General features: G+C 66.7%; 105 protein-coding genes, 2 tRNA genes and 1 other RNA gene (1 of these 108 only partly in view). 53 read left to right on the forward strand and 55 right to left on the reverse strand.

The window, feature by feature from the left end; all coding sequences use genetic code 11:
• Positions 1 to 50 precede the first annotated feature (50 nt).
• Positions 51 to 1,616: a glycerol kinase GlpK gene (gene glpK / locus AB4879_RS19150; RefSeq protein ID WP_199190040.1), complete on the reverse strand. Its 1,566-nt coding sequence runs from the start codon at positions 1,614 to 1,616 to the stop codon at positions 51 to 53.
• Between the two features lies 1 nt (position 1,617).
• Between glpK and AB4879_RS19155 the strand changes: the two genes are divergently transcribed.
• Genes AB4879_RS19155 through AB4879_RS19165 form a run of 3 tightly spaced genes read left to right on the forward strand, consistent with a single transcriptional unit; the run spans position 1,618 to position 4,602 of the window.
• Positions 1,618 to 2,373, forward strand: coding sequence for a class I SAM-dependent methyltransferase (locus AB4879_RS19155; RefSeq protein WP_102809595.1), 756 nt, complete (start codon positions 1,618 to 1,620; stop codon positions 2,371 to 2,373).
• A 46-nt stretch (positions 2,374 to 2,419) separates the two neighbouring features.
• On the forward strand, positions 2,420 to 3,898 hold the full coding sequence (locus AB4879_RS19160; protein WP_370508854.1) for a glutamate--cysteine ligase: 1,479 nt from the start codon (positions 2,420 to 2,422) through the stop codon (positions 3,896 to 3,898).
• Positions 3,899 to 3,924: 26 nt separating this feature from the next.
• Positions 3,925 to 4,602, forward strand: coding sequence for a class I SAM-dependent methyltransferase (locus AB4879_RS19165; protein WP_370508855.1), 678 nt, complete (start codon positions 3,925 to 3,927; stop codon positions 4,600 to 4,602).
• A 41-nt stretch (positions 4,603 to 4,643) separates the two neighbouring features.
• On the opposite strand, the gene egtE is transcribed toward AB4879_RS19165, so the two are convergent.
• The 9 genes from egtE to AB4879_RS19210 form a co-directional block, all read right to left on the reverse strand.
• On the reverse strand, positions 4,644 to 5,759 hold the full coding sequence (egtE, locus tag AB4879_RS19170; protein WP_370508856.1) for an ergothioneine biosynthesis PLP-dependent enzyme EgtE: 1,116 nt from the start codon (positions 5,757 to 5,759) through the stop codon (positions 4,644 to 4,646).
• Positions 5,756 to 6,721, reverse strand: coding sequence for an L-histidine N(alpha)-methyltransferase (gene egtD, locus AB4879_RS19175; RefSeq protein ID WP_370508857.1), 966 nt, complete (start codon positions 6,719 to 6,721; stop codon positions 5,756 to 5,758). The genes egtE and egtD overlap by 4 nt, the downstream gene beginning before the upstream one ends.
• On the reverse strand, positions 6,718 to 7,410 hold the full coding sequence (egtC, locus tag AB4879_RS19180; protein WP_370509524.1) for an ergothioneine biosynthesis protein EgtC: 693 nt from the start codon (positions 7,408 to 7,410) through the stop codon (positions 6,718 to 6,720). The genes egtD and egtC overlap by 4 nt, the downstream gene beginning before the upstream one ends.
• The gene (gene egtB, locus AB4879_RS19185) at positions 7,410 to 8,696 is read right to left on the reverse strand and encodes an ergothioneine biosynthesis protein EgtB (RefSeq protein WP_370508858.1); all 1,287 of its coding nucleotides are present in this window, start codon (positions 8,694 to 8,696) and stop codon (positions 7,410 to 7,412) included. Before egtB ends, egtC begins: the two co-directional genes overlap by 1 nt.
• Positions 8,693 to 9,982, reverse strand: coding sequence for an ergothioneine biosynthesis glutamate--cysteine ligase EgtA (gene egtA, locus AB4879_RS19190; protein WP_370508859.1), 1,290 nt, complete (start codon positions 9,980 to 9,982; stop codon positions 8,693 to 8,695). Before egtA ends, egtB begins: the two co-directional genes overlap by 4 nt.
• A 77-nt stretch (positions 9,983 to 10,059) precedes the next feature.
• Complete coding sequence (locus AB4879_RS19195) at positions 10,060 to 10,701, reverse strand: sensor domain-containing protein (protein ID WP_102809597.1); 642 nt, start codon at positions 10,699 to 10,701, stop codon at positions 10,060 to 10,062.
• 5 nt (positions 10,702 to 10,706) lie between these two features.
• Positions 10,707 to 11,135 carry an organic hydroperoxide resistance protein gene (locus AB4879_RS19200; RefSeq protein WP_370508860.1) on the reverse strand — a complete coding sequence of 143 codons (429 nt, stop codon included), beginning with the start codon at positions 11,133 to 11,135 and terminating at the stop codon, positions 10,707 to 10,709.
• Between the two features lie 83 nt (positions 11,136 to 11,218).
• Entirely contained in the window at positions 11,219 to 12,667 is a 1,449-nt protein-coding gene (locus AB4879_RS19205; RefSeq protein WP_370508861.1) for a catalase, read from the reverse strand.
• Between the two features lie 148 nt (positions 12,668 to 12,815).
• Positions 12,816 to 13,268, reverse strand: coding sequence for a hypothetical protein (locus AB4879_RS19210; RefSeq protein ID WP_370508862.1), 453 nt, complete (start codon positions 13,266 to 13,268; stop codon positions 12,816 to 12,818).
• A gap of 128 nt (positions 13,269 to 13,396) precedes the next feature.
• On the opposite strand from AB4879_RS19210, the gene AB4879_RS19215 reads away from it, so the two are divergent.
• Positions 13,397 to 13,897: a hypothetical protein gene (locus tag AB4879_RS19215; RefSeq protein ID WP_370508863.1), complete on the forward strand. Its 501-nt coding sequence runs from the start codon at positions 13,397 to 13,399 to the stop codon at positions 13,895 to 13,897.
• A 67-nt stretch (positions 13,898 to 13,964) separates the two neighbouring features.
• The gene (locus AB4879_RS19220; protein WP_370508864.1) at positions 13,965 to 14,195 is read left to right on the forward strand and encodes a hypothetical protein; all 231 of its coding nucleotides are present in this window, start codon (positions 13,965 to 13,967) and stop codon (positions 14,193 to 14,195) included.
• A gap of 35 nt (positions 14,196 to 14,230) precedes the next feature.
• Here AB4879_RS19220 and AB4879_RS19225 read toward each other — a convergent pair whose 3' ends face one another.
• The 3 genes from AB4879_RS19225 to AB4879_RS19235 form a co-directional block, all read right to left on the reverse strand.
• Positions 14,231 to 15,310, reverse strand: coding sequence for a DUF4185 domain-containing protein (locus AB4879_RS19225; RefSeq protein ID WP_370509525.1), 1,080 nt, complete (start codon positions 15,308 to 15,310; stop codon positions 14,231 to 14,233).
• A gap of 81 nt (positions 15,311 to 15,391) precedes the next feature.
• Positions 15,392 to 16,438 (reverse strand): aspartate-semialdehyde dehydrogenase, encoded by a 1,047-nt coding sequence (locus AB4879_RS19230; RefSeq protein ID WP_370508865.1) that lies wholly within the window; start codon positions 16,436 to 16,438, stop codon positions 15,392 to 15,394.
• Between the two features lie 2 nt (positions 16,439 to 16,440).
• Entirely contained in the window at positions 16,441 to 17,706 is a 1,266-nt protein-coding gene (locus tag AB4879_RS19235) for an aspartate kinase (RefSeq protein WP_083120881.1), read from the reverse strand.
• Between the two features lie 95 nt (positions 17,707 to 17,801).
• On the opposite strand from AB4879_RS19235, the gene AB4879_RS19240 reads away from it, so the two are divergent.
• Entirely contained in the window at positions 17,802 to 18,485 is a 684-nt protein-coding gene (locus AB4879_RS19240) for a nitroreductase family protein (protein WP_370508866.1), read from the forward strand.
• Here AB4879_RS19240 and AB4879_RS19245 read toward each other — a convergent pair.
• Positions 18,426 to 18,869 (reverse strand): hypothetical protein, encoded by a 444-nt coding sequence (locus AB4879_RS19245; protein ID WP_102809563.1) that lies wholly within the window; start codon positions 18,867 to 18,869, stop codon positions 18,426 to 18,428. The genes AB4879_RS19240 and AB4879_RS19245 overlap by 60 nt on opposite strands.
• Positions 18,870 to 19,002: 133 nt before the next feature.
• On the opposite strand from AB4879_RS19245, the gene AB4879_RS19250 reads away from it, so the two are divergent.
• The 7 genes from AB4879_RS19250 (at position 19,003) to AB4879_RS19280 (ending at position 26,418) form a co-directional block, all read left to right on the forward strand.
• Positions 19,003 to 20,256 (forward strand): ammonium transporter, encoded by a 1,254-nt coding sequence (locus AB4879_RS19250; protein ID WP_370508867.1) that lies wholly within the window; start codon positions 19,003 to 19,005, stop codon positions 20,254 to 20,256.
• A gap of 90 nt (positions 20,257 to 20,346) precedes the next feature.
• Positions 20,347 to 21,654 carry a type III glutamate--ammonia ligase gene (gene glnT / locus AB4879_RS19255; RefSeq protein WP_370508868.1) on the forward strand — a complete coding sequence of 436 codons (1,308 nt, stop codon included), beginning with the start codon at positions 20,347 to 20,349 and terminating at the stop codon, positions 21,652 to 21,654.
• Between the two features lie 19 nt (positions 21,655 to 21,673).
• Positions 21,674 to 22,567: a glutamine amidotransferase gene (locus AB4879_RS19260; RefSeq protein WP_370508869.1), complete on the forward strand. Its 894-nt coding sequence runs from the start codon at positions 21,674 to 21,676 to the stop codon at positions 22,565 to 22,567.
• Positions 22,555 to 23,241, forward strand: a complete 687-nt coding sequence (locus AB4879_RS19265; protein ID WP_370508870.1) for a protein glxC — start codon at positions 22,555 to 22,557, stop codon at positions 23,239 to 23,241. The genes AB4879_RS19260 and AB4879_RS19265 overlap by 13 nt, the downstream gene beginning before the upstream one ends.
• A complete protein-coding gene (locus tag AB4879_RS19270) occupies positions 23,242 to 24,576 on the forward strand; it encodes an FMN-binding glutamate synthase family protein (RefSeq protein ID WP_370508871.1) in 1,335 nt (444 codons plus the stop codon).
• Positions 24,573 to 25,769, forward strand: a complete 1,197-nt coding sequence (locus AB4879_RS19275) for an NAD(P)/FAD-dependent oxidoreductase (RefSeq protein WP_370508872.1) — start codon at positions 24,573 to 24,575, stop codon at positions 25,767 to 25,769. Before AB4879_RS19270 ends, AB4879_RS19275 begins: the two co-directional genes overlap by 4 nt.
• Positions 25,744 to 26,418: an XRE family transcriptional regulator gene (locus AB4879_RS19280; RefSeq protein ID WP_199190043.1), complete on the forward strand. Its 675-nt coding sequence runs from the start codon at positions 25,744 to 25,746 to the stop codon at positions 26,416 to 26,418. Before AB4879_RS19275 ends, AB4879_RS19280 begins: the two co-directional genes overlap by 26 nt.
• Here the strand turns inward: AB4879_RS19280 and AB4879_RS19285 are convergent.
• On the reverse strand, positions 26,390 to 27,250 hold the full coding sequence (locus AB4879_RS19285) for a hypothetical protein (RefSeq protein WP_370508873.1): 861 nt from the start codon (positions 27,248 to 27,250) through the stop codon (positions 26,390 to 26,392). The genes AB4879_RS19280 and AB4879_RS19285 overlap by 29 nt on opposite strands.
• Positions 27,251 to 27,463: 213 nt before the next feature.
• On the opposite strand from AB4879_RS19285, the gene leuA reads away from it, so the two are divergent.
• Together leuA and AB4879_RS19295 are read left to right on the forward strand one after the other, a co-directional pair.
• Positions 27,464 to 29,341 (forward strand): 2-isopropylmalate synthase, encoded by a 1,878-nt coding sequence (gene leuA, locus AB4879_RS19290; protein ID WP_370508874.1) that lies wholly within the window; start codon positions 27,464 to 27,466, stop codon positions 29,339 to 29,341.
• Positions 29,342 to 29,370: 29 nt separating this feature from the next.
• Positions 29,371 to 29,757 (forward strand): SHOCT domain-containing protein, encoded by a 387-nt coding sequence (locus tag AB4879_RS19295; protein WP_370508875.1) that lies wholly within the window; start codon positions 29,371 to 29,373, stop codon positions 29,755 to 29,757.
• Positions 29,758 to 29,814: 57 nt separating this feature from the next.
• Here AB4879_RS19295 and AB4879_RS19300 read toward each other — a convergent pair whose 3' ends face one another.
• The 3 genes from AB4879_RS19300 to AB4879_RS19310 all read right to left on the reverse strand — a co-directional run bounded on the left by AB4879_RS19300 (position 29,815) and on the right by AB4879_RS19310 (position 33,487).
• On the reverse strand, positions 29,815 to 30,021 hold the full coding sequence (locus AB4879_RS19300) for a hypothetical protein (protein ID WP_102809573.1): 207 nt from the start codon (positions 30,019 to 30,021) through the stop codon (positions 29,815 to 29,817).
• Positions 30,022 to 30,140: 119 nt separating this feature from the next.
• A complete protein-coding gene (locus AB4879_RS19305) occupies positions 30,141 to 32,456 on the reverse strand; it encodes a putative bifunctional diguanylate cyclase/phosphodiesterase (protein ID WP_370508876.1) in 2,316 nt (771 codons plus the stop codon).
• A 41-nt stretch (positions 32,457 to 32,497) separates the two neighbouring features.
• A complete protein-coding gene (locus AB4879_RS19310; RefSeq protein WP_102809575.1) occupies positions 32,498 to 33,487 on the reverse strand; it encodes a DEDDh family exonuclease in 990 nt (329 codons plus the stop codon).
• 104 nt (positions 33,488 to 33,591) lie between these two features.
• On the opposite strand from AB4879_RS19310, the gene AB4879_RS19315 reads away from it, so the two are divergent.
• Positions 33,592 to 34,857 carry a MurT ligase domain-containing protein gene (locus tag AB4879_RS19315; RefSeq protein ID WP_370509526.1) on the forward strand — a complete coding sequence of 422 codons (1,266 nt, stop codon included), beginning with the start codon at positions 33,592 to 33,594 and terminating at the stop codon, positions 34,855 to 34,857.
• Positions 34,854 to 35,564: a type 1 glutamine amidotransferase gene (locus AB4879_RS19320; protein WP_370508877.1), complete on the forward strand. Its 711-nt coding sequence runs from the start codon at positions 34,854 to 34,856 to the stop codon at positions 35,562 to 35,564. Before AB4879_RS19315 ends, AB4879_RS19320 begins: the two co-directional genes overlap by 4 nt.
• 33 nt (positions 35,565 to 35,597) lie before the next feature.
• On the opposite strand, the gene AB4879_RS19325 is transcribed toward AB4879_RS19320, so the two are convergent.
• From AB4879_RS19325 to AB4879_RS19340, 4 genes are all read right to left on the reverse strand, one after another.
• Complete coding sequence (locus AB4879_RS19325) at positions 35,598 to 36,479, reverse strand: type IV toxin-antitoxin system AbiEi family antitoxin (protein ID WP_370508878.1); 882 nt, start codon at positions 36,477 to 36,479, stop codon at positions 35,598 to 35,600.
• Between the two features lie 118 nt (positions 36,480 to 36,597).
• The gene (locus tag AB4879_RS19330) at positions 36,598 to 37,371 is read right to left on the reverse strand and encodes an EAL domain-containing protein (RefSeq protein WP_370508879.1); all 774 of its coding nucleotides are present in this window, start codon (positions 37,369 to 37,371) and stop codon (positions 36,598 to 36,600) included.
• 19 nt (positions 37,372 to 37,390) lie between these two features.
• Positions 37,391 to 38,002 carry a recombination mediator RecR gene (gene recR / locus AB4879_RS19335; RefSeq protein WP_036341909.1) on the reverse strand — a complete coding sequence of 204 codons (612 nt, stop codon included), beginning with the start codon at positions 38,000 to 38,002 and terminating at the stop codon, positions 37,391 to 37,393.
• Between the two features lie 4 nt (positions 38,003 to 38,006).
• Positions 38,007 to 38,333: a YbaB/EbfC family nucleoid-associated protein gene (locus AB4879_RS19340; RefSeq protein WP_036346464.1), complete on the reverse strand. Its 327-nt coding sequence runs from the start codon at positions 38,331 to 38,333 to the stop codon at positions 38,007 to 38,009.
• A gap of 203 nt (positions 38,334 to 38,536) precedes the next feature.
• Here AB4879_RS19340 and AB4879_RS19345 point away from each other — a divergent pair, with 203 nt between their 5' ends.
• Positions 38,537 to 39,250: an Rv3717 family N-acetylmuramoyl-L-alanine amidase gene (locus AB4879_RS19345; protein WP_102809601.1), complete on the forward strand. Its 714-nt coding sequence runs from the start codon at positions 38,537 to 38,539 to the stop codon at positions 39,248 to 39,250.
• Here the strand turns inward: AB4879_RS19345 and AB4879_RS19350 are convergent.
• Positions 39,247 to 39,693 carry an SRPBCC family protein gene (locus tag AB4879_RS19350; RefSeq protein ID WP_370508880.1) on the reverse strand — a complete coding sequence of 149 codons (447 nt, stop codon included), beginning with the start codon at positions 39,691 to 39,693 and terminating at the stop codon, positions 39,247 to 39,249. The two genes, AB4879_RS19345 and AB4879_RS19350, sit on opposite strands and share 4 nt — an antisense overlap.
• An 88-nt stretch (positions 39,694 to 39,781) precedes the next feature.
• On the opposite strand from AB4879_RS19350, the gene AB4879_RS19355 reads away from it, so the two are divergent.
• Positions 39,782 to 41,164, forward strand: coding sequence for an FAD-binding oxidoreductase (locus AB4879_RS19355; RefSeq protein ID WP_370508881.1), 1,383 nt, complete (start codon positions 39,782 to 39,784; stop codon positions 41,162 to 41,164).
• Positions 41,161 to 42,474, forward strand: coding sequence for a class I SAM-dependent methyltransferase (locus tag AB4879_RS19360; RefSeq protein ID WP_102809581.1), 1,314 nt, complete (start codon positions 41,161 to 41,163; stop codon positions 42,472 to 42,474). The genes AB4879_RS19355 and AB4879_RS19360 overlap by 4 nt, the downstream gene beginning before the upstream one ends.
• A gap of 3 nt (positions 42,475 to 42,477) precedes the next feature.
• Here the strand turns inward: AB4879_RS19360 and AB4879_RS19365 are convergent, their stop codons facing one another.
• The 4 genes from AB4879_RS19365 to ffs form a co-directional block, all read right to left on the reverse strand.
• Positions 42,478 to 42,849 (reverse strand): heme-binding protein, encoded by a 372-nt coding sequence (locus AB4879_RS19365; protein WP_370508882.1) that lies wholly within the window; start codon positions 42,847 to 42,849, stop codon positions 42,478 to 42,480.
• A gap of 83 nt (positions 42,850 to 42,932) precedes the next feature.
• Complete coding sequence (locus AB4879_RS19370) at positions 42,933 to 44,861, reverse strand: DNA polymerase III subunits gamma/tau (protein ID WP_370508883.1); 1,929 nt, start codon at positions 44,859 to 44,861, stop codon at positions 42,933 to 42,935.
• Between the two features lie 9 nt (positions 44,862 to 44,870).
• Positions 44,871 to 46,166, reverse strand: a complete 1,296-nt coding sequence (locus tag AB4879_RS19375) for an aminotransferase class I/II-fold pyridoxal phosphate-dependent enzyme (protein WP_370508884.1) — start codon at positions 46,164 to 46,166, stop codon at positions 44,871 to 44,873.
• A gap of 13 nt (positions 46,167 to 46,179) precedes the next feature.
• An RNA gene (ffs, locus tag AB4879_RS19380) (signal recognition particle sRNA small type) lies at positions 46,180 to 46,274 on the reverse strand.
• Between the two features lie 105 nt (positions 46,275 to 46,379).
• Between ffs and AB4879_RS19385 the strand changes: the two genes are divergently transcribed.
• The 3 genes from AB4879_RS19385 to AB4879_RS19395 all read left to right on the forward strand — a co-directional run bounded on the left by AB4879_RS19385 (position 46,380) and on the right by AB4879_RS19395 (position 48,443).
• Positions 46,380 to 46,465 (forward strand) — tRNA-Ser (locus AB4879_RS19385).
• Positions 46,466 to 46,537: 72 nt separating this feature from the next.
• The gene (locus AB4879_RS19390) at positions 46,538 to 47,314 is read left to right on the forward strand and encodes a hypothetical protein (protein WP_370508885.1); all 777 of its coding nucleotides are present in this window, start codon (positions 46,538 to 46,540) and stop codon (positions 47,312 to 47,314) included.
• A 61-nt stretch (positions 47,315 to 47,375) separates the two neighbouring features.
• Positions 47,376 to 48,443, forward strand: a complete 1,068-nt coding sequence (locus AB4879_RS19395; protein WP_102809585.1) for a dihydrodipicolinate reductase — start codon at positions 47,376 to 47,378, stop codon at positions 48,441 to 48,443.
• Positions 48,444 to 48,449: 6 nt separating this feature from the next.
• Here the strand turns inward: AB4879_RS19395 and AB4879_RS19400 are convergent, their stop codons facing one another.
• On the reverse strand, positions 48,450 to 48,707 hold the full coding sequence (locus AB4879_RS19400; protein ID WP_370508886.1) for a hypothetical protein: 258 nt from the start codon (positions 48,705 to 48,707) through the stop codon (positions 48,450 to 48,452).
• Positions 48,708 to 48,946: 239 nt separating this feature from the next.
• On the opposite strand from AB4879_RS19400, the gene AB4879_RS19405 reads away from it, so the two are divergent.
• Positions 48,947 to 49,573 (forward strand): cutinase family protein, encoded by a 627-nt coding sequence (locus AB4879_RS19405; RefSeq protein WP_370508887.1) that lies wholly within the window; start codon positions 48,947 to 48,949, stop codon positions 49,571 to 49,573.
• Between the two features lie 8 nt (positions 49,574 to 49,581).
• Here AB4879_RS19405 and AB4879_RS19410 read toward each other — a convergent pair whose 3' ends face one another.
• Complete coding sequence (locus AB4879_RS19410; protein WP_370508888.1) at positions 49,582 to 51,873, reverse strand: CocE/NonD family hydrolase; 2,292 nt, start codon at positions 51,871 to 51,873, stop codon at positions 49,582 to 49,584.
• A gap of 16 nt (positions 51,874 to 51,889) precedes the next feature.
• Here AB4879_RS19410 and AB4879_RS19415 point away from each other — a divergent pair, with 16 nt between their 5' ends.
• Positions 51,890 to 52,033 (forward strand): hypothetical protein, encoded by a 144-nt coding sequence (locus tag AB4879_RS19415; protein WP_158249058.1) that lies wholly within the window; start codon positions 51,890 to 51,892, stop codon positions 52,031 to 52,033.
• A 228-nt stretch (positions 52,034 to 52,261) separates the two neighbouring features.
• Here the strand turns inward: AB4879_RS19415 and AB4879_RS19420 are convergent, their stop codons facing one another.
• On the reverse strand, positions 52,262 to 53,554 hold the full coding sequence (locus AB4879_RS19420) for a PecA family PE domain-processing aspartic protease (protein WP_370508889.1): 1,293 nt from the start codon (positions 53,552 to 53,554) through the stop codon (positions 52,262 to 52,264).
• A 58-nt stretch (positions 53,555 to 53,612) separates the two neighbouring features.
• On the opposite strand from AB4879_RS19420, the gene AB4879_RS19425 reads away from it, so the two are divergent.
• Positions 53,613 to 53,879: a hypothetical protein gene (locus tag AB4879_RS19425; RefSeq protein ID WP_370508890.1), complete on the forward strand. Its 267-nt coding sequence runs from the start codon at positions 53,613 to 53,615 to the stop codon at positions 53,877 to 53,879.
• A gap of 303 nt (positions 53,880 to 54,182) precedes the next feature.
• Here AB4879_RS19425 and AB4879_RS19430 read toward each other — a convergent pair whose 3' ends face one another.
• Both AB4879_RS19430 and ligD read right to left on the reverse strand, forming a co-directional pair.
• Positions 54,183 to 54,377, reverse strand: coding sequence for a PASTA domain-containing protein (locus AB4879_RS19430; protein ID WP_102809604.1), 195 nt, complete (start codon positions 54,375 to 54,377; stop codon positions 54,183 to 54,185).
• 158 nt (positions 54,378 to 54,535) lie between these two features.
• Positions 54,536 to 55,588, reverse strand: a complete 1,053-nt coding sequence (gene ligD / locus AB4879_RS19435) for a non-homologous end-joining DNA ligase (protein ID WP_370508891.1) — start codon at positions 55,586 to 55,588, stop codon at positions 54,536 to 54,538.
• An 86-nt stretch (positions 55,589 to 55,674) separates the two neighbouring features.
• Here ligD and AB4879_RS19440 point away from each other — a divergent pair, with 86 nt between their 5' ends.
• A complete protein-coding gene (locus tag AB4879_RS19440) occupies positions 55,675 to 56,739 on the forward strand; it encodes an ATP-dependent DNA ligase (protein ID WP_370508892.1) in 1,065 nt (354 codons plus the stop codon).
• Here AB4879_RS19440 and AB4879_RS19445 read toward each other — a convergent pair.
• Positions 56,736 to 57,134, reverse strand: a complete 399-nt coding sequence (locus AB4879_RS19445; RefSeq protein ID WP_102809593.1) for a DUF302 domain-containing protein — start codon at positions 57,132 to 57,134, stop codon at positions 56,736 to 56,738. The two genes, AB4879_RS19440 and AB4879_RS19445, sit on opposite strands and share 4 nt — an antisense overlap.
• Positions 57,135 to 57,156: 22 nt before the next feature.
• Positions 57,157 to 57,426, reverse strand: coding sequence for a metal-sensitive transcriptional regulator (locus AB4879_RS19450; protein WP_036341925.1), 270 nt, complete (start codon positions 57,424 to 57,426; stop codon positions 57,157 to 57,159).
• A 218-nt stretch (positions 57,427 to 57,644) separates the two neighbouring features.
• Here AB4879_RS19450 and AB4879_RS19455 point away from each other — a divergent pair, with 218 nt between their 5' ends.
• Entirely contained in the window at positions 57,645 to 59,024 is a 1,380-nt protein-coding gene (locus AB4879_RS19455; protein WP_370508893.1) for a rhodanese-like domain-containing protein, read from the forward strand.
• A gap of 194 nt (positions 59,025 to 59,218) precedes the next feature.
• Here the strand turns inward: AB4879_RS19455 and bfr are convergent, their stop codons facing one another.
• Positions 59,219 to 59,707 (reverse strand): bacterioferritin, encoded by a 489-nt coding sequence (gene bfr / locus AB4879_RS19460; RefSeq protein ID WP_036341926.1) that lies wholly within the window; start codon positions 59,705 to 59,707, stop codon positions 59,219 to 59,221.
• Between the two features lie 419 nt (positions 59,708 to 60,126).
• Between bfr and AB4879_RS19465 the strand changes: the two genes are divergently transcribed.
• The 8 genes from AB4879_RS19465 (at position 60,127) to AB4879_RS19500 (ending at position 72,875) form a co-directional block, all read left to right on the forward strand.
• Positions 60,127 to 62,664 (forward strand): ABC transporter ATP-binding protein/permease, encoded by a 2,538-nt coding sequence (locus AB4879_RS19465; protein ID WP_370508894.1) that lies wholly within the window; start codon positions 60,127 to 60,129, stop codon positions 62,662 to 62,664.
• Positions 62,661 to 64,418, forward strand: a complete 1,758-nt coding sequence (locus AB4879_RS19470; RefSeq protein WP_370508895.1) for an ABC transporter ATP-binding protein — start codon at positions 62,661 to 62,663, stop codon at positions 64,416 to 64,418. The genes AB4879_RS19465 and AB4879_RS19470 overlap by 4 nt, the downstream gene beginning before the upstream one ends.
• Positions 64,419 to 64,452: 34 nt before the next feature.
• Entirely contained in the window at positions 64,453 to 65,337 is an 885-nt protein-coding gene (gluQRS, locus tag AB4879_RS19475; RefSeq protein ID WP_370508896.1) for a tRNA glutamyl-Q(34) synthetase GluQRS, read from the forward strand.
• 45 nt (positions 65,338 to 65,382) lie between these two features.
• On the forward strand, positions 65,383 to 66,852 hold the full coding sequence (locus AB4879_RS19480) for an ABC transporter permease subunit (RefSeq protein WP_370508897.1): 1,470 nt from the start codon (positions 65,383 to 65,385) through the stop codon (positions 66,850 to 66,852).
• The gene (locus AB4879_RS19485; protein ID WP_370508898.1) at positions 66,849 to 67,622 is read left to right on the forward strand and encodes an amino acid ABC transporter ATP-binding protein; all 774 of its coding nucleotides are present in this window, start codon (positions 66,849 to 66,851) and stop codon (positions 67,620 to 67,622) included. The genes AB4879_RS19480 and AB4879_RS19485 overlap by 4 nt, the downstream gene beginning before the upstream one ends.
• Before the next feature lie 29 nt (positions 67,623 to 67,651).
• The gene (locus tag AB4879_RS19490) at positions 67,652 to 69,025 is read left to right on the forward strand and encodes a flavin monoamine oxidase family protein (RefSeq protein WP_370508899.1); all 1,374 of its coding nucleotides are present in this window, start codon (positions 67,652 to 67,654) and stop codon (positions 69,023 to 69,025) included.
• Positions 69,026 to 69,076: 51 nt separating this feature from the next.
• Entirely contained in the window at positions 69,077 to 71,071 is a 1,995-nt protein-coding gene (locus AB4879_RS19495; RefSeq protein ID WP_370508900.1) for an Ig-like domain-containing protein, read from the forward strand.
• Between the two features lie 76 nt (positions 71,072 to 71,147).
• The gene (locus AB4879_RS19500) at positions 71,148 to 72,875 is read left to right on the forward strand and encodes an amidohydrolase (protein WP_370508901.1); all 1,728 of its coding nucleotides are present in this window, start codon (positions 71,148 to 71,150) and stop codon (positions 72,873 to 72,875) included.
• A 22-nt stretch (positions 72,876 to 72,897) separates the two neighbouring features.
• Here the strand turns inward: AB4879_RS19500 and AB4879_RS19505 are convergent, their stop codons facing one another.
• Genes AB4879_RS19505 through AB4879_RS19515 form a run of 3 tightly spaced genes read right to left on the reverse strand, consistent with a single transcriptional unit; the run spans position 72,898 to position 76,292 of the window.
• Positions 72,898 to 74,118 (reverse strand): cytochrome P450, encoded by a 1,221-nt coding sequence (locus AB4879_RS19505; RefSeq protein ID WP_370508902.1) that lies wholly within the window; start codon positions 74,116 to 74,118, stop codon positions 72,898 to 72,900.
• A 16-nt stretch (positions 74,119 to 74,134) separates the two neighbouring features.
• Positions 74,135 to 75,367, reverse strand: a complete 1,233-nt coding sequence (gene tgt / locus AB4879_RS19510; protein ID WP_370508903.1) for a tRNA guanosine(34) transglycosylase Tgt — start codon at positions 75,365 to 75,367, stop codon at positions 74,135 to 74,137.
• Positions 75,368 to 75,392: 25 nt separating this feature from the next.
• Positions 75,393 to 76,292: a haloalkane dehalogenase gene (locus AB4879_RS19515; RefSeq protein WP_370509527.1), complete on the reverse strand. Its 900-nt coding sequence runs from the start codon at positions 76,290 to 76,292 to the stop codon at positions 75,393 to 75,395.
• 182 nt (positions 76,293 to 76,474) lie between these two features.
• Between AB4879_RS19515 and AB4879_RS19520 the strand changes: the two genes are divergently transcribed.
• Entirely contained in the window at positions 76,475 to 76,987 is a 513-nt protein-coding gene (locus tag AB4879_RS19520) for a lipoprotein LpqH (RefSeq protein ID WP_370508904.1), read from the forward strand.
• A gap of 71 nt (positions 76,988 to 77,058) precedes the next feature.
• On the opposite strand, the gene AB4879_RS19525 is transcribed toward AB4879_RS19520, so the two are convergent.
• The 3 genes from AB4879_RS19525 to AB4879_RS19535 form a co-directional block, all read right to left on the reverse strand.
• Positions 77,059 to 78,420 (reverse strand): wax ester/triacylglycerol synthase family O-acyltransferase, encoded by a 1,362-nt coding sequence (locus tag AB4879_RS19525; protein ID WP_370508905.1) that lies wholly within the window; start codon positions 78,418 to 78,420, stop codon positions 77,059 to 77,061.
• A 141-nt stretch (positions 78,421 to 78,561) separates the two neighbouring features.
• On the reverse strand, positions 78,562 to 78,846 hold the full coding sequence (locus AB4879_RS19530) for a hypothetical protein (RefSeq protein WP_370508906.1): 285 nt from the start codon (positions 78,844 to 78,846) through the stop codon (positions 78,562 to 78,564).
• 116 nt (positions 78,847 to 78,962) lie between these two features.
• Positions 78,963 to 79,400: a hypothetical protein gene (locus tag AB4879_RS19535; RefSeq protein ID WP_370508907.1), complete on the reverse strand. Its 438-nt coding sequence runs from the start codon at positions 79,398 to 79,400 to the stop codon at positions 78,963 to 78,965.
• Between the two features lie 246 nt (positions 79,401 to 79,646).
• Between AB4879_RS19535 and AB4879_RS19540 the strand changes: the two genes are divergently transcribed.
• Entirely contained in the window at positions 79,647 to 80,831 is a 1,185-nt protein-coding gene (locus AB4879_RS19540) for an IS481 family transposase (RefSeq protein ID WP_370508908.1), read from the forward strand.
• 51 nt (positions 80,832 to 80,882) lie between these two features.
• On the opposite strand, the gene AB4879_RS19545 is transcribed toward AB4879_RS19540, so the two are convergent.
• Positions 80,883 to 80,953 (reverse strand) — tRNA-Gly (locus AB4879_RS19545).
• 173 nt (positions 80,954 to 81,126) lie between these two features.
• Here AB4879_RS19545 and AB4879_RS19550 point away from each other — a divergent pair.
• The 7 genes from AB4879_RS19550 (at position 81,127) to rfbA (ending at position 88,886) form a co-directional block, all read left to right on the forward strand.
• Complete coding sequence (locus AB4879_RS19550) at positions 81,127 to 82,908, forward strand: glycoside hydrolase family 64 protein (RefSeq protein ID WP_370508909.1); 1,782 nt, start codon at positions 81,127 to 81,129, stop codon at positions 82,906 to 82,908.
• Between the two features lie 20 nt (positions 82,909 to 82,928).
• On the forward strand, positions 82,929 to 83,510 hold the full coding sequence (gene dcd / locus AB4879_RS19555; protein ID WP_102805076.1) for a dCTP deaminase: 582 nt from the start codon (positions 82,929 to 82,931) through the stop codon (positions 83,508 to 83,510).
• 156 nt (positions 83,511 to 83,666) lie between these two features.
• Positions 83,667 to 85,439, forward strand: a complete 1,773-nt coding sequence (locus AB4879_RS19560) for a hypothetical protein (RefSeq protein ID WP_370508910.1) — start codon at positions 83,667 to 83,669, stop codon at positions 85,437 to 85,439.
• A gap of 79 nt (positions 85,440 to 85,518) precedes the next feature.
• A complete protein-coding gene (locus AB4879_RS19565; protein WP_102805078.1) occupies positions 85,519 to 86,847 on the forward strand; it encodes a UDP-glucose/GDP-mannose dehydrogenase family protein in 1,329 nt (442 codons plus the stop codon).
• Positions 86,848 to 86,856: 9 nt separating this feature from the next.
• A complete protein-coding gene (locus AB4879_RS19570; protein ID WP_370508911.1) occupies positions 86,857 to 87,621 on the forward strand; it encodes a maleylpyruvate isomerase family mycothiol-dependent enzyme in 765 nt (254 codons plus the stop codon).
• Positions 87,622 to 87,639: 18 nt separating this feature from the next.
• The gene (locus AB4879_RS19575; RefSeq protein WP_370508912.1) at positions 87,640 to 88,014 is read left to right on the forward strand and encodes a nuclear transport factor 2 family protein; all 375 of its coding nucleotides are present in this window, start codon (positions 87,640 to 87,642) and stop codon (positions 88,012 to 88,014) included.
• Positions 88,015 to 88,019: 5 nt separating this feature from the next.
• Positions 88,020 to 88,886: a glucose-1-phosphate thymidylyltransferase RfbA gene (rfbA, locus tag AB4879_RS19580; RefSeq protein WP_102805081.1), complete on the forward strand. Its 867-nt coding sequence runs from the start codon at positions 88,020 to 88,022 to the stop codon at positions 88,884 to 88,886.
• On the opposite strand, the gene AB4879_RS19585 is transcribed toward rfbA, so the two are convergent.
• Complete coding sequence (locus tag AB4879_RS19585) at positions 88,837 to 90,081, reverse strand: YibE/F family protein (RefSeq protein WP_370508913.1); 1,245 nt, start codon at positions 90,079 to 90,081, stop codon at positions 88,837 to 88,839. The two genes, rfbA and AB4879_RS19585, sit on opposite strands and share 50 nt — an antisense overlap.
• Before the next feature lie 31 nt (positions 90,082 to 90,112).
• Positions 90,113 to 91,378, reverse strand: a complete 1,266-nt coding sequence (locus AB4879_RS19590; protein WP_102805082.1) for a pyridoxal phosphate-dependent aminotransferase — start codon at positions 91,376 to 91,378, stop codon at positions 90,113 to 90,115.
• Positions 91,379 to 91,599: 221 nt separating this feature from the next.
• On the opposite strand from AB4879_RS19590, the gene AB4879_RS19595 reads away from it, so the two are divergent.
• Positions 91,600 to 92,001 carry a hypothetical protein gene (locus tag AB4879_RS19595; protein ID WP_370508914.1) on the forward strand — a complete coding sequence of 134 codons (402 nt, stop codon included), beginning with the start codon at positions 91,600 to 91,602 and terminating at the stop codon, positions 91,999 to 92,001.
• Between the two features lie 69 nt (positions 92,002 to 92,070).
• On the opposite strand, the gene AB4879_RS19600 is transcribed toward AB4879_RS19595, so the two are convergent.
• From AB4879_RS19600 to AB4879_RS19610, 3 genes are all read right to left on the reverse strand, one after another.
• Positions 92,071 to 95,082 (reverse strand): heterodisulfide reductase-related iron-sulfur binding cluster, encoded by a 3,012-nt coding sequence (locus tag AB4879_RS19600; protein ID WP_370508915.1) that lies wholly within the window; start codon positions 95,080 to 95,082, stop codon positions 92,071 to 92,073.
• Positions 95,083 to 95,231: 149 nt separating this feature from the next.
• A complete protein-coding gene (iniR, locus tag AB4879_RS19605; RefSeq protein WP_370508916.1) occupies positions 95,232 to 97,718 on the reverse strand; it encodes an isoniazid response ATPase/transcriptional regulator IniR in 2,487 nt (828 codons plus the stop codon).
• A 5-nt stretch (positions 97,719 to 97,723) separates the two neighbouring features.
• On the reverse strand, positions 97,724 to 99,628 hold the full coding sequence (locus tag AB4879_RS19610) for an Hsp70 family protein (protein WP_370508917.1): 1,905 nt from the start codon (positions 99,626 to 99,628) through the stop codon (positions 97,724 to 97,726).
• A gap of 204 nt (positions 99,629 to 99,832) precedes the next feature.
• Between AB4879_RS19610 and AB4879_RS19615 the strand changes: the two genes are divergently transcribed.
• The 3 genes from AB4879_RS19615 to AB4879_RS19625 all read left to right on the forward strand — a co-directional run bounded on the left by AB4879_RS19615 (position 99,833) and on the right by AB4879_RS19625 (position 103,535).
• Positions 99,833 to 100,387: an Rv0340 family IniB-related protein gene (locus tag AB4879_RS19615; protein ID WP_370508918.1), complete on the forward strand. Its 555-nt coding sequence runs from the start codon at positions 99,833 to 99,835 to the stop codon at positions 100,385 to 100,387.
• 217 nt (positions 100,388 to 100,604) lie between these two features.
• A complete protein-coding gene (locus AB4879_RS19620) occupies positions 100,605 to 101,588 on the forward strand; it encodes an IniB N-terminal domain-containing protein (protein ID WP_370508919.1) in 984 nt (327 codons plus the stop codon).
• 87 nt (positions 101,589 to 101,675) lie between these two features.
• The gene (locus AB4879_RS19625; protein WP_199189723.1) at positions 101,676 to 103,535 is read left to right on the forward strand and encodes a dynamin family protein; all 1,860 of its coding nucleotides are present in this window, start codon (positions 101,676 to 101,678) and stop codon (positions 103,533 to 103,535) included.
• On the opposite strand, the gene AB4879_RS19630 is transcribed toward AB4879_RS19625, so the two are convergent.
• Positions 103,507 to 103,941, reverse strand: coding sequence for a hypothetical protein (locus AB4879_RS19630; protein ID WP_370508920.1), 435 nt, complete (start codon positions 103,939 to 103,941; stop codon positions 103,507 to 103,509). The genes AB4879_RS19625 and AB4879_RS19630 overlap by 29 nt on opposite strands.
• A 57-nt stretch (positions 103,942 to 103,998) precedes the next feature.
• Between AB4879_RS19630 and AB4879_RS19635 the strand changes: the two genes are divergently transcribed.
• Positions 103,999 to 105,480, forward strand: coding sequence for a dynamin-like GTPase family protein (locus AB4879_RS19635; RefSeq protein ID WP_102805089.1), 1,482 nt, complete (start codon positions 103,999 to 104,001; stop codon positions 105,478 to 105,480).
• A gap of 45 nt (positions 105,481 to 105,525) precedes the next feature.
• Positions 105,526 to 105,825, forward strand: coding sequence for a hypothetical protein (locus AB4879_RS19640; protein WP_158248969.1), 300 nt, complete (start codon positions 105,526 to 105,528; stop codon positions 105,823 to 105,825).
• 257 nt (positions 105,826 to 106,082) lie between these two features.
• Here the strand turns inward: AB4879_RS19640 and AB4879_RS19645 are convergent, their stop codons facing one another.
• Genes AB4879_RS19645 through AB4879_RS19655 form a run of 3 tightly spaced genes read right to left on the reverse strand, consistent with a single transcriptional unit; the run spans position 106,083 to position 108,237 of the window.
• Positions 106,083 to 106,688 (reverse strand): hypothetical protein, encoded by a 606-nt coding sequence (locus tag AB4879_RS19645; protein ID WP_370508921.1) that lies wholly within the window; start codon positions 106,686 to 106,688, stop codon positions 106,083 to 106,085.
• A gap of 48 nt (positions 106,689 to 106,736) precedes the next feature.
• Positions 106,737 to 107,669 carry an LLM class F420-dependent oxidoreductase gene (locus AB4879_RS19650; protein ID WP_370508922.1) on the reverse strand — a complete coding sequence of 311 codons (933 nt, stop codon included), beginning with the start codon at positions 107,667 to 107,669 and terminating at the stop codon, positions 106,737 to 106,739.
• A 10-nt stretch (positions 107,670 to 107,679) separates the two neighbouring features.
• On the reverse strand, positions 107,680 to 108,237 hold the full coding sequence (locus tag AB4879_RS19655) for a hypothetical protein (RefSeq protein ID WP_102805093.1): 558 nt from the start codon (positions 108,235 to 108,237) through the stop codon (positions 107,680 to 107,682).
• Between the two features lie 151 nt (positions 108,238 to 108,388).
• Between AB4879_RS19655 and AB4879_RS19660 the strand changes: the two genes are divergently transcribed.
• The gene (locus AB4879_RS19660; protein ID WP_370508923.1) at positions 108,389 to 110,122 is read left to right on the forward strand and encodes an acyl-CoA dehydrogenase family protein; all 1,734 of its coding nucleotides are present in this window, start codon (positions 108,389 to 108,391) and stop codon (positions 110,120 to 110,122) included.
• A gap of 79 nt (positions 110,123 to 110,201) precedes the next feature.
• Positions 110,202 to 110,525 (forward strand): WXG100 family type VII secretion target, encoded by a 324-nt coding sequence (locus AB4879_RS19665; RefSeq protein ID WP_370508924.1) that lies wholly within the window; start codon positions 110,202 to 110,204, stop codon positions 110,523 to 110,525.
• A 2-nt stretch (positions 110,526 to 110,527) separates the two neighbouring features.
• Here AB4879_RS19665 and AB4879_RS19670 read toward each other — a convergent pair whose 3' ends face one another.
• The 4 genes in view from AB4879_RS19670 to AB4879_RS19685 are tightly spaced (at most 37 nt apart) and all read right to left on the reverse strand, a layout consistent with a single transcriptional unit that may run on beyond the window.
• On the reverse strand, positions 110,528 to 111,349 hold the full coding sequence (locus AB4879_RS19670; protein WP_370508925.1) for a hypothetical protein: 822 nt from the start codon (positions 111,347 to 111,349) through the stop codon (positions 110,528 to 110,530).
• On the reverse strand, positions 111,346 to 113,550 hold the full coding sequence (locus tag AB4879_RS19675; RefSeq protein WP_370508926.1) for a hypothetical protein: 2,205 nt from the start codon (positions 113,548 to 113,550) through the stop codon (positions 111,346 to 111,348). Before AB4879_RS19675 ends, AB4879_RS19670 begins: the two co-directional genes overlap by 4 nt.
• Before the next feature lie 37 nt (positions 113,551 to 113,587).
• On the reverse strand, positions 113,588 to 114,436 hold the full coding sequence (locus tag AB4879_RS19680) for an SDR family oxidoreductase (protein ID WP_370508927.1): 849 nt from the start codon (positions 114,434 to 114,436) through the stop codon (positions 113,588 to 113,590).
• A gap of 32 nt (positions 114,437 to 114,468) precedes the next feature.
• A protein-coding gene (locus AB4879_RS19685) for an alkaline phosphatase family protein (RefSeq protein WP_370508928.1) crosses the window boundary here: on the reverse strand, positions 114,469 to 114,768 show its end. The gene runs 1,356 nt beyond the window's last position; the window shows 300 of its 1,656 coding nt (coding positions 1,357-1,656); its start codon lies off the right edge, out of view; its stop codon occupies positions 114,469 to 114,471.

The raw sequence follows: 114,768 nt of genomic DNA on the forward strand, positions 1-114,768 counted from the left end.
CCCCCCCCCCCCCCCCCCCCCCCCCCCCCCCCCCCCCCCCCCCCAACTCGTCAGACCTCCACCCAATCCAGCGTGCGCTGCACGGCTTTGCGCCATCCGGCATAGCCGGCCTCACGCTGGTCGTCGTCCCACTCCGGCGACCACCGCCGGTCCTCCTGCCAATTGGCTCGCAGGTCATCGGGATCGGCCCAGAATCCGACGGCCAACCCGGCGGCATACGCCGCACCCAGTGCGGTGGTCTCGGCGACCACCGGGCGCACCACGTCCACGCCCAGCACATCGGCTTGGATCTGCATACACAGCTCGTTCTGCGTGACCCCGCCGTCGACCTTCAAAATCTCGAGGTGCACACCGGAATCGGCTTCCATCGCGTCGACCACGTCACGGCTCTGATAGCAGATCGCCTCCAGCGTCGCGCGGGCAACATGGGCGTTGGAGTTGTAGCGGGACAGCCCGACGATCGCCCCGCGCGCATCCGAACGCCAATACGGCGCGAACAGCCCCGAGAACGCCGGCACGAAGTACACGCCACCGTTGTCGGCGACCTGCCGCGCCAGGGTCTCGCTCTGCGACGCGCCGCTGATGATGCCGAGCTGGTCGCGCAGCCACTGCACGGCCGAACCCGTCACCGCGATCGAACCCTCAAGGGCGTAAACAGGTTTCGCTTCTCCGAACTGGTAGCACACCGTGGTCAGCAACCCGTTCTCGCTGCGCACGATCTTCTCGCCGGTGTTGAGCAGCAGGAAGTTGCCGGTGCCGTAGGTGTTCTTGGCCTCGCCCGGACTCAGGCACACCTGCCCCACCATCGCCGCCTGCTGATCGCCGAGGATGCCGGTCAACGGCACCTCACCGCCCAGCGGGCCGCCGGGTAACGTCACCCCGTACGGCTCGGGCGACGACGACGGCCGGATATCCGGCAGCATCGCGCGCGGAATCCCGAAGAGCGACAACAGTTCGTCGTCCCAGTCCAGCGTCTCCAAGTTCATCAGCATGGTGCGGCTGGCATTGGTGACGTCGGTGACGTGCGTACCGCCGTGGGTTCCCCCGGTCAGGTTCCACAGCACCCAGGTGTCCGGCGTGCCGAACAGCGCGTCACCGCGTTCGGCGTCGGCACGTACGCCGTCGACGTTCTCCAGGATCCATTGCAGCTTGCCGCCGGAGAAGTACGTCGCCGGCGGCAGGCCCGCCTTGCGGCGGATGATGTCGCCGCGGCCATCCCGGTCCAGGGCGGCTGCGATCCGGTCGGTGCGGGTGTCCTGCCACACGATCGCGTTGTGGTACGGCCGTCCCGTCTTGCGGTTCCACACCAGCGTCGTCTCCCGCTGGTTGGTGATGCCCAGCGCGGCGAGGTCTTCGACGGACAGTTTCGTCTTGTTCAACGCCGAGACCACCACGGTCTGCGTGCGTTCCCAGATCTCCACCGGGTTGTGCTCCACCCACCCGGACTTCGGCAGGATCTGTTCGTGCTCGAGCTGGTGCCTGCCCACCTCGGCGCCCTTGTGATCGAAGATCATGCAGCGGGTGCTGGTGGTGCCCTGGTCAATCGAGGCGACGAAGTCAGCCAACGGTGCTCCTCTGACGTGCGATGCTGCCGAGGCAGCCGACCTTTCGTCCATGATGGCCTACATGGCATCCGAGATCACCGACATCGCCGACATGCCGCGCGGTGGCCCGGACGCGTCGTGTCTGGATCGCCTGCTGGAGACCAACCGTCCGGAATACCTCGACCGCGACGACGTCGACGACGAGGTCAAGCGCGGCATCGTCACGGCGCTGGACGTGATCGGCAACCTGTTCCGTGAACACGATCGCAACGCCGAACTGGTGCTGCGCGAGGTCGCCGATGTCGTCGACCCCGCCATTCTGGAACTCGGCGCCGGTCACGGAGCGCTGTCGCGCCGGGTGCTCGAGCAGCATCCGACCGCCCACGTCACGATCTCCGACGTCAACGCCGAGTCGGTCGCGGCTATCGCGGCATCCGACCTTGGTGAACACCCCCGCGCCACCGTGCGCACCATCGACGCGACCGCGATCGACGCCGACGACGGCGCGTTCGACCTGGCCGTCTTCGCGTTGTCGTTTCACCATCTGCCGCCCACCCAGGCCGCCCTGGTTCTCGCCGAAGGCACCCGGGTGGCCAACGAACTCCTGGTCATCGATCTGCCCCGGATGCCCTCGCTTCTGCACATCGCCAAGCTGGCGGCGATGGCGCCACTGGTGTGGTGGCCGTTCGTGCACGACGGACTGGTCAGCTCGCTGCGCTCCTACAGCCCGTCGGCGCTGCGGGCGCTCGGCGCCCACGCCGGAGTCGAGGTGGAGGTCAGCACCAACCCGTTCGATCGACAGGTTCTGCGGGCACGCCGGCGCGGTTGATGGCGATTTGCTTGCGCAGCTTGGTCTGAACCGGTTCCATCGACCCATGGGCGATGAGGTCAAGCACGCCACCTTCAACCGGGCGCACCGGCAGCAGTACCGGCGCAAGGTCCAGTTGTGCCTGGACGTGTTCGAAACGATGCTGGCCCAATCCAGCTTCGACTTCGACCGGCCGCTGACCGGGATGGAGATCGAGTGCAACCTGGTCACCGATGACTACCAGCCGGCGATGTCCAACCAGGAGGTCTTGGCAGCGATAGCCGATCCGGCCTACCAGACCGAATTGGGTGCCTACAACATCGAATTCAACGTCCCACCACGACCTCTACCCGGTCGGACGGCACTGGAGCTGGAGGCCGAGGTTCGTGCGAGCCTGAATGCCGCCGAGACCAAGGCCAACACCGACGACGCACACATCGTGATGATCGGGATCCTGCCGACGCTGATGCCCGAGCATCTGACCGGCCACTGGATGAGTCCGTCGCTGCGCTATCAGGCACTCAACGATTCGATCTTCACCGCCCGCGGCGAGGACATCCTCATCGACATCACCGGCCCTGAGCGGCTGAGCATGCACGCGGAGTCCATCGCTCCCGAATCCGCTTGTACCAGTATGCAATTGCACCTGCAGGTTTCCCCGGCCGACTTCGCCGCCAACTGGAACGCCGCTCAGGTGCTGGCCGGCCCGCAGCTCGCCCTCGGTGCCAATTCGCCGTACTTCTTCGGCCACCAGTTGTGGGCCGAGACCCGCATCGAGCTGTTCGCCCAAGCCACCGACACCCGGCCCGACGAACTCAAGGCGCAGGGCGTCCGTCCGCGAGTGTGGTTCGGGGAACGGTGGATCACCTCGATCTTCGACCTGTTCGAAGAGAACGTCCGCTACTTCCCCTCCTTGCTGCCCGAGATGTCCGACGAGGACCCGGTCGCCGAGCTCGCGGCAGGCCGCACGCCTGCTCTGTCCGAACTGCGGCTGCACAACGGGACGGTGTACCGCTGGAACCGGCCGGTATACGACGTCGTGGACGGTCGGCCGCACCTGCGGGTGGAGAATCGAGTGTTGCCGGCCGGGCCCACGGTCGTCGACATGATGGCCAACTCGGCGTTCTACTACGGCGCCTTGAGAGTGTTGGCCGAAGAGGACCGTCCGCTGTGGACGAAGATGAGTTTCACTGCGGCACATGACAACTTCATCGAAGCCGCTCGGCACGGCATGGACGCCAGGCTGTACTGGCCCGGGCTCGGCGAGATCACGCCCGACGAGCTTGTGCTGCGCACCTTGCTGCCGATGGCCGATGAGGGTCTGCGCCGCTGGGGCGTGGCCGCCGAAGTACGCGACCGCTATCTCGGCGTGATCGAGGGCCGCGCGAAGACGGGGCGCAACGGGTCGGCATGGCAGGTCGCGACGGTGCAGGCGCTGCAGGGTCGGGGCATGGCGCGCCCGGAGGCGCTGGCCGAGATGCTGCGGCGCTACTGCTCCCTGATGCACAGCAACGAGCCGGTGCACACCTGGGACATCACCGAGTGACAGCGAGTCCTTGTAAGTTGACGGACATGGACTCTGAGGTGATGGACTGGGACGGCGCCTATAAAGAGGAGGGCGCGTTCGCCGGGCCGCCGCCGTGGAATATCGGTGAGCCGCAGCCCGAACTGGCCGCTCTCGTCCGGGACGGGATGGTCAGCGGTCATGTGCTGGACGCGGGCTGCGGGCATGCCGAACTCGCGTTGGCCCTCGCGGCGACGGGCAGCACCGTCGTCGGTATCGATGTGTCGCCGACGGCGATCGCGGCCGCGACCGAAGCCGCCCGGCAGCGCGGGTTGAGCCACGTGACCTTTGTGTGCGCCGACATCACCTCCTTCACCGGCTACGACGAGCAGTTCGCCACGATCATCGACAGCACGCTGTTCCATTCGCTGCCGGTCGGCGCCCGCGACGCCTACCTCGGCGCGATCCACCGGGCGGCCGCACCCGGGGCGCGGCTCTATGTTCTGGTCTTCGCAAAGGGCGCCTTCCCGCCGCACCTCGAGACCAAGCCCAACGAGGTCGACGAGGACGAGCTACGCGCCGCGGTGTCGAAGTACTTCGTGATCGACGACATTCGGCCGGCGAAGATCCATTCCCACAAGCCGGCGTTCGCCGACCTGCCCCAGGGGGAGATGCCGTTCGAACTCGACGCGAAGGGCCGCCTGATGATGCCGGCCTACCTGCTCAGCGCACATAAGGCGGGCTGAGTACCGCGCATCCCCACGCCCATGCGGGTTCTGCTGGTCGGTCAGGTGACGGCGCGCAGCGCGGCGACCAGCGCCTCGATGTCTTCGGTGCCGGCGTCGACGTGCGGCGAAATCCGCAGCACTGGCGTCGTCAGCTCCAGCGGAGCGCGCTCCACTCCGGCCGCAGTCGTCACGATGCCGTGCTCGTCGATCAGGCGGGCTCGCACCTGCACGGGGTCGGCGCCGTCGGCGGGCTCCAACGTGGTGATGGCGGTCGGCGCGTCGTCGGGTTCCACCACTCGCCAGCCCTGCACCTCGGCCAGCATCGCGCGGGTCTGACGTCCGAGCGCGGCCAGCCGCTGCCGTACCGTTTCCGGTCCGGCCGCGAGGTGCTGTCCCACCGCGACGGAAAAGCCGACCCGCGCAGCGATATTGGCTTCACCGAACTCCAGGCACTGCAACGCCGATACCGCACCGGCCCACGGCGGGGACTGCAACAGGTCGGCCAGCGCCGGACGCACCGCCAGCACTCCCACCCCGCGCGGACCCGCCAACCACTTGCGCGACGACGAGTAGACCGCGTCGGCGTCGGCCACGCAGTCGATGTGGCCCAGCGCCTGCGCGGCATCGACGATCAGCGGGACGCCGATCTCCCGGCACACCTCCGCGACCGCGGCGACGGGTTGTACGACACCGCGGTGGCTGCCGACCGCGGTCAGGTGGACCAGCGCCGGCGGCGCATCGGCCAGGGTGTTGCGGGCGGCATCCGGGTCGACCCGGCCCAAACTGTCGACCGGTAGCTCCTGCCGGGTGAAGCCGCGCGCAGTGAACTCCACCAGATTGGGGCCGTACTCGCCGGGCAGGCACGCCACGGTCCGTTCCATCGGCCACACGCCGAGCAGCAGTTGTAGCGCGTTGCCCGATCCGGTGGTGAAAATGACGTCGTCCGAGGACATTCCGGTCAGCACGGCCACACCGGCGCGGCCGGCGTCGAGAACCGGAGCGGCCGCCTGCGCAGCGACGTAGCCGCCCACCTCCGACTCGTGGCGGGCGTGTGCGGCAGCCGCATCGATCGCCGCCAGGCTCTGGCGTGAACACGCGGCGCTGTCCAGGTGCACACCGGCCGCGGGCAGCCGTGCCTCCCGCCAGCTGTCAGCCAGAGCGTCGGGTGCGCTCACTTCACCGCCAGGGACAGCCCGAAGTCCCCGGCCTCATCGGTCCACCACTGCGTCCGCCGCAGCCCGGCCGCCTGCAGCTCGTGCGCGACGGCCTCGGGCCGAAACTTGCACGACACCTCGGTGAGCATCTCTTCGCCCGCGGCGAACTCGACGCGCAGATCCAGCCCGGCGACGGTGACCTCCTGCGGAGACGTTGCGCGCAGCCACATCTCGATGCGCTCCTCGTCGGGGTTCCAGCGGGCGACGTGCTCAAAGGCGTCGATGTCGAAGTCGGCGTTCAGTTCTCGATTGACCACCGTCAGCACGTTGAGGTTGAACCGCGCGGTCACCCCGGCGCTGTCGTCGTAAGCGCGAACCAGGCGTTCGGTGTCCTTGACCAGGTCGGTGCCCAGCAGCAGGCTGTCCCCGGGGTCGAGTACGTCGGCGAGCGCGGTGAGGAACTCCGCGCGTGGGGCGGCGGTCAGATTGCCGATGGTGGACCCGAGGAACACGAACAACCGGCGACCGCCCGAGGGGATCTTGGCCAGATGTTCCTCGAAATCGCCGCACACCGCGTCGATGTCGAGATCCGGATACTCGTGCTCCAGCGCGGCTCCGGCCAGTTCCAACACACTCGAGTCCACGTCGAACGGCACGAATCGTCGCAGCGACCCGTTGTCGCGCATGGCAGTCAGCAGCAGCCGCGTCTTCTCCGACGTCCCGCTGCCGAGTTCCACCAGTGTGTCGGCACCACTTGCGGCGGCGATCGCCGCCGACTGGGACCGCAGGATCTGCGCTTCGGTCCGGGTCGGGTAGTACTCCGGCAGCCGGGTGATCTGGTCGAACAGGTCACTACCGACGGCGTCGTAAAACCATTTGGGCGGCAATGACTTCGGTGTCTGCGTCAAGCCGTGCAGCACATCGGCGCGGAGCGCCTGGGCGGCGGCGTCGGCGGCCAGGTAGTTCGACAGCGTGAACGTCACAAAGATCCTTTCAGCGGGGTCAGTGTCACCTGTCCCCCGCTCACGTCGACGAGATGCCGGTCCGGGATGTCCTGCCAGTCGGGGTGGTCGTCATAGGGTTCGCTGGCCAGCACCACTCCGTCACTGCGGCGCAACACCGACAGAGTGTCACCCCAGGTGGTGGCCAGCAGCCGAGATCCGTTGGCGGCGATGATGTTCAACCTTGCACCCGGATCCGCCACCCCGACTTCGGCGATCGTATCGCCGAGGTTCTCCGGTCCGCGGTCGAAGATCAGCGCGGCAAGCATCGCGCTGTCGACGGTCGATTCGGCCGCCGCGCTGACGGGCAACACGCCGCGGTCGACCACCCCGTTGTGGGACAGCAGCCAGGTGCCGTCGCTGAATGGGGCAGACGCACTGGCCTCGATCGGCATGCCGACCGTCGCCGAACGCACTGCTGCGACAATGCAATTGCTACGCAACGCCGGTGACACCGAGGCGAACGAGACATCGCCCCACAGCGGCGACGCGCTGCGCCAGCGGCGCACCTCGCCGCCATCGAAGAAGCCCACGCCCCACCCGTCGGCGTTGATCAACCCGTGCTTCTGCCGGCGCGGGGCATAGGACTGAACTCTCAACCCGCACGGCGGGTCGAGGACCAGCGAGGCGATCGCCACCGGTTCGCCCAGCCAGCCCAGGTGCCGGCACATCAGACGTCCCACGCCAAGCGCACACCGGAGAAGATCTGCCGACGGATCGGGTGATCCCAATTCCGGAAGCTGGGGCGCAACGTGTCGGCGCCCACCGCCCACGAACCACCGCGAAGCACCTTGTAGTCACCGTCGAAAAACGGCTCCGAATAGCGTTGATAGATCATCGGTGTGAAGCCCGGCCATGGCCGCAGCGGCGACGTGGTCCACTCCCACACATCTCCGAGCATCTGCTCGGCGCCATAGGCAGACGCCCCGTCGGGATAGGCCCCAACCGGCGCGGGGCGCAGCGCCTGCCCACCGAGGTTGGCCCGGTGCGGTGTCGGTTCCTCCGGGCCCCACGGGTAACGACGGCGCGAGCCGACCTCCGGGTCCCAGGCGGCGGCCTTCTCCCATTCGACTTCACTCGGCAGCCGTGCGCCCGCCCACGCGGCGTAGGCCTCGGCTTCGAAGAAAGTGACGTGCTGGACGGGTTCGTCGCCGGGGATGTCCTCGACGTGGCCGAATCGGGTTCGGGTGCCGTCCGGATTCCAGAACTCCGGTGCGCTCAACTCGGCTTGGAGCCGGTGCTCCCATCCGCGCGGTGACCACCATCGCTGTTGGATGTAGCCGCCGTCATCGATGAACTGGCGCCATTCGGCGTTGGTCACCGGTACCCGGCCGATGCGGAACGCCGGCACATCGACCACGTGGGCGGGGCGTTCGTTGTCCAGTGACAGCGGTTCGGTCGCCGCGTCGACGCCGAGGACGAACGGGCCGCCGGGCACCAGAACCGAACCGCCGGCCAACGCGGGCCTGCCCTGCGGCAGCGTCATCCGATGCGCCAAAATCGGTGCGCCGCTGCGCAAGTTGAGTGCCTGCAAAATTGTCTCGTCGTGCTGGTTCTCATGGCTAATCACCAAGCCGAAGCGGAACGCCACCTCGGCATCGTCATCGCGGTGGGGCAAGGTGTCGAGCACGTCGAGTGCGGCAGCCCGCACGCTGTTGCAGTAGGCGCGGGACTGCGCCGGTGACAGGAGCGGGAGATCGACGCGGCTGGCGCGAGAGTGCACGAAGGCGTCGTAGAGGCCTTCGATGTTCGCGGGCAGCATCCCCGGCCGATTCGGGTCGCCGTCGCGCAGCAGCCAGAGCTCCTCCTGTTGCCCGATGTGGGCGAGGTCCCAGACCAATGGACTCATCAGCGGGCTGTACTGGCGATGCAACTCGGCGTCGTCGAAGTCAGTCAGCGTCCACGTGCGCTGGCGGGCCCGTTCGAGGTCCCGCGCCAGCGTCTCGCGTGCGATCACGCCGTCGCCTCGGCCATCTGCAGGACGGCACCTTCGATGCCGCGCTCGATGACCCGATCGGCGAATTCGTCGGCTGGGCAGCGGCCTTCTTCCACGTTGTGCACCAACCGCCGCATGGACTCGGATAATTCCGCGGGGGCCCGGTCGGCGACGAGCGCGACGCATCGGTTGGCGGCTTCGTAGAGGCGGTCGTCCTTGAGACCGACCCGCGCGGCAAGGTCCCATGCCGTCTCAACCGATTCGACGGCCTCGGCGGCCAGTTCGGCGAGGGCCGGGTCGTCGAGAAGGGTGACGACGAGGAACACGACTGCGGGCAGCAGATCGTCGGGCACGCTGTCGAGGTACCGGATTTCCAGCCAACGGCGGGGGCGCACCGGCGGGAACAGCGTGGTGAGGTGGTAGTCGAGGTCGGCGGTGGTCGGGCGGCGATCGCCGAGCAGCACCAGTCCGTCGGCCCAGTCCGCGAACGGCACGTGCTCGGTGACCGCGACGGGATCCGGGTTGTGCACCAACATCACCGGCGCCTTGAGCGCGTAGCGAGCCCAGTCGGTGCACGGATCGTCACCGCTGGCACCCAGGACCGGCCCACAGCGCGCCGAGTCCAGCTGACTCCACACCCGCTGACGGGTTGACACCCAGCCGGTGAAGTCGCCGCCGAGCAACGGTGAATTCGCCGCGATCGCGATCGTGGTGGGGCCGAGCGCATGGGCGAGCCGCACCCGCTCGGCCCAGCCGTCGCGGGGACCGGCGTCGAGGTTGATCTGGATCGAGGCCGTCGAGGTCATCATCGCCGCCCCTGCGCTGGCCGTCCCGGACGCGACGAAGAACTGTTCCATCGCCTCATAGCGGGCGCCGGGATTGACCCGATGCGGGCGGCGTAGCGGGTCGGCGCCGAGCAGCACCAGGCCGAGGCCGGCGTCGGCGAACGCCGAACACAACCTCGCCCGGTCGGCGGCCAGCGCAGCGATGGCCGGCACCGGGCCGTCGGCCGGCGGGCCGGACAGTTCGACCGCGCCCCCCGGTTCCACGGTGACGGCGCTGCCGCCGGGCAACGGTCCCACGGTGGCGATCACGTCGCTCAGTTCCGACCAGCCCGGGCGGCGCAGTGGATCAGCCAGATCGAAGCAGTGCGCTTCGAGTTCCAGACCCACCCGACCGACCGGACCGTCGTCCAGTGAGGCGCCGGCGATGTGCAAGGCAGCCGAGGATGAGCTGTTCAGGACTCGTTCTTCGGCACCCGACCCGCAAGGTGCCCGGCCCGACTCCGAAGTGACGGCGAACGTCATGACATCCATCTTCCAGACCGCACCGACAAGTTTCGTCGATCGGCGGCTGACCCGTTGATGACGTTCACCCGACCTCGCTATAGACCCAATGTGTTCTGCATGGCGCCGGCCAGTACGTTCACCGCCGGCCCGCCGTTGCCGGACTGGCAGACCTTGGCCTGCAACAGCACGTTTTCCCGCAACCGTGTCTGGGTGAAACACCGCCGATCGGTATCTGCTTCCTGTTTGACCCACACCGCGTCGGTGGCCGTCGGGGCAGCACCGCCGAACGACCACACCTGAGTTGTTCCGTCGGCGAGGTGCATGGCGGTGGTCTGACCGGCGCACCCGACCGTGCGGTCGACGACGCGGTGGTACGCACGGGTGGCGGCGTCGACGGTCGCAAACACCCCGACGGCCTGTTTGACCAGGTGGTTCTGGTCGGTGGCCGAGGTCTGCGTGACCGCACTGTTGAACGACGCAAGGTCGGGGTCGTTGAACACCTCGGGCAACCCGATGTCGGCCCAGTTGTTGCAGACCGGCAGATCGACCCAGAACCCCTGCACCGGGTCGGTGCTCACTGCCTCCCACGTCATCGGTGCCCCGACGATGTTGCCGACCGAGCCTTTGGCGAGCACGGCGTAGGAGACCACGCCCGGGTCCGCCGGCCGGGCCTGCGCCGGAGCGGCCGCGACTACGCCCGCTGCCAGCACAGCGGCCGCCGCTGCGGCGGTGCGCATCACCCTCAGACCTTGGCGGTCAGCGTGACGTCGATATTGCCGCGGGTCGCTTTCGAATACGGGCACACCTGATGAGCCTTGTTCATCAGGTCCTCGGCCTGACTCTGTTCGAGTCCGGGGAGGTAGCCGATGAGGTGGGCGTTGATGCCGTACCCGCCGTCGGCGTCCTTGCCGAAGCCGACCTGCGCGGTGATGCCCGACGCACTGTCGAGTCCGATCTTCTCCGAGCACGCCACCAGTTGCAGCGCGCCCAGGAAGCAGGCGGCGTAACCCGCCGAGAACAGTTGCTCGGGGTTGGTGCCCTCGCCGCTACCGCCCGCTTCCTTGGGCGGCCTGGTGTCCAGATCGATCCGATTGTCCGACGACTTCACGTGGCCGTCACGCCCGCCGCCGCTGGCCGTCGATTCCGCGGTGTAGATGACCTCGATGCTCATGACTTCGATCATGCCAGGCCGCGAGATCGACATGAAGGTCGTGAAAATTCACCCGATCACAACCCTCATGTCGATGTCGGCTGCTAGCCGGTGTTGCCTCGCACGCCTTCCTCGATCTTCTTGCCGAGGTCGGCATCGATGTTGCGCCAGTACTCGAACACCCGGGACAGCACAGGCTCCTTGACACCTTTGGATACGTGGCCGATGACGTTGTGCGCCAACCGGTCTCGGGCATCGTCGTCGAGAACTTCCCGGACCAGGGTGCCGGCCTGGCCCCAGTCGTCATCTTCTTCACGAAGGGAATAGGCCGTGCGGACCATATCGCCGTCGGAGACCCAGTGCACCTCAGCCGCCCGCGCGGGATCGGCCTGCGGACCACCCATCGAGTTCGGCGCGTACACCGGATCGGTCACGTTGTGCATCCGCATCGCACCGTCTTTGGAGTAGCTGTGCACTTCGACTCTCGGTGTGTTGACTGGGATCTGCTTGTAGTTCACCCCGAGCCGGTGCCGATGGGCGTCACTGTAGGAGAAGCCGCGTGCCAACAACATTTTGTCCGGGCTCAATCCGGTACCGGGCACGATGTTGTTCGGCTCGAAAGCGGCCTGCTCCACCTCGGCGTGGTAATCGGTGACGTTGCGGTTCAACGTCATTCGACCGACTTCGTGCAGCGGGTAGTCGCTGTGCGGCCACACCTTGGTCAGGTCGAACGGATTGAACCGGTACGTCTTGGCATCCTCGAACGGCATGATCTGGACGTGCAGAGTCCAGCTCGGAAAGTCGCCGGCCTCGATCGTGTCGAAGAGGTCGCGCTGGTGGTAATCGCCGTCGCTGCCTGCCAATTCGTCGCCTTCCTCCTGGGTGAGGAATTCGATGCCCTGGTCGGTCTTGAAGTGGTATTTCACCCAGAACAACTCGCCGGCCGCGTTGAGCCAGCTGTAGGTGTGACTGGAGTAGCCGTTCATGTTTCGCCAGGTCTTCGGGATGCCGCGGTCACCCATCAACCAGGTGACCTGGTGTGCGGATTCCGGTGAGAGCGTCCAGAAGTCCCACTGCATGTGGTGATCCCGCAGGTTCGACGACTGCAGGCGCTTCTGAGAGCGGATGAAGTTCTGGAACTTGATCGGATCCCGCAGAAAGAACACCGGCGTGTTGTTACCGACGAGGTCGAAGTTGCCCTCGGAGGTGTAGAACTTCAGAGCGAATCCACGGGGGTCCCGCCAGGTGTCTGGGCTGCCGCGCTCGCCGGCGACGGTGGAGAATCTGGCCACCATGTCGGTTTTGACGCCGGGCTGCAGGAACGCCGCACGAGTGAACTTGCTGACGTCCTGCGTCACTTCGAACGTTCCGAACGCACCGCCGCCTTTGGCGTGCGGCTGGCGCTCCGGGATACGTTCGCGATTGAAGTTGGCCATCTGCTCGATCAGGTAGTGGTCCTGGAGCAGGATCGGGCCATCCGGCCCGACGGTCAGGGAATGTTCGAGGCTCGGCGCCGGTGCGCCGGCATCTGTGGTCGCGAATTTCTCAGTCATCGTCTCCCCTATCTGGAGTCAGCACCTTTCGGAAGGCGTGTACCCAAGACCCGTTCTACTCTCCCAAAACGGTTCCGGGGCAATCCCTGAACAGCAGGGTGCCCAGCGTCCCTGGGGGGATGGGACGCTGGGCACGTCTGCGGTGCGGTCAAGGACGCGGGGTCGGGGTGACGGTGCCGCCCGGACCTGCGCCGCCCGGACCTCCTGGCCCGAATCCGGGGCCGGCGCCCGGACCCTGCCCGCCTGGAGCTCCCGGTCCGCCGGGACCCATCGGACCCCACGGTCCTGCGCCGGGCATCATCATCCCGGGGCCGCCACCCGGTCCGCCCCGATGGTGGAACTGCTGCGAGTCACCATCTCCGCGGGGGTGGTGCCAGCCGCCGTGGCCGCTGGTGCGACCGAGGATGAAGCCGGTGAAGAAGACTGCACCGACAATGAAGACGGTGCCCGCGACGATCGCGACCCAGGCGGCGACCTGGTTCAGCCGGTTGGGCCGGGTGGCGACGGGGACCGGGCCGTAGTAGGGCGGTGGCGGTGGCGGATCGAGAGTGGCGACAGGGCTGGTTACGGGCTCGTCGGCCCGCTCGGGTGTTTCGGTCATGAGTCGATGATGCGAGCGTGCTGCCCAGTGCGGGTTAGGTGCCACCTTTGAAAAGGCTGTGAATGACGAATTGTGGTCTGCATGGTCGTTTCCGCCCGCCGCGGGCTGCCCCGCGCTATGAACCAAAGATGAATAAGCTGCTCCACTCGCTGACCGAGGCCGAGTTCCTGTTGGTCCGGGAGACCGACACCGGCGCACTCACCGACCTCGACGAGGACGCGCTGCTGGACTTGCACCGCAGGGTTCGACGCGCCCGCAACAAGTACGTCGGGCTCTACCGCCGCACGGGCGCGGCGAAGGTGTCGGCGAAGGGCGCCCGGGGTGCCGCCCGATCGGCCAACGAACGCAATGGCGCAAAGGCCGAGATCTTCGAGGGTGCGCTGGGGCGGGTGAGTAAACAACTCGGTGTCGCTGCAGCGCGCAGCGCCCGGGAGCTCAAGGAGGAGCGGCTGGCCCGGGCCCGTCAGGAAAGTTCGGCCCCCGTGACGCCGGCCAAGGGCGGCGGCAAGGTGGCGACGCTGGGTCGGACCCGGGTGGACCGGTCCCGTGAGTCACCGGGCCGCAAGAAGCGCGAGGCCGGTTCTATTGCATCCGGCGCGCGGCGGCAGGCCAAGCGCGACAATCGCTGAGTTCCGGCAGGCAACTGGACAGTGTCAGCGAACTTTGCCACTATTGCGCGGGGGTTGCCGTGAAGGAGTGTCCACCGTGCTTTTGTACCTCTATCTCACCGGCATGCCGCTATTCATCTTTCTGGCTCGGGTTTTCACTGAAGCCTTTGATGCAGGTGAAACGGTGCGACCTCGCGTACGCCTGCCGCTGATCATCGCGGCGGGATTCTTGTGGCCGGTGTTGCTCGTGGGAGTTGCCCAAATACATGTGCTGCGACTGCGAGCGAAGCTGCTCGGCCCCGAGGCCGACGCACACTGAGCCCAGGTCCAAACCCTGCAGGAGCGGCCTGCCTCTCACCAGGGCTTGATCGGGTTCACCGCGAACTGCAGCACCCGGTAGGGCGCGCGGTCGCGCGGCGTGGTGTTCCACTGACTGACGAATACCCGCACCTCGTCGAGCGTCGAACCCGGCGAGATGTAGCCGCCGTACGGCTGCGCCAGCCGGTTGTCTTCCGGCGGCGGCAAGCTCTCCGCGGGGTCGGGCCAATCACCCGCTTGCACCACCGTCGTCACCGGCGCAGTTCCCAGACCCGTCGGGTCGTAGGCCACCCGCATCTCCATGTTCCCGGTGCTGGCGTTGAAGTAGGACAGCACCGGCTTTCCGTCGACCTCGCGCAGGCTCATCTCGCCGATCTTGTCCGGCCACAACGGGGTTGGCGTCTTGTTCCAGCCGCCGCCCGGACCGGCCGCCCAGCCTTGCCAGCGCGCACGGTCGGTGAAGTTCTCTCGCGTGGCGCGGTAGAGCATCACCGGCCCGGACCGGTCGAAGTTGTTGGCCACGATGTACACCCAGCCGGTCTGCGAGTCCGGTGTCGGGATCGGGTCGTAGTAGCCGCTGATCTGCGTCTGACGGCCGCCGGCGTAGGAGGCGGGCCGCTGCGAACCCGCGACGGTCTGCCAACCGCCTTGCCCGGCAACCGCTTTCACCAGCCGAGACGTCTGCGGTACCAGGTCTTTGGTGGTGGTCACCAGCAGATAGTTCTGCCGGTTGATCTGCACCACCCCCGCGGGCAGCTGCGAAGCACCCGGCGGCCGGGGGTCGGCCAGCAATGGTTTGTCCACCCCGACGACGCCGGTGTAGCGGATCCCGCCGGGATCGTCGACCGAGTCACCGGCCACTCGCAGCGCGACCGGCGAGAACCACCCACCGAATCCGACGCCCTGGCCGGCAAAGCTGTCCCCGCAGATCTGGAGCAATTCAGTTGGGAATTCCATGAACTCGCACAAGTCGGTGGCGCCGATGCCGTACTCGCGGGTCGGCGTCCCGGTGCCGGCGATCGGCCCGATCCGCATCACCTGGCCCGGCGCCAACGGCGCGAGGATCGGGTCAGGAGCTGGGCTCGGCGGATCGGCGATCGCCGGGGGCGCCAGCATCAGCGCCGAGATCGACGAAATGGCGCACGCCACTCGCAGTTTCACGCCCAAACGTCGGTTTCGGCGCAAGGGGGACCAATCCTAGAGCTCGGCGGCCAGCAGCTCGGCGATCTGAATCGTATTGAGGGCAGCACCTTTTCGCAGGTTGTCACCCGAAAGGAACAGCGCGAGGCCACGGCCGTCCGGCACGCCGGGATCCTGGCGAATCCGGCCCACCAGGGTCTCGTCCACCCCGGCAGCAGCCAGCGGCGTGGGGACGTCGACCAGCTTCACCCCGGGGGCACCGTCGAGCAGCGCAGTGGCCCGCTCCGGCGAAATCGGCTCAGCGAATTCGGCGTTGATCGACAGTGAGTGCCCGGTGAACACCGGCACCCGCACACACGTCCCGGACACGGCAAGCTCCGGGATGCCCAGGATCTTGCGGCTCTCGTTGCGCAGCTTCTGATCCTCGTCCGTCTCACCGGAGCCGTCGTCGACCAGTGACCCGGCCAGCGGAACCACGTTGAAGGCAATCGGCGCAACATATTTCACCGGAGCCGGGTAATCCAGCGCCGACCCGTCGTGCACCAGCTCCTCGACCCCGGAGATCACCGCGCGGGCCTGGGTGGCCAACTCGTCGACACCGGCCAGCCCACTGCCCGACACCGCCTGATAGGTGGAGGCGATCATCCGCACCAACTGGGCTTCGTCGTGCAGCACCTTGAGCACTGGCATCGCGGCCATGGTGGTGCAATTCGGGTTGGCGATAATGCCCTTGGGAAGGGACCGAGCCCGATTGGCGACATCTCTGTCGAAGTTCACCTCGGACACCACCAGCGGCACCTCGGGATCCTTACGCCACGCCGAGGAGTTGTCGATCACGACGACACCGGCTGCAGCGAACCGCGGCGCCTGGACCCGCGACATCGTCGCGCCGGCCGAGAACAACGCGATGTCCAGGCCGGTGGGATCCGCGGTCTCGGCGTCCTCGACCTCGATCTCCTGGCCGCGGAACGGCAGCTTCTTGCCCGCCGACCGTGACGAGGCGAAGAACCGCACGCTGGTCACCGGGAAGTCCCGCTCCTCGAGCAGGGTGCGCATCACCTGGCCGACTTGGCCGGTGGCTCCGACAACACCGATGTTGACCATGACTACCGACCCGTCCCGGCGTAGACGACGGCTTCTTCCTCGCCGCCGAGGCCGAACGCCTCGTGCAACGTGGCAACGGCCTTGTCCAGCTCAGTGTCCTTGACCAGCACCGAGATTCGGATCTCGGAGGTCGAGATCAACTCGATGTTCACCCCGACCTCGGCCAGCGCCTCGCAGAACGTCGCGGTCACACCCGGGTGGCTGCGCATCCCGGCGCCCACCAGCGAGACCTTGCCGATGTGGTCGTCGTAGAGCACCTTGGTGAACCCGATCTCACCCTGCAGTGCGGTGAGCTTCTCCACCGCCGTCGGCCCGATGTCGCGCGGGCAGGTGAACGTGATGTCGGTTTTGCCGTCCTCGACCTTGGAGATGTTCTGCAGCACCATGTCGATGTTGATGTCGTTGTCGGCAACCGCGCGGAACACCTTGGCGGCGTAGCCGGGTACGTCGGGCAGCCCGACAACGGTGACCTTGGCCTCACTGCGGTCGTGGGCAACTCCGGTCAGGATGGCGTCTTCCATGGGGATGTCCTCGATAGATCCTGTGACGATCGTGCCGGGCTTGTCGGTGTATGAAGACCGGACGTGAATCGGAACGTTGTAGCGGCGGGCGTATTCCACACAGCGCAGCATCAGCACCTTTGCGCCGCAGGCCGCCATCTCGAGCATTTCCTCGAAGCTGACGGTGTCCAGGCGACGGGCATTGGGCACGATGCGCGGGTCGGCGGTGAAGATGCCGTCGACGTCGGTGTAGATCTCGCAGACGTCGGCGTTCAGGGCGGCCGCCAGCGCGACGGCGGTGGTGTCCGAGCCGCCGCGGCCCAGCGTCGTGACGTCCTTGGTGTCCTGGCTCACGCCCTGGAAGCCGGCGACGAGAACGATCTGTCCCTCGTCGAGCGCGGATCGCAGCCGGGTGGGCGTGACGTCGATGATCTTGGCGTTGCCGTGGGCGCCGGTGGTGACGACACCGGCCTGCGATCCGGTGAAGGACCGGGCCTGCGCCCCTAGCGACTCGATGGCCATCGCGACCAGCGCGTTCGAGATCCGCTCGCCCGCGGTCAGCAGCATGTCCAGCTCACGGGCGGGCGGTGCCGGGCAGACCTGCTTGGCCAGATCCAGCAGTTCGTCGGTGGTGTCGCCCATCGCCGAGACGACCACGACGACGTCGTTACCGGCCTTCTTGGTTTCGACGATGCGCTCGGCGACGCGCCGGATCCGGTCGGCATCGGCCACCGAGGATCCGCCGTACTTCTGCACGACGAGCGCCACTGTCTGCCCTTTCGAAAGAGTGGGATGTCGGCTCTAAGGATAAGGGGTCGCAGCACCTGCTTTTTCCGGCCCGATCGGCGCGTAACGTCGCGGCGGTGCCTGACCAACGCGCCGACCCGCCCCGCGAACGTCATGCCCGGACCCGGGTGCCGATCCACCCGCCGATCGCCGAGCGGTGGAGTCCGCGGGCTTTCGACCCCGACGCCGAGGTCACCTCGGAGCAGCTGATCGCCCTGATCGAGGCGGCCCGGTGGGCCGCGACCTGGGGTCATCGACAGCCGGTCCGCTTCGTCGTCGGGCGGCGGGGCGACGCGGCGTTCACCACGCTCGCCGGGTTCCTGCGCCGCGGGAATAGTTACGCCCACGCCGCGGGCGCGCTGATCCTGGTGTGTTCCGACGAGGGCGAGGACGAGCGCACGGCGCTCTACGCGGCCGTGGATGCGGGTGCCGCCATCGCGAATCTGTCCGTCGAAGCCGTCGCCCGTGGCCTCATCGCGCATCCGATGGCCGGCTTCGACGTCGACGGTGCCCGCACCGCATTCGACCTGCCGGACGGGGTGCGCCCACTGGCGGTCGTGGCCGTCGGTGCCCTCGGTGACTATGCACAGTTGCCGCCGGAGATCGCCGAACGCGACGGCCGGCCGCGGGAGCGGCTGCCGCTCGAGGAGATCGTGCTCAACTGGTCAGGAGCATGGCCGTCGTCAGGAGCAGGGCCGTCGTCAAGAGCAGGTCTTGCGCAGCTCCCCGAGCTTGGCGACGATCCGGTCGTTGAGCAGTGACATCTCGTAGACCTGAGGCGGCGCCGGGGCGCCGGGCGCGCGGTTCTGGGTCTGCGACCGCAGCGTCGGTAGCCCGCTGACGAACTGGTTGGCCAGCTGTGCCACCTCGGTGGCCTGGGCGGCCAACCCCGGATCGGTCACCTTCTGCGCCCGCTCGGCCAGGCCGTCGGCCCAGTCCTTGTAGGCGGTGTCCTCGGCGACGGTCGGCACACCCTCGTTGCCCTTGGAGTCGATCTTCGCCGCCTGAGATCGGCTGAAGTCCAGGAAGTCGATCACCGGCTTGCATTTCTCCGGCGGCCCGTCGAACCACTTCGAATAAATGGCGAAGCCGACCGCGATGACCACCACGGTGATGGTGAGGACCCAGCGCGGACGTCGGTGCATGGTCGCCCAGCGTAGCGAAGCGTCAACGTTTAACGCGGCGGCAACACCACGAGGGTGTCTACGTAACAGAAACATCGTTCACTGCCGGTGAACGGCCCAACCATGGACGGGCCGCCCACCCGCAGGAGATTAGATGGATACAGGGACCACAGCATTCATGCTGTGTTGCATCATCGGGCTGACGATGATGATCCCGGGCCTGGCGCTGTTCTACGGCGGCATGGTCTCGGTCAAGAGCTCCACCAACATGATGATGATGACGTTCGGCGCTGTGGCCATCGTCGGCGTGCTCTGGATTTTGTTCGGCTTCTCCATGACATTCGGTACGTCCTACGGCGGTTTCGTCGGCAGTCTGACCGAATTCGCCGGGATGAAGAACCTGCTGGAGTCGCAGACCACGATCTCCGGTCTGCCGGTCAGTCTGTTCGCGTTGTTCCAGGCACTGTTCGCGGCAATCACGGTCGCACTGATCTCCGGTGCGGCGGCCGACCGAATGAAGTTCGCGGCCTGGATGGTCTTCGCGACCCTGTGGGCGGTTCTGTGCTATTTCCCCGTCGCACACTGGGTGTTCGCGTTCAACGGCGTGGTCACCCCGGACGCAGTCGGCGGCTGGATTGCCAACAACCTCAAGGCAATCGACTTCGCCGGTGGTACCGCGGTGCACATCAACGCCGGTGCAGCCGCGCTGGCGGTGGCCATCGTGCTCGGCAAGGGTGCCAGCTGGGGCAAGCTGCGCAAGCCGCACAACGTCCCACTGACACTGCTCGGCGCCGGGCTGCTGTGGGCCGGCTGGTATGCCTTCAACGGCGGTTCGGCTCTGGCCGCGGGCAATTCGGCGGCCATCGTCATGGTCACCACGTTCGTCGCCACCTGCGCTGCCACGCTCGCCTGGCTGGCGGTGGAGAAGTTCAAGGACGGCCACGTCACCGGTGTCGGTGCGGCGGCGGGTGCCATCACCGGCCTGGTCGCGATCACCCCGGCCTGTGGTTCGGTGACGCCGGTCGGCGCGATCATTCTCGGCCTCGTCGCGGGCGCCATCTGCCCGTTCGCCGTGGGCCTCAAAGAGAAGTTCGGATACGACGATTCGCTCGACGTCGTCGGCGTGCACCTCGTCGGTGGTGTCATCGGCACCCTGCTGATCGGCTTCCTGGCCAGCGACACCATGCCGAACAAGGTGAACGGTTTCTTCTACGGCGGTGGTTTCGACCAGCTGTGGCGCCAAGCCGTGGCGGCCGGTGCGGTGATGATCTATTCGTTCGTGATCGCATTCGTCATCGCGTGGGCCATCAAGAAGACGATGGGTATCCGGATCTCCTCGGAAGAAGAGGAGAAGGGTATCGACACCCACGTCCACCGCGACCCGGCGTACGAGCTCGAGTACGCCTGATGCGGACTCGAGCCGGGCGTGGCACTCCTTCCCCCGCCCGGCTCGAGCCCCTCGCGCATTCCCAATTCACCAAAGAGCTTGTTGGAGAACATGTCTGCCACCCTCGCTGAGCTGGCCGAGGCCTCAGCAACCAAGTTCATCCTCGCGTTGTTCGTCGACCTGCGCGGAAAACCCTGCGCCAAGCTGGTCCCCGTCGAGGCCGTAGATCTACTGGCGACCGAGGGAGTCGGCTTCGCCGGATACGCCGTGGGCGCAATGGGTCAGGAGCCCAAAGACCCTGACCTCATGGCGATCCCGGACCCCGAGTCGTTCACCCCGATTCCGTTCATCAAAGGCGGCCTGGCGATCGTGCACTGCGATCCGCACGTCGAGGGTCAGCCGTGGCCGTTTGCGCCGCGCGTCATCCTCAAGTCGTTGATCCAGCGGGCCGCCGACGCCGGCTTCGAGCCCTGGGTCGGCGCGGAAGTCGAATACTTCCTGCTGACCCGCGGCGCGGACGGCGCACTGGCCACCGCCGACACCGCGGACACCGCGGCGCAGCCGTGTTACGACGCGCGCGGCGTGACCCGGATGTATGACCACCTCACCGCGATCTCGACCGCGATGAACACCCTCGGCTGGTCCAACTATGCCAACGACCACGAAGACGGCAACGGCCAGTTCGAGCAGAATTTCCAGTTCGCCGACGCGCTGACCACAGCCGACCGGGTGGTGACGCTGCGCTACCTGCTGTCGATGATCGCCGCCGAGCGCGGCATGGTGGCCACGTTCATGCCCAAACCCTTCTCCGATCGGACCGGCAGCGGCCTGCACCTGCACCTGTCACTGACCAGCGGCGGCACCCCGGTGTTCCCCGAGGAGTCCGACGATCGCGGGCTGGGCCTGTCGCCGACCGCGTATGCGTTCATCGGCGGCATCCTCGACCACGCCTGCGCGCTGCAGGCCGTCGTCGGGCCAACGGTCAACTCCTACAAGCGAACCGGAGCACTGACGACGGCTTCCGGGGCCTCCTGGGCTCCGCGCCTGCCCACCTACGGCGGCAATGACCGCACCCACTACATTCGGGTGCCGGACTCTCAGCGGGTGGAGCTGCGGGGTGGCGACGGGTCGGCCAACCCGTATCTGGCCATCGCGGCCGCGCTCGGCGCCGGGATCGACGGCATCAAACGCAGCACCGACCCTGGCGCGATCGGCAACACCGACGGCCGCACGGCCCTACCGCCGACACTGCTGCACGCCGTCGAAGAGTTCGAGGGTGACCCGGTGGTCACCGGTGTGCTCGACACCGTCGGCGACGGAGTCGCGGCCTACTTCGCCGGCATCAAGCGTGACGAATTCTTCGCCTACCACAGCGCGGTCAGTCCGTGGGAGGTCGACCAGTACCTGACCGCATTCTGACCCCGAGGAAGGAACAACCATGTGTGGGATCGTGGGTCTGCACCTGCGCAACCCCCAGCTGTACCCCCGGCTCGGTGAACTGCTGACCGGCATGCTGTGTGAAATGTCCGACCGGGGAAGCGATTCCGCCGGAGTAGCCGTCTACGGTGATCCCCATTGGTCGCCGCCGGGGAAAAGCACCGTCTCGGTGCTCGACGTGGACGACAGCCCCGATGAGATGGCCGAGGCGCTCCACGCGGCGCTCGGCGAGGTGTCGGTGCACCGTGTCGACGAAACCTTGCTGGTGTCGGCCGATGTCGCGGCCGAGACGCTGCACGCGGCGGTCACGGCACACTACCCACATGCGCTCATCGCCGGGTTTGGCGCAAATGTGGCTGTGCTCAAGGGAGTCGGGCATCCGAAGGCCCTCACCGAGGCCTGGGGGCTGGCTCATGCGCAGGGCTGGCAAGGGGTGGGTCACACCCGGATGGCCACCGAGTCGGCGGTGATACCGGCCGGCGCCCACCCCTACGCGGTGGGCCCGGACCAGTGTCTGGTGCACAACGGCTCATTCGCCAACCACGCCACCATCCGCCGCGACCTGCGGGCCCAGGGCGTCATCTTCGACAGCGAAAACGACACCGAAGTCGGTGCACGCTTCGTGGCCGACCAGCTGGCCCGGGGCCGCGACGTCGAGACCGCGCTCAAGGAGTTGTGTGCCACCTTCGACGGCTTCTACACGCTGCTGGTGTCCAACCATGACTCGTTCGCGGTTGTCCGCGACGCGATCGCCTGCAAGCCTGCCGTGATCGCCGAGACCGACGACTGGGTGGCAATGGGGAGCGAATACCGCGCGCTGGCAGGACTTCCCGGCGTCGAGAAGGCGGTCATCTGGGAGCCTGAACCGGAGGTGGTGTACGCATGGACGAGGTGACGACCTTCGATTTGGCGTCCACACCGCTGCGCGAGGTCAACGCCGCCCTGCACGCGCCGGGCCTGTCCGGTGAAGTCGCGATCACCAACCCCGCCGGGGCACACAACGTCGCGGTCGGCGTCGACGCCCCGGTCCGGGTCCGGATCGACGGCCACGTCGGCTACTACGCCGCCGGGATGAACAAGCAGGCGGAGGTGATCGTCGACGGCAACGCGGGGACCGGAGTGGCCGAGAACATGATGAGCGGCACCGTCTGGGTCAAGGGCAATGCGTCCCAGTCGGCGGGCGCCACCGCACACGGCGGCCTGCTGGTGATCGAAGGCGACGCCGCTGCGCGCTGCGGGATCTCGATGAAGGGAGCCGACATCGTGGTGGGCGGCAGCGTCGGACACATGAGCGCGTTCATGGCCCAGGCGGGACGGCTGGTGATCCGCGGCGATGCCGGTGAGGCACTGGGTGATTCGATCTACGAGGCCCGCCTGTACGTTCGCGGCGAGGTCGCATCGCTCGGGGCGGACTGCATCGCCAAGGAGATGCGCGCCGAGCACCACGAAGAACTCGGCCGCCTGCTCAAGGCCGCCGGATTCGAGGACGACGACACCAGCGCCTACACCCTCTACGGCTCGGCCCGCCAGCTGTACCACTTCCACGTCGACAACGCAGAAGTTTATTAGATGACATACACCAGAGACGACCGCGCCCGCCTCGGCCTGCGCGAGTCCGCCACCTTCGACCGCGGCACCATCGCGGCAATCCAACGAGCCGCCGAGACCGGTATCTACGACATCCGCGGTTGGGGCGCCAAACGCTCGCTCCCACACTTCGACGACCTGCTTTTCCTCGGCGCGTCGATGTCGCGGTATCCGCTCGAGGGCTACCGCGAGCGGTGCGGCACCGACGTCGTACTCGGCGGCCGCCACGCCAAACACCCACTGCACCTGGATATCCCGGTGACCATCGCGGGCATGTCGTTCGGAGCGCTGTCCGGGCCGGCCAAAGAGGCGCTTGGTCGTGGGGCCAGCGAGGTCGGTACCTCGACCACCACCGGTGACGGCGGTATGACCCCGGAGGAACGCGGACAGTCGAAACATCTGGTCTATCAATACCTTCCGTCGCGGTACGGGATGAACCCCGACGATCTCCGCAAAGCTGACGCCATCGAGGTCGTGCTCGGTCAGGGCGCCAAGCCCGGTGGCGGTGGAATGCTGCTGGGACAGAAGATCTCCGAACGGGTGGCCGGTATGCGGACGCTGCCCGAAGGCATCGACCAGCGATCTGCCTGCCGGCATCCGGACTGGACCGGCCCGGACGACCTGACCATCAAGATCAACGAACTGCGTGAGCTCACCGACTGGGAGAAGCCGATCTACGTCAAGGTCGGTGCCACCCGGACCTACTACGACGTGAAACTGGCGGTGGCGGCGGGCGCCGACGTGGTCGTCGTCGACGGTATGCAGGGAGGTACCGCGGCCACTCAGGACGTGTTCATCGAGCATGTCGGCATCCCGACGCTGGCCGCGGTACCACAGGCGGTGCAGGCGCTGTCCGAGCTGGGCGTCCATCGCAAAGTGCAGCTGATCGTGTCGGGTGGGATTCGCACCGGTGCCGATGTCGCCAAGGCCATGGCTCTGGGTGCCGACGCGGTGGCGATCGGTACCGCGGCGCTCATCGCGCTGGGCGACAACGACCCGAAGTACGCCGCCGAATACGAAAAGCTCGGTAGCGCAGCCGGTTTCTACGACGACTTCCAAGACGGCCGCGACCCGGCCGGTATCAGCACGCAGGATCCCGAGCTTGCGGCCCGCCTCGACCCGATCGAGGGCGGCCGCCGCCTGGCCAACTACCTGCGGGTGCTCACCATGGAAGCCCAGACCATCGCGCGCGCGTGCGGTAAGGCCCACCTGCTGCACCTGGAACCCGAGGACCTCGTCGCGGTGACCATCGAGGCCGCCGCGATGGCGCGGGTGCCGCTGGCGGGGACGTCGTGGATTCCCGGAGCGGGGCTGTGAGCGAGACCGCCGATGTCGTCATCGTCGGCGGCGGCATCGAAGGGTGCGCCGCCGCCTGGGCGTTGAGCCAGCGCGGAATCACCGATGTCGTTGTTCTCGAACGCAATACCGTCGGATCCGGGATGACCGGCAAGTCCAGCGGTATCGTCCGCTGCCACTATGGGGTGAGCTCCCTGGCAGCGATGGCCACCGTCGGCCTGGAGGTGTTCGAGAAGTCTCAGCAATTTCTCGGAGATCACGCGATCGACATCGGCTTCCGCCAAACGGGATACGTCGTCGGCGTCGGCGAACCCAACGTCGACGCGCTGCGGAGCAGCATGGCCGCGCAGCGCGCCGTCGGTGTGCAGACCGAGGAGATCGACGCCGCGGAGGTGGCCCGATTGTGGCCGTGTGCCGACCTGTCACCGTTCGCCGCGTTCGGATGGGAAGCACGCGGCGGGTATGGCGACGCCTATCAGACCGCCCAGGCGTTCGCCATCGCCGCCCGGGCGAGCGGTGTACGAATCCGCCAGGGCGCCACCGCCACCGGACTGCTCACCGACGGCGACACCGTCACCGGGGTGCGCCTGGCCGACGGCACACAGATCAGCGCCGGCAGCGTCGTGGTCGCCACCGGGGTATGGACCCAACCCTTCCTGGCGCCCTATGGAGTCGACGTGCCGATCCGGGTGGTGCGCGAACAGATCGTGATGATCTCGCCGGGCGTCGATCTGGGACCGGTGCCGGTGTTCTCCGATCTGGTGTCACTGCAATACGTGCGTCCCGAGGTCGGCGGTGACGTGCTGTTCGGCAACAGTGACCTGTCCGATGTGCTGACCGCCGATCCGGACGACTACCTCAACCGGGCCACCGAGGATTTCGTCGATCTCACCGTCGACAAGGTGGGCACCCGATTTCCCGGTTTCACCGGCGCGGCCATCACCTCGAGCTATGCCGGATGCTACGACGTCACGCCCGACTGGAATCCCGTCATCTCCGCCGCTGGCCGCGACGGCCTGTTCGTGGCCGCCGGCTTCAGCGGTCACGGGTTCAAGATCGCCCCGGCGGTCGGGCGCCTGGTCGCAGACCTCCTCGTCGACGGCCGCAGCAGCGATCCACGGATACCCGAGACCGATTTCCGGCTGTCCCGCTTCGCCGAGGGCGAGTTGCTGAAGAGCCCGTATCCGTATGTGGGTGCGGGGCAGATGCGATAGTGCGCTTGTGACCGATCTGCTCCGCAACCAATCGGGGACCGCCCGCGATCGCGACCCGCACGAGCCGGTCGCGGACGTGGAGTTCGAGACCGCGATCGCCCGCAACGTGCGGCAGCTACGTCAGCAGTTGGGCCTTTCCGTCGCCGACATGGCGACCAGGGTCGGCATCTCCAAGGCGATGATGAGCAAGATCGAGAACGTGCAGACCTCGCCGAGCCTGTCCACTCTCGCGTTGTTGGCCAAGGGTTTCGACGTGCCCGTGAGCACACTGTTCCGTGGCGCCGACGTGGAGCGGCCGGCCGCCTTCGTCAAAGCTGGTACCGGCGCGCGGATCGTGCGCAACGGCACGAAAGCCGGTCACGAGTACGAGCTGCTCGGCTCGTTGCGTGGCGAGCACAAGCGGCTGGAATGCCTGCTGGTCACATTGTCGGAGAAGAGCACGACCTATCCCCTATTCCAGCATCCCGGCACGGAGTTCATCTACGTGCTCGAAGGCGTCATGGACTACGCCCACAGCCGCTCGGTGTACCGGCTGCATCCCGGCGATTCACTGCAGATCGACGGTGAGGGCGCGCACGGTCCCGCGGATCTGATCGAAGTGCCGATCCGATTCCTGTCCGTTATCGCGTTTCCCGATTCCCAGGTCTAGCCGACCGGCCCTTGCCGTCCGAGGCCACCTTTCGGGTGCCGGCGGCCGTGCGCGATGCGCTGGGCCGCTTCGCAGCGCTCGGTGCGACGCTCTGCTGCGCACCGGGGACCGACGCCGACCGTCGGCTCTGACCGACCGCCGGATTCGCGGGCACCGACGGTGACGCGGCGGCCGCCGCAGCTGACGCAGCGGACTGCTTCGGCGCAGTGGCAGCGACGGGCTGCGGGGACTCCGCGGGTGGCGTTATCTGCAACGCTTTGGCGATCGACGGCCCGATCGACAGCAGGTAGCCGAGCGGCCCCGGATTCAGCAGTCCGAAGGCCAGCTGAAACAGCGGGGTCGAGCAGCAATTGAGCGTGGTGTTGAGGTAGACCGCGGGCGCATCGATGAAGGCCTGCAGCACAGTCTCCGGGGTGGACGGGTACTTGGCGGTGTCGGCGATCAACTGCGCGATCATGACGCCGGGAGCGATGAACGGGCCGATCAGGCTGAGCGGCGCCATCACCGCGAGGGTGGCCACCACGCCGGCCACCGCCGCGGCGTGATCACTCATGGTCTGCACGATCTTCAGGGGGGTGCCGCCGTCCTGCCCGGCGAGCCAGTGCGAATAGGTGGTGAAGTTCTTCGCCACCTGAGTCAGGATCGGCGCGGGCTGGTAGTTGACGACCATCGACGCGAGATTGGCGATATCGGTCTGGACATTCGCCTGCAGCGTCTGCCAAGCGCCGGTGAGGGCGACCGGGACGGCGCGCGTGGCCGGCTGCGGATCGGTGGGCAGTGGCGCCAGCGCGATGGTCGCGGCCGCGGTCAACGAGACCCCCGTTGCGAGCATGGAGCGAACACTCAATTCCACGAACAACCCCCGATCACGGCTTGCGGCGTCGTCAATTTACCCTGCCAGCGAACTCTGGGGACTGGTATTGAACTCATGCTTTGGCCTGGTGGGACAACCGGAGTACAGTACGGACTTGTGCAGCGGGTGCTCCTCCTCGGACGCCGCGACGGGGTCTGATCCAGACTGGCTTCCCGTCGCGGGTGTTTCGCGATGCGCCGGTCTGAATCCAATCCAAGACACCCGGAGCCAATCGTGACCACCCACAAGCCGTCCTTTGATTCAGTGGACGCCTACGTATCTGCCCGCACCATCTCCACCCCCGCCGGCCCGCGACGCGATGGCCAGCCCTCCTGGAACACCCAGCGCAACTCCTCGATGCCGGTCGACCGGTACCGCTCGTTCGCTGAGGAAGTCGAGCCAATCAGCCTGCCGGACCGCACGTGGCCGGACAAGGTCATCGAGCACGCACCGTTGTGGTGTGCGGTCGACCTGCGCGACGGCAACCAGGCCCTGATCGATCCGATGAGCCCGGCCCGCAAGCGCCGCATGTTCGAGCTGCTGGTCAACATGGGCTACAAAGAGATCGAGGTCGGGTTCCCATCGGCCAGCCAGACCGATTTCGACTTCGTCCGCGAGATCATCGAGCAGGGCGCCATCCCCGACGACGTCACCATCCAGGTGCTGACGCAGTGCCGCCCGGAGCTGATCACCCGCACCTTCGAGGCCTGCCAGGGCGCGCCGCGGGCGATCGTGCACTTCTACAACTCGACGTCGATCCTGCAGCGCCGCGTGGTGTTCCGCGCCGATCGCGAGGCCGTCAAGAAGATCGCCACCGACGGCGCCCGGCTGTGCGTGGCGGAAGCGGCGAAATATCCCGGCACCCAATGGCGGTTCGAGTACTCCCCCGAGTCGTACACGGGCACCGAGTTGGAGTACGCGGTCGAGGTGTGCAACGCCGTTGCCGAGATCGTGCAGCCCACTCCGGAGGTGCCGCTGATCGTCAACCTGCCCGCCACCGTCGAGATGGCCACGCCCAATGTGTATGCCGACTCGATCGAGTGGATGCACCGGCACCTGACCCCGCGGGACTCGATCATCCTGAGCCTGCACCCGCACAACGACCGCGGAACCGCCGTTGCTGCAGCAGAATTGGGCTACCAGGCCGGCGCGGACCGCATCGAGGGATGCCTGTTCGGCAACGGTGAGCGCACTGGCAATGTATGCCTGGTGACACTGGGTTTGAACCAGTTCTCCCGCGGCGTGGATCCGCAGATCGACTTCTCCAACATCGACGAGATTCGTCGCACCGTTGAGTACTGCAACCAGCTGCCCGTGCACGAGCGCCACCCCTACGGCGGCGACCTGGTGTACACCGCGTTCTCCGGCAGCCACCAGGACGCCATCAACAAGGGCCTGGACGCGATGAAAGTCGCTGCCGACGAGGCGGATTCGGATGTCGACGACATCCTGTGGCAGGTCCCGTACCTGCCGATCGATCCCAAAGACGTCGGCCGCACCTACGAGGCCGTCATCCGGGTCAACTCGCAGTCCGGCAAGGGCGGCGTCGCGTACATCATGAAGGCCGACCACGGCCTGGTGCTGCCGCGCCGGCTGCAGATCGAGTTCTCCCAGGCCATCCAAGCCATCACCGACGGTGAGGGCGGCGAGGTGTCGCCCAAGGAGATGTGGGATGCGTTCGCCGACGAATACCTGTCCCCCATCCGTCCGCTGGAGCGCATCCGCCAGAAGGTGGTCGGCGCCGAGGTCGACGGTGGCACCGACGTCATCGAGGCCGTCGTGAAGATCGACGGCACCGAGACCGAGATCACCGGCCAGGGCAACGGACCGCTGGCCGCATTCGTCGACGCCTTGGGCACAGTCGGTTTCGACGTCAGCGTGCTGGACTACTCCGAGCATGCGATGTCGGCCGGCGAGGAGGCCGCCGCGGCCGCCTACGTCGAGGCGTCGATCGGCGGGCGCACGGTGTGGGGCGTGGGCATCGCGACGTCGATCACGACGGCATCACTGCGAGCCGTGGTTTCCGCGGTGAACCGTGCCGCCCGAATCGGCGCCATCCCAACAACGTAACGTTCTCCCGACGACTTAAGGAGTAGGTCATGGACTGGGGTTCAACGTGGGATTTCCTGTGGCACTTCCTGATCATCTTCGCCTGGATCGCCTATCTGCTGGTGCTGTTCCAGATCCTGGTGGACCTGTTCTGGCGTGACCACACGACGTCCGGCTGGATCAAGGCCGTCTGGGTCATCTTCCTGATCGTGTTCCCATGGGTGACCGCGCTGATCTACCTGATCGCCCGCGGTCAAGGCATGACCCAACGCGCGCGGGAAGCCGCGATGGCCGCGAAGAAGGACACCGACGCCTACATCCGGGAGGCCGCCGGACGTTCTCCGGCACAGGAGATCGAGCACGCCAAGCAACTCCTGGATGCCGGGACCATCTCCCAGCAGGAGTTCGACTCACTGAAGGCCAAAGCCCTCAGTTAGTCGGCGGCTACCGCGTCGAACTGCCGGTCGATCGTGAATCCCGGCGTGGCCGTCCAATCACGGCACCGCAGACACCATGGTCGTGGTCACGGCCCCGGAAACCTCTGCAGGCGGCGGCGGGGTCGGGGTGGGGAATTTCGACTCCTGCCCCGAGTCGGCCGTGGTGCGGGTGGTGGTGGCACAGGCACCGTCGGTGACGGCGAACAGCGCGAGCATCGCGATTGCCGCTGCACCGATCATCGCGGTGAGTGTCTTGTTGTTCATCTTCAGCCTCCTGCCAACAATGTTGTCAGTGGGCCCAACTCGGCTTTACGCCAACATATTTCGCCCAGAGCCTCGGCTCAGGGTCTTGGGGACAGATACACAGGATTCTGCGAGGGTTCCTATTGCCGTGTCTGTGCCGCCACCAGCTCCGAGATGTCGGCCGAGGAGACCGGCCGCGAGAAGTAGTAGCCCTGGCCGATGTCGCAGCTGTGCTCGCGCAGCCATGAGGCGGTTTCGGCGTCCTCCACACCCTCGGCAACCACCGTGATCCCGAGGTTGTGGGTCAGGTCGATCACGGCGCTGACCACGGCCGCGGCTCTGGCGTCCGTCGCGACCGAGGCGATGAAATGCCGATCGAACTTCACCTCGTCGATCGGCAGATCGCGCAGGTAGCTCAAAGCCGAATAGCCGCTGCCGAAGTCGTCGATCGCAATCCTGATCCCGTCGTCGCGCAGCTGTTGCAGCACACCGGTCACCCGGCCCACCTCGTCGAGGACCAGGTCCTCGGTGATCTCGATGGTCAGCAGTCCGGGGGGCAGATTCCGTTCCTGCAGTACCCGGCGCATCGTGGCAGGCAGTTGTGCGTCGCGCAGCAGCGGTGCGAACAGGTTCACCGCGACCGGAACTTCCAACCCCATCGACACCCAGCGCGCACAGTCATCGAGAACCTTCCGGAACACCAGATCGGTGACCGGTCGCATCAACCCGTGCCGCAGGATCAGCGGCATAAACGCGCCTGGCCGAAGCACATTCAGCCGTGGGTGCGGCCAGCGCAGCAGTGCTTCCACACCTGCGATCCGTCCGGTGCTGAGGTCCAGCTTCGGCTGATAGACCATCTCGAGGCCACCGCGATCGATCGTGCGGCGCAGTTCACCCAGCAGCCGCACCTGTTCGGCTCCGCTCTTGGCCGAGCGAGGTTCGCCGTCGCGGGCCAGTTCCTCGACGTCCGGATCGAGCAGCGTCATGTCCGAGCTGAACGTATGCACCGTCGAATTACGCGACCGCTTCGCGGAGTACATCGCGGTGTCGGCACGTTTCACCAGATCCTCGGCCGTGATGCCGTTGTCCACCACCGACGCAACGGCCAAACCCGCGCTGGGGTGCATCAGCACCTCGTGTCCGTCGATCAGGAACGGGGTGTCGAATACCGCGATCACGCGCTCGCACACCAGGTGTGCCTCGTCGACGTCGCCCTCGAGCAGCAACGCGAATTCGTCACCGCCGAGCCGTGCCACGGTATCGCCGGCGCGCAGACAGCTTGCGATGCGCTCGCCGACGCGGATCAGCAGGCTGTCGGCCGCTGGATGACCCATGCTGTCGTTGATCAATTTGAAGTCGTCGAGATCCAGCGACAGCACCGCGACGCACCGATTGTCGCGGCCGCGCAACGCCATTGCGTGCGCCAGCCGATCCCGGAACAACGTGCGATTGGCCAGCCCGGTCAAGGGGTCACGCAACGCCTGGTCGGCTGCGGCCGCGAGTAATCGCCGGTTCTCCCAGCCCGAAAGGACCTGTCGGGCGCAGATGAGGGTCATCAGGATCGGAACCAGGATCCGCAGCAGACCGGACATGACGAGCGCCGGCGCCACCGTGCCTGCGATCAGCAGCGGCACATAAGGCAGCCACAGGGCGATCGAGGATTGTGGTACCGGCGTCGGCAGGACAGGTGGGCGCGGCCGGCGACTCAGCAACGCGGCCGCGCCGAAGCACGACATTCCCAGTGCCCAGCCAATACTCGTGACATGCCCCGGGTGATAACGGTTGGAGCCCTGCAGGACGGCGAATGCGACTCCGGAGAAAGCCATGAGCGTGACCCCTCCCACGAGAAGCCACATCACAACGTTGTTGCCGGCACCGGACCGGACGACGAACACCACCGCCCCGACGAAGACGAACAGAATGAACAGCGGGTACAACAGCGCGCGCCCCTGCTCGGCACTGCCCACTCCGGTGGCCTGATACACGTTGCCGAGCACCACCACCCACAACACGAGGAACAACGACGTGGCGACGATCAACGCATCGAACAGCAGCCGGATGCGTGAGCCCTGGGTCGGCTCGGCCGGAAACTGCAGAAACGCTACCGGCGCCAACACGACGAAGATGAGGTAGAGGAAGTCTGCCGGCGACGGGAACAGACTGCGTTCCAACACCAGCGTCAAGTACGCGCGGGTCAACTCACCTGCGGTCCACGCCGCCAAGGCGATGGCCATGGTGGTCCAGGCCCGGCGGCTTCGTCCGTGGGCCGCGCGGGCCGCGACGACCGCGCACACCCCCGCGTACGCTCCGAACGCGGCGAAAGCTACCCCGTCGACCATGCGGACGGCATGGTCACCGCCCCACTTGAACGCGAAACCCAAAGCGAGCAGCAGACAGCTGAGCGCCGACAGAAGGATGGGCGCGGCCGATTGCAGCAGGCTCCTGCGATCGTCCACGGCATCATCACCTCGGTGGACGATGCTAACGGTGCGACCAGTTAGAAAAGGGCGAACTGCTGACCCTGGTCGACCGAGGGCGCGAAGTCGTCGAGTCCGGTGCCATGTGCGACTGAATCAACCGAATCCATGAACTGCCGGTCGGACACCACCGGCACCCCGAGTTCCCGGGCCAGATACCCCTTGCCCTGTTCGGGTGTGCGCGCATTGCAGATGACCAGCGACGTCTCCGGGTCGACGGCATCAGAGTAGGCGAGCCCGGCGTGGATGATGCGCTCCACGAGTTCTTCGTGGGTGCGATCCACCTCGGCCGACAACGCGACCCGCATGCCCTGCACCAGGGGCGCACCCCGTCGGTACGGCCCCGGATTCTGGTACGGGCAGGGCATCCGGGAGGCCAGCATCTTCAGCGGCCGCAGCTCATCATGGGTGACCTTGCCGTTGGGCCAGCGGCGCCTGGTCACGGGCCGGACCGGCAGCCACACCTCGCGCTCGCGAGCCCGCTGCAACGCGGGGCTCAACACCCGAGACAGCACCAGGGCGTCGTCGAAGGCGTCGTGAGCGCGGGTCTGCGGCACCGCCCAGTGCCGCGCCAGCGTCTCGAGCCGCAAGTTGTCCAGTCCGAGGTCGAGGCGTCGAGCAAGCTCCACGGTGCACATGACGGTATCGACGGGCAGCGCGGTCTCGGCGAGCTCAGCCTCGCTGGACAGGAACGCGTAGTCGAACGCGACGTTGTGGGCGACCAGCGTGCGGCCGTGCAGGAGATCGATGACATCGGGGGCGATATCGGCGAACGTCGGCTGATCTTCCAGCATCTCGGCGGTGAGGCCATGAATGTGGGTGGGGCCGGGATCGACTCCGGGATTGAGCAGGCTGACCACCGAATGCTCCACACGGCCGTCCGGATCCAGCGCCAGCGCGGCGAGGCTGATGACCCGGGCGTGGCCGGGCCGAAAACCCGAGGTCTCGACGTCAACCACGACCCAGCCGTCCCCCGGCTCGCGGGCTGGTCGACCCCAGGTGTGGCTCACACAGTCAGGATGGCACGCAGGTCCGACAGTCCCCGGGACATCGAATCCGTGTCGGCCCGCCCGTCATTTCACGCATAAACTGCCTTCCGATGCCCAGGCCGACCATGACACTGCGGGGGCGCGCCGCGCTGGCCGCCGGATCCGCCGCGCGCTGGGCCTCCCGGGCGACCGGGCGGGGTGCCGGCGCCATGATCGGCGGCCTCGTCGCGATGACGCTGGACCGCTCGATCCTGAGCCAACTCGGGACCGGCCGGCGCACCGTCGTCGTGACCGGCACAAATGGCAAATCCACCACCACGAGGATGACCGCGGCCGCGCTCGCCACGCTGGGGCCGGTGGCGACCAACGCCGAGGGCGCCAACATGGACGCCGGGCTGGTGGCCGCGCTGGCCGGCACCCGGGACGCGGCGCTGGCCGCCCTCGAGGTCGACGAGATGCATGTGCCGCACGTCGCCGATGCGGTGGACCCGGCGGTGATCGTGCTGCTGAATCTGTCCCGCGATCAACTGGACCGCGTGGGTGAGATCAACCACATCGAGCGGACGCTGCGCGCCGGGTTGGCCCGTCACCCCGATGCGATCGTCGTCGCCAATTGTGACGACGTCCTGATGACCTCCGCGGCCTACGACTGTCCCCGGGTGGTGTGGGTGGCCGCTGGCGGCGGCTGGGCCAATGACTCGGTCAGCTGCCCACGCAGCGGCGAGGTGATCGTCCGCGACGGTGTGGACTGGTACTCCACCGGCAGCGACTTCAAACGGCCCACTCCACAGTGGTGGTACGACGACGCCAAGCTGTACGGCCCGGACGGGCTGGAGGTGCCGATGCGGCTCTCGCTGCCGGGCACCGTCAACCGCGGCAATGCCACCCAGGCGGTGGCGGCCGCGGCGGCGCTGGGCGCCGACCCTGTTGCGGCGGTGGCCGCCGTCTCCCGGGTGGACGAGGTCGCGGGCCGCTACCAGACCGTGCCGATCGGTGAACACACCGCGCGCATCCTGCTGGCCAAGAATCCGGCCGGATGGCAGGAAGCCCTGTCGATGGTCGACAGGAGCGCCGACGGGGTGGTGATCGCGGTCAACGGTCAGGTGCCCGACGGGGAAGATCTGTCCTGGCTGTGGGACGTCAACTTCGAGCACTTCGAGGACGTGCCCGTGGTCGCCGCCGGTGAGCGGGGAACGGACTTGGCGGTGCGACTCGGGTATGCGGGTGTCAGTCACACGTTGGTGCACAACACGATTGACGCGATCGTCTCGTGCCCGAAGGGGCATGTCGAGGTGGTCGCGAACTACACGGCGTTCCTGCAGCTGACCCGGACGTTGGGGCGGATGCGCCCGGCGGGCAGGAGCGCAGCGACTCGGGGTGAAGAGCGATGAGCACGGTGCGGATCGGGCTGGTGCTGCCCGACGTGATGGGCACGTACGGCGACGGCGGCAATGCCGTGGTGTTGCGTAAACGGTTGCAGCTGCGCGGAATTCCGGCTGAGATCGTCGAGATCACGCTGGCCGACCCGGTGCCCGACTCACTGGACCTCTACACCCTCGGCGGCGCCGAGGACTACGCGCAGCGACTGGCCACCAAACACCTTCTGACGCATCAGGGTTTGCAGCGGGCCGCCGGCCGCGGTGCTCCCGTGCTGGCGATCTGCGCGGCGATCCAGGTGCTGGGTCACTGGTATGAGACGTCGGCCGGCGAGCGGGTCGAGGGGGTTGGCCTGCTCGATGTGACGACCTCACCGCAAGCGAAGCGCACGATCGGCGAGGTGGTGTCCACGCCACTGGTCGACGGGCTGACCCAGCCGCTGACCGGTTTCGAAAACCACCGCGGTGGAACGGTTTTGGGGCCTGACGCTCGGCCGCTGGCGACGGTCGTCAAGGGCGCGGGAAACCGCGATGGCGACGGATACGACGGCGCCGTGCAGGGTAGCGTCGTCGCGACCTATCTGCATGGGCCGTGCCTGGCACGCAATCCCGAGCTGGCCGACCTGCTGCTGTCGCGCGTGGTCGGGCCGCTGGAGCCCCTCGAGCTGCCCGAGGTCGAGCAGCTGCGCCGCGAGCGGCTGGCCGCCCCCCGCCGGATGTAGTCGGCCCCGCTTTCCCTTACGCCCAAACCGACACTACGCAGCGAAAGTGCGAGTAGATCGCGTCATTTCGTCGATCTCGGCGCCGCCGCGGCGAAGATATGCCTCCTTCGCGCGCCAGAGAACCTCGGCAGGTCTGTCTTCGGCAATGACGCGAATGACCTCCCAACCGAGCCGCTCCAGCATCGGTAGACGGCGAATATCTCGCACATATTGACGCCTATCGCTGCGGTGTTGGTCGCCGTCGTACTCGAAAGCCAGCTTGAGATCGCGGTAACCCATGTCCAGGTATGCGATAGGAACTCCGCCGTCGAACACCGGGATTTGCGTCTCGGGTGTCGGCAGTCCGCCGTCGATCAGCAGGAGACGAAGCCAGCTTTCTTTTGGCGAAGCCGCTCCGGCATCGATCAACGGTAGGAGTTCACGCAATTGCCGGACGCCCCGAACCGGGCCATAGCGCTTCATGATCAACTCGACACTCTCGGAAGGGATTGTCGTGACACGCATTAGCGCGTCCAGCCGCGCGAGTGCCGTCGCGCGCTTCTGGTACCGACCCAGGTCGAAAGCGGTGCGCGCGATAGTCGTCACCGGCAAGCCATCAACGGTCGTGACTTCGTCGTCGCTCACACGATCCATCCGGACTATCAGCCCGGGCTGCCGTCGTCGTTCACCCACCAGCACTTCGATCGCTACGTCGTCGTCGACCCATTCGGCGCCGTGCAATGCCGAGGCGGCGACGCCACCGATTACACCCGTTCGGTCGGTGTATAGCCACGCACCGAGCGCGCGGTCGCGCACGGATGGGATGGCGTACTTCGGGACGTAGACGCCTCGATACATCTGCCGGTACCAACGCTGTAGATCGTGACGGGAGAGGCCGCCGGCCAGCCCTTCCCTGCCGAGAAATACTTCAGTCATGTCGGCATCGTCGCCGCGGGGTCCGACAACCCGCCGGGATCGACGGAATGTCGCGATCTACTCGCACTTCTTCTGCGAAGTGTCGGTTTGGGCGATCAGGCGGCTGCGCTTTGGGCGATCAGGCGGCTGCGCGCACCTCGGGATTGACGTCGGCCACGCTCTCGAATGTCGGCCTGGCGATGTAATAGCCCTGGAACAGATGCACACCCAGGTCTTGCAGGCACTCCATCTCTTCGCGGCGTTCGATCCCCTCGGCGATGAGCCCGATCCCCAGCTCCTCGCTCATTCCGACGATGCCCTTGCAGATGGCCCTGCGCGCCTTGTCCTGATCGATGTCGCGGACCAGACCCATATCGATCTTGACCAGATCCGGCTGAAGATCCGCCAACAGGTTGAGTCCGGCATACCCGGCGCCGAAATCATCCATGGCGACGGTGAATCCGCGCTGCCGGTAGTCGGCCACGATCGCCTGCAGGTGCCCGAAGTCCGCGATCTTCTCCGCTTCTGTGAACTCAAAAACGATGCGGTCGGCAGGAAAGTCGTACGTCTCAGCGGCTTCCAGCGTCGTCCGGATGCAGAGTTCCGGGCGGTAGACGGCGTTCGGCATGAAATTGACGTTCAGTGACGTCGAAATCCCCAACTGGGCCGCCAATCTGATCGCCGTGACACGGCACACCTGATCGAACCGGTACAAGTTGTGGTCGCCGACTTGGGCGAACACCGCCGACGCCGGCTCGTTGCGCACACCGCGAACCAGCGCCTCGTGCGAGTGGACCTGTTTGGCGCGGCTGTCGAAGATCGGCTGGAACGCCATCGAGATCTCGAAATCCAAACCGGCACCGTCGACGCAGGCCCCGCAGTTCAGTGGGACATAGTCGTCGGGCCTCGCCATGCAGGCGATCCTACGGAAGCTAAACCATCTGGCGGCGGCCGGACAGCGCGCGGCCCAGCGTCAGTTCGTCGGCGAACTCCAGATCGCCACCCATCGGCAAGCCTGAGGCGATCCGCGACACCGTCAGCCCGGGAATGTCGCGCAAGATCCGCACCAGGTAGGTGGCTGTCGCCTCGCCTTCGGTGTTCGGGTCGGTCGCGATGATCACCTCGGTGATGTCCACCCCGTCGACCCGCTCACCAATCCTGTTCAGGAGCTGGCGAATTCGAAGTTGATCGGGTCCGATGCCGGACAGCGGGTCGAGCGCTCCGCCAAGTACGTGATAGCGCCCGCGGAACTCGCGGGTGCGTTCCACGGCCTGCACATCCTTGGGTTCCTCGACCACACACACCAGCGCCCCGTCGCGACGCGCGTCACTGCAGATGCGGCACCGCTCGGCATCGGAGACGTTGCCGCACACCTCGCAGAACTGCACCCCGTCGCGGACCCTGCCCAGCGCCGCGGTCAGCCGGTCGATGTCCGGCGGCTCCACCGACAACAGATGGAACGCGATCCGCTGCGCACTCTTGGGACCGACGCCCGGCAGCTTGCCGAGCTCGTCGATCAGATCCTGGACGGGTCCTTCGAACAACGCGTCAGGCCCCCGGAATGCCTGGGGCCTGCCCGGCCAACGGGCCGAGGTGGGTCTGGGCCAGGATCGTGAACTGGCGAGCCGAATCGGCGAGCGCGCCGACGATCAGGTCCTGCAGCGTCTCGACGTCATCGGGGTTGACGACCTTCGGGTCGATGCGGATCCCGACGACCTCACCGCTGCCCTTCATCGTCACCTGCACCAGACCGCCGCCGGCCTGACCGTGCACCTCGGCGGCGGCCAGCGCGGCCTGCGCCTCCATCAGCTTCTGCTGCATCTCCTGGGCCTGCGCCAGCGCGGCCTGCAGACCGGGCATCACCTGGTCGCGCATCTGCTCCGCCTGCTCGCGAAAACCCTCGAGGTTCGGAATCTCACCGGGTTGCATGACAGTCTCCTTGCGTCTCGGTCTCGACTTGGTTTCGCCTGCGAATTCGGGCAGTCAGCGACTTCAAGACTAGACGGCGAAGAGTTACGGTGACGCGCGTGCTTATGTCCGCCCGAGCTCGTGTCGTGGCCGCAGCATGCACCAGCGTCATGCTGGTTGTGTCGACGGTGACCAGTCCGCTTGCCCATGCCGCGCCGACCAGCATCGCCGGGATGATCGTGTTCCTAGACCCCGGCCACAACGGTGCCAACGACGCGTCGCTGACCAAGCAGGTGCCGACCGGCCGTGGCGGCACCAAGGACTGCCAGACGTCGGGCACCACCACCAACGACGGCTTCCCCGAACACACCTTCAACTGGGACACCGTGCTGCTGATCCGCCAGATGCTGACTCAGCTCGGAGTCCGCACCGCGATGTCCCGCGGCAACGACAACCAGGTGGCGGCCTGCGTCGACGAGCGCGCCGCGATGGCCAACGCACTCAAGCCGAACGCGATCGTGTCGATTCACGCCGACGGCGGCCCGGCGACCGGGCGCGGTTTCCACGTCAACTACTCCAGCCCGCCGTTGAATCAGGCCCAGGCCGGCCCGTCGGTGCAGCTCGCCCGCGCGATGCGCGACCAGATGGTCGCGGCCGGGATCCCGGCCGCCAACTACATCGGCTCTGACGGCCTCTACGGCCGTGCCGACCTCGCCGGGCTGAACCTCGCCCAGTACCCGGCGGTGCTGGTCGAGTGCGGCAACATGAAGAATCCGGCCGACTCGGAACTGATGGAAAGCCCGGAGGGTCGCCAGAAATACGCCACCGCCGTCGTTCAGGGCATCGCGGCGTTCCTGGCCACCCAGCCGGCGCGCGCCAGCTAGGCCCTCCCGGCCTCGACGGTCTTCTTGAGGTTGCCCAGCAGCTCGTCCTGAATCCGGCGCAGGCCCAGCGGCGCGAACGTCTTCTCGAAGAAGCCGCCGATGCCGCCGGCGCCGGTCCACGTCGTCTTGAGGGTGACGCTGGAGCCCGGGCCGGCGGGCGCGACGGTCCAATTGATCACCATCGAGGAATTCGCGTCCTTCTCGATGACGGTGTGGCCGGCGACGTCGACGACGGCCTGCACCTCCCGCACCCGCGACTTGGTGGCCTGCAGCTTCCACTTGGCGACCGTGCCCTGGCCCGTGCCGCCCTGCAGCACCTGGTACTCGCTGTACTGCGGCGAGAGGATCTTCGGGCGCACGTTCTGGTAGTCGGCGATCGCGTCGAGCACGGCGGCCGGTTCGGCGTCGATCAAGATCGAACTTGCGGCGCTGACCTGTCCCATCGGGTAAAACTCCTCGTTAACGGCGGTTTCGGTGTGATCCATCAGCCGTGCGGTCGCATCGGCTGTGGCTGCGGACTAGCGTAGTCGTGTGTCTGTTTCTGCAGCACTGTCAGCTCATGCCCAGGGCGTGGAGCGGCTTCTGGCCAGCTACCGCGCCATTCCTTCGAACGCCCCCGTCCGTCTGGCGAAACCGACGTCGAACCTCTTCCGCGCACGCGCCAAGAGCACCGCGCCCGGGTTGGACACCTCCGGGCTGACCAACGTGATCTCCGTCGACCAGGCTGCCAGGACCGCCGATGTCGCGGGCATGTGCACCTACCAGGACCTGGTGGACGCGACCCTGCCCTACGGCCTGTCCCCGCTGGTGGTTCCGCAGCTCAAGACCATCACCCTGGGCGGGGCGGTGACCGGACTGGGGATCGAGTCGGCGTCGTTCCGCAACGGTCTGCCGCACGAGTCCGTGATCGAGATGGACATCCTGACCGGCTCGGGTGAGGTGATCACCGCAAGCCGGGACCAGCACCCAGACTTGTTCCGGAGCTTTCCCAATTCCTATGGCACACTTGGCTATTCGGTGCGCCTGAAGATCGAGCTCGAGCCGGTCAAGCCGTTCGTCGCACTCAAGCACCTACGGTTTCACTCGTTGGCCGACCTGGTCGCCGCGATGGACCGGATCATCGAAACCGGCGGATACGACGGCACCCGGGTCGACTACCTCGACGGCGTGGTGTTCAGCGCCGACGAGAGCTATCTGTGCCTGGGCGTGCAGACTCCCACCGGCGGAGCGGTCAGTGACTACACCGGCCAGGACATCTACTATCGCTCGATCCAGCATGCCGGGGAGAACGGGGCGGTCAAGGACGACCGGCTGACCATTCACGACTACCTCTGGCGCTGGGACACCGATTGGTTCTGGTGCTCGCGGGCTTTCGGCGCACAGAACCCGAAGATCCGCCGGTGGTGGCCGCGGCGCTACCGGCGGAGCAGCTTCTACTGGAAGCTGATCGGCTACGACCAGCGGTTCAACATCGCCGACCGGATCGAGGCCCGGCACGGCCGTCCGCCGCTGGAGCGAGTGGTCCAGGACGTCGAGGTGCCGATCGAGCACTGCGTCGAATTCCTGGACTGGTTCCTGACGAACGTCCCGATCGAGCCGCTGTGGTTGTGCCCGCTGCGGCTGCGCGATCCGGCGGGCTGGCCGCTGTATCCGCTGCGCGCCGAGCACAGCTACGTCAACATCGGGTTCTGGTCCTCGGTACCGACGGGGCCCACTCCCGGCCACACGAACCGCCTGATTGAAGAGCAGATCGGCAAGCTCGACGGGCACAAGTCGCTGTATTCCGACGCTTTTTACAGCCGGGAAGAGTTTGACAATCTCTACGGCGGCGAAACCTATAAGACCGTAAAAAAGACCTACGACCCTGATTCACGGCTGCTGGACCTGTATGCAAAGGCGGTGCAACGACAATGACGACCTTTCGTGAGAACGAGGCGCATACGCCCGGAAAGTTCAAACTGGCCGAGATCCTCGAGATCTTCACTGCCGGTGGCGAACTACCGCTGAAGTTCACCGCCTACGACGGCAGTTCCGCGGGGCCCGACGACGCCGAGCTGGGCCTGGACCTGCTCACCCCGCGGGGGACCACGTATCTGGCGACCGCCCCCGGCGATCTGGGCCTGGCCCGCGCCTACGTCTCTGGCGACCTCGAGATGCAGGGCGTACACCCCGGGGATCCGTACGACCTGCTGCGGGCGCTCTCCCACCAGTTGGATTTCAAGCGGCCGCCCGCGCGGGTTCTGGTCGATATCGTGCGCTCGATCGGTATCGAGCACCTCAAGCCGATCGCTCCGCCGCCGCAGGAAGCGCTGCCGCGGTGGCGCCGGGTCGCCGAAGGCCTGCGGCACAGCAAGAAGCGCGACGCCGACGCCATCCACCACCACTACGACGTGTCAAACACGTTCTACGAGTGGGTTCTTGGGCCGTCGATGACCTACACGTGCGCCTGCTACCCGAACGCGGACGCGACGCTGGAGGAGGCGCAGGAGAACAAGTACCGGCTGGTGTTCGAGAAGCTGCGCCTGAAGCCCGGCGACCGTCTGCTCGACGTCGGCTGCGGCTGGGGTGGCATGGTGCGCTACGCGGCGAAGCACGGCGTGAAGGCGATCGGCGTGACGCTCTCCCGTGAGCAGGCCGCCTGGGCGCAGAAGGCCATTGCCGAGCAGGGCTTGGCCGACCTGGCCGAGGTTCGCCACAGCGACTACCGCGACGTGCGGGAGAGCGGCTTCGACGCGGTGTCGTCGATCGGGTTGACCGAGCACATCGGGGTGGCCAACTACCCGGCGTACTTCGGCTTCCTGAAGACCAAACTGCGCGTCGGCGGTCTGCTGCTCAACCACTGCATCACCCGCCCCGACAACAAGACCGGCCCCAGCGCGGGCGGTTTCATCGACCGTTACGTCTTCCCCGACGGGGAGCTGACCGGGTCCGGCCGCATCATCACCGAAGCCCAAGACGCCGGCCTGGAAGTCGTGCACGAGGAGAACCTGCGCCACCACTATGCGATGACGTTGCGCGACTGGTGCCGCAATCTCGTCGAGCACTGGGACGAAGCTGTCGCAGAGGTGGGGCTGGCCACCGCCAAGGTGTGGGGTCTGTACATGGCCGGCTCCCGGCTCGGATTCGAAACCAATGTCGTTCAGCTGCACCAGGTTCTGGCGGTCAAGCTGGACGAGAAGGGCGGCGACGCCGGGCTGCCGCTGCGCCCGTGGTGGACGGCGTAGGTCCTAGACGGCCGATCCGGGCAGCTGACCGCAGCGGTTCTTGATGTCCAGCAACGGTTGTCGGATTCCGGTGATGTCGGAGGCCGTCTGCGGATTGGCGGCCATGTAGGTCTTGACCCGGGTGAGCACCTGGGCGCGGGGCAGGCCGGCCAGGCTGGTGAAGAACGCGTTCACGTCGGGATGGGTGAACAGGTACGCCGATGTCGCGGCCTGCACACCCATTCGCACTCCTTCCAGATCGGCGGCGGTGCAGTTCGGCGGTGGCGGCGGTACATCGGGATCTGCTGCCGCAGAGGGAAGTTGGCCGAACAGAGCCACTGCGAGCGCGCCGCATCCGGCGAGCGTCGCCGCGATTCGACGAATGTCGATGATCATGCACCGACGGTAAAGGGGCCGACGCACCAGCGCTTCACAGCACAGCAGACCCACAGCGGACCACGAGACCGCACACAGAACTGCTAGCCCTCGATTTTGCGGGCGCCCAATTCGGTCTGCAGAAGCTCGAGCGCCACTTCCTCGGGATCACGCCGCGGGGCCGCGTCCTCATCGTCGCGGCCGACCTCGGCGATCATGCTGTCCTCTTCGGCCCGCTGGCGTTCGACCGGATCAGGCGCCGGTTCCGGTGGCAGCGGCTGTTCGGTCTCCTGCACTGGCTGGCCGACACCGACCTCGCAGCGCACCTTCCAGTTCACGCCCAGCGCATCCTTGAGCGCATCGCGGATCACGTCGGCGTTGCGCTGTTCGCACAGCCGCTTGGCCAACGGCGCCGACTCATGCCCGAGGATCAGCGTGTTGTCCTCGACCGCACGCACGATCGCGCCGGCCAGCATGACCTCGGTGGTGCGGCTGCGCTGACGAACCTTCTCCCGCACCGTCGTCCACATGGTGCGCACCGCGGCCGCACCCGGTTCACCCGTGGCAGCGGCGGCCGGTGCCGCGGCAGGCTCGGTGGCCGGGCGCGGAGGCGCCTCGGGCACCGGATCCGGCGCGGCGACGGGTTCGGGCCGCGCGACCGGTTCGGGTCGCGCAATCGGCTCCGGCCTGGCGATCGGCTCGGGAACAGGCCGCGGTGCGGGCGGCTCGACCACCGGTGTCGGCGCGGGCGCCGCGGGTGGCGGTGCGGGTGCAGGCTCGGGCGCTGCCGCGGCCTGCTGCGTCTTGCGGACGAACTGCTTGGCGGGTGGCGCCGCCGGTGCACCGGAATTCAACCCGGCCTCGCCCGCCGGGATCGTGATCTCCATCCGGGTCTCGATGCGTTCGATCCGCTGCAGCAGCGCCGACTCGGTGTCGCTGGCCGACGGCAGCAGCAGCCGGGCGCAGACCACCTCCAGCAGCAGCCGCGGCGCGGTCGCGCCGCGCATCTCCCCCAGCCCCGCGTGCACCACCTCGGCGTAGCGGGTCAGCGTCGCAGGCCCGATCTTCGCGGCCTGCTCACGCATCCGCTCCAGCACGTCGTCGGGGGCGTCGACCACACCGCGGCTGGCAGCATCCGGAACTGCTTGCAGCACAATCAAATCGCGGAACCGCTCGAGCAGGTCGACGGCAAAGCGGCGCGGGTCATGTCCGGCGTCGATCACCGACTCCACCGCACCGAACAGCGCGGCCGCATCGCCCGCGGCCAGCGAGTCGACAGCGTCGTCGATCAGGGCCACATCGGTGGCGCCCAGCAGCGCGAGCGCGCGCTGATAGTGCACGCGATTGCCTTCGGCACCGGCGAGCAGCTGGTCCAGGACGCTCAACGTGTCGCGGGGCGAGCCGCCGCCGGCCCGGATGACGAGCGGATACACCGCGTCGTCGACGATGACGCTCTCCGAGGCGATGATCTTCTCGATCAGCGCGCGCATGGTCTTCGGGGCCAGCAGCCGGAACGGGTAGTGATGGGTGCGCGACCGGATCGTCGGCAACACCTTCTCCGGTTCGGTGGTGGCGAACACGAAGATCAGGTGCTCAGGCGGCTCCTCGACGATCTTCAGCAGCGCGTTGAAGCCCGCGGTGGTGACCATGTGCGCTTCATCGACGATGAAGATGCGGTAGCGCGACTGGGCGGGCGCGTAGAACGCCCGGTCGCGGAGTTCGCGGGTGTCGTCCACGCCGCCATGGCTGGCGGCGTCGAGCTCGACGACGTCGACCGAGCCCGGGCCGTTCGGGGCCAGTGCCACACACGAATCGCATACCCCGCACGGTGTCGGTGTCGGCCCCTGTTCGCAGTTCAGCGAGCGGGCGAGGATGCGGGCCGAGGAGGTCTTCCCGCAGCCGCGAGGTCCGGAGAACAGATACGCGTGGTTGATCCGATGCGCCGTCAGCGCGGTCGACAGCGGTTCGGTGACGTGCTCCTGGCCCACCACCTCGGCGAAGGTTGCCGGCCGGTACTTGCGGTAGAGCGCCACGGGTGAAGGCTACCGACCGTCGGTGACAGCCGCGGACCCCAGCAGGGACTCGGTGGCTGCCAGCAACGCGCAGGTGGCCAGGCCGTCAATCGCGTCGGTCAGATCCGACACCGGCGGGAACGTCGGCGCGATCCGAATGTTCTTGTCGTCCGGATCTTTTCGATAGGGGAACGACGCGCCCGCCTCAGTGACCGCGATGCCGGCGTCCTTGGCCAGCGCGACGGTCCGCTTGGCCGTCCCGGGCAGCACGTCGAGGCTGATGAAGTAGCCGCCCTTGGGCTCGGTCCAGGACGCGATCTTGGAATCGGTGAGCCGCTTGTCCAGCATGTCCAGAGCGAGCGCGAACTTCGGCGCCAGCAGCTGCTGGTGGCGCTGCATGTGCAGCCGCACCCCGTCGGCATCTTTGAAGAACAGCAGGTGCCGGAGGTGGTTGACCTTGTCGGGGCCGATCGACTTCTTACCGGCGTACTGCAGATACCAGGCGATGTTGCCCAGCGATCCGCCGAAGAAGCTCACCCCTGCCCCGGCGAAGGTGATCTTCGAGGTGGACGCGAACACATAAGGCCGGTGCGGGTTGCCCGCCTTGTCGGCCAGGCCGAGGATGTCGACCTGGCGCGGGAAGTCCAACGTCAGCGTGTGGACCGCGTAGGCGTTGTCCCAGAACAACCGGAAATCCGGTGCGGCGGTGCGCATTTGCACCAGCCTGCGGACCACTTCCCAGGAATAGGTGGTGCCGGTCGGATTGGAGAACACCGGTACGCACCACATGCCCTTGATGGCGGGGTCGGCGGCGACAAGCTCCTCGATGAGGTCGACGTCGGGGCCGTCCTCGTTCATCGGGACGCTGATCATCTCGATGCCGTAGCTCTCGGTGATCGCGAAGTGCCGGTCATATCCCGGAGCCGGGCAGAGGAACTTGATCACCGGCTCCTCGCTCCACGGCCGCGGCGAGTCGACGCCACCGTGCAGCAGCGAGAACACCACGATGTCGTGCATCAGCTCCAGGCTGGCGTTGTTCCCGGCGATCAGATTGGGCACCGGGATGCCGAGAAGGTCACTGAAGATCGAGCGCAGACCGGGCAGCCCATGCAGGCCGCCGTAATTGCGGGTGTCGGTACCGTCCTCGTCGCGGTACTGCTCACCGGGCAGGCTCAACAGCGCATTGGACAGGTCCAGCTGCTCTGCCGACGGCTTGCCCCGGGTGAGGTCCAACGACAGCTTCTTGGCCTGCAGGTCGGCGTAGTTCTGCCGCTGCAAATCGTGCTGGGCTCGCAACTCATCGGGGCCCAGGGAGTGGAACGACACCATGCGCCTTTCACGAAGGGGACCCCGCGCACCCGCCAGAGCCCATTGACCCTTGCTGCCTTCCGGCCCTGGGGGAGTTCACAGGATAGACGCCGCGCGGGGTCCGTTGCGAGTGTAATACCCGCCGACGAGTGCTCCGCCGCGGAGGCGGCAAGACGAGGTGAGCCAGGCGGCCGGGGCGAGGCACCTCCCGAGTCCGCTACCATTGCCGACGGAGGATTCGCCTAGTGGCCTATGGCGCTCGCCTGGAACGCGGGTTGGGTTAACAGCCCTCAGGGGTTCAAATCCCCTATCCTCCGCACCTGATCCGAGGTGCGACTGGGGGGTCACAGCGCCTGGTCGCACCTCGGATTTTGATTGTGAGGAGGGGTATGGGGCGCGCCGCCGCGACTGCACTTCAGCTGGTGCTGTGGGTGCTGGCCGGAGCTCTGTACTTCTTGTTCGTGTTGCCCCGGTGGTGGGAGCTGATGGGCGACACCACCCACACGCTGGGCACGGTTGCGCGCATCGTCGCCGGTGTCCTGTTCGCGCTGGCCGCGCTGCCGGTGTTGCTCACCTTGCTGCGCAGCCGCAAGCCCGAGGCCGGCACTCCCCAGTTGGCGCTGCGCCTGCGGCTGTGGTCGGTGATCCTGCACGTGGTCGCCGGTGTGCTGATCGTCGGGACCGCGGTCGCCGAGATCTGGGTCAGCCTCGACAAGGGCGGCCCGTGGCTGTTCGGCGTCTACGGTGCGGCCGCGGCGATCGCGGTGCTCGCGCTGCTCGCCTTCCAGCTGGCCTACACCGCCGAGCTGCCGCCCAAGCCGGCGAAGCCGAAGAAAGAGAAGAAGGCCAAGAAGAAGCGCGGCAAGGCGGCCGACTCCGAAGAAACCGAAGACACCGCCGAGACCGCCGAGACCACCGAGATCGCCGAAGCCGAGCAGACGAGCGAGCCGGCCGTCGAGGACGAGAAGCCCGCCGAAGTGTCGGCCGAGGCAACTCCCGAGCCCGAGCCTGAACCCGAGCCCGAGTCCGAGCCCGAGGCCGAGGCGCAACCCACTGACGACGCCGACGCCGAACCTGCTGGTGCGCTGCGGAACAAGCGCCCGACCGGCAAGACGAACCATCGTCTGCGCCGGCGCAACCGCGGCAACGTCGCGGTCGACGAGTAGAAGACTGTCGAGTTCACCTAAACAACTGTCTGAACTGCGCAGCTGACCCTATGCTGAGCGAGTGCCCAACATTTCCCCCTATCGGGTCGTCCAATGGACGACCGGCAATGTAGGAAAGAGCTCCGTCCAGGCGATCACCGCCAACCCCACCTTCGAACTCGTCGGCTGTTATGCGTGGTCGGCGGACAAGGCCGGCCGCGACGTCGGCGAGCTGGTCGGTATCGAACCGCTGGGAGTCACCGCTACCAACGACGTCGACGCCCTCCTGGCACTCAAGCCGGACTGCGTGGTCTACAACCCGATGTGGATCGACGTCGACGAGCTGGTCCGGATCCTGTCGGCAGGCGTCAACGTCGTCGCCTCGGCGTCGTTCATCACCGGCCAGAACCTGGGCGAGGGCCGCGCCCGCATCGAGGAGGCCTGCAAAGCAGGCGGCTCGACGATGTTCGGCTCAGGGGTCAGCCCCGGGTTCGCCGAGCTACTGGCAATCGTCGCCGCCACCTCCTGCGATCGCGTCGACAAGATCACCATCGCCGAGTCCGCCGACACCACCCTCTACGACTCCCCCGAAACCGAGCGACCGGTCGGATTCGATATGCGTATCGACGACCCCGCACTGGAGCCGATGGCCGCCAAAGGCACCGCGGTGTTCGCCGAGGCGGTGCAGCTGGTCGCCGATTCCCTCGGCCTGGAGCTGGACGAGATCACCTGCGTGTCCGAATACGCCCAGACCACCGAGGACCTTCCGATGGCATCGTGGACCATCAAGGCAGGCCACGTCGCCGGGGTCTACGCCAGCTGGCAGGGCATCGTCAACGGCAAGACCGTCATCGACATCAACGTGCGATGGAAGAAGGGCACCACCCTCGAGCCGGACTGGCAGCTCGACGCCGACGGCTGGAAGATCACCATCGACGGACGTCCGACGGTGAACATGCAGGTCGGATTTCTGCCGCCGATGGACATGATCGAGAACGCAACATCCCTCGAAGACTTCTTCGTGCTCGGCCACATCATGACGGCGATGCCGCCGATTCACGCGATCCCCGCCGTCGTCGCCGCGCCACCAGGCATCGCGACCTACAACGATCTGCCGTTGCCGAAGGCCCGAGGCGTGGTGCCGAGCTAGCGGCCGCTAGATGCAGGCACCGCCGGTCACCAGCCCGAACGGACCGGTGGCCTGCACGCAGGCGGCGGGCGGGCCGTAGTACACGGGGCCGTAGTCCGGCCCGCGCCAGTCGCCACGGCCGCGGTGATGGTCATCCCACTGCCAGCCGTCATGGCCGTGGCCATGTCCCGGGTCGGCGTAGGCGACACCGGTGCCCACACCGAGGCCGGCCAAGCCGAGCCCCGCGGAAAGTGCTGCTGCTGCTGCGATCTTCGTCAGTGTCATCGTGTTGATCCCTTACGACCTCAAGCGCCCCGACCCGTCACACTCGTTTTGCAACAGAGCAGATTTTAGTCGAATTCCCCTAGCCGCCAACAACTTAGGGAGACCCCCACCAGCGTCTGCTCCTGTGTATTTGCTCTTGAGTTCCCGTCGGGTACGGCGCGCCTAGTTCTGGCGTGGTCAACCGATGCCACCATGCAGCCGTGCACACGCATCGGAGCGCACCACTTTTTGCTGCGGGTGTGATCGCACTCGTGGCGCAGGTGATGCTGCCCACTACCTCGATCGCGCGGGCGGACGCCTGCCCCGACGTCCATGTCGTGTACGCCCGCGGAACCGATACCGTCCCGCCGGTCGACGCGGTCGGCCAAGCTCTGGTCAACGCGATGAGCGCACAGCTCCCCGGCAGATCGCTGTCGGTGTACGGCATCAACTACCCGGCGAATCTGGACTTGAGCGGAGGAACCACCACCGGTGCCACCGACGGCTGGGTTCACGTCCAGAACCTCGTCGCGGCCTGCCCGGCAACCCACGTGGTGCTGAGCGGCTACTCGCAGGGCGCCGATGTCATCGACCTGCTCACCGCCACCTCGGGCGCGGCGTTCGGCGCCCCCACCCCCATGCCGGAGGCCGTCGCCGGTCACGTCGCCGCGGTGGTGGTGTTCGGCAATCCCTCCCGAAGGATGGGTGGCGGACCCCTGCCTGCCAGGAGCCCTCTCTACGGCGCCAAGGCCCTCGACGTGTGCCTCACCGGCGACCCCATCTGCTCGAACGGCGCGGACCTGCTCGCGCACAGCAGATACGTCAGTTCCGGGGTGGTCAATCGAGCCGCGCAGTTCGCGGTCAGCCGGCTGACGTCAGCCGGCTGACCGGGTCCTTACGGTTCCGGGCTGAACTTGGTCGGGTCGGCTGTCGGCAGCGTCAGGTTGATGTTGGAGATGTTGACGACGCCGAACGCGGTGAACCTCTCGTATGCGGTCGCCGAGCTGGTGATCTGCAGAGTCAGATCGTCGCTCGCATCGGCAGCGGTGTAGACCATGTTCTCCATGTTGATGGTCGCGGTGTGAGAGCGCCCATCCAACGTCACCGCCACCGGCGTCACCAGGTTCCCAACGACCAGACCCGTCTTGTTGTCCACCAGCTGTGCGTAGACGAAGCGGCTGTTACCCAGACCCTGGTAGTCGAAGCTCACCGTGGGCGCGCCCAGGTATGTCGTACCGACCTGGGTCGGCACGGCCACGTTGATCGCGTTGCGCGCTTTGGACGCCAAGCCCAGCGAGTACGGGATCGCCGCCTGCGGCGCGGGCCCGGAGCCACCGATGATCGGGACGATGCCCAGCGTGCCGCCGGACGCTCCGGTCACCGCTTGATCGGGAGTGCCGAACAAGTCGCTGCCCGCCGTGGGAAGGGAGTCGGACTGGTACCAATTCCCGTTCTGGTCGGTGAACTGGAAATTGGGGATGTTCGGTGTCCCGCTGGTGTTGCCGTCCTTCACGTAGTAGTCCAGCCAGGCGAACGTCGAGGCCAGGTTGGGGTTGACGTCACCGTCGTTGGTCAGACACACCCCGTGGCCGCCGCAGAACCAGATCATCTTCACCGGCGTGCCATACGGGTTGGCGATGATCGTCTGCGCGTTGTCGAGCGCCTGCTGCAGGGTGAACAACACGTCGACCGTGCCCTGGATCAGCAGCGTCGGCGCCTTCAGCTGGTTGAGCAGCGACGTGGGACCACTGCTGGCCAACAAAGACTGCGCAGTGTTGGTCAGGACTCCGAACAGGTCGCCGGTGATGATGCCCTGATAGATCAGGTTGTTGATCCGGGCCTTCGACAGGACCAGCGACAGCAGCAGCAGCGACGCGTACGACGTCTTGAACGAGCCGTCGGGGTACAGCGAGTTGTTCAGTGAGTTCCACGAGATACCCGGGACAATCGCGTCGATCCGTGGGTCGGTGGCCGCGCTGGTGAGCTGGATACCGCCGCCGTAGGAGCCTCCGACCATCCCGACTCGGGGATCATTCGGACCGTCGAGAAGCGAGTTATCCAATCCGGCAACATAATTGAGGATTGACGATACGTCGCGTGCCTCGAAGAAGGGGCTGTCGAGCTGCAGGATGCCGCCGGAGGCGAACTCGCCGCGAGGATCCCAGGTGACCACGTTGTAGTTGTCGCGCAGTAGCGAGACACCCGGTGTCAGTCCGCCGATGCCGTACTGCGTGTACGGGTCGGTCTGGCCGGCCGTCGCCAGACCGGGGCCGTCGAGAATCGTTGGCGCCGTGTCGGATCCGGTGAGGCCGAGCTTCGGGAACCAGTTGACGCTGATCAGGGTGCCGTCGAAGGACGGCATCTTGTAGGTGTAGGCCACCGGGTCGGTCGCGGGCAGCACGTCCGTCGAGTTGAACGTGGCGACCTGCGAGTACCCGATGATCGGTGCCAGCAGGTCACCGAGGACCGGGGTCTGATGCAGGACCACGATCACCTGACCGGCCAAGCCGCCGAGAAGCGGGATGCTCTCCACGATCTGGTCGAACTGGGTCTTCTGAGCTACCAGAATCTTGAACTGCTCATTGACTGTTCCGCCGAGCACCGACTGGTCGGGCAGGTAGCTGAAGTTGCCGAGCGTGTAGTTGGTGTCGCCGGTCGCGGAGAAGGTGATCTTCCCGCCCTTGTTGGGCCCACTGATCAGTGTGTAGGTGAGTCCGGACGCCCCGGTGGCGTTGGTGGTGCCGTCGATGATGCCGTCATTGATGACCAGTACCGGATTGATCGCGATCGGATTGCTCGCCAACGCCGACGCGGTCGTGCGCCGCTGCAGTGCTGCGAAGGTCAGCGCCAGTGGCGAGTCGACGGCAGGCCTGGGCAGGCCACCGGAGAACGGGTCGAGCACGTCGTGCAGAGCGTTGGTCAGCACTCCGGAGATCGCACTCGGGGACGGCAGCACAGGCAGCTTGGGAGCCAGCGAGGCCGCCGGCGTCACTACTGCGGCAGTCGAGTTCGCCGACGGTGCGACGACATCGGAGCTACCGCCGGACCCGGATTGCGATCCCGAGTTGTTTGCCTCTCCGGCAGTGGAACTCGTTGATTGCGCGGACACCGCGGAATCGGCGCGCACTGAAGCTGGGCCGGCCTTGGAATGCTTGGAGCTGGTCTTGGCACCGCCGGTACCGACCACGTGACCTGACCCGACGGTGGTCGTCCGCTTGGACGCCCCGGTGGATGTCGACGCCCCCTTCGACCCGGTTCCGGACGAGTTCGCGGCGCCGCTCGCAGAGCTCGAATTCGAGCTTGCCCCCGACGATCCCGTCGACCCGTCCGCCCATGCGACGCCGTAACCCGTAGAGAACACCGCGGCGCCCACTCCGAGGGCCACCGCCAATCCGCCAACCCGACCGACAAACCTTGAAGCACCCATGACTTTCTACCTCCCGACCAACGACGGCGACAGCGCCTCAGCGGAGGGTATGCCTGCAGACGGACGCGGGTTCACGAAACGCCCAAACTGTCAGCAACTAATTTGCTACAGCGACAAGACTGGGCGAGTCGTGTTGCGCGCCAAAGAATCAGGCGTAGTCGAAATGCGTCGCACCCTGGCCGTCAGGCGTCGTGTAGTCGAGGTAGACCGGGCCATGCTGATACGGGACGTAACCGGTGTTGATGAGCCCACTCGTGATCACCGTCGGTCGATTCTGCGACGTGACGGTGTAGGAGTACAGCAACACACCATCGGGGGTGTAGACCGAGATCCTCGTCCCCACCGGCACGCTGCCGGCGCCGCCGATCATCGAGGACAGGATCGTCCCGTACACGCCGCCGGAGTCGATGATCGCCCCGACGGTCGTCGGCGAGTTGTTGTTGATCTTCACGTTCAGGTAGGCATCGGGCGCGCCGGATACCGAGGTCCGGCTCGGCAGCGGGTTGGGTCCGAACACCATCACGCCGGCGATGCCGAGGAACAGGCTCTGGTAGAGGAACACACCCTGGCTGAGGTCACCGGGCAGGGCGGTGGTCGGCAGACCCTGGGGTCCGGGGCCCGCCGCATTGGCGCCGATTCCCAGGACGCCGGATGCGCCGCCCAACTGGTGGAAGAAAGCCAAAGCGGCAGCGGCGTCCTCAGGGTTGACGATGTTGACGTTCGTCGGCCCCGAGACGATGCCGTTTCCGAAGTTCACGGTCGTCGTGTAGGTGGTGGCCGTGTAGCTGAGGCCGCCGCTATAGCCACTCGTGACGGTGCCGGTCGGTGCGCCCAGCGGTGCGGCATCGCCAACCGAGGCCATGGTGACCACCAGTCCCGACGAGCCCGTGTCGACGAGCACGGGTGTGCTGGGTCCGCCATTGATCGTGATGTAGACGATCGGCTCGGTGGTGGACCGCATGGTCACCGGAACCAGCGCGTACACCCGACTGTTGAGCGCGGCCGTGCTGACCGCGTTCTGCACCGGCGTGATGGAGCCGGTCCCCTCCAAAGCGCCGACCAACGGCAGGAACAGTCCCGTGCTGTTGAGTGCGGTGGTGGCCAGCGTCGGGAGCAACAGCGCGCCGAGGAGTCCTACCCCGGCCAGTTCGTGCACGATCGGGACGCCCGAGGTCCTGGCGTACAGCGACTGGGTCGGAGTGATCGTGGTTCCCCAGGTGTTCAATGCCAGTGCGGCCTGCGTCAGCAGCACCTGCGGGACGATCGACACCAGACCGGCGGCGATGTTGCCGCTACCCCAGGTCTGTTGCTGCAGGTCCGACTGCGCCTGTGCGATCTGCTGCAGGGCCAGACTCACCGCGACGTTGGCGACCACCGGCGGTGTCGACGGCAGCCAGGAGTAGCTGCTGGGCGTCGCATTGGCGGCGGCGGGCGTGGCCATGGTGGTAACTGCGGCCACCGGGCGAACGCGAGCCGAATGAGCGGTCGACGTCGTCGGCGTGGGCGTCGCGATCGGTGTCGCGCTCACCGCCTCGGTTGATCCGGTGTCGACGGCGGCCGCCGCGGCCGGTGTGTCACTCGCCGTGGCGGATGACGCCTTGCGCGCGCTGACGTTTCCGCCCGACGACGTCACGGCACTGTGGCGCGCCGAGTGCGCAGTGGACTTCTTGACCGCGGTCGAGTCGGTGGCACTCGACGACGTCGAGCTGCCTTCGGAGCTGCTGGCCGTGGACTTGCCCGCCCCCGAGGCGCCGGTATCGGCATGAGCGACGGCGGTTCCACTGGCGAGGGCGGCGCCGAGACCGAGGGTCACGGCGCCGGCACCCAGCCACGCATACGGCTGACGGCGAGGTCGCCGGGCGCGGTGAGCGCCGTGTCCGCTGCCGCTGTGCCTCATGGTTCCCCCTGCGCTCCGGCCACATCGCTCAGCTGAGAAATTCCTAAGCGAGTTTGCTGAGTGTCTACCACAACTTGCGTCGTCGGCAATAGCCAACCCGCCTGGCGATCACACGTGGATGTCAGAGCGCGCCGTGCGACACCCTGGCGTCACGTTCGCGAGTGGACGTTGGTCAGGCGGCGAACTGCAGAGTGATGACCGCGTCGCTGGCGATGACCTGGCCCGGCGCCGGAGTCTGCACGGCGATCTGATTGCGCGCATAGGGGGTGTTCGGCAGACTCGGGCCTTTGTCCAGCACCCCGGTCCAGCCCAGTGTCCGGAGAGCCGGATCCGCGTCGGCCCAGTACATTCCCCGCAGGTCGGGCATGACCAGCGCTTCGCGCGAACGCGCCTGCGGGCTCCGCGTGATCGCCGGAGCCGCGGTTGTGGCAGCCGAATCAGTCGCGACGACGGGTTGGCCTGCCGACGAGCATGCCCCGAGGAGGAACACCGTCGACGCTGTAATGATCAGTCCGCGTAGCCCTTTCACTTCTTCGGGTTACCGTGTTCATCCCAGTGCGCGGCGACTTTCTTGCTCGGCTGCACGCGCGGCGGTTCGCCGGGCATCTTCGGATAGTTGGGCGGGTAGGGCAGGTCGCCGAGGCCGCGCTCCTCATCGGCGGCCGCCATCTCCAGCAGCGCATCGATCGAGTGCGCAACCTCGTCCAGGCCGGCCATCGGGTCGCCTCGTTTGGCGATCAGCGCCGGCACCGTGGCCATGGTGAACTCGTCGGGATCGGCGTCCGCCAGTTCTTCCCAGGTCAGCGGGGTGGAGACGGTGGCGATGGGCGTCGCGCGCACCGAGTAGGCGCTGGCGAAGGTGCGATCGCGGGCGTTCTGGTTGTAGTCGATGAAGACCCGCTGGCCGCGTTCCTCTTTCCACCATGACGTGGTCACCAGTTCCGGCGCGCGGCGTTCGAGTTCGCGCGCCAACGCGATCCCGGCGCGACGCACCGCGGTGAAGTCCCAGTCCGGTCGAATCCGGACGAACACGTGCACACCACGGCCGCCGGACGTCTTCGGATACCCGACCAGGCCGAGCTCGTCGAGCACCGGCTTGAGGATGTCGATGGCGATGGTGCGCGCCTCGTCGAAGCCGGTACCCGGTTGCGGGTCGAGGTCCACCCGCAGTTCGTCGGGGTGATCAGTGTCCGGACAGCGAACTTGCCACGGGTGCAACGTGATTGTGCCCATCTGAGCGGCCCACACGATCGCCGACGGATGGGTCACCTTCAGGGCATCGGCGGTGCGCCCGGACGGAAAGGTCACCCGGCAGGTGTGCAGATAGTCGGGGCGCTTTTCGGACACCCGCTTCTGGTAGATCTCCTCACCGTCGATGCCATCCGGGAAGCGCTGCAGGTGAGTCGGGCGGTCGCGCAATGCGGTCAGCAGCTGTCCGCCCGTTGCCACTGTGCGGTAGTACTCGACGAGTTTGCCCTTGGTCCCGTTCGACCCGAGTTTGGGGAAGTAGACCTTGTCCGGGTTGGTGAGCCTGACGGCGACGCCGTCGACGTCGACCTCTTCGGCCTTGGTCGCCATCAGAACGACCGGTTGAGTCGGGGTCTGCTCACGCTATTCAACCTACTCACGCGCGAAGCCCCCTCGCACGAGACGAGAATGAAACCATGCAGCTGCCCGTCAATCCCCCGGTGTCGCCGATGCTCGCCAAGCCGGTGCGGACCATGCCGCCCGACGCCTCCTACGAACCGAAGTGGGATGGGTTTCGCTCAATCTGCTTTCGGGACGGCGATGACGTGGTCCTGGGCAGCCGCAACGAGAAGCCGATGACGCGTTACTTCCCCGAGTTGGTCAGCGCCGCGCTCGCCGAGTTGCCGCAGCGGTGCGTGATCGATGGCGAGATCGTCATCGCCACCGACGGCGGGTTGGACTTCGAGGCGCTGCAACAGCGGATACACCCTGCGGACTCCCGCGTACGCATGCTCGCCGAGAAGACTCCGGCCGCGTTCATCGCGTTCGATCTACTCGCGCTCGGCGACGACGATCTCACCGGGCGCCCGTTCAGCGAGCGTCGCGCTGCTCTGATGGCGGCCTTGGCCGATGCCGGCCCGTCGTTCCATGTCACGCCCGCGACCACGGATGCGGACACCGCGCAGCGATGGTTCTCGGAATTCGAAGGAGCCGGGCTCGACGGGGTGATCGCCAAACCCCTGACGATCACCTACCAGCCCGACAAGCGGGTGATGTTCAAAATCAAGCACGAGCGGACCGCGGACTGTGTGGTCGCCGGCTACCGCGTGCACAAGTCGAGCGACGACGCGATCGGTTCGCTGCTCCTCGGGCTCTACAAGGACGACGGGGCCTTGGCGTCGGTCGGTGTGATCGGGGCGTTCCCGATGGCCGAGCGGCGCCGACTGTTCACCGAATTGCAGTCTCTGGTCACCGAATTCGACTCGCACCCGTGGAACTGGGCTGCACTCGAGGCCGGCGAACGCACGCCCCAGAAGAATGCCGGCTCTCGATGGAACGCCGGCAAGGACTTGTCATTCGTGCCGCTGCGGCCCGAGCGGGTGGTGGAAGTGCGCTACGACCACATGGAAGGTGAGCGATTCCGGCACACCGCCCAGTTCAATCGTTGGCGGCCCGACCGCGATCCACGCTCCTGCACCTACGAGCAACTGGAGCAGCCCGCGACCTTCAGTCTCAGCGAGATCGTGCCTGGTCTCGGCTAGGCGGTCAGCGCCGCGATGGCGGCGCCGAGCTTATCGGCCACTTCCTGAGCGACGGGCGCAAGTTGCGGTTCTTCGGTCACGTCCACGAGCAGCTGCGGGTTCATGGCCTCGACAAGCGTGCGGCCCGGATCATCCGGGTCACTGCGAACGACGACGTTGCACGGAAGCAACAGGCCTATCTGACGGTCGACCCCGATCGCACGGTGTGCCAGCGGTGGGTTGCAGGCGCCGAGAATCAGATAGTTCTCCATGTCTTCGTTGAGCTTGTTCTTCATCGTCGCCTTGACATCGATTTCGGTGAGCACACCGAAACCCTGATCTGCCAGCGCCTTACGCGTCCGCGCGACGGCATCGTCGAAAGGTGTGTCGAGGCTGGCGGTTAACGCGATGCTCATGATGACTCCCTTGTCGTCGTTGCTAGGCGAGTGCGAGGAACAGCTTCTCCAGCTCCGCCTCGGTCATGGGCTTGTCCGCCCCGGATGCCTCGCCGGTGACACAGTCCCTCAATCCGGTGGCGACGATCTTGAAGCCGGCACGGTCGAGGGCGCGTGAGACGGCCGCCAGTTGGGTGACCACGTCTTTACAATCGCGGCCCTGCTCGATCATCGAGATGACGCCGCCCAGCTGACCTTGCGCCCGGCGCAGCCGGTTGAGCACCGCTTCGATGGCGTCCTGATCGCCGACCATGGTGAGTCCCTTCGTTCGCTACTTAGTGTCAGCTTACCCGTGGGGGTATTAAGCACTCGTAACAACGACCCACCCGGCGGGTCCATTCCCCGTACCCGCTCCCGTCGGCATACCCACCTGGGTATCTCACTTGGTCGGGAATATATACCCCGGTGGGTATGTAGAACAGTCTGACGGACCGTCGCGAGCGGCGGCCGAAAAGATTGAAAGGACGTGCCATGATCCTGGAGCAGTACTACATCGAGTGCCTTTCGCACGCTTCGTACCTGGTTGGCGACGAGACCACCGGGCGCGCGGTCGTCGTCGACCCGCGCCGCGACATCAGCGACTACCTGGCTGACGCACGCAGATACGGGCTCACCATCGAGGGCGTGATCAACACCCACTTCCACGCCGACTTCGTGTCCGGACACCTGGAATTGGTCGACGCGACCGGGGCGTGGATCGGCTTCGGCGAGTCAGCGGAGACCGACTACCCCATCCGTAGGCTGGCCGACGGGGAACACCTTTCGCTCGGCGATGTCGACCTCGAGATCCTGTCGACCCCCGGACACACGTGGGAGTCGATCAGTGTGCTCGTTCGCGAGCGCGCCGGAGCGGAGCCCGCCGCCGTGCTCACCGGAGATTCGCTGTTCATCGGCGACGTCGGCCGACCGGACCTTGTCAACATCGGTGACAGCTCGACCAGCGATCTGGCCCGGGCGATGTACCACACTATTCACGACAAGCTCCTGCGTCTGCCCGACAGCGTTGCGGTGATGCCCGCCCACGGAGCCGGCTCGTCGTGCGGGAAAAACCTGTCCAGCGAGCTGACCTCGACCATTGGCGAGCAACGCGCGAGCAATCCGTCCGTGCAGCCGATGACCGAGGAGGCGTTCGTCGCGCTGGTCACATCGGGCCAGCCCGCGGCACCGGCCTACTTCGCCTCCGACGCCGCGATGAACAAGCGGATTCACCCCCTGTTGCAGCACGACCGCGCAGTGCCCGAGATGACGCCACAGCAGATCCGCCAGGCGCTCGATGCCGGCGTCCGGATCATCGATGCGCGTACCGTCGAGGATTTCGCGGCCGGGCATCTACGCGGGTCGATCAACGTGGGGTTCGACGGCCGCTTCGCCGAAACCGGCGGGATGGTGGCCGAAGTCGGTGAGCAGATCGTCCTGATCGCCTACCCGGGCGAGGAGCAGCAGGCGGCTGTGCGGCTGGCCCGCATCGGATCTGATGATTCGATCGGCTACCTGAACGTGGGTCGCGACGGGAGGTTCCCGGCCGAACTCGGGGACCTGGTGCAGGTCGCACCCCGCACCACCGTCTACGAATTGGATGGGCTGCTGGCCGACGAGGCGGTGACACTGATCGACATCCGCAACCCGGGCGAGCGCGACGACGGTGCCATCCCCGCATCGATCCACATCCCGCTGGCTCAATTGCGCCTTCGTCTCGACGAGGTGCCCACCGACAAGCCGATCGTCGTGCACTGCGCGGGTGGTTGGCGTTCCAGTGTGGCCGCATCGCTGTTGCGCGCCAACGGTATTCAGAACGTGTCCGACCTGCTCGGCGGATACAACGCGTGGGTCGCCGCGCACGCGACCGTGTGACCGTAGATCAACGAAAGGAATTCAGAACATGTGCTACGCAGTCAACTGCCCGGCCTGTGGCAAGACGACGTGGGACGGCTGCGGCCAACACGTCGAAGGTGTGATGCGGGCGATCCCGCCCGAACAGCGGTGTCAGTGCAACGGGCGCACGGAGCCGCGCCGGTGATCGCGAGCCCCGGGGGACAGCTGACGGTCTAGTCGAGCGAGCCCGGGGGGCGGGACACGCACTGCGCCGAGTAGAGCTCGACACCGAGCTTGTTCATCAGCTCGAGCTGCGTCTCGAGGTAGTCGATGTGGTGTTCCTCGTCGGCGACGATGTCTTCGAAGAGGTTGGCCGTGGTCGAATCCTGCTTCTCGCGGCACAGCACGATGGCCGGCTTCAACCGGTTGACCACTTCGTACTCCAGCGCCAGGTCGCTCTCGAACTGTTCGCGAATCGTCTGGCCGATGTTCAACGTGCCGATGCGTTGGTAGTTGGGCAGCCCATCGAGGATCAGGATCCGGTCGGTGACGCGCTCGGCGTGGCGCATCTCGTCGAACGATTCGTCTCGGGTGTGCTTGGCCAGTTCGGTGAAGCCCCAGTTGTCCTGCATCTTGGAGTGCAGGAAGTACTGATTGATTGCGGTCAGTTCGCTTGTCAGCTGCTGATTCAGGAGCGTGAGAACCTCGCTGTCGCCCTGCATTCACTTTCTCCTGTCATCGCGCTCAAACCACAATTAGCGGGCTGCCGAATTGGGCTGTAACTACTCAATACCGTATGGGGTGAATCTAGTACAGGACCACCGCGTGAGCGGCGGTTCTCGCAGCACCAGATCGGTGTTGTCGCGCTTGCACTTTGGCACGTTGCGAAGCCGTCGGCAACTTAGATGAGGCTGGGCTGGCCTCACGAGAATGTAGTAAGTCTGGGCTTGGTTTTTCACCCCGCAATAAGTCCCGCGCGACATCGCGCATTACGTAATTGTCGCCGACGAAATTTTCGGTATTCGAACCGACAACTTGCCATCGGCGTACGGCCACACCCGGCGGGGAGAGGGAGGCCTGGCGCGTTAGTTAGCTTAGGTTAAGCTAACTAACCGATGATCCGCGAGCAGAGGACACCGTGATGGGACGAGGTCTCCAAGGCGCCATGCTGCGCGGATTCGGAGGGCGCGACCATCTCGCGACGGTCGAACACGTCGAGCACATCGCACCACACTGCGTCCGGATCACCATGTCCTCGCCGACCCTGTTCGACGACGTCGATGCCGGGCCGACGACCTGGCTACGGTTTTGGTTTCCCGATCCGGCCGGGGGAAGCACCGAGTTCCAGCGCGCCTACACGCTCGTCTGGGCCGATCCAGCCGCCAGCCGCTTCGCCATCGACGTCGTGCTCCACGACCCGGCCGGACCTGCCTGCACGTGGGCCTCCGCCGCCGCACCAGGGATGACCATCGCGGCGGTGTCGCTGGGATCGTCGCCGTTCGCGGTGCCCGACGAACTCCCGGCGGGATTCCTGCTCATCGGGGACTCGGCATCCATCCCGGCGATCAACTCGATCGTCGCCGCACTGCCACCCGAGGTCGACGTCGAGGTGTACCTCGAACGCCATTGCGACCACGACGAACTCATCCCCCTCGCCGAGCACCCGCGCCGCCGCCTGCACTGGGTGACCCGAACCGACGACACATCACTGGCAGCAGCCATCGAGAACCGAGACTGGTCCAACTGGTCGGCCTGGGCCGGCCCGGAGGCCGGTGCGCTCAAACATCTGCGCAAACGACTGAAGGACACGTTCGGATTCCCCAAGACCGAAGTGAAAGCCCAGGCGTACTGGACGCGAGGGCGCGAGATGGGCAGCACACGCAACGACGCTGCCGCGGCCACTGAAAGCGCCGCGCCCACAACGCCACCGACACAGTCGACCGCCGCCAGGGGCACGTGGCGGTCCCAGGCGGGCAAAGACCTTCTCGCACCGGTGAAGTCGCAGCTGATCGTCGCCGGCGTGCTGCAGGCACTGCTCACACTGCTCCAACTCGCCCCGTTCGTGGTCCTGGCCGAGCTGGCGCAGCAGCTTCTCAGCGGCGCCGACCAATCCCGGGTGTGGAACACGGTCACCGTGTTCGTCGTGCTGCTGACCACCGGCACCACACTGGGTGCGGTTCTGGTGCTGTGGCTGCATGTGGTCGATATGCGGTTCAGCGCCGAGGTGCGGCGCCGACTACTCGACAAACTGGCCCGAATGCCGTTGGGCTGGTTCACCGAACGCGGATCGGGCTCGGTGAAGAAGCTCATCCAGGACGACACACTGTCGCTGCACTACCTGGTGACGCACGCGGTGTGCGACGCGGTCGCGGCGGTGGTCGCGCCGATCGCGGTGCTGATCTACCTGTTCGCCGTCGACTGGGGCATGGCGCTGATCCTGTTCCTGCCGATCCTGGTCTACATCGTCACCACCTGGACCATGGTCTATCAGAGCGGCCCGAAGATCGCCGAGGCATCCCGCTGGGCCGAGCAGATGAACGGGGAGTCGGCGTCATTCCTGGAGGGCCAGCCGGTCATTCGGGTGTTCGGCGGCACGGCGGCTTCGTCGTTCCGCCGCCGACTGGACGGCTACATCGCGTTCCTCAACGAATGGCAGCGCCCGTTCATCGGCAAGAAGACCTTCATGGATCTGGTGACCCGACCGAGCACGTTCTTGTGGCTCATCGTCACCGCGGGTACCGCGTTCGTGGCCGCCGGCTGGACGACGCCCACCGCACTGCTGCCATTCCTGTTGCTGGGCACCACGTTCGGCAGTCGCCTGCTGGGCATCGCCTACGGCCTTGGCGGCATCCGGGAAGGGACGCAAGCCGCGCGGCGCATCGCGGTCACGCTTGACGACACCGAATTGAGCACCCGGCCCGTGGAGGTGCCCGCATCCCCCGCGCCGGCAGGCGTGACTTTCGACGCGGTCAGCTTCGGTTATCGCCCCGGCGTCCGGGTGATCCACGACGTGACGCTGACCCTCGCGGCGGGAACGGTGACCGCTCTGGTCGGTCCGTCGGGCTCGGGCAAATCCACCCTGGCGGCACTGCTGGCGCGCTTCCACGACGTCGATGCCGGAGCGATCCGCATCGACGGCCGCGATATCCGCACCATGTCCCCCGACGAGCTGTACACCCGGGTCGGGTTCGTGTTCCAGGACATCCAATTGGTCGCAGGCACCGTGCGTGACAACATTGCGCTCGCCAGTCCGGAGGCTGCACCCGCTGATATCGAACGGGCAGCGCGCACCGCGCAGATCCACGACCGGATCCTGCAGTTGCCTGACGGATACGACACCGTCATCGGGGCGAACACCCCGCTGTCGGGCGGTGAGAAGCAGCGCCTCACCATCGCCCGCGCACTGCTGGCCGACACCCCGATCCTGATCCTCGACGAGGCCACGGCCTTCGCCGATCCCGAATCCGAATATCTGGTGCAGCAGGCTCTGAGCTCATTGATCGACAACCGCACGGTATTGGTGATCGCCCACCGACTGCACACCATCACCGGTGCCGATCAGATCGTGGTACTCGACGGTGGCCGCATCGCCGAGGTCGGCACCCATTCGCAGCTGCTCGCCACCGACGGCCGCTACCGACGGCTGTGGGACGGCCGACTGGCCGGTGCCGCCCGATGATCCGCACCCTGATCCGGCTGATTCCTGCCGAGAGTCGCGACCAGCTCACCAGCTACGCTGCGCTGACGCTGATTTCGGTGATCCTGCGAGCGGCCAGCGCGCTTCTGCTGGTGCCGCTGCTCGCCGCGCTGTTCGGTCCACACGCCTCGGATGCATGGCCGTGGGTGGGTGCGCTCACCGCGGTCACCGCCGGCGGGTGGGTTGTCGACATGGTGGTGGCCCGCATCGGTTTCAGTCTCGGGTTCACCCTGGCCGACACCACGCAGCACTCGATGGCCAACCGGCTCACCGATGTTCCGCTGCGGTGGTTCACTGCCGACAACACCGCGGTTGCCCGCCAGGCCATCGCGGCCAGCGCGCCGGAACTTGTCGGCTTCGTCGCAAACCTGCTCAGTCCCTTCGTCGGTGCACTGCTGTTGCCCGCTGCGATCACAGCCGGCCTGTTTCTGATCTCCTGGCAGGTCGGCGTGGCGGCGGCGATCGCGTTGCCATTCCTCCTCGGCGCCCTGGTCGCCAGCCAGCGACTGGTCCGGGCCGCCGACGCAGCCGACGCCAGCGCCCACAGTGCTCTCACCGAACGCCTGGTGGAATTCGCTCGCACCCAGCAGGCGTTGCGGGCCAGCCGCCGCGTCACCGCCGCCCGGAGCCAGACCGGGGAAGCCCTCACCGCCGTGCGGGGCGCAACCGCGCGGCTGCTGCTGTTCCAGATCCCCGGTCAGCTGTTGTTCAGCGTGGCCAGCCAGGTCGCGCTCATCCTGCTGTCGGCCACCATCACGACGCTGGCCCTCCGCGGCCAACTCGGTGCACCCGAGGCGGTGGCGCTGGCCATCGTCATGGTGCGCTTCCTGGAACCGTTCACGGTGCTGGCCGACTTGTCAGGGGCGGTGGAATCGGCCCGCGGCCTGCTGGACCGGCTCAACACCGTCACCACCGCACCAGTGACCGCACAGCCGGCGCGAGGTGCATTGCCGTTGGGCGAATCATTGCCTCCCCGAATCGAATTCCGCTCGGTGAGCTTTGGCTACCAGGGAACCGAGGTACTCAAGGACCTGTCGTTCACCCTCGAACCCGGAACCACCACCGCGATCGTCGGCCCGTCCGGTTCCGGCAAGAGCACGATCCTGTCGCTGATCGCCGGGCTGCACACCCCCGAGCGCGGCCAGATTGTCTTCGGCGACATCAACACCGCCGATATCGATCCGGACGCACGCCGCGCTGTGGTCAGCGTGGTGTTCCAGCATCCGTACCTGTTCGACGGGACGATCGCGGACAACATCCGCGTCGGGCATCCCGAGGCCGACGACGACGCGCTGCACCGGGCGATGAGCTTGGCGCGTGTCGACGACATCGTTGAGCGCCTTCCCGACGGCGCACAGTCCACCGTCGGCGAGGCCGGTGGCGCGCTGTCCGGCGGCGAGCGCCAACGGGTCAGCATCGCAAGGGCATTGGTCAAGCCGGCGGGCATTCTGCTGATCGATGAGGCGACCAGCGCGCTGGACACCGAGAACGAAGCGGCGATCACCCAGGCGATCAACGACGATCCCCTGTTGCGGACCCGGGTGATCATCGCGCACCGCCTCGACGCCATCCGGCACGTCGACCAGGTGTTGTTCGTCGACGCGGGCACGGTCGTCGAACAAGGCAGCATCGACGAACTCACCGCACGTGGTGGGCGTTTCGCGGCGTTCTGGCGGCAACAGGAAACCAGCGCGGGATGGCGGATCGCCGCGGACAGGGCCGGCCAGGTCGGATGAGCGGCCGGCGGATCCCCTGAGCTAGATTGCGGGCGTGACTCGCCCAACGCCGGGCGCAGGCCGGTTCGCTCCCAGCCCCTCCGCCGACCTGCACATCGGCAACCTGCGCACCGCAGTGCTGGCGTGGCTGTTCGCCCGCTCGGCAGGCCGAAACTTCCTGATGCGCGTCGAAGATCTCGACGACCGCACCCACGACGACGTGGCGCAGCGTCAACTCGACGACCTGGCCGCTATCGGTGTCACATGGGACGGTGAACCGCAATGGCAATCCCGGCAGCGGGAACGCTACGACACGGCGATCGCCGGGTTGGCGGAGCGCGACCTGGTGTACGAATGCTATTGCAGCAGAAAAGATATCCTCAGCGCACCGCGCGCGCCACACGCCCCGGAAGGGGCATATCCGGGCACCTGCCGTGACCTATCTACCGCCGAGCGGGCCGCCAAACGAGAGACGGGGCGACCGCCCGCGCTGCGGCTGCGTGCCGAAGCCGGCGAATTCACCGTCACCGACCTCATCCATGGCCGCTACACCGGGGTCGTCGACGATTTCGTGCTGCGCCGCGGTGACGGGGTGCCGGCCTACAACCTGGCCGTGGTGGTCGACGACGCGCGCTCCGGCATCGACCAGGTGGTCCGCGGCGACGACCTGTTGGCGTCCGCCCCTCGCCAGGCCTACCTGGCCGGGCTCCTCGGCTACCCGCAGCCGGAGTACGCCCATGTGCCGCTGGTCCTCAACGCCGAAGGCAAGCGACTGGCCAAACGCGACGGCGCCGTCACCCTGGCCGAACTCGGAGTGGCCAGGACGTTCGCCCTGATCACCGAATCGCTGGGCTGGCCGTCGTCGAACATGGCCGAGCTGCTGCGCCACTTCGACCCGGCCAGGTTGCCCCGCGACCCGTGGGTGTATCAACCGGTTTGATCGCAACCCTTGGCGGGCATCTCCCACAGCATTACTGTCCGCCGAATGCGTCATCTACCACGTGCAGCACTGCTGGCCATCGCGATGGTCGCCGCAGTGCTGATCGGCGGCTGCGCCAAGTCCGATAGTGGCGACCCGCTGTCCTCCGGTGTGCTGCGGGTCGGCACCGAAGGCACCTATGCGCCGTTCAGCTTCCAGGACCCCGCCACCGGACAACTCGCCGGTTACGACGTCGACGTCGCCAACGCGGTCGGTGAGAAACTCGGCAAGAGAGTCGAATTCGTCCAGACACCGTGGGATTCCATCTTCGCCGCGCTAGAAGCCAACCGGTTCGACGTGGTGGCCAACGAGGTGACCATCACCCCGGAGCGCAAGAGCAAATACGACCTTTCCGAACCGTATTCGGTCGGTGAAGGCGTCATCATCACCCGGGCCGACGACAATTCGATCACCTCGCTGCGCGATCTCAAGGGCAAGACCGCCGGTGCCAGCATCACCAGCAACTGGGCGCAGGTGTCCCGCGACGCGGGGGCGACGGTGGCCCCGGTGGAGGGATTCACCCAGGCGATCACCCTGCTCAATCAGGGCCGAGTGGATGCTGTGGTCAACGACAGCATCGCCTTTCACGCCTACCAGGCCGAGACCGACAACCAATCGGTGAAGATCAGCGCGACGATCGGCGACAAGAGCGAACAGGGCTTCGCCGCCCGAAAGAACAGCGGTCTGCTGCCGGATCTGAATCGCGCCCTCGACGAGCTGAAGGCCGACGGCACGTTGGCCGCGATCTCCCAGAAGTACCTGAAAGCCAACGCCACCGGTGCACCCGCATCCGGGGGCGCCGAAGCCGGCCACCGCTCGGTGTGGCAGCTGATCGGGGAGAACTTGTGGCCCTTGGCCAAGGCCGCGATCACGGTGACCGTCCCGCTGACCGTCATCAGCTTCGCCATCGGTCTGGTGATCGCGCTCGTGGTGGCCCTCGGCCGGCTGTCCAGGAACGTGGTGGTGTCGAACATCGCGCGGTTCTACATCTCGGTCATCCGCGGCACACCCCTACTGGTGCAGTTGTTCATCATCTTCTACGCACTGCCGCAGATCGGCATCAAACTCGACCCGTTCCTGGCGGCGGTGATCGCGTTCAGTCTCAACGTCGGCGGCTACGCCGCCGAGATCATCCGCTCGGCGATCCAGAGCATCCCGAAAGGTCAGTGGGAGGCCGCCGAGACCATCGGCTACCACTACGCCGGTGCACTGCGACGGATCATCCTTCCGCAGGCAGCCCGGGTTGCGGTCCCACCGCTGTCCAACACCCTGATATCACTGGTCAAAGACACCTCGCTGGCATCGACCATCCTGGTGACCGAACTGCTGCGTACCGCTCAGGTGGCCGCTGCGCCCACCTTCGAGTTCTTCGCGCTGTACGGCACCGCCGCAGCGTATTACTGGATTATCTGCCTGGTGCTCTCGTTCGGTCAGAGCCGCCTGGAGCACCGGCTGGAAAGGTACGTGGCGCGATGACTGACACCAGCGGCGCAACCGACTACCGGGTCGTCGCCGACGGCGTCGAGAAGGCGTTCGGTGACAACAAAGTACTCAAGGGCGTGTCGTTCACGGTGCGGCGCGGAACGGCGACCGCCATCATCGGGCCGTCCGGGTCGGGCAAGACAACGTTGTTGCGCACGTTGAACGCGCTGGACCGCGCCGACGCCGGCGTGATCCGGATCGACGATGTCGAGATCGACTTCGCCACGCCGACAACCAAATCCGAGGTGCGCAGGTTTCAGTCGCAAAGCGGGTTCGTGTTTCAGGGTCACAACCTTTTCCCTCACAAGACGGTGCTGCAGAACATCATCGAAGGCCCGGTGATCGTGCAGAAGCGCCCTAAAGAGGAAGCGATCGCCGACGCGGTCACACTTCTCGACCAGGTCGGACTGGCCGACAAACGCGATCAGTACCCCTACCAATTGTCCGGCGGACAGCAACAGCGGGTCGGTATCGCCCGGGCACTGGCGCTCAAGCCCAAGCTGGTGTTGTTCGACGAACCGACGTCGGCACTGGATCCCGAACTGGTCGGCGAGGTGCTCTCGGTGATCAAGGAACTGGCCGTCGAGGGCTGGACGATGGTGATCGTCACCCACGAAATCCAATTTGCCAGACAGGTTTCCAACCAGGTCTTGTTCACCGATGGTGGAGTGATCCTCGAACAGGGCCCGCCCGACGAGGTGCTCGGCAATCCGAAGGAAGTCCGAACCCGCCAGTTCCTCGAACGGGTCCTCAATCCCCTGTAGCCGGACCGGCGCTGTGCCACAGTGTCCAGATGCCGAAGCAGACGCAGGTCGACGCGGACGTCGTGATTGTCGGGGCCGGGCTTTCCGGAATGATCGCCGCCCGCACGGTGCTGGCGGCCGGACTCACACCGGTCGTGTTGGAAGCCGACGAGCGCGTCGGCGGTCGCATCCTCACCGAGGAGGTCATCCCGGGCCTACCCGTGGAGCTCGGCGCCCAATGGATCGGCGACACCCACGAAAGAATGTTCAGGCTGGCCGCCGAACTCGGCGTCAAGACCTACCCACAGTTCGACGACGGTGAGACGTCCTATGACCTTGTCGGGTCGGGAGTGTTGCGCGAGAGCGAATTCCACGCACGATTCGGCGGCGAACTGGCCGAGCTGGAGCGCGTACTGCGCCGGCTGGACGAGCTCGCCACCGAGGTGCCCGTCGACGCTCCGTGGTCGGCAACCCAAGCGGCCGAATGGGATTCCATCACCGCGGGCGCATGGTACGACGCCCAGGGACTGTCGCCGGTGGCCCGCACCCTGGTGGAGATCTGCACGGTCGGGATTCTCGCGGTGCCGACCGCGGAGGTGTCATTCCTGCACCTGCTGTTCACCATCCAGACCTGCGGGGTGACCTCGGAGCTGTTCGCCGAATCCGAAGGAGGCGCCCAGACCACCCGGTTCGTCGGCGGCACGGCCGAGATCCCGCGCCGACTGGCCGCGCTGATCGCCGATCACATCATGCTGAGGGTCCCGGTACAGCTGATCGAGCACTCCGCCGACAGTGTGAGCGTGCACTGCCGCGGCGGAGTGGTCGCCCGTGGGCGCCGTGTGATCGTCGCCATCTCACCGACTCTCGCGGGCCGCATCATGTACGACCCTCCGCTTCCCGGGACGCGCGATCAGCTCACGCAGCGTCTGCCCAATGGGTCCGCCATGAAGGCGTTCTTCGTCTACGACGAACCCTTTTGGCGCACTGACGGATTCAACGGCCAGCTGATCTCCGATGTCGGCCCGGCCCGGATGTCCAACGACACCTGCATCCCCGGCGACGATCACGGGGTGATCCTGATGTTCCTCGAGGGCGAACAGGCCCGCACCTTCGGTCGCCTACCCGAAGACGAACGCCGTGCGGCGCTCACCGCCGAGCTGGTGCGCCATTACGGCGGCAAGGCCGCCCATCCCGAGTTCTACGTCGACGGCGAATGGTCGGACCGGCAGTGGACCCGCGGCTGCTACAACGCCAACCTGGGCCCGCATGTGTGGACGGCCTACGGTCCGGCTCTGTCGGCACCCATCGGCGTGATCCATTGGGCATCAACCGATACTGCGACGTATTGGAGCGCCTACATGGAGGGGGCAGTCGACGCCGGTGAGCGGGCCGCCCGCGAAGTTGTTGCCGCGCTGACCGACTGACTTACGCTACGCTACGCATCGTAATCACACCGTTTGCCCGGGGGTCCTGAGATGAGCCGTTTCGCCGTCCACTGTGATGGCCGTGGCTACGGTGGACTCGTCGGCCGAGTCGGCGCGCTGGCGTTGTTCCTCGGTATCGGGATGGCGGTGAGCCCCGGCCTGGCCTCCGCCGACCCCAATACCGCCGATCACGCGTCCTCACGCGCTCACTCCGGCGCCGTCAGGGCACCGAGTGCCGCGAAACCCTCAGCGAACAGCTCGATTTCGAGTGCTGCCCGGGATACCAGGGGCTCGATGAACAGTTCGCGCCCGGTGGGTGCTCGCTCACCGCGCCCGACGAAGCCGGTCGCGGCCCGCCGGTCCGGTCAGGCACCGGCACGTCTTCCCGCGCCTGACGACGCGCTGGCGGCCGCAGCCCAGTGGATACGGCGACAGGTCGGCGTTACCTTCTTCAACGCCTCACCCACCATCGGCTACGACCCCGCCCAAAACGGCACCTCCCCCTACGGCGTCGTCACCGGCAGCCTCAATGCCACCGATCGCGAAGGCGACCGGATTTCCTATGTGCTGACCTCTGCGCCTGCGCACGGCAGCGTGATCATCAAGGCTGACGGCACGTTCTCCTACGTGCCCAACGCCGAGTTCGCCGCCTCGGGCGGCACCGACACCTTCACCGTCCAGCCCAGTGACCACGCCGGAAATCCATTCCACATCAACCTCGCCGGCGTTCTGAACGCCGACCCGACCGGCGGTCAGACGCAGATCAGTGTCACCGTCGCACCCGACTCGCCCGCTCCGCCGGATCAGCTCCAGATGGAAGCCCTGGCCGCGCAGATAGCCAATTCACCCCAGCTGCAATGGACGAAGAACGTTCTGCGGCCATGGTGGATCGCTCTGGCGGCGTTGAAATACCTCCCTGCCGGTGGGCTGGACGCCGGTAACGTGACCCGGCTCAACCAAGCCCTTGACGAGTTCACCTTCGGTGTCGCCATGCGGATGGTCAACTCCGACCCAGCTCGCCCGAAGATCCTCACCTATGAGATTCCACCCCACGACTGGGGCCCGTTGGCCATCGCGGGCGGCCGGTGGGCATATGACAATCCCGATTCGGTGTATCGGACGATTCCGGTCAACGCCAAGTACTCGTACGTGATCACCGGCAAGTTCGTCGGCGATCCGCCGGCTGACCTGAATTTCTCGGTGTACACCGACCCGAACGTCACGAACTCGGTGGACAACATCGGACTACACGATCTCGTGGTCAATCCGGACGGAACGTTCACGATCACGGTGAACTCCGCATCCGACGATGGCACTCCCAACCACCTGCACATGACCCACGACGCTCAGCAGGTCTTCATCCGCGACACGCTGGGGCAGTGGACGGACTCGCCAGTCGAGTTGTCGGTCCAGCGCGTTGACGCGCTTCCGGCTGCCGCCCCGAAGACCTACGACCAATTGGTGCACGGGGCCGTCTCACTGGCGCTCACCTCAGGAGTCGCGCTCTACGGGTTGATGCTGCTGCCGTTCATCCAGCCGGTCAATTCGTTGGGTAAGCCCACCCACACCTTTGGAACCCTGTCCACGCAACGACAGAGCTCGACGTTGTTCCACCTCGACGACGACCAGGCGATGGTGATCACGGTGACACTCGGCGACGCCGGGTATTTCACCACCCCGGTCACCGACGCGTGGACCATCACTCCCGACTACCGAAATCACCAGAGCAGCTTGAACTCTTCGCAGGCCGTGCAGAATCCGGACGGCTCCTACACGTTGGTGCTGTCCAAAACAGATCCGGGAGTTGCCAATTGGGTCGACACCGGCGGGCTCTCCCAGGGCAGTCTGTTCGTCCGGTGGCAACTGCCGAACGCCAACGCAGATGCCGGCCCGCCGACAGTGACCTCGCGCGTGGTGCACGTGGAAGACCTGGCATCGGCTCTGCCGTCGAGCACCGTCTACGTCACCCCTGAGCAGCGGGCGCAGCAACTCGTTGCGCGGCAGCAGGCCTACGACTCACGCTTCGACCGGTTTTTCGTGGCCTAGAACGACTTCCGCTGCGGCATCATCGGTAACGGTCAACCGTGCGCCGGCCCGTCCGGTACACCGAAAAGGAGCACTGGTGGGTAACCGATCGATTCTCAAGGCCTCCTCGGTCATCACGATGGACCCCAAGCACCCCCGGGGCGAGGCCGTCGCCGTCGACCACGACACCGGGACCATCACGGCGGTGGGTTCACTCGCTCAATGCCAGGCTGCGGAGCCGGGCGCCTCGGTCGAGGATCTCGGCTCGACCGTGTTGATGCCCGGGCTCATCCAGGCACACGATCATCCCGTTCCCGCCGCCGTGCTATGCCAGCAGCCGTCCCACTGGATAGCCCCGTTCGTCGGCTTTCCCAGCTGGACCGAGGTGGAGGCGCTCTTCGACGGACTGCGCACAAGAACGCCTGCCGGACAACCGCTGTTGTTCAACGGCCTTGACCGGCTGCTGCTGTCGATCCCGATGCCGGACCGTGCCAGCCTGGACCGCTACTTTCCGGACCATCCGGCTCTCATCTTCGACATCACCGGCCACGCGTTGTACTTCAACTCCCGCGCCACGCAATTGTTCGGCTGGAAGAATGCCACACCGCCGGCCGATACCCCGGACGCGCGATGGACCCGTCGCCCCGACGGGACTGCGGGCGGAGTCGGATTCGAGACCCAGGCAACGTTGATGGCGCTCAGTGCCTTCCTGCCCGGAGTTGTCCCGTCACCCCTGGTCAATCTCGGCGCGTGGTATTCCACGTTGGCGCGCAACGGTTTCACCGCGGTCGGGGATCTGGGCTTCGTGAGCCGGCTGCGTGCGCCGATGGAGGCACTGGCGGCGCTGCCCGGCTGCCCTGTCCGGTACTCGCTGTATCAGACCACCTACGATCCGGCGGCACACTCGGACATGGACTTCGGCGAGCTGTCCGGCATGATCCGCCGCGTCGGGTACAAGATCTGGATGGACGGCAGCCCGTCCATCGGGACGGCCGCCATCAGCGTGCCCTATCTGGACTCCGCCCGCGCGCGGATCGCCGACGTTCCGGTGGGTTCCGCCCCGGGGTTGTCCGTGCTGAACTACTCCCTGGATCAGTTTCTCACTCTGGTAAACCAATTCGGCAACGAGGACTTCCAGATAGCGACGCACATCAACGGCGATGCAGGGATAGACGTCGTACTCGACGGCTACGAGCAGGCACTGAGTCGTCTCGGGCTCACCGGCTCCGACCACCGTTGGCGCGTGGAGCATTTCGCCACCCCCAGCAGGGAGCAGTGCGCACGGGCGGGCGCGCTTGGCGTCACTGCCTCGATGTCACCGTTCCAGGCGCTCTACTGGGGCGACCTGTATGACGGCGTGATCTTCGAGCCGTCCTACGGAGCCCGCTGGCAGCCGTATCGGGACGCCTACGACGGCGGGGTCCGGCCGACGTTCCACAACGACGGTTACCTGTCACCACCGCTGCCCTGGCTGAACATCCAGAACGCCGTGACCCGGCGCAGCGCGTCCGGGACGGTTCACGCATCAGAGCAGTCACTCACTCTCGACGAGGCGCTGCAGGCGCACACGATCAACGCCGCCTGGCAGCAGAAGCGCGATCACGAGATCGGCTCGATCACGGCGGGCAAGCTCGCCGACTTCGTGCTGCTCAACACCGACCCCCACACCGTCGCCCCGGAGCGGCTGCAGGAGACCATCCAAACACTGGGCACCTGGGTTTCCGCCCGCCGCGTCGATATCGACAGCTTCATGGCGGCGGTCAAGGGAATTGCGCCGCGCTACGACCAAGCGCTCATCGGTGGGGCGCCCCCTCACCAGTGCTGAGCAGACCGGCGGACGGCCGGCTCTATACAGCGACGTCCAGGCGCGCCATGCCGCGCAGCGTGACATGCGGCTTATAGGTCGGCTCAGCGGCCAGCCGCGCCTGCGGGAAACGACGGGTCACCGCGGTCAGCGCAACCGCGGCCTCCATGCGCGCCAGCGGCGCACCGAGGCAGAAGTGCGGTCCGTGCCCGAATGCCAGGTGGCGGATCGGGTTTCGGGTCGGGTCGAAGTCGTCGGGCCGCTCGGTCGATGCCGGATCGCGATGTGCCGCCGCCAGGAGCAGCATCATGATGTCGCCCTTGGGGATTCGCGTGTCACCGATCTGCATGTCCGCGCCGGCCACCCGGCTGGCCAGTTGCACCGGTGGGTCGTAGCGCAGTGTCTCCTCGATGATGTTCGGGGCCAGGCTCGGGTCGGCGCTCAATGCCGTCCAGTGCTCGCGGTGCCGCAACATCGCCAGGATGGCATTGGCGATGAGATTGACCGTCGTCTCGTGCCCGGCGATCAGCAGCAGGTTGCAGGTCGCGACGATCTCCTCTTCGGTGAGCTGGTCACCGGATTCCTCCACGGCGATCAGGCCCGACATCAGGTCGTCGCGGGGCTCCGCGCGGCGGCGCTCCAGCAGTTCGCGCAGGTAGCCGCGCAGCCACATTCCGGCCTTCAGCCGTTCTTCCAGCCCCTGGGGCTCGCCGGTGAACGTGGCGAACGGATCTAGTCCCTGCGCCAAAAGTGTTGATGCCGAGCTGAACTGCGGTTCGTCCTCGATCGGCACGCCGAGCAACCGACAGATCACCGCCACGGGCAGCGGATGTGCCAGCTGCTCGATGGCGTCGAATTCGCTTGTCTCGGCGGCTTTGTCGAGCAGATCGTCGACCATGGTGGCGATGTCGGGCCCCAGCGCCTTGACCACCCGGGGCGAGAACGCCTTACTGACCAGTTTGCGCAATCGGGTGTGATCGGGCGGGTCGAGGAACAGAAATCCGGGGGTGCCGAACGGCCGGGGCTGCTCACCGGCGTCGATGGCCCGCTGCGCGGCGGTCGATTTCAGCCGGTCGCTGCACGAGTCGGGGTGCCGCAGCACCTCGTCGCAGTCGGCGAAGCTGGACATCACGTGCAGGGTGGACTCGGGAATCAGCATCGGGCTGCGGTCGAGGATCTGCCGGTACACGGGGTACGGGTTGGCCCGGTTGGCGGGGTCGAGCAGTTTTACCAGCAGCTCTTGCGGCTCGGCGGCAGCAGTCATCTACCTATTGTGCACGCTATTGTGCACGCGTCGAATGGCCGTAGTAGTTGCCGAGAGCATCCTCGCGGAGTTCGTCGAACTCACCCGCCACGATCGCGGCGCGGATCTGGTCGACCAGGCGGATGATGAACCGCTCGTTGTGGATCGTGCACAGCGTGGCGGACAGGATCTCCTTGGCTTTGAACAGGTGATGCAGGTAGGCCCTGGTGTAGTTGGCACAGGTGTAGCAGTCGCAGTCGGCGTCGATCGGGGTGAAGTCCCGCCGGTAGCGTGCGCCGGTGATGTTGAAGCGCCCGGTCGGCGAGTACACCGCCGCGTTGCGCGCCACCCGCGACGGCGACACGCAGTCAAAGGTGTCGGCACCCGCGGCGATAGCGGCGAACAGGTCGTCGGGCTCACTGATGCCGAGCAGGTGACGCGGCTTGTCGTCAGGCAGCTCGTCGACGCACCACCCGACGATCGTGGCCAGGTTCTGCTTTTCCAGCGCTCCGCCGATGCCGTAGCCGTCGAAGCCACGCCCCTCGGAATCGACGATGCCGGCCAGGTCCCGCGACGCCTGACGGCGCAGATCCTCGTACTGCGCGCCCTGAACCACCCCGAACAGCGCCTGCGCTGGCCGCTCCGGACGTTCCGCGGTCAGCCTGCGGTGCTCGGCGATGCAGCGCACCGCCCAGGCTTGGGTGCGTGCAACCGACTCCTCTTGGTAGCCACGGGTATTCACCAGCGTCGTCAACTCGTCGAAGGCGAAGATGATGTCGGCACCGATCTTGTGCTGAATCTGCATCGACACCTCGGGAGTGAACCGGTGCGTCGAGCCGTCGAGATGCGAAATGAACGTCACGCCGTCGTCGTCGACATGCGCCAGCCGCTGCTTGCCCTCGGCGATCACGTCGTCGGCCTGTACCCGATTGGCGTCCATCGACAGGACCTTGCGGAACCCGGCACCCAGCGACAGGACCTGGAACCCGCCGCTGTCGGTGAACGTCGGCCCCGGCCAGTTCATGAACGCGCCGAGACCACCCGCCTCGTCGACGATGTCAGGACCGGGCTGCAGGTAGAGGTGGTAGGCGTTGGACAGAACGGCTTGCGCACCCAGCTCGCGCATCGTCTCGGGGAGCACCGCCTTCACGGTGGCCTTGGTGCCGACCGCGATGAAAGCCGGGGTGTGGATGTCGCCGTGGGGCGTGTGGATCACGCCGCTGCGTCCCCGCCGGCCGGGCAACTCCGCGTCGACGGTGAAGAAGGGCACGTCGACATCTAACCAGCGCGCCGCCTCACTCCAGGAACCGCACGATGTGGCCGGCCAGCTCCTCGCCCGCATCCTCTTGGATGAAGTGCCCGGCCCCGTGCAGCGTGGGGTGTTCGCGGCCCTGTGCTCCTGCCATCTGCTGGAAGATCGGCGCCATCGCCCCGGTGATCGGGTCGCCGTCGCTGAAGGCCACCAGCATCGGCGTCGAACCGGCGGTCAGGGTCGCCCAGGCGCGCCGGTTCGCCTCCGACGCTGGGTCGTCTGGGGTGGTGGGCACCAGTCCGGGCATTGCCCGCGCAGCGGCGGTGAAGCTGTCGTCGGCGAAAGGGGCGTTGTAGGCCTGGCGAACGTCGTCGCTCATCGGCCGCAGGCATCCCGACTCGACGAATTGGCCGACATCGATGCTGGGCGAGTCCTGGATGGCGCGGCGGAACTGCCACCACACCTCGGGCATGTTGAAGTCACCTGTCGGCAGACCGGTGTTGGCAACGACGATGCGGGTGAATCGGTCCGCGTTCTCCGCGACCAGGCGCAGCCCGATCAGCCCACCCCAGTCCTGTCCGAACAAGGTCACTCGGTGCAGATCGAGGACGTCGAACGCGAGTGCGCGCATCCACTCGACGTGGCGGGCGTACGTGTGGTCCTCGCGGCGGGTGGGTTTGTCGGAACGCCCGAAACCGACCAGATCCGGACAGATGACCCGATGCCCTGCGGCAGTGAGCACCGGGATCATCTTGCGGTACAGAAACGACCACGTCGGTTCGCCATGCAACAACAGAATTGGATCGGCGCCCTCCGGGCCTTCGTCGATCCAGGCCACTCGTAGACGGCCACCCTCGTCATCGTCGAGCTCGCAATAGTGCGGTACATAAGGGAAATTCGGAATTTCAGCGAATCGCTCGTCGGGTGTACGCAATGTCTGCATGACCGTGAAGATACCGACTTTGCCTGTGCGGCCCGTCATTTGCCCTGATGATGAGGAAAGTTTCGGCTCCTTGACTGGCAGACGAGCTTTTTGTCCATTCCTGCCATCACCCGGAATCGGCGCACCATAATTTTCTCGATGATCCGTCAACGTCGATGGATCACCTACATAAGGAGAAATCGGTGAAGCGTGCATTGGTGGTGACCGTTGCCGGCGCCGCGGTCCTGGTGGCCGGATTGTCAGGTTGTTCGAAAGACGACAACAAATCAACGTCGACGACGAGCGCAACGGCGAGCACATCCGCGGCCGCTACGACGACGAGTGCGGCGGGATCCCCCAGCGCGACCGCCGGTGCAGGGACCGCCAAGGTGACGATCGACGGTCAGGCGCAGAACGTCCAGGGTCAGGTCGTCTGCGCGACGGCCGGCGGCAACCTCAACATCGCGATCGGGGAAGCGACCACCGGCATCGCCGCCGTCCTGTCCGCGGATGCCTCTTCGGTGCAGTCGGTCGGCCTGGGCAACGTCAACGGCGTGACGCTGGGTTACACCGCAGGCGTGCCCGGCGGGGCGAATGCCACCGCCACCAAGGACGGCAACACCTACACGATCAGCGGAACCGCGACGGGCGTCGACATGGCCAACCCGATGCAGCCGGTGACCAAGCCCTTCGAGATTCAGGTCACCTGCCCGTAGCGGCAGGCAGGACGAAGCGGCGGCGCCCCGAGGGGTCGCCGCCGCTTCATTTTTCAGAAATAAGCCCCGTACTAGACCCCAACCGCCTTTTCCAGCCCGGCCAGCGAGTCCTCCAGCTGAGCCAGCAGCCGCTGCAGATGCGGGATGCTGCGCCGGCAGCCGACCAGACCGAAGTCGAGGTTGTCGGCGTTGTTGGACATCGTGATGTTGAGCGCTTGGCCGTCGAGCGCGATCGACAACGGATAGTTGCCGTCCAGGCGTGCGCCGTGCCAGTACAACGGCTCGCGGGCACCCGGCACGTTGGAGATCACGATGTTGAACGGGGGCGCTGCCGCGGCGGCCAGCGCCGGCAGCAGGGTCAGGGCCAGCGGAGCCATGTTGAACGCCGACAGCGCCAGCTGCTGGATCTTGGGCAGCTGCAAGAACACCTCTTTGTTGCCACTGATCGACGCGTTGATCGCCGCCAGGCGCTTGGCCGGATCACTCTCGTCGGTGGCGAGGTTGCACAGGATGGCGCCGACCTGGTTACCGCCGCTGGACTGGTCGTGCTCGTCGCGCAGATTGACCGGAACCATGGCGATCAGCGGTTTGTCGGGCAGGGCGTCCTGCTCGATCAGGTAGGCCCGAAGCGCGCCGGCGCACATCGCCAGGATGACGTCGTTGACGGTGACACCGGCGGCGTCCTTGATCGCGATGATGCGTTTGACCGGCCAGGACTGCGCGGCCACGCGACGAGCCCCACCGATCGGGACGTTGAACATCGTCTTGGGCGCCTCGAACGGAAGGGTCAGCTGCTGTTCGAGGAGGGCAGCTCGCGCGATGGTGACCGCTGAGGGCGCCAACCCCGCGAGTGATCCGGCCGCTCGTCTCAGCCCGCCCAGCGGCGACCCGCCGCCCTTGTCCTTGTTACGTGCGCGCGGCCCGATGGTCCACGGCGCCCGGATTTCGTCGTCGAGCGGATCTGTCGACAGGGTGCGCCGAGTCAGCTTCATCGCCGAGACACCGTCGAGCAGCGAGTGGTGGACCTTTGTGTAAACGGCCACCCGGCCGTCGTTGAGGCCCTCGACCAGATGGGTCTCCCACAGCGGCCGGTGCCGATCGAGCAAACTGCCGTGCAGCCGCGAGGTCAGTTCGAGAAGTTCACGGACCCGACCGGGCTGGGGCAGCGCCGAGCGGCGCAGGTGGTATTCGAGATCGATGTCCCGGTCGAAGGCCCACGTCAGGTTCGCGATGCCGCCGAAGAACGCACCGGGATGCTTGCGGAACGTCGGTTGCACGTCTTGGTAGGTGAGCAGGTCGTTGTAGATGCCAGCCAGGAACTCCGGGCCCATACCCTCGGGCGGCTCGAACAGCTGCAGGCCACCGACGTGCATTGGATGTTCTCGGGACTCGGCGAGCAAGAACATCGAGTCGGTCGGTGAAATCAGCTCCATCGATGACCTCCGCTTAGATTTCTAACCCGTGTGCCCATTACACCGGTTTGCCACACGGATTTCCTCGCGCCGTCGCACCCGGGCCAGCGGTGGCCGCCGCGAGTGTTGCGGATGGATCCGCACAACGGAATCGGCTCGGGGTCAGTGGTGTCCGCCGCCGCCCCCACCGCCGCCACCGCTGTGGTTGCCGCCGTTGAAGCCGGGCTCGGCCACCTCGGCCTCGGTGAGCTGATCGCTGGTGTCGGGAATCATCGTCGGGGCGCAGTTCATCGAGAAGCTGTCCTCGGTGTCACTGTCCTGGCACTGGGCCGCCAGCCGCGGCGCGGGTTCGGCGATGGCGAACACCGCGACAGCCGGCGCCGCCGCGATCGCCAATCCGATTGCGGCATAGAGCAATCGTCGGGTGTTGGTCGAAGCGGTCGTCATGATCTCAAACCCCCTGGCATACAACGTTGAATCCTCAAAGCGCCAGGGTAGGTGAGGTTCCTGGGAATCGCGACGCGTCGGGCGCTATTCACAGCCATGCCGCAGCCGGTGCGGTGTCAGCCGGCCGTGCCGATGCCACTTCTGGAGATCGTGAATCCGCGACCGCCCGCCGCGGTGCAGCTGACCCCGCTCTCCTCGGAGAGGCACCTGAATTGTCCGAGCGCCATCGTCTTTCCGTAGGCGAGCATCGGGATCCCCTGCGCGGCGTCGCCAAGGCAGCTCACGCCGGTACACGATTTGAACGTGCCGTCGTTGTTCAGCGTGACGGACTGGGGTGGGCTGTCGGTCTGGCAGTAGACCCCGTCTTCGCCGACGCGGCCGCCGGTGTTGATCTCACAACTGATGTTGCGCGACGGGGAGTAGAAGCCGCAGTACTGGCCCACTGATGTGCAGACCGAATCGTCAGCCGCAGCACCCGGTGCACCGAGAACCGAGCCGACGACGAAAACGGTTGTCGCCCCGACAAACGCCCGAGCCCGCAGATCTTTCGCCATGCTTACTACCTTGACTGATGATGTCAGGATTTGCCGGCGATTCAGCAAACCACCTGCGCCGAGCGTGCGGGTTGTCGTCGACATATCGCGCCTTTACCACCGAGATCACCCACTGTCGGCGAACAAAAGCCCCGCAACCCGCAAGGGGTCCGGGGCTTATGGCGGTGGCGGAGGTGTGATGCTTCAGGACATAGGAATGGGGTGTGTCAAGACATCGGAATAGCTTGACGGCGTGACGTTAAGTGGATGTCGAAGGCTCGCCTGGTCATCACCGCGGTCGTTATCGAGGGTCGTAGCCAATCTTCGGTGGCTCGCGAATACGGGGTGTCTCAAGGGTGGATCAGCCGGCTGGTCGCGCGGTATCACCGCGACGGCGAAGCCGCATTCGAACCACGTTCGCGGCGCCCGCACACCAGCCCCACCCGGCTGGCGCAGTCCAGCGTCGATCTGATCATCGAGCTGCGAGACAAGCTGACCAGCAAAGGACTCGACAACGGGCCCGAGACGATCGCCTGGCACCTGGCTCATCACCACAGCCTCACCGTGTCGACCCCCACGATCATCCGGCATCTACGCGCGGCCGGGCTAGTCACTCCCGCACCCAAGAAACGCCCCAAAGCGTCCTACACCCGCTTTGCCGCCGACCTTCCCAACGAACGCTGGCAAGCCGACTTCACCCACTGGTGGCTAGACAAGCGAACCCACGTCGAAATCCTCTGCTGGATCGACGACCACTCCCGCTACGCACTCTCAGTCACCGCACACCCCCGCGTCACCGGACCCATCGTCCTCGACGAATTCCGGAAAACCTATGCAGTCCATGGCATCCCAGCCTCGACACTGACCGACAACGGCATGGTCTTCACCACCCGACTATCCGGCGGCAAAGGCGGACGCAACATCTTCGAAGTCGAGCTCCACCATCTGGGGATCCGTCACATCAACTCCACCCCCAACCACCCCACCACCTGCGGCAAGGTCGAACGCTTCCATCAAACCCTCAAACGCTGGCTCACCGGCCAACCCCGCGCCACCACACTGGCCGGCCTGCAAGCCCAACTCGACACCTTCATCGACGAATACAACCACCGCCGCCCACACCGATCCCTGCCACACAAGGCCACCCCACACACGGCCTACACCAGCCGGCCCAAGGCCCAACCCGGCAAACGCACCGACACCCACGACCGCGTGCGCCGCGACCGCGTCGACGACTACGGCACCCTCACCCTTCGCCTGGCCGGCCGCCTACACCACATCAGCATCGGACGAACCCACGCCCGAACCCGCGTATTAATGCTCGTCCAAGATCTCCACGTCCGGATCATCAACGCCGCCACCGGCGAACTCATCCGCGAGCTAACCATCGACCCCACCAGGGACTATCAACCCCGCGGCGTGCCCTGCGGCCGCCCAAAGAAAAAGCCCTAAACCCCCAACAAGGGTTCAGAGCTATTCCTATGTCCTGATACATCACAAAAGAGCCGATGACGGGAATCGAACCCGCGTATTCAGCTTGGGAAGCTGATGTTCTGCCATTGAACTACATCGGCGATGGACACAGAGGTTAGCACTGTGGACAACCGTGGTGTGACAAGAGACCGCGTGACCGAGATAGCAAAGTGCTGAGCGGCGGGTGGAAGTCGACAGAATTGCCGCCAATCGGCTGCGATGCGGATCGCTATCGGAATAACATGGCGCTTCCAGCTATGTCGAACGGAACCTCATGAAGTACGCCGCGCACGTTGGTTGGGTCGGAGCATCCGCGGTGGCCGCCGGTATCGGGGTGGCGCTGCTCGCCAACCCCGCCACCGGTCATGCCGAGACCTCGAAGTCTGACACGACGAGCAGTTCACGGCCCTCCCCGGCAAAAGCAACGGCGTCCAGCGCCCGAACCGTCCGGCGCCCCGCCTCAGCCCCATCGAAAGCCCGCACCGCGCCTGCCCGCGTCAAACCGGTGTCCGCCGTCGACGTACGCCGTTCCGTCCAAGCAGCCCAACGTAATTGGTACCAACGCACGTTCGAAGCCGTCACTCCGACGTTCCCGTCCCAGACCACATCCGAAGCGTTGGATCCCGGCGAGACCAGTGACCCATTCCAGCTCGGGGGCGTCGACACCGACGGGCGCCGGCTGACCTATGCGGTCCATGGGCCCGGCACCAACGGCGGCACTCTCACGATCTCCGGCTCCCAGGCGGCCTACACCGCCCCCGCGGACTGGAACGGCACCGACCCCTACACCGACACCTTCCAGGTGACCACCTCCGACTTTTGGAGTGGCCCGCACATCCACGGCCTGGCCGGCCTGGTCAACTTGCTGACGTTCGGTCTGATCGGGTCCAGCGGTCACAACGCGTCGGGCACCGTCACCGTGTCCGTCGCGCCGTACAACGCAGGCACATTCCCGGTCGACTTCGTCAACAACTCGTCGTACGACAGCGGGCAGATCTACGTCACCGTCCTCGGTCAGACCTCCAAAGATCACTGGGCCTGGGTGGACCAGAACGGAACGACACACGCGATCAACCACGAAGACGCCACTGCGCCAGGCCACTTGGTCAAGGACGGGGTGAACTACGCGAACATGTCGTACACCCTCGGCCAGGCCGCCAACCTGCGGATGCCGCCGGACCTGCAGGGTGCCAGGATCTACGTGTCGGTCGCCCAGCCGCTGTATATCGGTATCAGCCAAGACAATTCAGGCTGGACCGTGCCCGACCCCGTCGGCGTCACCAACCCCAACTACGGCACCGTCTACGACTGGTTCGAGTTCACCTTCCAGTACGGCGGAGTGCCCTTCGGCGGCAACACCACCCAGGTGGACCAGTTCGGGCTGCCGCTGAGCTTCACCCTCACCCAGGGCTCCTTCTCCGACACCCGCGGTACCACCACCACGCGGAACCAGGTGTTCACCACCTACCAGAATTCCGTACCGACCGAATTCCAGCAGCTCGTCATCAACGACGGCCAAGGCAACCCGCTGCGCATCGCCTCGCCCCGGTCCGTGCAGCCCGGTGCGCTGGCGCAGTACCTCGACGAGCCGGTCGACGACTTCTGGACCACATACAAGACCGAGTCGTTCACCTTCACCTCGCCGGGCAGCTACACCGTGACCGGCCAGGTCAACGCCAACAACCAGTTCGCCTACACCGTCACTGCGCTCAATCCCGCCGGGGTCTCGGGGAACTACGTGATGGACAAGCCGACGACAGCGCAGGTCTTCGCCGGTGACGGCCCCTTCGTCGGCACCCACGAGCAGGGCGCCTTCCTCGCCCAACTCGACGCCGCCTTCAACCGCGGGGTCGCCGCCTCGCCGGACAAGTGGGGCGACGTCGCGGCGTACTACCCCGCCGGCACGAAGTACAACTCCTATGCGAAGGTCTTCCACCAGCTCGGCCTGGACGGGAAGAACTACGGCTTCCCCTACGACGACGTGAATGGCCAGAGTTCGGTCCTCATCCTCACCAATTCGTCACCGCCGACCGCGGTCACCATCACGATCAACTGATCCGCCGCTACGCTCGTCGCGTGCTGCTCTCCGATCGTGATATCCGCGCCGCCATCGCCGACGGTCGACTGGGCATCGACCCTTTCGACGACGCCCTGGTGCAACCGTCGAGCGTCGACGTGCGGCTGGACAGCCTGTTCCGGGTGTTCAACAACACGCGCTACACCCATATCGACCCCGCCAAGCAGCAGGACGAGCTGACCAGCCTGGTCGAGCCTGCCAAAGGCGAGCCGTTCGTCCTGCATCCCGGCGAGTTCGTGCTCGGCTCGACACTGGAGTGCTGCACTCTGCCCGACGACCTCGCCGGCCGGCTCGAAGGCAAGTCGTCGCTGGGTCGGCTCGGCCTGCTGACCCACTCCACCGCGGGCTTCATCGACCCCGGCTTCTCCGGGCACATCACCCTGGAACTGTCGAACGTCGCGAACCTGCCCATCACGCTGTGGCCGGGGATGAAAATCGGCCAGCTGTGCCTGCTGCGCCTGACCAGTCCCGCCGAAAATCCGTACGGCAGCGCCAGCGTCGGCTCCAAATACCAGGGTCAACGCGGACCCACCCCGTCGCGGTCATATCAGAACTTTCTTCAGTCCGAGGCGGGCGCGTAACCTCGAAGCTCCAGGGTCAGGCACCGCCCACCAGCTAATCCGTTTGGCTGTAACAGCGCCGCTACCAGCGGCGATGAACTTTACGGTTGAGCGGCTCTAGCACGGTGGAGCGCAGTAACGGGTCGGGGAGATCCAGCAAACAACCTTGGAGGGGTAGTGGACATCGCACTCGGTGTGTCCATGACGCCGACGACGGTGCGCATGGTGCTGGTCGAAGGCGAGAAAGCCGACGGCGTGACCGTCGATCACGATGCCTTCGACATCCAGACCGGCGAAGGTGCAGCAACCGCGGCCGAGCAAGTGGTCGCGGCGATTCTCGGTACCCGGGAAAGCGCCGCCGAAGGCGGACACCGTCTGGTGTCGACTGGCGTCACGTGGACCGACCACGCCGCGGCGGCCGGACTGCGCGATGCCCTCGCGGCCCGCAAGATCGACGACGTCACCCTGGTGTCCGAACTGCATGCCGCCGGTTCGCTGGCGCAAGCCGTCGGCCAGACCGTCGGGTACGACCGCACGGCCTTGATGTTCCTGGAGCGCGACACCGCCACCGTCTCGGTGGTGGACACCGCGACCGGCGACATCGTCAAGGTGCAGACCGAAAACCTACACGCCCAGGACGCGGTCGCCGAACTGCAGCGGATGATCGCCGGCCTGGAAGCCATCGCCGAACCGCCGCAGGGCGTGTTCGTCCTCGGCTCCGGCGTGGACGTCGCGGCGGTCAAAGCACAGCTCGCGCAGGGCACAGTGCTGCCGGTGCACGCTCCCGACGAAGCCGAACTCGCGTTGGCCCGCGGCGCCGCGCTGGCGTCCGCGGCGGCACCACGCTACGACGCATCCACCGTCGGCCTGGGGTATGCCCAGGACCCCGATGGCACCACCGCAGGCAAGGTCTACCCGCCGGCCGGCGTGTACGCGGCAGGCGCGAATACCGAGATGTCGGAAGCCGGCACCCAGATGGCCGCCGCCGGCTACATGGCCCCGCTCGGCTATAGCGAAGTGCTTGACGAGATGGACGGCGACCTCGGCTACGACTCGGTGCCGTACGACTCGGTTTCCGAGGAACTCGACTTCGCTCCCGACGACTCCGGCCGCAAGCCGTTCCTGCTGGTCGGAAGCGCCCTGACGTCGATCTTCGTGGTCGGCGTGGTGGCGCTGGTGATCTCGCTGGCCGTGAGCATCCGGCCGACTGTTGACCAGCGGCCCAGCCCTGCCGAGGCCGTGATCGTGCCGAACAGTCAGCCGGCCGGACCCGCCGTCGAGCAGGCCGCGCCGCCGGCCCCGCCGTCGGCACCCTCGGTGCCCGACACCATCCAGGAGCCGATCCCGGTGGTGCAGCAGGCCCCCCGGACCGTCTTCGTGACCCCGGCCCCGCAAGCCCCGGCACCGGCCCCAGCAGCCCCGGCGCCCGCTCCCGAGGCGCCCGCCCCCGTTCCGGAGGCACCGGCTCCCGCGCCGGCCCCGATCGCCCCGGTGATCCCCGCTCCGATCCTGCCGCCGCCGATCATCGTGCTGCCGCAACCGCTGCTGCCGCCGTTCCTGCGGCCGCCGCGGCAGCGGGACTACCCGTCGTACCCCTCGTCGCCGAACTACCCCTCCTATCCCTCGTCGCCGCCGCAGACGCCGACCTACCCGTCGTCGCCTCCCACGCAGCAGCCGTCGTATCCGTCGACCCCGCCGACGCAGCAGCAGCCGCCGTCGCAGCAGCCGCAGGCACCGGTCACGGAAGCGCCGAGTAATCCCCCTCCAGCCGCTGGTGGCTCGGGTGGCTACGGCTCGGGTGGCTCGGGTGGCTACGGTGGCGGCTCGGGTTCTAGTTCGGGTTCGGGTTCGGGTTCCGACGGTGGTTCACGCTCGGGTGATTCCGGTGGCTCGCGCAGCGGTCGCGGATCGCAAAGCCCGCTGTGGCCGTTCCCGAGTTTCGGTCACTGACACCCGAGTTCACCGGGCGTTAGCTTCGCGCTCAGTGTCGCGATGCGGTCCCATCATCGGGGCTGCGTACAGAGGCAGTATGCGTTGCACTGTCTTTGGCACCGGGTATCTGGGCGCGACTCACGCCGCCGGAATGGCCGAGCTCGGCCACGACGTCGTCGGGATCGACATCGACCCCGGCAAGATCGCGAAACTGTCCTCGGGGGACATCCCGTTCTATGAGCCCGGACTGGCAAAGATGTTGCAGGACAACCTCTCTGCCGGTCGCCTGCAGTTCACCACCGATTACGACGTGGCAGCCGACTTCGCCGATGTGCACTTCCTGGGCGTTGGAACTCCGCAGAAGAAGGGCGAATACGGCGCCGATCTGCGCCACGTCAACGCCGTCATCGACGACCTGGTGCCGCGGCTGACCCGCCCGTCCGTAATCGTTGGCAAATCAACGGTTCCGGTGGGGACGGCCGCCGCGCTGAGCCGTCGCGCCAAGGCGCTGGCCGCCGACGGCGTCGACGTCGAAGTCGCCTGGAATCCCGAGTTCCTGCGTGAGGGGTTCGCGGTGCAGGACACCCTGCACCCGGATCGGATCGTCGTTGGCGTACAACCCGATTCGCGACGTGCTGAGGCGGTGTTGCGGGAGATGTACGCCTCCCTGCTCGCCGACGGTGTGCCGTTCCTGCTGACCGACCTGCAGACCGCTGAGCTGGTCAAGGTGTCCGCCAATGCCTTTCTGGCCACCAAGATCTCGTTCATCAACGCGATCTCCGAGGTGTGTGAGGCGGCCGGCGCCGACGTCCGCGTCCTGGCCGACGCGCTGGGCCACGACCCCCGGATCGGACGGCGATTCCTCAACGCGGGACTGGGTTTCGGTGGCGGCTGCCTGCCCAAGGACATCCGAGCCTTCATGGCCCGCGCCGGCGAGCTCGGCGCCAACCACGCGTTGACGTTCCTGCGTGAGGTGGACAGCATCAACATGCGCAGGCGCACCCGCATGGTCGAGCTGGCCACCACCGCATGCGGGGGATCGCTGCTCGGCGCGAACGTCGCCGTGCTCGGGGCCGCGTTCAAGCCGGAATCCGACGATGTCCGGGATTCCCCGGCGCTCAACGTCGCCGGCTTGTTGCAGCTCAACGGCGCCACCGTGAACGTGTACGACCCGAAGGCGATGGAGAACTCCCAGCGCCTGTTCCCGACGTTGAATTATTCGACCTCCGCCCTGGAGGCCTGCGACCGCGCCGACGCGGTACTGCTGCTCACCGAATGGCAGGAGTTCGTCGACATCGATCCCGACGAGCTGGCCCAGACAGTGCGGGCCAGAGTTGTTGTCGACGGCCGCAATTGCCTGGACACTGCCCGCTGGGCCACCGCGGGATGGAAGGTTTACGCCTTGGGGCGCCCGGCGTTGACGTAGGTTTCCTTCGTGGACTTCACAACAGCCCTGATTGCCGAAAACGCCGCGCTCGCCGACCTTCTCCGTGACGCCGACCTGTCGACCCCGGTGCCGACCTGCCCGGAGTGGACGCTCGAGCAGTTGATGCGCCATGTCGGGCGCGGCGACCGCTGGTGCGCCCAGATCGTCGCCGAGCAGTCGACGGACTTCATCGACCCGCGCACGGTCGACGGTGGCAAGCCCCCGGCCGGCCGCGACAACGAGATCGCCTGGCTGCAGGCCGGTCCGCAGCAACTCATCGACGCTGTTGCCGCCACCGGCGCCGAGACCCCGGTGTGGACATTCCTGGGCCCGCGGCCGGCCGCGTGGTGGATCCGGCGGCGCCTGCACGAGGCGGTGGTTCATCGCGCCGACGCCGCCATCGCGCTCGGCGTCGAGTTCGAGGTCGAGCCCGCCGTAGCGGCGGACGCGATCAGCGAATGGCTGGAGAGGTGTGAGGAGCGTGCGAACGAGGAGGGTCCCGCCGGCGGCGACCGGCCGGTGGCCGATGAACACTCGCTGCATCTGCACGCGACCGACCCCGGCCTCGGGGAGGCCAGGGAGTGGACCATCCTCGGGCGTCCTGACGGCATCGCCGTCGAACAGGGCCACGGCAAGGCCACGGTCGCGCTGCGCGGCCCGGCGCGCGACCTGCTGCTGGCCGTCGTGCGCCGTCGCAGCGCCGCCGAGCAAGGCCTGGAGGTCTTCGGCGACGCAGGTGTCTGGGACACCTGGCTGGCACGCACGCCCTTCTAGACCGGTAGTTTTAGCCAAATGAGCACTTCAGAGATCGCCACCGTGCTGGCCTGGCACGACGCGTTGAGCACCTCCGACCTGGACACGCTGATCTCGCTGTCCAGCGACGACATCGAGATCGGTGACGCCGACGGCGCCGCGCAGGGCCATGCCGCGCTGAGGGACTGGGCGCAGCGCGTGGCGGCGAAAGTCGAGGTGGGCCAGATCTACTACCGCGACGGCGTCGTCGTCGTGCAAGAGCGGCTGACCTCGAATACCGACCCGTCCGAGGTGGGCAATACGGCCGCGGCGTTCCGGGTGGTGCACGACCACGTCACCTCGGTGTTCCGCCACGACGACCTGGCAGCGGCTCTGGCGGCCACCGAGATGTCCGACGAAGACCTGCAGGTCTGACCGACTTGCGCGGGATCATCCTGGCCGGTGGGTCGGGGACGCGGCTGTATCCGATCACTCAAGGTGTCAGTAAGCAGCTGCTGCCCGTCTACGACAAGCCGATGATCTACTACCCGCTGTCCACGCTGTTGATGGCGGGCATCCGCGACATCCTGGTGATCACCACCGGCCACGACGCCCCGGCGTTCCACCGCCTGCTCGGCGACGGCTCCCAACTCGGCATCACCATCAGCTACGCCGTGCAGGACCGGCCCGACGGGCTCGCCCAGGCGTTCCTGATCGGCGCCGAACACATCGGCACCGGATCCGTCGCACTTGTGCTGGGCGACAACATCTTCTACGGCCCCGGCGTCGGCACCAGCCTCAGCCGCTTCCGCGATCTGCAGGGGGCGGCGATCTTCGCCTACCGGGTGGCCGACCCGACCGCGTACGGCGTCGTCGAATTCGCCCCCGACGGCACCGCGCTGTCCTTGGAGGAGAAGCCGGCCGCACCCAAGTCGAGCTACGCCGTGCCGGGGCTGTACTTCTACGACAACGACGTCATCGAGATCGCGCGCGGGCTGCGGCCGTCACCGCGCGGCGAGCTGGAGATCACCGAGGTCAACCAGACCTACCTGGACCAGGGCCGGCTGACGGTCGAGGTACTGCCCCGCGGCAGCGCATGGCTGGACACTGGAACCTTCGATTCGCTCTTGGACGCAAGCGATTTCGTGCGCACCATCGAATATCGCCAAGGGCTCAAGGTGTCCTGCCCTGAAGAGGTGGCCTGGCGGATGGGTTTCATCGACGACGAGCAGCTGGCCAAACGCGCTGCGGCCCTGGTCAAGTCGGGCTATGGCGGCTACCTGATGAAACTGCTGGACCAGGGGTAGCAAGCACCGCGGCGATCGCGGTGGTCAGCGGCACCGACAACGCCAGCGCGATACCGCCGACCGCCGACCGCGCGATCTCGATCGCGACGCTCTCACTGGTCAGCACATCCGACAGCGAGCGGTTGGCCACACTGAATAACAGCAGCAGCGGCAGGGAACTGCCGGCATAGGCCAGCACCAGCGTGTACACCGTGCTGGCGATGTGATCGCTGCCGATCCGCATGGCGCTGAGGAAGATCTGCTTGCGTGAACCGTGGCCCGAGTGGGCCAGCTCGAACACCGCCGAGGCCTGGGTGATCGTCACGTCGTTGAGCACGCCCAGTGAGCCGATGATGAATCCGGCCAGCAGCAAGCCCTGGATGGATACGTGCCCCATGTAGGCGGCGACCTCGTTGTTCCGGTCCTCCGAAAGCCCGGTCAGGTGTGCGAGTTCGATTGCCGCCCAGGACAAGCCACCGGCCAACAACATTGCGGTCAACGTGCCGAGCAGAGCGGCGCTGGTACGCAGGCTGATGCCGTGCGCCAAATAGATGACGGCGTAGAGGATCGCCGCTGAGGCCACCAGCGCCAGCGGTACCGCGGGGGCGCCGTCCCGCAAGGCCGGAAGCAGGAAGACCACCAGAACCACGAAGGCCACGACGATCCCGACCAGGGCGCGAAGTCCGCGCCAGCGGGCGACCGCCACGATCACAATCGCGAACACCGCCGCCAGGGCTATCAGCGGCCAGGTGCGTTCGTAGTCGTAGAACCCATAGCTGGTCGCACCCTGCTGGTCGACCTGCCGGAAAATCCGAATCGAATCGCCTGCCAACAGGTTTGGCTGACCCGGGCCGGGCGAGAACTCCAACATCGTCGACGCACCCCGGTTGGGTCCGCTGTCGATCGTCACCACGGTCTGCACACAGGTGCCGCTGCCCGCGACGCCCGGTGCCGGGGCTGCGGTGAGCACCTGGCCCGCCGACGGGCTGCCGCAGTCGGCCAGGCTGCTGGACGTCACGTGACCGCCCTCGGTGGTGACCGCACCACCCGCGCTGTTCTGGAACGGCAGCGGGATGTCCGCCTTCGACCCGCTCGGCCACAGCAGCGCCGCGCCGATCACCACCGCGAGACCGATCACGGCCAGCAGTATCACGACGATGCGGGCCGCCAGAGGACTCAGCGGCGCCGGGCCGGTGTGCGAATGCGAATGCGCCACCCGGACAGGGTAGAGGCGTTGACCTGAAGAGTTACTGCCGGTAGCCGGACAGAAAGTTGCCCAGCCGTTCGATGGCGTTACTCAGATCGCGCGCCCACGGCAGAGTCACGATTCGCAGATGATCGGGTGCCGGCCAGTTGAAGCCGGTGCCCTGGGTGACCAGGATCTTCTCCTGCAAAAGCAGATCCAGCACCAGCTGCTCGTCGTCATGGATGTCATGAACCTCGGGGTCGAGCCGCGGGAACGCGTACAGCGCACCGGTGGGCTTGACGCAGGACACCCCGGGGATCTCGTTGAGCTTGCTCCAGGCCACGTCACGCTGCTCGAGCAGGCGGCCACCCGGCAGGACCAGGTCGTCGATGCTCTGGTGACCGCCCAGTGCCACCTGAATGGCATGCTGCGCAGGCACATTCGGGCACAGGCGCATGTTGGCCAGCAGGCTGATGCCTTCGATGAAGCTGCTGGCGTGTTCCTTGGGGCCGGTGATGATCAGCCAGCCGGAGCGGTAGCCGGCCACTCGGTAGGCCTTGGACAACCCGTTGAACGTCAATGTCAGCAGATCCGGCGCCAGCGTGGCCAGGCTGATGTGCTTGGCCTCGTCGTACAGGATCTTGTCGTAGATCTCGTCGGCGAGCAGCAGCAGTTGATGCTTGCGTGCCAATTCGACCATCTGCTCGAGGACTTCGCGGCTGTACACCGCGCCGGTGGGATTGTTCGGGTTGATCACCACGAGCGCCTTGGTGCGGTCGGTGATCTTGGACTCCAGGTCGGCGACGTCGGGCATCCAGCCGTTGGTCTCGTCGCAGAGGTAGTGCACGGGGGTGCCGCCGGCGAGTGCGGTCGATGCAGTCCACAGCGGGTAGTCGGGTGCGGGGATGAGCACCTGGTCGCCGTTGTCGAGCAGCGCCTGCAGCGTCATCGTGATGAGCTCGGAGACACCGTTGCCGAGGTAGACGTCGTCGATGTCGAAGCGGGGAAAGCCCTCGACCAGCTCGTAGCGGGTGAACACCGCACGGCGGGCGCTGGGGATGCCTTTGGAGTCGGAGTAGCCCTGGGCGTCGGGCAGGGCGGCGATCATGTCGCGCATGATCACGTCGGGTGCCTCGAAGCCGAACGGAGCGGGGTTGCCGATGTTGAGCTTGAGGATGCGATGACCCTCGTTCTCCAGCCGGTTGGCGTGCTCATGGATCGGCCCGCGGATCTCGTAGAGAACGTCCTGCAGCTTGGTGGACTGCGTGAACGTACGTTGCCGAGGGTGCTGGCTGGTGCCGTGCCACGGTAACTGGTGCGTACTCACCGGTTAAGTGTCCCATTGGTATGCAACTTGGTTTCCCTTGTGCCGTTTTGTGCCTTTGCTGTGACGTGAGAAGTCACGGTTCGAATTCAATTGTGGGACGCCTCGGACACAACTGTGATTTCGCTGAACAGCAGCAGTGATTGCCGGGTGAATCGGCTGCTAACTTGGGGCTTCACGACCGACGGCACAAAGGGATGAACGTGAAGATCGCACGCACTTCTATGACTGCTGCTGCCGCAGCGGCGGTTACCGCGCTGGGATTTGCTGTTTCCGCGTCTGCCGATCCGGCACTGATAAATGGAACGTACGCCGTCCGCGGCGGCGACGACGGCGCTGTGGTGACGGCCTCGTCGAGTTGTCCTGCAGCCGTCAACGGCTGTACCGCCAATCTCAGCAGCACCTTGGGCTGGACCAGCGTCGCGACCTTCACGGATGGCCGGTGGAACTTCACGGTGACCAAGCCCGACGGCGTGGTGTGCGACGACGGCAGCTATGCGCCCGTCCGCATCGCCTACTCGGTCGATGCCGCGACGATGACCGGCACGGTGACAGCCGACTCCAACGGTGACTGCCCGGGCGGACAGATCACCCAGGCACCCTTCCAGCTGATCAAGGTCGGCTGAGCGTCGCCGAGGCTGTAGTTATCGACGAGATGTTCGAGAAACGGTGTCGATAACTACAGCCTCGTTGGACTAGCGCTTGCCCGGCGGCCGGGCGCCCCTGGCGATGCCGAGGCCCTTCACCGGAGGCTGCTCCGCCTTCGGGGCTTCCTCTTTCGGCTCCTCGGCCTTGGGCTCAGCTGCTGCGGCCGCCTCGGGTGCCGACGGTTCAGCCGGGGCTTCAGCCGAAGCAGGCGTCGCGGCCGGAGCGGACTTCTTGGCGCCGGGTCGCTTGGCGCCCGCGGCGATGCCGAGTCCCTTGACCGGCGGCTCGGCCTTGGCCGGCGCCTCAGCCGCGGGGGCTTCGGCAGGTGCCTCGGCGGGAGCAGCAGCCGGTGCCGCGGCAGCAGGTGCGGCGGCCGCCGACTTCTTGGCGCCGGGTCGCTTGGCGCCCGACGCGATGCCGAGCCCCTTGACGGGCGCTTCAGCAACCGGTGCGGCAGCAGGTGCCTCGGCGGCGGGAGCGGCGGTCGACGCCTCCGCGGCCGGTGCGGCCGCTGCGGACTTCTTGGCACCCGGTCGCTTTGCCCCGCCGGCGATGCCGAGTCCCTTGACGGGCTGAGCGGCCGGAGCTTCGGCAGCGGGAGCTTCATCGGCGGCCTTCTTGGCACCGGGGCGCTTGGCGCCGCCCGCGATACCAAGCCCCTTGACCGGCGCGGCCTCCTTGGCCGGTGCCGACGGCGCGGCCGCGGCAGGCTCGGACGCCGGAGCCGCCTCGGGCTCGGGCTTCGGCGCGGGAGGTGCCTGCGCCGGTGCCGCAGCGGCGGCAGCCTCGGCCTCTCGTGCGGCCGTGCCCTTCTCCGGCAGCGTGACACTGCTCAGATCCAGCGAGCCAAGCAGCAGCTGGGCGACGTCGAGCACCTCGACCTCGTCGGCCTTCTCGCGGTCGCCGACACCGTCGGTGATCATCACGCGGCAGAACGGGCAGCCGGTGGCGATCTTGGCCGGATCCAGCGTCAGCGCCTCGTCGACGCGTTCGTGGTTCACGCGCTTACCGATGTGCTCTTCCATCCACATCCGCGCGCCGCCGGCGCCGCAGCACAGGCCGCGATCGGCGTGCCGCGGCATTTCCTTCAACGTCACGCCCGAGGCGTCGATGAGTTCACGCGGTGCGTCGTAGACCTTGTTGTGCCGGCCCAGGTAGCAGGGGTCGTGGTAGGTGACATTGGCTCCGCCATCGACAGCCTTGACCGGGACCAGCTTCTTGTCGCGCACCAGGCGGTTGAGCAGCTGGGTGTGGTGGACCACGGTGTAGTTGCCGCCGACCTGCGGGTATTCGCGGCCGAGGGTGTTGAAGCAGTGCGGGCACGTCACGACGATCTTGCGGTCGACCCGCTCGACGCCCTCGAACAGATCGTTCAGCGTCTCGACGTTCTGCGCGGCCAGCTGCTGGAACAGGAACTCGTTGCCGGATCGGCGAGCCGAGTCGCCGTTGCAGGTTTCGCCATCGCCGAGAACCAGGAACTTCACGCCGGCCGCGGCCAGCAGTTCGGCCACGGCCTTCGTGGTCTTCTTGGCGCGATCCTCATAGGCGCCCGCGCAACCAACCCAGAACAGGTACTCGAAGCCGGCGAACGACTCGACATCCTTGCCGTAGACGGGGATGTCGAACTCGACCTCGTCGATCCAGGTGAGGCGCTCCTTGGCGTTCTGACCCCACGGATTGCCCTTGGCCTCAAGGTTCTTGTAGAGCACGCCGAGTTCGCCGGGGAACTCCGACTCCATCATCACCTGGTAGCGGCGCATATCGACGATGTGGTCGATGTGCTCGATGTCCACCGGGCACTGCTCGACGCACGCACCGCAGGTGGTGCACGACCACAGCACGTCGGGATCGATCACGCCGAGCTGTTCGGCGGTACCCACCAGCGGGCGGGTCGCCTGCGCCGGGCCGGAGCCCAGCACCCGCTCGAAGCCGGACTCGGGAACGTGGTCGTGCGCGTCGTGCTTGGTCTCGACGAAACCGCCCTCAGCGGAGGCGAATTGTTCGGCCTCGTTCTCGCCAGTGGGGATCGGCTTGCCGCCGATGATGTACGGCGCCTTCGCGAACAGATGATCGCGCAGGTTCATGATCACGAGCTTGGGCGACAACGGCTTTCCGGTGTTCCACGCCGGGCACTGCGACTGGCAGCGACCACACTCGGTACACGTGGTGAGGTCGAGGTAGCCCTTCCAGGTGAAGTCCTCGATCTTTCCGCGGCCGAGAACCGCGTCTTCAGCGGGATCCTCGAAGTTGATCGGCTCGCCCTTGTACTCGACGGGCAGCAGCGGGCCCAGGCCGTTGGGCAGCCGCTTGAACGTGACGTTGATCGGGGCCAGGCCGATATGGAGGTGCTTGGAGTGCAGCACGATCAGCAGGAAGGCCAGCATCACGCCGATGTGGCCCATCAGCGCGATGGTTTCGATCCACACGTTGGCGGTATGGCCCAGTGGCGCCAGCGCTGCGGCCATGCCGTGCGAGAAGAACGCACCCCAGCCGTAGGGGAACGCCTCACCGAGGGCGTTGACCGAGGCGCCGCGGAAGAACGCGTAGGTCAGGATGACCAGGAAAATCATCAGCAGGATCAGCCAGGCTCCGCCGGTGTGCGAGCCGTAGAACCGGGAGTCGCGACCGTATTCCTTCGGCTCGGAGCGCAACCGGATGATCGAGAAGACGACGATGCCGAGAAGCACCGCGACAGCGAAGAAGTCCTGCAGGAAGCCCAGCGCATTCCACCTGCCGACCAACGGGATGTGGAATTCGGGGTTGAAGAGGACGCCGTACGCCTCGAGGTACACCGTCGCCAGGATGAAGAAGCCCCACATCGTGAAGAAGTGGGCGATACCGGGGATGGACCACTTCAGCAGCTTCTTCTGGCCGAAGACTTCGGTGAACTGCGCTTTGATGCGGTCCGGGATGTTGTCCTTGCGGCCGCTCTCGTCGCTGATCGGTTGACCGGACCGGATCAGGTGGGTGAGGAACAAGACGCGCCGTGCGGCAAACACCAACACGACGGCGGTGGCCAGCAGGCCGATGATCAGTCGACCCCAGTCGAGAGCGGTCACGGACAGCCTCCCTGTCGTAAGTTACCCAATAGTAACTTAAGTTAAGTTACCAATCGGTAACTTAACTTCAATCCAGCTCATAGTTGCATCTCGGCATTTGGCGCCGCTACAAAGGCTGTCCTAACTAGGGCTGCGCGCGGCTGTGGGTCTCAGCTCTGCGGCGACAGAATCGCCCGAAGCATCGACAGCATTTCCGAACGGGACTCCGCGCCGAGACGACGCCGGATCCTGGCGACGTGGTGTTCGACGGTCTTCGCGGAGATGAACAGCTGCGCGCCGATATCGCGGTAAGGCATGCCCAGCAACAGCAGTTCGGCCACCTCGCGCTCGCGATCCGACAGCGGGGATGACGCCTGTCGTGCGCCCGCGGGTGTGGGCCCCGACGCCTCGGACACTAGCGGCTGCCGGCCGTCCTCGCCCCCGCTGTCGCCGGCTGAGAGTTTCAGGTCGCGGGCGACCTGCAGCATCAGTCCCGACACCTTGGGGTCGGAGGTCTGCAGCGCCGCCTGACCGGCCAGCCGGGTGGCATCGGCAGTCAATCCGAACTGGGCCAGTCCGCGGGCGGCGGCGCCGACCTCGTCGCCCTCGACCTGGCCGGCGAGCACCCGCAACCAGGTCCGGCCGGCCACGGCCAGCGCCTTGGCGAACGGGCTGTGCGCCGCGGCGGCGGTCAGCGCCTGCCCATGCGGGGCCACCGCGGCCGGATCGCCGGCCAGGATCCCGGCGTGCACGCCGGCCCAGCGCAGCGGCACCGACCAGGTGGGCGGATTGCCCAGCGACTCCAGCAGCCCGAACGCCTGCTCGAGAGCGGGCGCCAGCCGGTCCTGCTGGCCGAGTCGTGCCGACGCCACCCACAGCTCACCCAGCGGCAGCAACGAGAACAGGTCGACCGAATACTCGGCCAACACCTCCATCGCGGCGTACCAGTGCTTCTGCAGGGCGCCAGCATCGCCGCCGCGGCGGGCGAGCGCGGTACGCAGTGCCGCCGTCCACAGCGCATCCCGACGATGCGTGCCGTCGAGTCCGGCGATGTCGGCGGCAGCAGCCGCGAATTGACCGTCCTGCATCTTGGTCCAGCCGAGCAGGAGGCAGTGCCGATGGCCGTACAGCGGTTCGTCGGCGTCCCGGTCGGCGCGCACCGCGCGGGCGATCACGCTGCGGGCACGGACCGGGTCACCGCCGTGCAGCGCGGCCAGCGTGACCAGAGCCGCCGGGCTGTCCGGAAGGACCTGGGCCGCCGAATACTCCGCGGCCATCGCCGCGCCGAGTTTGGTCGCCGCCGTCGAATACGGGCCCTGCACCGTCGCCAGCAGACCCTCGGCCAGCGTGCGCGCTGCGCGGGAGGCCGCGGTCGGGGGGCCCGCGCTGGGCACGGCCAGTGCGCGTTCGGCGCCGGCGGCATCGCCCGCCCCGGTGAGAACGATCGTCGCTGCCGCGCTCACCGATGTGTCCGGGTAGGGGCCGAGCCAGCCGAAGAGTTCGGAAGCCTGAGCCGAGTTGCCGTTGAGCATCGCGACACTGGCGGCCACCCGGACCGCCGCTGCTCGCTCGGCAGGATCGTCCGACGCCAAGAGACTGTCCGCTTCGCTTGCTGCTGCCGAGGATTCGCCGGCCAGAGCCAGCGCATCGGCCAGCTGTGCCCGCAGTTCGACCGCGCCGGCATCGACTGCGGCGCGCAGCAGAGCCGGGTCGGCGCGACCTGCGCCGGCCTGGCGGCGCAGGACCTCGGCCAGTTGTTCGTCCCGCACACCGTGTTCGGCCAACCGCAGCGCCAGGTCCGGCGACAGCGTGTTCATCGCGATCTGCGAGCGCAGCAGCGCGGTCTCGACGTCGTGGTGGCGCGCGTTGCCGAGAATCTGCGCGACGGCGCGGTGCACCGCGCGCAGGAAGTGCGGACTGTGCGCTGGTTCGATCAGTCCGGTGGCGCGGGCCCGATCGATCAGCAGCCTGGCCTCATCGGGCGAAACCTGAAGTGTCGCAGCCAGATCAGCGGCACCGAGGTCGCGGCTGAGCGAGGCGATCAGCAACGCGTCGAGGTCGGGTTCGGCGAGCCGGCGCAGCCGGTCGTTGAGCGCGAAGAGCGCAGCCTGTCCGATCGACGCCGCCGAGTACGGGCGAGGGGAGGCCAGCGCCGCGTCGACCAAAAACGGGATGCCCGCCGTCGCGACGACAATGCTCGTCACCAACTCGGTGCGCGGCGGATGGCCGGACGGGTCGGTCATCCGCCGGGATATCTCGGCAGATGTCATCGGGCCCAGGGCAATTCGAGGCCGCTCACGTTCGATCGCCGTCATCAACGCCTGCAGGTCCTCGTCGTGGTCGCGGGGCTGTACCGCCACCACGACGGTTGACGACGGATCCGCGGAAACCGCGGCGAGCCGCTGCAACTCGACCGCGGGCAGCAGGTGCGCGTCGTCGACCACCACGGCGGCATCGGTAGGGCCGCCGTCCGCCGGCGCACGGGTCACGACCGCGGAACCTGCGCCGCGCAGAGCCTCGCGCACCGCGCCGAGCAGCGTGCTTTTGCCCGTGCCGACCCCTCCGGTCACCAGCATCTTGACCGGCTCCGACCCCAGGACGCTGAGCGCCTCGTGGGCGGCCGGCGAAAGGTTTTGCACTGGAATCGAATCGGGCACCGGCGTTAGGCCCCCGGCGGCGACGTCACGCCAGTGATGATGTCGCGGGTGGTCGGCGGAGCGACCGTTGTGGTGATGGGCTTGACGGTGGTGGTCGGTGGCGGCTGCGTCGTCGTCGGCGGTTGGGTGGTGGTGGTCGGCGGCTGCGTGGTCGTGGTCGGCGGCTGGGTGGTGGTGGTCGTGGTGGTCGGCGGCGTGGTGGTGGTCGTAGTTGTCGTGGTGGTGGTTGTCGTGGTCGTCGTAGTGGTCGACGGTGTGGTCGTCGTGGTCGTGGTGGTGGGCGGGGTTGTCGTTGTCGTCGGGATCACCGTGGTGGTCGCCGGGATCGTCGACTCGGTGGGCTGCCCGTCGTTGCCGGTGATCGTGACCGTCTGCGGCGGAACGACACTCGTGACCGGCGCCTCGGTGGGATCGCCGGGTTTGGTGACCCGGGTGGTCGTGGTCGTCGGTGTGCTGTCCGCACTCGTGAGAGTGATCGCCAGTCCGCCGACCGCCACTGCCGCGAGCGCCGCGGCGATACCGAACAGCAGCGGAGGGCGCCGGTACCACGGCACCGGCGCGGCGACCAGTTCGGTCTGCTCGTCCGGCGGCTCGAACTCGACCATCGGGCGCATCCCGGTGGCCTGCGCCTGCTGGGCGTAATCGAAGGTGTAGTCCTCACCGGAATACGGCACCGGCTCCGCGCCGGGCGCATCGTCTTGCGACCAGGCCAGCGCGCGGAACGTCGCCGACGGCGAGCCGTCGGTGGCCGATTCGGTTGCGGCGGCTCCCGCAGTCCCGGCCGCCCACGCCGCCGGAGCCAGCCCGGTCGGTGCGTCGGCGGCGGCCACCGCCATCCCCGTCGGCGCATCCGGTGCGCCGCCGCGCGCGGCGATCACGGCCGATCCGATAGCCGCATTGAGACCCGGCAGCGGTGTGGTAATCACCGGAACGCGCAGTTCTTCGGAAAGCCGTTGCGTCAGAAGCGGTATCGCGGCGCCGCCGCCGACGGTGGCGACCGCGGCAAGGTTGGCGGCAGGGATCCTATTGCGCTCCAACACATCTCCGAGTGCGTCCAGGAAACCGGCGAGCGGCTCGGCGAGCAACGCCTCCAGTTCCGGGCGGGTGACCCGGATATCGGAGCGGAAGCCGGGCAGTTCGGCAGGTATGACCGTTGCGGTCTCCGAGGACAGCCGCTCCTTGGCCTGGCGACACTCGTCCCGCAGCCGGGTCAGCGCACCGACCGCATTGGTGCTGGCCGGGTCGACGTTGGCCTGATCGCGGATGCCGCCGAGCACCTGGGTCAGCAGGGCCTGGTCGAGATGGTCGCCGGAGAGGTCGGCGACGCGCACCGTCTCGCCGATCGGCTGCAGGTTGGCGCCGGCGTCGGCGAGGGTGATGTTGGCACCGCTGCCGCCGAAGTCACACAGGGCCACCACCCCTTGGGACGGAAGACCCGGATCGGCCTGCAGGGCGGCCAACGCGGCCGTCGCATCGGAAATCAGCGTCGGTGGAATACCGTTGGGGGACAGGGCAGGCCGGGTTCGCAGCGCGCCACGTAGAGCGCCGACCGCGCCGGCACCCCAGTACGCGGGGACCGCGACGACCACAGTGGAGGCCGGTGAGCCGTCGTCGGCGGCGCGGGCCATCGCCTCGAGCGCGTCGGCAATCAAGTCCTCGCCGCGATGCGGCGAACCGTCGGCGGCCACCAACGGCACCGGATCGCCCGCCCGCTCGACGAAGCCGCGGAACACCTGGCCGGCCTCGGTGAGATTCGGGCTGGTCAGCTCCGGGTTCTGGGAGGGCACACCGACTTCGGGGGGCCGGTTGTCCCACAACGTCAACACCGACCGGCGGGTCATCGGCTGGCGGCCTGGACGCGCCGCCGCCAGGTTGGTCGCTCCGATCGACAACCCCAGCGAGTCGCTCAATTCGCACATCCCTCCGTTGCCTGGCCGGCAGCCGTCATCACCATATCCCCTAATGCCTTCCGAACCCCTAAGGCTGCACCCCCTAACGGTGCCGCGGTTCGAGCGGCTTCGACACCGATCACGGCACGCGTGTCCGCCGATAACATTCTTGGCAGCAGCTGGGATTCCACTGTGACTATCGGTGGTAGGAGAGAAGGCGTTTCCATGGCAAATTCGTTGCTCGACTTCGTGATGTCGCTCGTGCGAGATCCCGACGCCGCCGCACGCTACGCCGCGGACCCGGGCGGCGCCATCGCCGACGCCCACCTGACCGATGTGACCAGCGCCGACGTCAACAACCTGATTCCGATGGTCGCCGACTCGCTGTCGGGCCCGCTCGCCGGAGCCGGCTTCGGCCCTGCGGCCGGCGCGGGCGACGGCAATGTGTGGGCGAGCGGAGCGGCGACGGCGGCATTCGACGCCTTCGATCACGTGCCCGCGGCCGCCACCGCGCCCGAGGTCCATTCGGTGATCACCGATGTCGCCCAGCACGCGGATCAGGCCCCGGGGTTGATCACCGATCTCGGTGTCGACCCCGGTGCCCTCAACCTGCCCGACACCGCGTCGCAGCTCGCCGACACCGTGCTCGACCACGGCGTCACCCCCGACGCAGGCCAGGAGTGGACGGATCCGTCCGCGTGGGATCACGGCCACGTCGACGACAACCATGGCGCCAGCCTCGCGGCGCCGGAAGACCACGCCGGCTTCGACTTGTTCTGATCCCCCGGCAAATCCCCACGTCCGCAGTGACGTGGGGATTTGTCGTTTCTGGAGCCTTCCCTAGGGACCCCCTAATCCCCTAGACCCCCACCCCTGACCGGCCCTAGTGGGGGCGTGGTGAAGAGGGGTTTCGGCCCCGTTTTCGCCGGACCGTCGCGTCCATAACGTGGTCTCCAGATCGCCGGAGTCACCGGCGAACACACCGAAAGGTCCGACCATGCTCTCTCTGCTCGACTGGATCCTTGACCTGTTCCGCAACGAGGACGCCGCACGTGCGTTCGTCGCCGCGCCGGAGCAGACCATGCGCGACGCCGGGTTCGCCGGTGTGTCCGCCGCTCAGGTGTCGACGCTGGCCGCCACCGCCGTTCCCGGCCTGGTGCTCGGCGGCGGCGACCCGGTTGTCGGCCTGCAGCGCGCGGTGTCCAACCAGTACGGCTTCGCGCCCGCCTACCAGCCGGTCTACGCGCCGTCACCGACCTTCGCGCCGCAGACCGACCTGGCCAGCCACAACGACACCTCGCTGCTGAGCCCGGACCAGAACGCCGGCGGCAACGCCCAGCAGGGTGGCTTCAACCTCGGCTTCGGCGACATCACCTTCGGCAACAAGACCACGAACACCGCCACCAATGGCGGCGTGGTGGTCGACGGCCACAACAAGGGCGACATCGTCAGCGGAGACGGCGCGGTCCTGGGCAACGGCAACGACGTGAACAACGGGCACGTGGTCGCCGGCACCGGCTCGAACGTCGCGATCGGCCACAGCCACATCCACGATGACGGCACCACCGCCACCGGCGGCAGCACCGTGATCAAGGACAACAGCGGCACAGTCCTGCACGACGTCGACGCCAGCGGTGGCAACGGCGGCGGAGCGTCGGCCGGCGGCAGCCTGATCGGCCTCGGCGGCGGGCACGCCTCCGGCGGCAGCGCAGGCGGCGGTGGCATCACGATCGTCGACAACCACCCGTCGACCAACAGCGGCAACACCGCCAGCTCGCCGGTCAACACCGCGACCCACACCACCACCACGGTGACCGACCACTCCGACAACTCGGTGCACTCGGTCGTCGACAGCTCGACACATGAGTCGTCCAGCCACTCGCTGTTCGATGCCGGTCACGACACCACGCTGGTGAACAGTCACCTCGACAACAGCCACGACATGGCGTTGGCGTCTGGCAATCACCTGCTGGGTTTGTAGAGCAAATCCGGCGACGGCGGGGACCTTCAGCAAGTCTGGAGGTTCCCGCCGCTTGCCTGCGCATACGGTGGACGACTGGGAGGACACGTGACGCAACCACAGCAAGACCCGCGCCGGGTGAAGGTGATCGTCGAGCTGATCGATCACACCAGCGCGATCGCCGACCTCAACGACCGCGGCGATCTGGTTGCGCGGCTGGCCGTCGCCAAGGAGCGCATCACCGACCCGCAGATCCGGGTGGTCATCGCGGGCCAGCTCAAGCAGGGCAAGAGCCAGCTGCTCAACTCCCTGCTCAACATGCCGGTGGCCCGGGTCGGCGACGACGAGACCACCGCGCTGGTCACCGTGATCAGCTATGCCGAGCAGCCGTCGGCCCGGTTGATCGTCTCGGTCGGCGAGGGTATGCCGCCGCAGAGCATCGACATCCCGATCGACGACATCCGCCACGATCTGCGCCGCGCCCCGCAGGCGCAGGGCCGGGAGGTGTTGCGGGTCGAGGTCGGCGCACCCAGTCCGCTGCTGCAGGGCGGTCTGGCGTTCATCGACACTCCCGGTGTCGGCGGCCACGGCCAGCCGCACCTGTCGTCCACTCTGGGGCTGCTCCCGGACGCGGACGCGATGCTGATGATCAGCGACACCAGCCAGGAATTCACCGAACCCGAGATGCGGTTCATCCGCCAGGCCCATGAGATCTGCCCGGTCGGCGCTGTCGTCGCCACCAAGACCGACCTCTACCCGTACTGGCGCGAGATCGTCTCCGCCAACACCGCGCATCTGCAGCGCGCCGGACTGCAGTTGCCGCTGATCCCGGCATCCTCTCTGCTGCGCAGCCACGCGATCCAGCTCAATGACAAGGAACTCAACGACGAATCGAACTTCCCGGCGATCGTCGCCTGGCTGTCGGAGAAGGTGCTGTCCCGCGAGAGCGATGCGGTGCGTGACCACGTGGTCGGCGAAATACGTTCGGCAGCAGAACATCTCAACCTATCGGTGAACTCCGAGCTCTCGGCGCTCAGCGACCCGGACCAGGCGCGCCGGCTCACCGAGGACCTTGAGCGCCGCAAGCAGGAAGCGCAGGACGCCCTGCAGCAGACCGCATTGTGGCAGCAGGTCCTCAACGACGGCATCGCCGATCTGACCGCCGACGTCGAGCACGATCTGCGCGCCCGGTTCCGGGCCATCACCCAGCACATCGAGAGTGTCATCGACGAGGGCGACCCCACCCAGCACTGGGCGGAAATCGGTGCGGAGGTAGAGGATTCGGTTGCCAACGCCGTCGGCGACAACTTCGTGTGGGCCTACCAGCGTGCCGAGGCGCTGGCCGCCGACGTCGCGCGGACGTTCGTCGAGGCCGGACTGGACGCCATCAAGATGCCGGAGGTGAGTGCTGCCGAGATGAATGCCGGTGTCGGTCGGCTCAAATCGCTGGCCCGCCTCGAATCGAAGCCGATCGGCAAGGGCCACAAGGTGATCACCAGCATGCGAGGCTCCTACGGCGGCGTGCTGATGTTCGGCATGCTCACCTCGGTGGCCGGTCTGGGCATGTTCAACCCGCTGTCGTTGGGTGCGGGTCTGCTGCTCGGACGCAAGGCTTACAAGGAGGACATGGAGAACCGCATGATGCGGGTCCGCAACGAGGCCAAGACCAACCTGCGCCGCTTCGTCGACGACGTGCTGTTCGTGGTGTCCAAGGAATCCCGCGACCGGCTCAAGAACGTCCAGCGCCAGTTGCGCGACCACTACCGCGACATTGCGAACCAGACCACCCGCTCGCTCAACGAGTCGTTGCAGTCCACCATCGCCGCGGCGCGGATGGAGGAGACCGACCGGAACAACCGGATCCGTGAGCTCGAACGCCAGGCCAATATTCTCGGCCAGGTGATCGACAATGCCGAAAAGCTGTTTCCCGCAGCGCTTTCTACGGCGAGGACGACCGAGTCTCGTTGAGTCGCGGCCCGGATCTGGTGCCCGGCGGGTGGGTGACGCGGGTGGGGAAGGTGCCCGGGAATGTCGGGGCCACCCGCTCCGACGGTGGAATCTCCGAGGTCGGCGTGCTCGACGACGGCGACGACGTGCCGCTGGTCGTGCTCTCGCCCGGTAATCCGATATCGGTCGTCGACAGCTGCACGCTGGGATAGGACGTGCTCGTCGAGCCCGTAGTGGTCTTGGCGATGTGCGGCGCGTCCGGAATGTACGTGCCGGGCGGAAGAACGGTCTCGGTGTCTGTGTTGCTCCACTTGCTCGACATCGTCACCACTGCATAGACCAGGGTCGCGACCACCGCGAGGCCGAGCAGCCCGGCGGCCGACGTGGCAGCCGCCGAGCGGTACCACGGCGCCTTGTGCTGGGGCATGGCGGCTGATCCTAGCCGTGATACGGGTGGACCGCCGGACCGTAGACTCGTCGTTCGATGAGCACCAGCGATCAGGTTCGCGCCATCCTGGGCGGCACCCGTCGTGCGTACCAGGGTGAACCGGCATACCGCGAGCGGCCCGACGTCTTCAACGAGCTGGACCGCATCGCCGGGCGGCTCAACCAGCCGATCCGCATCGCGCTGGCGGGCACGCTCAAAGCAGGCAAGTCGACGCTGGTCAACGCGCTGGTGGGGGAGAACATCGCCCCCACCGATGCGACCGAGGCCACCCGCATCGTCACGTGGTTCCGGCACGGCCCCATCCCGAAGGTCACCGCCAACCACGTCGGCGGACGGCGCTCCAATGTGCCGATCGCCCGCGATGGTGGGCTGACCTTCGACTTCGGCCGCCTGGATGCCAACGACATCGTCGACCTCGACGTCGAGTGGCCGGCCGCCGAACTGGTCGACGCGACGATCATCGACACGCCGGGCACGTCATCGCTGTCGCGCGACGTCTCCGAACGCACGCTGCGGCTGTTGGTGCCCGAGGACGGTGTGCCGCGAGTCGACGCGGTGGTGTTCCTGCTGCGCACGCTCAACGCCGCCGACATCGCTCTGCTCAAGCAGATCGGGGAGCTGGTCGGCGGATCCTCGGGTGCACTCGGGGTGATCGGGGTGGCCTCCCGGGCCGACGAGATCGGCGCGGGCCGACTCGACGCGATGATGTCGGCAAAGGATGTCGCGCAGCGATTCACCGGTGAACTGGACCGGACCGGCATCTGTCAGGCGGTCGTTCCGGTCTCGGGACTGTTGGCGCTGACCGCCCGGACCCTGCGGCAGAGCGAGTTCGCCGCACTGGAGAAGCTCGCAGCGGTCGACGCCAACGAGCTGAACAAGGCGATGCTCTCCGTGGACCGCTTCGTCCGCGAGGACAGTGCCCTGCCGGTGGACGCTCAGACCCGCGCCCAGATTCTGGACCGGTTCGGCATGTTCGGCCTGCGGATCTCGATTGCGGTGTTGCGGGCGGGCGTGGCAACGGATTCCGTCACCCTGGCCGACGAACTTCTCGAACGCAGCGGGCTGGTCGCGCTGCGTGATGTGATCGACCAGCAGTTCGCGCAGCGCTCCGAACTGCTCAAGGCGCACACCGCTCTGGTCTCGTTGCGCCGGTTCGTCGAGATGCACCCGATCACCGCGACGCCGTACATCATCGCCGACATCGACCCGCTGCTGGCCGACACCCACGCCTTCGAGGAACTCCGGCTTCTCAGCCAACTTCGTTCTCGGTCAACGACTTTGACTGAAGACGAGATGGTCTCCCTGCGTCGGGTGATCGGCGGGTCCGGCACCGACGCGGCCAGCCGGCTGGGATTGACCGCCGAAACGCTCGGCGACGGGCCGCGCGCCGCCTTCGCGGCGGCGCAGCGCTGGCGTCGTCGCGCCGACCATCCACTGAACGACCCGTTCACCACCAGGGCCTGTCGTGCGGCGGTGCGCAGCGCCGAGGCGCTGGTCGCGATGTACGCCGGGGCTTAGCCGCCTGGCCGCGGTAGCGGGAACGTCGGCAGGAGCCGCTCCCTGGTGGTGGTCACCGTCTCGGTCACCGTGCTCACCGAGGTCGACACCGACGTGCTCGTGCTCGTACTGGTGCTCGTACTGGTGCTGGTCGACGGTGGTTCGGTGGTCGTCGTGGTGGTCGGCGTGTCCGTCGTCGTCGCGGGGGTTTGCGTGGCGGTCGGGGATTCGGTCACCGTTTGGGTGACGCCGGGCTCTGGAGCGACCGACGCCGATGTCGCGGCCGTGGTCGACGTTGTCGGCGATGTCGTCGTCGTGGTCGCCGGGCTGGATCCGTCGCTACCGGTGAACTTCACGATCGCGTAGACCAGCAGGGCCAGGATGGCCGCGGTCAGCACGCCCAGGCCGACGAGCGCCGCAGGCTTTCGGTACCAGGGGGTCGGCTCGGGTGGTGGTGGGTAGTCGCCATACCCGGTCGGTGCTCCGTAACCAGATTGCTGGTAGTCGCTATATGCCTCGCCGCCGGTACCGCCGTAGTTTGCGTACTGCGTCGGGTCACTGTCGGAGTAGTTGTTCGGGTCGTCGGGGGATCCGTCGCGCGCCACGGGTTCAGATTCTAACCGTCAGCCGCCGCCCGGTTGATTGGGGAAGGCCGGTCGGTGGGTGGGACGGACGCTGATCTGCGGCGGCCTGGTCTGCGGGGTGGTCACGTTGGGGCGACCGCCGTCGTTCTGCTGCGGATAACGCGGATACCAGGTGCCCTGCGGTGGTGCCGGTGGCGGGCTCTCCGGGGGCGGTGGCGGCGGTGGCGGCGGCTCGGACGGCTGAGAGCTGGTCAACGCTGTGGTGGTCGGCAGACTGGTGGAGGTCGACGGCGTGGTGGTGGACGGCTCCGAGTCATCGGAGTCCAGCGCCACCAGGAGGACCGCTGCGATCAGGATCGCCACCCCGGCCACGCCGATCGCGGCGAACGCCAGCGTCGCCTGCTTCTTGCGGTACCACGGCCGTTCCGGGAACCAGAACGCGTCGGGAGCGAACGGGTCGAAGCCGTCGTCGGCGGTGACGACCGGCAGCGCGGGATCGGTCGGCGGGTCGATGTCATCGTCCGCGGGCGTGTCGGCGACAGGTGCCGACCCCGGATACGGCTGCTCCGGATAGGGCCCGAACGGGTCACCGAACGGGACGGGCGATGCCTCGTCGACATCCCCAGCGGGGTCGTGCTTCGCCACGGCTATTCATGCTAAACGGCCCGCCAGGGCCGATGCAGCGTTCGGCAATCAGGCGAGTTGCCGGACCACCTCGGTGGCGAACAGTTCGACGTGGTCGATATCGGACATATCCAGCAATTGGAGGTACACCCGCTGCACTCCCGCCTCGATGAACGGCCCCAACCGGTCGACGATTTCGGTGGGCGTACCGACCAGCGGCGTGTTGGTTCGCAGTTCGTCGACTTCCCGGGAAATCGCCTGCGCACGCCGGCTGATCTCGGCGTCGTCGCGACCGGCGCACACCACGAACGCCGCGGAATACACGATGTCCTCGGGTGCGCGGCCGGCGTCGCTGAGCGCGGCGCGCACCCGGGCGTACTGGGGTTCGACGAAGTCCAGGGCGGGGAACGCGAGGTTGTACTCGGCGCCGTACCGGGCGACCAGGGCCGGCGTCCGTTTGGGGCCGTTGCCGCCGATGATGATCGGCGGATGGGGAGCTTGTAAGGGCTTGGGCAGCGCGGGCGAGTCTTTGACGGTGTAGTGGGTGCCGTCGTAGTCGAAGGTCTGGCCCGCCGGCGTGGTCCACAGGCCGGTGATGATGTCGAGTTGTTCGCGCAGCCGCTCGAACCGTTCACCCAGCGGCGGGAACGGGATCGCGTAGGCGAGGTGCTCCGCGTCGAACCAGCCTGCGCCGATACCGAGATCGACCCGGCCTGAGCTCATCGCGTCGACCTGTGCCACCGAGATGGCGAGCGGTCCCGGATGGCGGAAGGTGGCCGAGGTGACCAGCGTGCCGAGCCTGATCGTGCTGGTCTCCCTGGCGATACCGGCCAGCGTCACCCAGGAGTCGGTGGGTCCGGGCAGGCCGTCGCCGCTCATCGCCAGATAGTGGTCGGAACGGAAAAACGCTGAGTAGCCGAGAGATTCGGCGGCCTGAGCCACCGCGAGCTGATCGGTGTAGGCGGCACCTTGCTGGGGTTCGACGAAGACGCGGAAGTCCATATCGCCCAGCTTAGAAAACCTGGGCCCCTTGTGTGCCGACGACCATTCCATGCCCGGTGCTGTCGTTGGTGAAGCGGGTCCCGTCGCTGCGGGCGTCGATGGTCCAGCCGACCGCGTGATAGGTCGCGTAGTCGAGCGTCGTGGTGGGGATGTCGCCGAGGTTGCCGAGGATCCAGCGCAAGTTGCCTTCGGCGGTCACCTCGACACCGTTGGCGGGGGTGCCGTTGATGGCGGGCGCGTTCGTGAAATTCGATTCGCAGCCGACCGACTCCGAGTTGAGCTGGCAGCGGGTCTGGCCGGACTTGGTTTCGATGTAGACGTAGCCGGTGTCACTGGGCGGCAGGGTTTGGCCGCCCGGGTTGGGCACGGAGGGCGACGGGGTCGGCGACGGCGTCGGCAGCGGCGTGGACACGGTCGGCCTGCTGGTGGGAAAGCTCGGCTCCCCGCCCGGTCCGCAGCCCGGGCATCGGGCCGCACCGTCGGTGGTGGAGCTGCACCCGGCCGCGGCGCCGGCCGCCATCAGCCACACCACCGCCACACCGGCCTTCACGCCGTTGGATATCCGCACGCCGAACTCCTGCCGTCGAATGTCAGGGTACGCATGCAGTGACGGAAGTGACTCCAGTGACTCGCGGGGCCGAGTGTGATGACCCTGGCGATCTCGGAACCCGTGACTTGTGATCGGGCTAGATTCGACGCAGCGATGAAAGGGTTCGTCCATGACCGACACCGGCCGCCTGTTGTTCAACCCGAACACCTACGACCCGAAACAGTTCGATCCCGAGACGCGGCGTCAGCTCACGGCGTTGATCGGGTGGTTCGAGGAGCGCGGCAAGGCGCGCCTGCTCCAAGACGACCACGACGCGGTATGGGTGTCGGACTTCCTGGACTTCGTCGGGCAGGAGCGGATCTTCGCGACGTTCCTGACCCCGTCGGAATTCGGACTCGGGGATGACAACAAGCGTTGGGACACCTCCCGCAACGCCGCGCTCAGCGAGATCCTCGGTTTCTACGGCCTGGCGTACTGGTACGCCGAGCAGGTCACCATCCTCGGATTGGGCCCAATCTGGCAGAGCGACAACATCAAAGCGAAGGAACGGGCCGCCGCACAGCTCGACGCCGGTGGGGTGATGGCGTTTGCGTTGTCCGAACGTGAGCACGGCGCCGACATCTACGACACCGACATGATCCTCACGCCGGCCGACGACGACGGCCTGGCCTTCCGTGCCAGCGGCGAGAAGTACTACATCGGCAACGGCAACGTGGCGGGGATGGTGTCGGTGTTCTCCCGCCGGGCTGACATCGAAGGTCCGGACGGCTACGTGTGGTTCGTCGCAGACAGCGCGCACCCGGCCTACGAGCTGATCGGCAACGTCGTGCGCGGGCAGATGTACGTCAGCACGTTCGCGCTGCACGACTATCCGGTGCGTGAGGAAGACATCCTGTGCGTTGGGCCCGAAGCGTTTTCGGTGGCGCTCAACACCGTCAACGTCGGAAAATTCAATCTGTGCACGGCCTCGATCGGGATGTGTGAGCACGCGTTCTACGAGGCGATCACCCACGCCAACAACCGGATCCTGTACGGCAACCCGGTCACCGACTTCCCGCACGTGCAGGCCGGGCTGGTCGAGGCATATGCCCGGCTGGCCGCGATGAAGCTGTTCAGCGACCGCGCAATCGACTACTTCCGCAGTGCCAGTCTCGAGGACCGTCGCTATCTGCTGTTCAATCCGGCGACAAAAGCGAAGGTGACCTCCGAGGGCGAGAAGGTGGTGGTCCAGCTGTGGGACATCATGGCCGCCAAGGGTTTCGAGCGTGACACCTACTTCACCCAGGTCACTCGCCTCATCGGTGCGCTGCCGCGACTGGAGGGCACGGTGCACGTCAACGTTGCCCAGATCCTCAAATTCATGCCCAACTATCTGCTCAACCCGGCGCACTATCCCGAGATCGGCACCCGCGACGATCCTGCCGACGACACCTTCTTCTGGTCGCAGGGCCCGGCGCGCGGCGCCTCCAAGGTACAGTTCGCCGACTGGGTGCCGGTATTCGAAAGTGCCTCCGCCATACCGAACGTCGCCCGCTTCCTCGAGCAGGCGCGGACGCTGCAGCAGCTGCTTCTCACTGCCGCCCCCGACGCCGAGCAACAGAAGGACCTCGACTTCATGCTCGTCATCGGTCACCTGTTCACCCTGGTGGTGTACGGGCAGCTGATCCTGGAGCAGGCACAGTTGCGCGGAATCGACCCGGATCTGGTGGACCAGATCTTCGACGTGCAAGTGCGGGACTTCTCGGCCTACGCCGTTGCGCTGCACGGTAAAGCGAATTCGACTCCGGCGCAACAGGAATGGGCGCTGGGTGCGGTGCGTAAGCCGGTCACCGACACTGATCGCTTCGACCGGGTATGGGGGCAGGTCAAAGCGTACGACGGCGCGTATGCGATGCGGCCATAGGGGCCGCCGCCGAGTGAAGTGAAGCGTCGGCGGCTGCGCTATATCGTGTCGGTACGGCTCGCTACGGGTGGGAGATCCAATGGGTGACGAATTGAAGGTCGACATCGACGGCTTGTCAGCCGGCAGCTCGAAAATGGCCGAGAAGTCGACCGAGTTGGCGGCGGCTCACGGCCAGTCTATGAGCAGTGTCGGCGCGGCGCAGAGCGGCTGGGTGGGGTCCTCGGCGCAGGCACTGTCATCGCTGACCGATCATTGGAACACGTTGACGGGTAAGCACACTGCAGCCTTGGACCATCAGGCGACGGGTATGGACACCAGCGCCAAGATGTTCAGCTACATGGAAAAACGCAACGCTGAGAAGCTGAAGGCCGTCGGCGAGCAGGCCGACGCGCAAACTATGTAGCGCTACTGGGTTTCGAGCGGCCAGCCGGGATAGCTGGGCAGGGTGGGGAAGTCCGATCTGGGATGTTCACCCGTCGTGAGGAATTGGCGACGTTCAACGGACTCGGGAGCGAGCGCCTGGCAGGCATCGAGGTCTTGGTGATACTCCGGCCACTGTGTACCAGGCCCGAGGGTGTCTGAGGGAGCTGATCGCGAGAGACGTCCCACAATGCGCCATTTGCCGAATACATCTGTCATCGCGTATCGCGACGGTCCTTTCTGGGGCGGCGCAGCGGAAATAGCGCTGCCCGTGGGTGCGAGAAGGCTTATCCGCTCGACGTCGATATCAGTCTTGGGCGCTTGCCACAATGTTGCGTAACGGCCGTCGGGCTTTTGTACTGCGGCTCCCCAATCCCATGTGCACATGACCACTGTTACGTATTGGCCGTCCTGCGCCACCCGTAGAACGTGCAGGAGGCGCGACCCCACTTCAGGACTCTTCCTCGGGTAGCCGAGCTCGGGCCAGAGATTCAGACTGTAGTGGGAGTAATCGACTGGCTCCTCGCGCTTCACCGCATGATCGAACCCGAGATACAAATAGTCGTCGCTACCCCCGGCTCCCGCGAGGACGATTGATTCAAAGTAGGCGCGGACCACAGCGATTGGCTGTGTGAGAAGGTCGATTTCGGGCTCGGCGCTCCAGGAAAACGTTAGCTCCGACAGTGTGGCGGGCCAGCGCTCATGCTGTCTTGTCGGCTGCGTGGCAGGTGTCTTGTCACAGCCGGAGAGGACGCTCGCCGTGATGGCGATTAGTGCAGTCAGTCGGTGAATCGCGAGGCGTCTCATTCTGAAGGCTGGGTCGTTTCGGTGACCGCGTTGTATCGGTTGGTCATTTGGGCGTCGATGTCCGTGTAGAGGTCGTGGCCTGTCGTTGCGATCAGTGCCGACCGGATCGCGTCGTTGTACACACTGGGGGCAAGCGCTACGCCGTTCCGGGAAGCGTATTCGTCTGCGGAGAGTATCCGCCGCGGCGCGTCAGGATATTCGGGATTGGGCGGGGCCAGAAATTTGTCGTCCAGCCCTTGGACGGGCACGCCAGATTGAGCCAGAGCGTTTAGCACCTGACTCTCGCCATGGCCAAAGTCGAGGTCCGGCAAGGAGTGCGTGTCCCAGCCCGTCGTCTTGGGCGGATCGCCAAGGAGGGTTTGTTCGAATGTCTTTGAGACTAGGTCGGTGCCGGGCAACCCAGCGGCGTCAAGCCCGGCGAAGCCGAATTCGTAGGCGGACTTCTTGGCTTCGTATGCTGCCGTAGCCATCGCTTCTGCGTTAATGTGCGACGCGCCTGTTGCGTTGTGGAGTCCGGAATCAACCAACCCTTGCATTGTCATCGAGTCATAGAGCCGATGGTTGTTGCTCGTCATGTCAGCGCCGTTCTTGAAGTCATTGGCGTAGTCCAGTTGGGCCTGCATGATGTCGCGGCCTGCTGCCCCGTTGAAGTAGTCCGATGCAGCCTTGTCAGTGCTCAACACGGAGAAAATGTTCTTGGCCACCGGCATGTTCGTGTCATCGGTATCCAGCAAGCCGAATCCGTCGTGGCGCCCGGATGACGCCTCGGCGATATCAGGGATGTAGGGCGCTAGTCCGTGTGAAAGCCCCCGCACCGCCTCGGGATTCAACTGGCCCAGAGTCTGGTCGCCGGACATGTGCAGGAAGTCATTATGGGGATTACCGACGTAGGCCCCGTATGCTGACGCCGTCTCCGCCGCCATCTTGGCGTCCGGCCCGTTGGCCGCGTCCCCGGTCCAGCTGAACATGTCGCCGACGGCCTTGCCGTTGTCGCTCCAGTCGGTGCTCAACGCGCCCTTCATGAAGTTGTCCGAGTAGGCCTTGTCGCTCACGATGTCGTGCACAGCTACGTGGTCCTGGCCCGCGGTGGCCAGTATCTCGTTGGCCACCGGGACGCCGTTGCCCGCCATCCCGGAATAGCCGCCCTTTCCGCCCACCGGTGTGCCATGGAATGTGGGCGAATTCATCATCTCGGTCGACTTGTTCAGCATGCCGCGATCCAGTGCCGTGCCGCCCTGCCGAAGTGCTGGGCTTCCGTCCTTGACGATGTCGGTCAGCTTGGTCATCTCGCCCAGTTGCGACATGCCTTTGGACTGCAGTGCACTTTGCACGCTGCGTGGCAGCTGGCTCATGCCGCCACTGGTCATGTTGCTCGGGTTGGCGACGCCGCCCGGGTCGGTCTTCGGGAAGTGAACGTTGGGATTGCTCATCAGCTGCCACGAGTCGCCCATCGCCGACTTCGCATCGCCCATGTTCTGCTCGGCATGCGCAAGTGCGTCTATGGACATACCGGCCTGCTGCGACTGCATCTGGCTGAGGATCGACGCCTGCAGTGGCGTCAGCGGTTCCGTGCCGGCCCGCTGGTCGGCGTTGATGGAGTTCAACACCGCCTTGACCTCGGCCGCAGATGACGGGTCACCAGCCAGGGCTTTCTCGACGGTCTCCTTGGCCGCCTGCGGCGACACGTTCGGACTATCGCCGATGCTGTCCGCGGTCTCGGAGATCGCGTTGCCTACCGCGGCGGCGAGATGTTGATCGGTGGAGTCCGCGCGCCGAAGCAAGTCCACGATCGCGTCATGCACGATTTGGACGTGGTGTTCGACCTCGGCGCGTTCTTCCGGATCGTCGGGCACCACGTAGTGCAGTTCCCCGGTGGCGGTGTCGATCACAATGCCCCAGTGATCGGCCATGTGCTGAAGGCGAGACCACTCGGACTTGATGGATTCGACCTCTGAGGCCGCGGACGAGACGTCGCGCGACGCCTGGTCGCATTCATCGGCGTGAGCCAGCATCGTATTGCTGATGGCGGTGGCCATGGTCGCCGCCTGCTCTTGCGACATGCCTTGCCATTCGAGGTTCGTGATGATCGCTCGCTGATCATGCGCAACGTCGCACACGTGGTTCGCGCGAGTGGTGGCAGTGGCCACCGCGCGTATCGATCCCGGATCCCACGTTTCTAGATCCGTCAGCGAAATCCCCACACTCAGCAAACTTACCGGAGAGGGGCGCTGTGGCAATTCACTTCGAGAAGCTACGGAACTTTCGCAGATACGGCACCAGTCGTCGGGCCGGAACCGGGCCCGGCCAGTCGTCGGACCGGAAATAGGCGTCGGATCCGCCGTCGACGAAAAGAACGCTGCCGCAAAGAAAATCCGCGGAGTCGGACAGCATGAAAACCACCCAATCGGCCAGGTGCCCGGCATCGCCGAAACCGCCGATCGGAACCGGGAATGAACGGATGGCCTTGGCCTCAGCCGGAGTGGACAGCTGCTTCTTCAACAGCGGTGTCAGGATGGCGCCCGGGGCAAGGGCATTGAGCCGGATCCCCGCGCCGGCCCAGTCGCGGGTCACCGCGTGCCGGCGGACCCAACGGCTCACCGCCACCTTCGAGGCACCGTAGGCCATCGACGACGCGGCGCGACCGAAGATGCGCAGTGCCCGAGCGGCCTTGTCGCCGTCGCCGGCCAGCAACGCACGGATCGCGCGGCCCGGGATCGCCGGCATGGTGGTGGTCGAATTGCTGGAGAACGCCACGACTTTGGCGCGTTCGCCGGCGGCCAGCGCCGGCCGCCACGCCTGCAGCAGCTCCACGACGCCGAAGTAGTTGATCTCGAGGATGCGGCGGGGTTGGTCCCGACCCGGGGTCGGTCCGACCCCGGCCGCCAGCACCGCACCGTCCAGGCGCCCACCGCAGGCGGCCAGGACGGCGTCGGCGGCCGCGCGGCGACCGGCCGGAGTGGACAGATCGGCCACCACATCGGCGGGCTGGACGTCCACCCCGATCACGGTGTGCCCGTTGGCCCTCAGCCGCTCGACGACCGCCCGACCCATGCCCGAAGCGGAGCCGGTGACGACATAGGTGCCCATCCGAGTGAGTATGGCCTACCGGCCCCGCGTGGTCAGGCGACCAACACCGACGGCTCGTTCTGTGTCGCAACCGTCGGGGGATCCTGCGGGTAGCCCTTCGCGAAGATGTCCACCCCCGTCATCCAGGCCACCAGTTCGGCGAGCGCGCTGGTGGCCTGCACCGACAGATTCCCGAGAACCTGAACCACCACCTTTGACACCTCGGCGAGTTGGCTGATCAGGAAGACGTTCTGATCAGCGATGCCCTGAAGGGTGTCAGCGAGGCTGGTGACGCCGCCGTCCAGGAAGTACGGGATGCTCGCAAAGATCGTTCGCACGCTCAGCGCGACGTT

Source organism: Mycobacterium sp. SA01 (assembly GCF_041287105.1).
Classification (GTDB): domain Bacteria; phylum Actinomycetota; class Actinomycetes; order Mycobacteriales; family Mycobacteriaceae; genus Mycobacterium.

Bases quoted from the DNA above. Each gene is read 5' to 3' on its own strand.
- glpK (WP_199190040.1), bottom strand. From the start codon at position 1,616: ATGGACGAAAGGTCGGCTGCCTCGGCAGCATCGCACGTCAGAGGAGCA.
- AB4879_RS19155 (WP_102809595.1), top strand. From the start codon at position 1,618: ATGGCCTACATGGCATCCGAGATCACCGACATCGCCGACATGCCGCGC.
- AB4879_RS19160 (WP_370508854.1), top strand. From the start codon at position 2,420: ATGGGCGATGAGGTCAAGCACGCCACCTTCAACCGGGCGCACCGGCAG.
- AB4879_RS19165 (WP_370508855.1), top strand. From the start codon at position 3,925: ATGGACTCTGAGGTGATGGACTGGGACGGCGCCTATAAAGAGGAGGGC.
- egtC (WP_370509524.1), bottom strand. From the start codon at position 7,410: ATGTGCCGGCACCTGGGCTGGCTGGGCGAACCGGTGGCGATCGCCTCG.
- egtA (WP_370508859.1), bottom strand. From the start codon at position 9,982: ATGACGTTCGCCGTCACTTCGGAGTCGGGCCGGGCACCTTGCGGGTCG.
- AB4879_RS19195 (WP_102809597.1), bottom strand. From the start codon at position 10,701: ATGCGCACCGCCGCAGCGGCGGCCGCTGTGCTGGCAGCGGGCGTAGTC.
- AB4879_RS19200 (WP_370508860.1), bottom strand. From the start codon at position 11,135: ATGAGCATCGAGGTCATCTACACCGCGGAATCGACGGCCAGCGGCGGC.
- AB4879_RS19205 (WP_370508861.1), bottom strand. From the start codon at position 12,667: ATGACTGAGAAATTCGCGACCACAGATGCCGGCGCACCGGCGCCGAGC.
- AB4879_RS19210 (WP_370508862.1), bottom strand. From the start codon at position 13,268: ATGACCGAAACACCCGAGCGGGCCGACGAGCCCGTAACCAGCCCTGTC.
- AB4879_RS19215 (WP_370508863.1), top strand. From the start codon at position 13,397: ATGAATAAGCTGCTCCACTCGCTGACCGAGGCCGAGTTCCTGTTGGTC.
- AB4879_RS19225 (WP_370509525.1), bottom strand. From the start codon at position 15,310: ATGCTGGCGCCCCCGGCGATCGCCGATCCGCCGAGCCCAGCTCCTGAC.
- AB4879_RS19230 (WP_370508865.1), bottom strand. From the start codon at position 16,438: ATGGTCAACATCGGTGTTGTCGGAGCCACCGGCCAAGTCGGCCAGGTG.
- AB4879_RS19245 (WP_102809563.1), bottom strand. From the start codon at position 18,869: ATGCACCGACGTCCGCGCTGGGTCCTCACCATCACCGTGGTGGTCATC.
- AB4879_RS19250 (WP_370508867.1), top strand. From the start codon at position 19,003: ATGGATACAGGGACCACAGCATTCATGCTGTGTTGCATCATCGGGCTG.
- glnT (WP_370508868.1), top strand. From the start codon at position 20,347: ATGTCTGCCACCCTCGCTGAGCTGGCCGAGGCCTCAGCAACCAAGTTC.
- AB4879_RS19260 (WP_370508869.1), top strand. From the start codon at position 21,674: ATGTGTGGGATCGTGGGTCTGCACCTGCGCAACCCCCAGCTGTACCCC.
- AB4879_RS19265 (WP_370508870.1), top strand. From the start codon at position 22,555: ATGGACGAGGTGACGACCTTCGATTTGGCGTCCACACCGCTGCGCGAG.
- AB4879_RS19270 (WP_370508871.1), top strand. From the start codon at position 23,242: ATGACATACACCAGAGACGACCGCGCCCGCCTCGGCCTGCGCGAGTCC.
- AB4879_RS19280 (WP_199190043.1), top strand. From the start codon at position 25,744: ATGTGGGTGCGGGGCAGATGCGATAGTGCGCTTGTGACCGATCTGCTC.
- AB4879_RS19285 (WP_370508873.1), bottom strand. From the start codon at position 27,250: ATGCTCGCAACGGGGGTCTCGTTGACCGCGGCCGCGACCATCGCGCTG.
- leuA (WP_370508874.1), top strand. From the start codon at position 27,464: ATGCGCCGGTCTGAATCCAATCCAAGACACCCGGAGCCAATCGTGACC.
- AB4879_RS19295 (WP_370508875.1), top strand. From the start codon at position 29,371: ATGGACTGGGGTTCAACGTGGGATTTCCTGTGGCACTTCCTGATCATC.
- AB4879_RS19300 (WP_102809573.1), bottom strand. From the start codon at position 30,021: ATGAACAACAAGACACTCACCGCGATGATCGGTGCAGCGGCAATCGCG.
- AB4879_RS19315 (WP_370509526.1), top strand. From the start codon at position 33,592: ATGACACTGCGGGGGCGCGCCGCGCTGGCCGCCGGATCCGCCGCGCGC.
- AB4879_RS19320 (WP_370508877.1), top strand. From the start codon at position 34,854: ATGAGCACGGTGCGGATCGGGCTGGTGCTGCCCGACGTGATGGGCACG.
- AB4879_RS19325 (WP_370508878.1), bottom strand. From the start codon at position 36,479: ATGACTGAAGTATTTCTCGGCAGGGAAGGGCTGGCCGGCGGCCTCTCC.
- AB4879_RS19330 (WP_370508879.1), bottom strand. From the start codon at position 37,371: ATGGCGAGGCCCGACGACTATGTCCCACTGAACTGCGGGGCCTGCGTC.
- AB4879_RS19340 (WP_036346464.1), bottom strand. From the start codon at position 38,333: ATGCGCGACCAGGTGATGCCCGGTCTGCAGGCCGCGCTGGCGCAGGCC.
- AB4879_RS19345 (WP_102809601.1), top strand. From the start codon at position 38,537: ATGCTGGTTGTGTCGACGGTGACCAGTCCGCTTGCCCATGCCGCGCCG.
- AB4879_RS19350 (WP_370508880.1), bottom strand. From the start codon at position 39,693: ATGGGACAGGTCAGCGCCGCAAGTTCGATCTTGATCGACGCCGAACCG.
- AB4879_RS19360 (WP_102809581.1), top strand. From the start codon at position 41,161: ATGACGACCTTTCGTGAGAACGAGGCGCATACGCCCGGAAAGTTCAAA.
- AB4879_RS19365 (WP_370508882.1), bottom strand. From the start codon at position 42,849: ATGATCATCGACATTCGTCGAATCGCGGCGACGCTCGCCGGATGCGGC.
- AB4879_RS19390 (WP_370508885.1), top strand. From the start codon at position 46,538: ATGGGGCGCGCCGCCGCGACTGCACTTCAGCTGGTGCTGTGGGTGCTG.
- AB4879_RS19400 (WP_370508886.1), bottom strand. From the start codon at position 48,707: ATGACACTGACGAAGATCGCAGCAGCAGCAGCACTTTCCGCGGGGCTC.
- AB4879_RS19420 (WP_370508889.1), bottom strand. From the start codon at position 53,554: ATGGCCACGCCCGCCGCCGCCAATGCGACGCCCAGCAGCTACTCCTGG.
- AB4879_RS19430 (WP_102809604.1), bottom strand. From the start codon at position 54,377: ATGCCCGACCTGCGGGGAATGTACTGGGCCGACGCGGATCCGGCTCTC.
- ligD (WP_370508891.1), bottom strand. From the start codon at position 55,588: ATGGCGACCAAGGCCGAAGAGGTCGACGTCGACGGCGTCGCCGTCAGG.
- AB4879_RS19440 (WP_370508892.1), top strand. From the start codon at position 55,675: ATGCAGCTGCCCGTCAATCCCCCGGTGTCGCCGATGCTCGCCAAGCCG.
- AB4879_RS19445 (WP_102809593.1), bottom strand. From the start codon at position 57,134: ATGAGCATCGCGTTAACCGCCAGCCTCGACACACCTTTCGACGATGCC.
- AB4879_RS19450 (WP_036341925.1), bottom strand. From the start codon at position 57,426: ATGGTCGGCGATCAGGACGCCATCGAAGCGGTGCTCAACCGGCTGCGC.
- AB4879_RS19455 (WP_370508893.1), top strand. From the start codon at position 57,645: ATGATCCTGGAGCAGTACTACATCGAGTGCCTTTCGCACGCTTCGTAC.
- bfr (WP_036341926.1), bottom strand. From the start codon at position 59,707: ATGCAGGGCGACAGCGAGGTTCTCACGCTCCTGAATCAGCAGCTGACA.
- AB4879_RS19465 (WP_370508894.1), top strand. From the start codon at position 60,127: ATGGGACGAGGTCTCCAAGGCGCCATGCTGCGCGGATTCGGAGGGCGC.
- AB4879_RS19470 (WP_370508895.1), top strand. From the start codon at position 62,661: ATGATCCGCACCCTGATCCGGCTGATTCCTGCCGAGAGTCGCGACCAG.
- AB4879_RS19480 (WP_370508897.1), top strand. From the start codon at position 65,383: ATGCGTCATCTACCACGTGCAGCACTGCTGGCCATCGCGATGGTCGCC.
- AB4879_RS19485 (WP_370508898.1), top strand. From the start codon at position 66,849: ATGACTGACACCAGCGGCGCAACCGACTACCGGGTCGTCGCCGACGGC.
- AB4879_RS19490 (WP_370508899.1), top strand. From the start codon at position 67,652: ATGCCGAAGCAGACGCAGGTCGACGCGGACGTCGTGATTGTCGGGGCC.
- AB4879_RS19495 (WP_370508900.1), top strand. From the start codon at position 69,077: ATGAGCCGTTTCGCCGTCCACTGTGATGGCCGTGGCTACGGTGGACTC.
- AB4879_RS19505 (WP_370508902.1), bottom strand. From the start codon at position 74,118: ATGACTGCTGCCGCCGAGCCGCAAGAGCTGCTGGTAAAACTGCTCGAC.
- AB4879_RS19515 (WP_370509527.1), bottom strand. From the start codon at position 76,292: ATGCAGACATTGCGTACACCCGACGAGCGATTCGCTGAAATTCCGAAT.
- AB4879_RS19525 (WP_370508905.1), bottom strand. From the start codon at position 78,420: ATGGAGCTGATTTCACCGACCGACTCGATGTTCTTGCTCGCCGAGTCC.
- AB4879_RS19530 (WP_370508906.1), bottom strand. From the start codon at position 78,846: ATGACGACCGCTTCGACCAACACCCGACGATTGCTCTATGCCGCAATC.
- AB4879_RS19535 (WP_370508907.1), bottom strand. From the start codon at position 79,400: ATGGCGAAAGATCTGCGGGCTCGGGCGTTTGTCGGGGCGACAACCGTT.
- AB4879_RS19540 (WP_370508908.1), top strand. From the start codon at position 79,647: ATGTCGAAGGCTCGCCTGGTCATCACCGCGGTCGTTATCGAGGGTCGT.
- AB4879_RS19550 (WP_370508909.1), top strand. From the start codon at position 81,127: ATGAAGTACGCCGCGCACGTTGGTTGGGTCGGAGCATCCGCGGTGGCC.
- AB4879_RS19565 (WP_102805078.1), top strand. From the start codon at position 85,519: ATGCGTTGCACTGTCTTTGGCACCGGGTATCTGGGCGCGACTCACGCC.
- AB4879_RS19575 (WP_370508912.1), top strand. From the start codon at position 87,640: ATGAGCACTTCAGAGATCGCCACCGTGCTGGCCTGGCACGACGCGTTG.
- AB4879_RS19595 (WP_370508914.1), top strand. From the start codon at position 91,600: ATGACTGCTGCTGCCGCAGCGGCGGTTACCGCGCTGGGATTTGCTGTT.
- AB4879_RS19615 (WP_370508918.1), top strand. From the start codon at position 99,833: ATGGCAAATTCGTTGCTCGACTTCGTGATGTCGCTCGTGCGAGATCCC.
- AB4879_RS19620 (WP_370508919.1), top strand. From the start codon at position 100,605: ATGCTCTCTCTGCTCGACTGGATCCTTGACCTGTTCCGCAACGAGGAC.
- AB4879_RS19630 (WP_370508920.1), bottom strand. From the start codon at position 103,941: ATGCCCCAGCACAAGGCGCCGTGGTACCGCTCGGCGGCTGCCACGTCG.
- AB4879_RS19635 (WP_102805089.1), top strand. From the start codon at position 103,999: ATGAGCACCAGCGATCAGGTTCGCGCCATCCTGGGCGGCACCCGTCGT.
- AB4879_RS19650 (WP_370508922.1), bottom strand. From the start codon at position 107,669: ATGGACTTCCGCGTCTTCGTCGAACCCCAGCAAGGTGCCGCCTACACC.
- AB4879_RS19660 (WP_370508923.1), top strand. From the start codon at position 108,389: ATGACCGACACCGGCCGCCTGTTGTTCAACCCGAACACCTACGACCCG.
- AB4879_RS19665 (WP_370508924.1), top strand. From the start codon at position 110,202: ATGGGTGACGAATTGAAGGTCGACATCGACGGCTTGTCAGCCGGCAGC.
- AB4879_RS19670 (WP_370508925.1), bottom strand. From the start codon at position 111,349: ATGAGACGCCTCGCGATTCACCGACTGACTGCACTAATCGCCATCACG.
- AB4879_RS19680 (WP_370508927.1), bottom strand. From the start codon at position 114,436: ATGGGCACCTATGTCGTCACCGGCTCCGCTTCGGGCATGGGTCGGGCG.